Here is a 115,343-nt window from a genome sequence, read left to right as displayed (position 1 = left end):
TTGGCCAATCTGATACTGCGTCAGAGCCATCCATCATACCCTCTGTTTCACGATTTGGCGATGCAACTGAACCTGAGTCTAGATGATCTCGACCAAAGACAATCGGTCCTGAAAGCTCACCATTGGCAACCATTTCATTAACCTTCAATGCAAAACGATGACGATCACCATAGCCTAACCAGCAAATTCGTGCCGGTAACCCCTGCCATTTAACCATTTTTTGCGCCATATCAATCCAATTCACAAGACCTTCATCTTCAGCAAACATTTCTTTGGCAAGTGCATCTGTTTTATAAATGTCCTCAGGGTCACCCGAAAGCGCAGCCCAACGGAATGGACCTTTCCCCTCACAGAATAAAGGACGAATATACGCCGGAACAAAACCAGGGAAATCAAAGGCATTCGTTACACCCATCTCTTTCGCATAAGCACGAATATTATTACCGTAATCAAATACTTCTGCACCTGCCTGTTGGAATTCAAGCATTGTACGAACATGCTCAGCCATCGTCTCTTTTGCTCTTCGCTCATATGTTTTTACGTCACTTTTACGCAGTTCAAGTGCTTCCTCAAACGTCAAACCATTTGGAACATAGCCATTGATTGGATCATGGGCAGATGTTTGGTCAGTAACAAAATCAGGGATAATTCCTCGGTTCAATAGCTCACGATTAACATCTGCACAGTTGCCAACAAGACCAATTGACGCAGGCTCTTTTTTATCACGTAGTTTATTAACCAATTCAATCGCTTCATCTACCGTTTCCACAAGGTAATCACAGTAGCCCTCTTTTATTTTACGTTCAATTCGAGCACGCTCTACTTCGACTACTAAAATGACAGCGCCAGCCATTTTCCCCGCTAAAGGCTGAGCACCACTCATACCACCCATACCACCTGTAAGGATGAACTTACCACGTAAATCCGCTGTGCCGAATACTTTTTTACCGGCCTCTACGAATGATAAATACGTTCCTTGTAAAATGCCTTGTGCGCCAATATAAATCCAGCTACCAGCTGTCATTTGACCGTACATCATTAAATCACGGTCCTCTAACTCATAGAAATGCTCCCAATTCGCCCACGACGGTACTAAATTAGAATTCGCAATTAATACACGTGGTGCATGTTCATGCGTACGGAATACAGCTACTGGTTTCCCTGATTGAATCAGAAGTGTTTCATCATTCTCTAATTCTTTTAATGACGCAATAATTTGCTCATAGCTCTCCCAATTACGCGCCGCTTTACCGATTCCACCATAGACGATTAGCTCGTCTGGATTTTCTGCTACTTCAGGATCTAGATTGTTCATTAACATACGCATTGCAGCTTCTTGCGTCCAACCTTTACAAGATAATTCATTTCCACGTGGTGCACGAATATTTGTTTTGACTACCATAAAAAACACGCTCCTTTAAAATAGTAAAAATGCTATTGGCGTTACGATGATTAACGTTAATACGACACGTTCAAACCAAATAAGTATAATTTGGCGCAATGTCAATGGAATTTCAGATGATAAAATAAGTGGTATAACGGCCGAAAAGAACAAAATTGCCGATATCGATACGACCGCCACAATAAATTTCGTTACAAGTGTTGCTTGTGTGACAACAAGCGCTGGTAAAAATACTTCTGCTAATGATAATGACAGCGCTTTTGCAGCTAAATACGGTTCTGGAACTTGTAACAAATATGTGAATGGTACAAAAATATACGAAAGCCAATCAAAAATCGGTGTATATGTTGCAAGTACAAGCCCTAGCAAACCAATTGATAGAATCGACGGAATAACACCCATCGCCATGATGAAGCCATCCTTTAAATTCATCCATAAAATTTTAGATAACGGCGGATTTTGCTCAACTGCATCCATCGCTTGACGCCATGCTTCTTTAAAACGGTCCTTCTTAACAATCTTTTCTGGCATCGGCGTCGTGCCCTTGTAGTACTCATCCTTCATCGAACGAAGTGGATAAATACGCGCCGTTAACGCAGTGACCACGAATGTTACAACGAGAGACACCCAGAAAAACGCATTCCAATGCTGCATAATATCCAGCGTACTTGCAATGACAACCATAAACGTTGCAGAAACAGTCGAGAAACCCGTTGCAATAATCGCGGCTTCCTTTGCTGTGTAGCGACCTTCCATATATACACGGTTCGTTAACAGTAACCCAACCGAATAACTACCGACAAACGAGGCAACAGCATCCACTGCTGAACGTCCCGGCGTTTTAAAAATAGGCTTCATAAACGGTTGTGTTAAAACACCGATATACTCAAGCAACCCATAGCTTACTAGAAGTGCTAAAAACAAAGATCCGATTGGAATTAGAATCCCTACTGGCTTAACAAGCTTCTCCAGTAAATACGGGCCGATACTTTCATCCGCTAACCATGCAGGAGCTACATTGAAAATTAACATAATCCCCGCAATCATACCGCCCACTTTAAAGATTGACATCACGATATTGACGATTGACTTATTCCATTTCTTAGTAAGGAATGGATGAATCGCTCCACCTACCAGCATTATGAGTACATATGCAGTTACAAGCAGTGGTGCTTCGGCACGGATAAAGTTCACAATGTGATCAATTAAAATTGTATTCTTACCTTGCCATTCAAACGAGATAAAAAAACTAAATATTCCGACTAAGCTGCAGATAATCATCTTGAAAGCAGAGGAGACTCGAAAATCCGAGTCTTGCCTCAGCTCTTGTTGTTGAATTTCCATCCTATCCCCCCATGCAAGTGCTCTTTTTGAAAGAAATCCACATCACCCGACCAAGCTGAAGCATTTTTTAGATTTTCTTCTAGGAAGTTAACGTCTTATGGTTTACACATACTCATTCAACAGAACATCACTCGTTAATAAATACTCTGAAAGCGCTTCAATTTCATCACCAATTGGCTGATCCGCTAACAACGGCGGGCAAAATTCGCGCACTTTTTCTAAAAACTTTCGCGTCGTTGGAGATAACTGCTCTTCTGCCTTGTCTAAATGGATAGCCTGCGAAGCACAAATCATTTCTATCGCAATGACACGAGCAGCATTGTGTACGATTTGACGTACTTGGCGGGCCGATGTTGTACCCATGCTCACATGATCCTCTTGGTTACCTGATGTCGGTATAGAATCTACGCTTGAAGGATGTGCCAATACTTTGTTTTCAGATACGATAGAAGCTGCTGTATATTGAGCGATCATTAGTCCACATTCAATACCAGGATTTGTCGCTAAAAATGGTGGTAAACCTTCGTTAAGCTGCGGATTTACCATGCGTTCTGTACGTCTCTCTGAAATATTAGCCCACTCACATACACCAACTTTTAAAAAGTCCATGGCTAATGCAATTGGTTGACCGTGGAAATGCCCACCAGACAATACTTCTCCATTTTCTAAAACAATCGGATTATCTGTCGTTGCATTCATTTCAATTTGCACACGGTCCTCCGCATAGAAAAATGACTGCCATGAAGCACCATGTACTTGCGGAATGCAACGTAGTGAATAGGCATCCTGCATGCGGATTTCACCTTGCTTTGTCACACGTTTACTTCCATCAAGCCACTTACGGATTCGTCCACCAACAAGCTCTAATTCCGGGTGTGGTCTTACCGCCAAAAGCGATGGATCAAATGCGGAAGTAATACCCTTCAGTGACTCCAGCGTTAAACTTGCTGCCATATCTGCCGCTAGCCCAATACGCTCTGCCTCGTTCACTGTTAAAACCCCAATACCTGTCATTGCTTGTGTACCATTAACAAGCGCTAGCCCTTCCTTAGCTTGTAGTCGGACAGGCGTTAGCCCAGCTTGCTGTAACGCCGCACTGCCGCTCATAACCTCTCCATTAAACTCCGCCTTACCTTCACCTACTAGCACTAAAGCCAAATGTGACAACGGCGCTAAATCTCCGCTTGCTCCAACTGAACCTTGAGACGGTACAATCGGATGTACGCCCTTATTGATCAAATCCAATAACAGTTGCACGGTTTCCAGACGAATACCTGAAAAACCACGCGCTAGAGCATTGGCACGTAAAACCATCATGGCACGTACAACATCTGTCGGGAACGGTACACCAACACCTGTTGCATCTGAGCGTAATAAATTCAACTGTAAAAGCTCAATGTCTTCCTCTTCAATCTTTATATTACTTAGCTTTCCAAAGCCTGTATTCACACCATAAATGGTTTGGCCCTCAGCTAAGCGTTTTTCAATTCGCTCCCTACTTAAACGGATACGCTCCACACTGTCTGCAGATAGCGCAACCGTAGCAAGGCCATTTACAATTCCCCCTATTTGCTGTCTTGTTAATGTCTTGCCATCGAGCTCGATAATAGACTTCATACTGACATCCCCCTGTTCCCTTAAAGCTATGTAAAAATGCTTTTAATCAATTTCGCGATCACTATAAAAGATAAATAACAATTACACTAACTACATTGTACTAACTACTTTTTTCAGAAAATAGGGAATTTTAAAAGAGAAAACATGAATTATTTCAGAATTTTTGTTATTTTAATAATATAACAGTACTTTTTTACGAAACTAGATAATTTTAAGGGGATTACAGTTATGAAATTGTTACTTATTGACAGGGACTCCACTGATCTCTCAGGTATTCGTTGGTTTTTACATACATATTTTCCCGGAGATGTAACTATTGAAATAGGTACAACTATTAATGAGGCACTTCAAAGTATCCAGCAATTCGAGCCTGAGGTGATACTACTCAATATCGACCTATTCTCGAATAATCGTTTAACTGCGCTTTATCGTGCTTTACAAAAACATTCAGGGACTATATTAGCTATGACGACAGAGCCATTGTTTAAAAATGCATTAAAAGCAATCGATCTACAGGTCGCACATCTTTTCGTCAAACCAATTGATTTAGAAGTATTAAAGCAAAAGCTCACTGCGATTTCCCTTCGGACACCAAAAGCAGAAGCAGCGTATCAAGAAACTACAGATGAATCCTTTTACTATCAACTATTTTTAGATAGTAAAACAAGTTCCCTAGAGTCAAATACACATTTCGCAATGATCGAGCCTGAGCATTCCGAAATGTTTAACAAACTATACAACTGGCTTCAGCAAACGCCTATTTATTCTAGTATGAGGATTTATCCTTTATCGGAAAAAATCGTATGTTTATTCCAAACAAATGATTTAGAGAAGGATGTTCGTACATTAATGAAGGAATGGCGATTAACAAATAATAGTTCTTTAAATATCGGAGTTTATGATGGAGAGTCGACCACCATGAAGAATATGTATACCTTAACGAAACGCGCACTTCATCAAAGCTTTTACGAAGGCTATGGGCATATTTTTTATGCGAGCAAACAATTGGAGACACAGCCATTCGATCCATTACTAACACCTGAAGAGCAGCAATTGCTAATAAGTAGCTTAGAGGACGGGAATATCGAAGCCGTCAAAACATTTTTATATCGACTATCTAATGAAGGAATTTATTACAAGCAAGATGATTTACGTATTCATCTAACGAGTGTTTTGGCGCAAATTAGGCGCTTTATGCTGAAGTATAAATTACATGAGAAAGCTGCAATTGAGCAAAATTATCGTCAGCTTTTTCATTTAATTATTGAATATCCAATATTTTATACCATTCTAAATGGCATCATATCATTTACACAAAGACTAATTGAATTAGCTCGTGAAGCACGAATGGAAAAACGGGCTGACTATGTAGAACTGGCCATAGAAATTATCGACCAACAATTTCAGGATAGCGGGTTATCTTTACCTTACGTTGCTCATAAATTAGGGATTAGCCCTAATTATTTAAGTACGATTTTTTCAAAGAAGCAAGGCTTGCCATTGAAACGCTACCTACAGCAGGTCCGAATTCAAAATGCCACAAAAATGCTTGTAGAAACGGATTTTGCTATTAGTGAAATTGCCTATTTAAATGGTTTTGATGATTCGAATTACTTCATTAAAATTTTCAAACAACACATCGGAATTACTCCTCATCGTTATCGAAAAGCTTAAAGTTTCATTAAGTAACATGGAGTTGATTTTGTTCTAACTGGGAACTTGTGCGTAAGCGTAGCGGAGATGAAGGCTTTATCTTCGCGAGATCACATCGATATCTGATTATCAAGAGGTGGCCAAGCCTTCACTGCAATCAAGTATTATTTTCAATTATCATATCCTATTTTCAATAAGAATAAATAAACAAAGGAGTTCATTTTAATTTCTTTTATTCTTAAGCTCCCTCTTCTTCATAACTTATTTTTAAGTAATTCTCGAAAATGTTTAAAAAACCTAAATTAGTGGTAAAGGTTAATCATAATCCTTTTAAGTCTAGCATATATTTATAATTTATATATTACTATAAAAATTCTTTAACAATAATGATTATAATTTACTAGCAATTCTAGTTTGCGTTTGTTATAGTTATTGATGAAGAGTTTGACTCACAATTTTTCTTAGGAGGTAAACTAATATGACAAATGAAAATAATCGTAGCCGTCGTTTTACAACAGCAGGTGGTGCTCCAGTAGTAAGCAACCACGATTCTATGTCAGCAGGTCCTCGTGGTCCTCTATTACTTCAGGATGTATGGCTAATTGAAAAATTAGCGAACTTCAACCGTGAAGTTATTCCTGAACGTCGTATGCACGCTAAAGGTTCAGGTGCATTCGGTACTCTCACTGTAACGCATGATATTACTAAATATACAAAAGCAAAAATCTTCTCAGAAGTTGGAAAAAAGACTGAGATGTTTGCACGCTTCTCAACAGTTGCAGGTGAGCGTGGTGCAGCGGATGCTGAGCGCGATATTCGTGGCTTCGCACTTAAGTTCTATACTGAAGAAGGTAACTGGGATTTAGTTGGTAACAACACACCTGTATTCTTCTTCCGTGATCCTTTACACTTCACAGATTTAAACCACGTGGTAAAACGCGACCCACGCACAAATATGAAAAACGCTAATTCAAACTGGGATTTCTGGACTTCATTACCAGAGGCGCTTCACCAAGTAACAATTGTTATGTCTGACCGTGGTATTCCGACTGGATACCGCAATATGCATGGTTTCGGTTCTCACACTTATAGCTTTATTAATGCTGAAAATGAGCGCGTATGGGTTAAATTCCACTTCCGTACAGAGCAAGACATTAAAAACTTCACTGGTGCTGAGGCTGCTGAAGTAATCAGTAACGACCGCGAATCTTCACAACGCGATCTATATGAGGCAATTGAAAAAGGCGATTTCCCTAAATGGAAAATGTACATTCAAGTAATGACAGAGGAACAAGCTCGTGAGTTACCATATAACCCATTTGATTTAACAAAAGTATGGTATAAAAAAGACTTCCCATTAATTCCTGTGGGTGAATTCGAGTTAAACAAAAATGCGGACAACTACTTCGCGGAAGTTGAGCAAGCTGCCTTTGCACCATCTAACATTATCCCTGGTATTAGCTTCTCGCCAGACAAAATGTTACAAGCTCGTATCTTTGCGTATGCAGATGCACAACGCTACCGTTTAGGTGTGAACCACTACGCGCTTCCTGTAAATGCACCAAAATGTCCATTCCGTACGTTCCACCGCGACGGTGCTATGCGTTTCGATGGCAATCTTGGTTCAACTTTGGGCTATGAACCAAATAGCTATGGTGAATGGGAGCATAATTTAGACTATAAAGAGCCTGAATTACGTATTGACGGTAATGCCGGTATCCACGACTTCCGTGAAGACGACAACAACTACTTCGAGCAGCCGGGTAAATTATTCCGCCTAATGACTGCCGAAGAACAACAACGCCTATTCGAAAATACTGCTAATGATATGGCACCAGTTGAAGAGTTCATCAAACGTCGTCATATCCTGCACTGCTATTTAGCTGATCCAGCATATGGTGAAGGTGTAGCAAAAGCTATGGGTCTTTCATTGGAAGGTATGGATCTTTCAAACCCATACGAAAAACAACCAACAAACGTTTAATTTATTTCAGCAAACAAACATTTGCTGAGGCATAATTGATTTTTTCCACTTATTATTGATATCCAAATCCAACTTTTTACTCCATGTGAAGGGCAACTTCACATGGAGCTTTTTTATCTTAATGACCAAAAAAGGCTTGTGTCTAGTAGACACAAGCCCGCTCTAATAATTATTGATAAATTTGACTGCCTGCCTTTTTAAATTCCTTTGCCTTTTCCTGCATACCTTGGTGGATCGCTTCAGTCGTATTTAAATCTTGATCTTTTGCATAATTACGAATATCTTGTGAGATTCTCATACTACAAAACTTAGGTCCACACATTGAACAGAAGTGCGCAGTTTTCGCTCCTTCTGCAGGCAACGTTTCATCGTGGTATTCGACCGCACGCTCTGGATCTAACGAAAGATTGAATTGATCGCGCCAGCGGAATTCAAATCGTGCCTTAGATAGTGCATCGTCACGCTGCTGTGCTCCCGGATGCCCTTTCGCTAAATCTGCCGCGTGTGCAGCAATTTTATACGTAATAACCCCTACGCGAACATCCTCACGATTTGGTAAGCCGAGATGCTCTTTAGGCGTCACATAACATAGCATCGCTGTACCATACCAACCGATCATCGCAGCACCGATAGTTGATGTAATATGGTCATAGCCAGGAGCAATATCTGTTGTTAACGGCCCTAAAGTATAGAAAGGTGCTTCCTTACACACCTCTAACTGCTTATCCATATTTTCTTTAATAAGATGCATTGGTACATGCCCTGGTCCTTCTACCATCACCTGTACATCATGCTTCCAGGCAATTTGCGTTAATTCCCCTAGCGTATCTAGCTCCGCAAATTGAGCCTCATCATTTGCATCTGCTATAGAACCCGGACGTAAACCATCACCTAAAGAGAAGGCTACATCATAGGTTTTCATAATTTCACAGATTTCTTCAAAATGAGTATATAAAAAGCTCTCTTGATGATGATATAAACACCACTGCGCCATAATCGAGCCTCCACGGGACACTATGCCTGTTACACGATTAGCCGTTAATGGCACATAGCGCAGTAATACCCCTGCATGAATCGTGAAGTAATCAACACCTTGCTCAGCCTGTTCGATTAACGTATCACGATACACTTCCCACGTTAAATCCTCTGCCACACCATTTACTTTTTCTAGCGCTTGATAAATCGGCACCGTTCCTACTGGCACCGCGGCATTACGGATAATCCATTCACGTGTCGTATGAATATGCTTACCAGTAGATAAATCCATAATGTTATCAGCACCCCAGCGTGTAGCCCACGTCATTTTTTCTACCTCTTCTGCAATAGAGGATGACACTGCTGAATTGCCAATATTGGCGTTAATTTTCACGTGGAAGTTACGTCCAATAATCATCGGCTCTGCCTCAGGGTGATTAATATTAGATGGCAAAATAGCACGTCCTGCAGCGATTTCTGAGCGCACAAATTCCGGGTCCATATTTTCACGTATCGCTACAAATTCCATTTCTGGAGTAATAATTCCCTTTCGTGCATAGTGAAGCTGTGTTACATTTTTACCTTTCTTCGCGCGTAAAGGCTTTCTAGATAATTCCGGAAAAACATTTTCATTCATTCGCGGATCATCAGCTTTACGGAATCCATTATCTTCTGGCTTGATAGTACGACCTTCGTATTCTTCAACATCACCGCGTTCTTTGATCCATGCACTACATAAAGCTGGCAATCCTTTCGTAATATCCACCTTATACGCAGGATCAGTGTACGGGCCGCTCGTATCATAAACACGTACTGGCGCATTTTCCTCTTCACCAAAGCTTCCTGTCGTTGGACTTAGAGCAATTTCACGCATTGGCACTAAAATATCTGATTGAGATCCTTCTACGTAAACTTTTTTACTTCCTTCAAAACTAGACATAATCGTAATATTCTTGTCGCTAACTGTTGTCATAAACTACTTCGCTCCCTTTTACATTTATATAAGGACCGAATCTAGCTCACCCAAACAAAGACAAAAGCCGAATCCAAAAAAATTTGGATCCGGCTAAGAATGTAAAGGTATAGTTATTGCAAATAACATTGAGTGCAATAATGGTTAACTTTCCCACGCTGGTATGAGCCAGATCAGGTCCAAAGGGTCAAGAAACCTCTATGCGTTTCCCTCTCAGCCTGACTCATCAGACTCCCCTAGTTAATGCTATTAAGTTTGATGATAGTGTAGCAGATATTGTTAAGAGATGGAAGCTTCATTTGAATTATTTTTGGCTTATCATTAAAAGTTGTCGATGGTATTCATTAAAACTTGTGCCATGTATATTAGTTGATTGGAGTGGAGGCTGGGCGACTCCTCGGGGATCAGCGTCACAGATGAGACCCTGCAGCGAAGCGAAGCGAAGCGGCTCATCGGACGCCCCACGTTCTGCTAATAAACTTATATTTGTTAGATTCCACTTAAAATGAGAGGCTGCCATCTCTTATTCCAAATAGCACCTAGCAGTTAGGTAAACAACAGTTCCGCTACATAAATCACGATTGTCACTGTAATACAGCTTACAATCGTTGAAAATAAAACTGTTTGTGCAGCAGTTGCCGATTCTACGTCATATTCTAATGCCAAACTTGAGCTATTTCGCGACGTCGGGAACGAACTAGCTATAAAAAGTGATTGTGCCACGACACCGTCAAGACCAAGCGCAAAAATGATAAACAATGCTACGGTTGGCCCTATGACTAGTCGCGTAAAACAGCTAATGAATACCACTTTATTGAACATGGATTTGATTTCAAGCTGGGATAGTTGTGCCCCTAAAGTTATTAATGCTACAGCGATAAAGCCATCTGCCACATGATCTATCGGAATTCTTACAAACTGTGGAATAGCAATATTAAAATAGTTCATTGCCACTCCAATAATAAGTGCATGAATAATAGGCATTTTGAGGAAGTCTTTCACAATAGACATGCCCGATTTTGTTGAAGAGATTAAATTATACAAGCCGTAAGTGTAGGTCGTCATATTTTGAAATATTACAAGAATGACCTGAATTGCTACTCCAATCGGCTGGGTCACAAAAATCATCTGTGCAACCGGAATACCATAGTTACCTGAATTAATTAGGACAACACTATTTTTAAACACTGCCGCCTCTGTTTTTACTAAACCGAGTCCCTTTGCTAGAAAGTGACTAAGCACCATTTGGCTTCCGATAAAGAGTAGGATAAATAACGCAACTTCCCCAAGTACAGACAGCTCTATACTCGTTTCATATAAATTCACAAAAACAGCTGCTGGCATGAAACAATATGTAATAAGTTGGGATAACGCCTTTAAATTAAAGCGAAATTTCTTTTGTAAAACTGCGCCAAGTACTAGAAGCACTAAAATCGGAGCTACAATTTGAAAAAATATCATACCGAGATACACCATAGTGATGTCCCCCTTCCCTCTCCTATAGTAGTGCTGTTTTTATGCTTGGTCAATGTACTTCAAAATCAACTCACCGCTCATATCAAGGCATTTTTTCTGAACACATTGAACTAATACAGTGTCTTTAATAGATGGTAAAAGTTATCTTTCGGAACGTTATAGCGCTTGAAATGAGCGTGATTTCCGCACCAAATTACCAAGTTTCGCGCAAAAAAAACCGCACTTCACTTTCAGATTTTCTGAAATAATTAAGGATTCTTAAAAACGAACGATACAGAAAAAGGGACTACATTTCATTTAAGAATAATAAATAGTAAAATATACCCTTTATGTACTAAATTAGAGAAATATATGATATATTATCCATTAAATACGATGATCGGAGTGACTAAAATGAAGAATAAAGTATTAACGACTTTTATGGCAACTGCTATTACAGCAACCCTAGTATCACCAATGTCAACTGCAGATGCCGCTTCAAATGATTCATCTTTAAACCACTCAATTCAAATGGATGGGCAGGTAGCTGCAGCCAAAACAAAGGGGCAAACTGTTACCATTAACAACGTCACTAAAGAGAAAGTACTTACATCCAATGGCCAATTTAAAATTAGTCAGTCGCTGAAACCTCTCTTTAAAACAGCGAATAGCACTGCATTGAAGAATGCCCAAGCTACAATTGTAGTAAAAAACGGCGAAATTACGAGCATTACAGAACTAACATTAACTAAAGCTGGCACTGACAATAAAGCGGTATATTTTGATGGTGGTGACGCACAAATTGAAGGAAGCCTAACTGTAAATGCGGATTATGTAAAGGTTCAAAATGTAAACATTAAAGATAAGCTTATTGTAACTAATCTTGTGAAGAAGGCCATTACAATTGATAACGTTGCTATTGGGGATACAATTACTTTTAAGCCTTTATTGACTAGAAATATTAATTGGTTAAATGTTTCCCTAAAAGATATTAAATCTCCAAACATTAACTTGGAGCGCACTAAAGTAAATGTGACTTCTGACAAAGCTATTTCAAAAATCGATGTAGTTGGTAAAGTTGCAGCATTTGAAGTTACAGCCAATGTTGATAAGCTTACAATCGATGTTGAGAATGATTTTAGCCTTTACGGAGAAGGTAAAATTGAACAAGTGATCGTCAAACACGGGGCAAAGGTGGCATTAGATTCAGGACACCTAATTAACAAGGTGCAGGTGGATGATAAAAAAGCCTCTGTGATATTACCTGTGGTGAATAAAAATGAGCTTAGTAATTTAGTAGCTATACCTCCGTACGTTGCCGTATCCGTTAATGGATATGACGTTTTAACAACTGAAAGATGGACGACGCAGGCTGAACGTACAGCATTCGAATATGCCTTAAGCAGCGCAAGAGCAGTAGCTAATAATTCCAACGCCTCTCAGGAACAAGTAAACAATGCTATTACACAATACAGAATTGCATTAACCGTTTATCAAGCTGTGCAAAAAAATGGAACAAAATATGGTTATAGCGATAAGTCTTCATTACAATCAACGATTAATTCTATTCAGTATGTAACGGTTTCTTGGAACAATGGTAATGATATAGCATCATATGTACCTTGGACGACGCAAAGTGAGAAGGATGCTCTTACCTCTGCCGTTTCATCGGCTCAGTACGTTGTAAATAATAGCTATGCAACGCAGTCTGATATCACCAATGCTATTAGCAATTTAAACTACGCTATCACTGTTTATAAGAGCGCTCAAAAATATGGTACTTATCAATACAATGCCGATCGATCTGACCTTTTATCACTTATTAACTCTGTTCAGTATGTAACCGTCTCTGTGAATGGATCTGAACTATCCTCCAATGTAATTTGGACGACGCAAAGTGAAAAAGACGCTCTAGTTTCTGCTGTTTCATACGCACAAAGTACTGCAAATAATAGTTCTTCGTCTCAATCAGATATTTCGTATGCATATAGTTACTTATATAATGCCATTTCAACATATAGGGGTAATTATAAATCAGGTGCGAATTATGGGAATTACGTTGATAAATCTTGGCTAAAGTCACTCATTAATTCTGTTCAGTACGTAAAAGTTTCTGCGAATGGAGATGGCTCTGATATCCCCTATTATGAAAGGTGGACAACAGCACGAGAAAAACAGGACCTAGAAAAAGCAGTTGATTACGCCCAATCTGTTGTTAATAACTCCTATGCATCTTCGTACGAGGTGACAGATGCTATTAACAGTTTAGACAGGGCCATCAAAATCTATAAAGATGTCCAACGTTCAGGTAAACAATAAAAATTGAAAGGACTTGGCACAATGCCGAGTCCTTTCATGTTGAGGAAAAACAACTATTGTATGAATAAAATTAAGTTGTCCTATTAAATATAATATGGTTCTTCAATCTCATATAAAATCAAATCTCAACCCAAAATATCTACCGGCGAAATCATACTCATTTTTCTCCAGTCTTTATACCATTCTTCAATTTCCTCTCTAGGCTCCATCGCTAATTGCTCCTGCAGCATTTTTTTTAATAGCCAATATTGCTCCTCTACTGCAGCAACGTTGTTCAGTAAATCATAGAGCTTCATCAAGGTGAAATAGCTTTCTTCCTCATCAGGTGAAAATAATTGAACTTTTTCTTGCACCTTCACAGCAGCTTGATAGTCTTTATTTTTTATATAGAACTCACTTAATTGTTGAGCATGGCGCAACCACAATCGTCTTAGTCGCTCTTTTTCACTTTCTGACCATATATAACCGTCATCACCTAAATAATCGCCTGTATAAGCTTGGAATACACACTCATACTCCTCTATCGTTCCCTGATCAAGTGGAGGCAAAGATTTTAATTGAGTTAGCCATTGCTCTACATCAATTACCACATTTTCTAGCAATACTCTATAGCCTGAATTTAGTAATGGACTAGAGATCTTCACACCATCTAGTCCATAATTTTTTAAAGTTTGTCGGACGGTGTAAATAGCTGTATATAGCTGCTTGGAGGCCTTATCTATATCGGATTCTGGCCAAAACAACTCCAAAATGGTGTCTCGATAAATCATTTCATTGCGATGGCTAAGCATATAAGTAAACAATCCTTTTGCTTTCGATGTACGCCATTTCATTAATTGTGTATTACCATCAGGCGTAACTACCTTCAGGCCCCCTAATAGCTGAATCGTTTTTTTCTTAGTTGGAATTGGTGGATTTTTTTCGATAATCCGTTGTAATCGTTCCAATGCTTTATGCAAACGAGGCTTTTGCACAGGCTTTAATAAATAATCTATAGCATGCAAATTGAAAGCATCTATAGCATATTGGTCAAATCCTGTAGTAAAAACAATTTCTACGTTTGGCAATAGTTCTTGAATTTTTTCCCCGAGCGCAAGTCCATCCATATTAGGCATTACTATATCTAAAAATACAACATCAGGTTGTAAACTTTGTATTTGAGCAATCGCTTCTAAAGAATCTGTATAATCTCCAACTATGTCAATTTCCGGGATACTACTTTTTTCAATTAAGGTTTTTAGTCTCATTAATGGCAAATATTCATCATCGACTATTACAATTCTCATAACATCCCCTCCTAAAAAGCTAGTCATATATCATTAATATCGTTCATTTATATTAATTTTGATAAAAAATGTTACTTTTGAAGGAGTTTTTGAGAATCTGTCGAAAAATATCATCTATGATAAAAACAAAAACTCTTTCAAAAAAAATAAAAATTTTCCTGATTGCTAGTATATTCTTTACCTTGCTTACATTACTGCGATTCGCCTGGATGGATTTCATTAATGTCCCAGAAGGATTAGTTGCGAAACAAGGGACTATCGATTTAAGAGGTATTGAAACTAGTAAAGATTTTCAAAGAAAACTACAGGGTGAATGGGCGTTTTACCCAAATACCCTACTCGTTTCCAAAAACCAAAAACCATCTGAACAGAATGATCATGAAATTTATTCCGCTTTACCAGAATCTTGGGATCAATACTTTAACAACGGAAAAAACATTCATTTTGGTTCTTATCGCTTAACTATTTTGAAAGATCACAAAAAGCCTCAACTATATGGCATTACTATACCCGAAGGACTGTCACCATATGAGCTTTATGTTGATGGACAGCTTATTGGTGGTCTAGGAGACATGACATTAGATAATGAAAAAACTGCCCCCATCGGTAGACCTATCACCTATTATTTTACACTAGATTCCAGTGAGAGTGAGATCATCATACAAGGCTTCCAAACAAATCGCTATGCACAAGGTGGTTTTACAAAAGAAATAATTTTTGGCGATTTACAGTCTATGGAACAATCCAAGTTTTTTTCATTTACAACGCAAATTGTAGTTTGTCTAGTGTTTATAATTTACTTACTTTTCACGATTTTACTTTATGGAATAGGAATTCGAAGTAACTCACTTATTTACTTCACAATGCACATTATTTCGACATGTATAACTATTCTTGCTTCAAGCAATAGAATTTTATATATTTACATGCCCATTAACTGGATTTGGGCGAATAAAATATATTACTTCTTTTATATTAGTACCATGCTATTTCTCTTTTTATTTTTACGCGATCTGGTCAAGGAGTATTCCAAACCCAAAATATTAAATGTTATTCCAATACTATTAGCTGCATACTTACTGTTTATTGTCATAGCTCCTATCGAGTATATTGTTAGTACTAAAATTATTTTCATAATACTCCTTATTGTTTCACCTATTATTATAACCATTTTCATGCTAATTATAGTAATTAAAGGAGACAACGGAGTAACATTTTTATTATTAATGGGTGCTGCGGTTGTAAATAATTCGTTATTTTTCTCATTTGGCCAGAAAAATTACCCATTCGATATATTGATTGCTATCAATGCCTTATCAGCATTTTGGATTACTCGTTATTTCCAAACAACGCAGCAAACTGAAAAGCTTTCCGTGAAGCTGCAAAAAGAGATAAATACAAAGGATGATTTTCTTGCAAATACCTCACATGAGCTTCGCAATCCACTGCACGGCATGATGAGTATTGCACAAACACTCTTAGTGAAGCAGGATCATCAACTCGCTGAAAATAATAATGACGATTTAAAGCTTTTGCTAACAATCGGTAATCATATGTCCTATATGCTAGATGATTTACTTGATTTAGTAAATTTAAAGGAAAAAACTATTCGTCTTCAGCTAAAGCCGATCAATGCTTATAATCTAGCAAGCGGTGTAAGCAATATATTTCTTTTTATGTTAAAAGGTAAACCTGTAGAGGTAATAATAGACATCCCTAAAGATTTACCACCTGTGTTGGCAGACGAGACTCGGCTTATTCAAATTTTTACGAACTTACTTCATAATGCTATTAAATTTACCGAAAAAGGTTCTATTACTTTCGATGCCGAAGTGGTCGGCAAAAAACTATATATTTCTATTACGGATACAGGGATTGGCATTGAAAAGGACATGCAAGAAAAAATATTTGAGCCCTATGAGCAAGTTGATTCAAGTATGACATCTATCGGTGGTGGACTTGGTCTAGGATTAAGTATCTGCCAAGAACTCGTTACCTTACATGGAGGCACAATGTCGCTGTCATCCACTGTTGGCAAAGGCTCTACGTTTACTTTCTCATTACCGATAGCTAAAGACTTGGCGGTGGATGAAGCCGACTTAAACGCTGAACATGATGCTTCTCTTTCAAAATACGTTTCATTATTAAACAACCTTTCTATGATTGAAGGTGAAATTACTGCAGCTACTGAACAAGGGTCCCTTGTGACAAGTCATTCGCGTGTTTTAATTGTTGATGATGACGCTGTGAACTTACAGGTGCTTGTTAATGTGCTGTCAACGGAGCCATACGAAATTGAAACGGCAATAAGTGGTGCAGAGGCTCTAAAAAAACTACAGGAAAGCAACTTTGATTTAGTCATTTCTGATATTATGATGCCGTATATGTCAGGCTATGATTTAGCAAAATGGATTCGTGAGCGATTCTCTATTTCCGAGCTACCTATTCTTTTCTTAACAGCTCGTCAGCAAAGAGAGGATATACAGCTTGCTTTTTTAAGTGGTGCAAATGATTATGTAAAGAAACCAGTGGAATATGTGGAGCTTAAATCAAGGGTCCATGCACTCGTTCGTGTTAAGCAATCCAGTGAAGAACGTCTACGCATCGAAGCAGCATGGCTACAAGCTCAGATTCAGCCCCACTTTTTCTTTAACACACTTAACTCTATTATTTCTCTACACGGAGTAGACGATGAGCAAATGGAGGAATTACTGCTTGCTTTTAGTGATTATTTACAGATGAGCTTTGATTTCCAAAATGCTGACTTAGTTGTGCCTCTTAACTATGAATTAAAGCTGGTCCGCTCCTACATAGCCATAGAGCAAATACGCTTTGGCAATAGAGTTCAAGTAGAATGGGACATCCCTGAAATAATAGAGCTATCCGTCCCACCACTGTCGATTCAAACACTGGTTGAAAACGCCATCCAGCATGGGATTTTACCTAAACAACAAGGAGGAACCATCACAATTCGCATTATAGAGGTCGACGAGTACTTTACAATCTCCATTTCCGATAATGGCGTTGGCTTCGATAACACTGACCCTAAAAAGAAAGCAAGTATCGGTCTCGTTAATACTGAACAACGCCTAAAGCAATTATTTGGCGCGCAATTAACGATCGAAAGTGTGATTGGACAAGGCACGACCATCTCTTTCCCAATTCCTAAATAAGGGTAGGATCATCGGGTTCTATCCGTTCTACAAATTAAAAAACAACAGGCTAGATCTCTATAGCCTGTTGTTTCTTTTATATAAGCAATATTGCCTCTGCATAGGTTTTAAAATCACCTAAATGATTCTCAATAATTGCTTGGAGTATATTTAATTCGATTGCTTGATAATCGCGCACAGCAATATTTCGGAACCCAATCATATTTATTAATGTTTTTGCTAATGCATGGTCTATAATGTTATTTTCCTCAAGAAACTTGAATGCTTCTCTACTCGTTTTAGGTAAACCAAGCTTTAAATCACTAACAATATGCATTGCCAAATCAATACTAGCTTCACACGCACGTTGAATATTCAAAACGATACTGTCCTGCTTCGTAAAATCTTGCAAATTTTCAGGATTACCACCATACACCTCGTTGACACGGCTCACACAGCGTTCAATTGTAGCAATCTTATTTAGAATAACATCATTATTCACCATAGACACTACCCCTCTCTTCAATTGCCTTCAGAATTCCCGCACGTTGTTCATTTAACGTCACATACATTGATAGAGCCCTCATTCGTTCTTTAACAAAGGCGTTTTCATCTTGGCAATCAATGACCATACCACTTGAAAAAATTTGTGCTGCAAACACTGTATCAACCGTCTTCATATCGACTAAATCAACATCAATATTACAAGCATGTGCAATTTCTCCGGCTAATAGAAAACGTTCATAACCCGAGAGAGGCTTATTTGCATAATACGCTATATCTAAATCACTATCTTCACGTGCCGAACCCCGCGCATAAGAACCAAAAACAATAACAAAGGCTGGATTAACAGCTGATGCTAGTTTTTCAACAACTACCTTCTGCCAGTTTTGTTGCAAATCAAACACCCCCGCTCCTTCTTAGGATCATTATAACAAAATCTATCTTTGTATGAGGGTTCTAACCGTTTGTTTCGGGATTCTATCTTGCAGTTTTGCAGTTCTATCCGTCATTCCTACAGTTCTATTTATCACTGCTGTGCAGGTTCTATCCATCATTCTTACGATTCTATCCGTCACTTTGCAGGTTCTATTCATCATTCTTGTAGTTCTATCCACCATTTTATAGGCTCTATCCACATTCTTGCGATTCTATCCATCTTATCCATCTCTATTGAAAAGCGCGATCTCTTACCCTTCATATTCCCATAAGTACATAAGACACAAATTGTTTTAAAAAAATGTACTACCTATCTACCTATTCACTCAAAATATACATAAAAGAATCCTAATATATGATAAAATTGGTTTATCTTACTCAGCAGAAGTCCCCACTTCAAAAGTTGTGGTATGAATCGGATGTAGTTCCATTTCAATAAGTGCCCAAACACCTGCTGAAAATAGAAGAACTCAGTCTAAGAACGCCACGTCCTGTGGCAACGACTGAGTGACCAACATCATGCTGACGCTACGTTGCACTGCGCTTTCTCACAAAAAACATCATGTTGGCCTAAAGTTTCCGGCGGATGTCACGGATTTTGAAAGGAGTGAATTGTGCGGGCACAATTCAAAATCCGGACTCAATTACGCCAAGGCGAAATTGATCAACATATATTAGGATATTCTCAAGGCAATCAAAGATTTCATCTAGGACAAAAATCCCAATGAATTACTATGACACTTATGAAAAAACCAATTAGGAGGTTTCCCGTATTATGAAAAACAAAAGAAAACTAGCCTTCCTCGCCCTAGTTGCGGCCCCTTCACTAATCTATGCTGCACCTACTACGTCAGCATCGGCTGCTGATATTACAGGACAGGTAAAAACTGCTTACATATACGATAATACTTATTACTACAACTCTAAGGTTTCGAATGTTGTTCGACTTATTTCGAATATTAATGATACAACCGCTTCATTCCAAGCAAATTTAGAGACAGCTAGCAAAGCATACGATGAGTTGACTGCAACGGAACAACAGTACGTGACGAATTATTCAACGCTGTCCAATCATAAACAGACGAAAGTAGCGTATCGTAAGCTTGCTGATCAAATTGAAGAGAAATTGGCATCGGTGGAATCGACTTCCGTTAATTACTACCAAAATGTTATGGAAACGAAAGATTGGTACAATACGTTAAATGCAGCGCAAAAGACCTTTGTAAGTGCGGAATCACAAAGAATATTGACATCCTATATTTCACCAAACACATCTATCGATAAAGTGGTCAATAAAATCCAATTATTAAACTCTTCTCGCATTACCTTTCATCAAGATGTAGCTGATGCTAGAGCTGAGCTTAATGCACTACGCAGACATACAAACGTCTCATTACCTGCTGGTGTCGAAAAGATGTTGTTAGATGCTGAACAGCTTGTTGTAAAGGATAAGGCGGTAGCTAAGGAAGTAGAAAATGCCATTGCCGATTTATCGCCTAAAACGTCCACTGCCCAAGATGTACAGGCAGTGAAAACAGCCTTCGAAGCTTTAACACCTGTGCAACAGCAGCTTGTGCCAAACGTTTGGACTTTAGTAGACTTTGTAAATGGAAAATATGATCTACCGACTAAAGGAAACGGGACTAAAACTCCAGTTTTATCGGATACGACAGCCGTACCTGGTAAGATCACTGCTATGACTAGAAACAAAAATACCTATACAGCAAAAATAAACGTTGCAGACTCAGAAAATAGTACAGAGCGCTTCGTTTTAACAACAAAATCCAATATGACTGTTATTATTCCACCACTAGGAACTCTTCTTAATGAGGATACTGGTGTTATGGAAATTCAAATTACACGAAATTTGAATCGTATCACATTCCAGGCAACATTAAATAAAAAACCAGTTGAATTCGAGGCGGATATGGAAATCATTATCAATAGCCTATCACCGAATGCCTCCATCGTTCGTACCTATGACTTTGGCGAACAAGAACCTGCTGATTACACAGTAGAAGGAAATCGTCATTTCATTCAAACAAAGACATCTGGTTCATTCCAAATTGTTAGATAGTAATCCACTAATGATCTTCAGTAAAAAAATCATAACCCTCTGCCAATTTTATTATTTGCGGAGGGTTATGATTTTTTCTGCTCTGCTTTTGCTTCTTCACAGTCAACCTCTTCTTTCAAAAATTCAATGGGCACCTGTAACGAAATCCCTCTTATATTAATACATCATAAAGAGGACCTTTTCATATCATTACACCAACAACTTTGCTCTACTTGGTATTTCAAACAGCCCCCTTTATCAACATTTCTTGGTCCAACAACTGATTAGGCAATGCGCTTTCATTCCCTTCATAAGAACGCTCTTTTATCGCGTTCTTTCAAAAAAAAATCAGAAAACTATTGACAATTGTCATAAAACGGGGATAATCATTAATAAAGTTTCCTTAGAGAAACAATATGAAGTTCGGGAAATATTATTATAGAGAGGAATAAAAAATGCGTATGGAAAAAACATTGAAACCACTTTCTGAATGCTCATTTGGAGATTGCTTTTTAATAAAAGAAATTAATATTAAGGGTCCTCTTAGAAGAAGATTATTAGATTTAGGCTTTGTGAAAGAAGCAGAAATCTCTGTTCTTCGTAAAAGTCCTTTAGGCGACCCTGTTGCTTATCGCGTAAGTAATACGACGATTGCATTACGTAATGATGAAAGCTCTATGATTTTAGGCGAAATTGTTAGGGGGAATACAAAATGAGCGTAAATAGAATAGCTTTAGCAGGAAATCCAAATACCGGTAAAAGTACATTATTTAATACATTAACAGGATTGAAGCAACATACTGGGAACTGGCCAGGGAAAACGGTTGTTCATGCAGAAGGATCTTTTGAACACAAAGGACAGCAATATGTACTCGTGGATTTACCCGGGACCTATTCTCTATTTTCCAATTCAGCAGATGAAGAAGTAGCAAGAGACCATATTGTTTTTGACCAACCGGATGCAACGATTGTTGTGCTTGATGCAACATCATTAGAGAGAAATTTAAATCTTGCGCTCCAAGTTTTAGAAATGACTGATAATGTCATCATTTGTATCAATTTAATTGATGAAGCGGAGAAAAAAGGTATCCGAATTGATGAAAAGAGATTAGCTCGTGAACTAGGAGTCCCAGTTGTAAAAATATCGGCAAGAAATAAAAAAGGCATTAATCGATTGCTGGATACATTAAATCAACTGGTGAATGGGACAATTGTGACAACTCCGTATCGCATGAAATACTCGAAAGATATAGAGGAAGCCATTACAAAGATAGAATCGAAATTAGAAGGTTATTTTGATGAAAAATATCCATCGAGATGGGTTGCCCTTCGCTTACTTGATGGTGATGAGGAATTGATCTTAAAACTGCAAAATCATAAGAATAATAAACAGCACGAGGTGAGAACGAATGGAGTCCCAGTCAGTGTTAAATCATAATTCACTTAAGGGTATTTTAGCTGAAGTGAACGAGGTTTCGAATGAGGATATTCGAGATGAAATCGTTAGTGATATTTATACTAAAAGCAAATCTTTATGTAAAAAAGTAGTATCGCAGCAACCTGCAATGTACAGATCTGATAAATTAGATGAAATTTTCACATCCCGCATTTGGGGATTCCCTATTATGCTTATCTTACTTGGGACTGTCTTTTACATTACTATTGCTGGCGCAAACGTACCATCAGATATGTTAGCAAACTTATTCGGCTATCTAGAAGGTAAGCTAACCATTCTTTTTGAAGCAATGCACGCACCAGAATGGCTACACGGTATTTTAATTCTTGGGCTATTTAGAGGTACCGGTTGGGTTATTAGTGTTATGCTACCTCCAATGGCTATATTCTTCCCTATGTTCGCTCTATTAGAAAACTACGGTTATCTACCACGTGTAGCATTTAATATGGACCGTTTATTTAAACGAGCAGGTGGACACGGAAAACAATCATTAACAATGGCAATGGGCTTTGGCTGTAATGCTGCTGCTATTCTGTCAACGAGAATTATAGAATCCCCTCGTGAACGAATGTTAGCCATTTTAACGAACAATTTTGTTCCTTGTAATGGGAGATGGCCAACACTTATTTTATTAGCATCCTTATTTATGGTAACTGGTTTTTCAGGTGCAACAAGTACACTTGTAACATCGGCCATTTTAATAGGATTTGTTATGTTGGGCGTCGTTGTAACATTATCTGTTTCATGGGTCCTTTCTAAAACAGCTTTAAAGGGTGTACCAACCCATTACACATTAGAGCTTCCACCATTCCGAAAACCAAAGTTCTGGGATACAATTTTAAGAGCAAGTATTGATAAAGCATGGAATGTATTAAAAAGAGCGGTTATCGTTGCAGCGCCTGCCTCTATTTTGACTTGGGTATTCGCCAATATTTACGTTGGTGATACGAGTATTCTAATGCATTTTGTTAACTTTTTAGAGCCGTTTGGTCACGCTCTTGGTATGGATGGTTTTATTATGGCTGCATTTATTCTTGGGCTGCCAGCCAATGAAATTGTTATCCCTATCCTAATTATGGCGTATTTATCGCAAGGAGCTATGCTAGAAATCGAGGATTTATCGAAGCTAAAACAAGTGTTTATCGACCAAGGCTGGACTTGGCTAACAGCTTTAAATATGATGTTATTCTCACTGCTACACTTCCCTTGTGGAACGACTTTAGTCAATATTTATAAAGAAACAAAAAGTGCAAAGTGGACATTTATGTCGTTTTTAATTCCAACGGTTATTGCCATTGGCGTAACATGGCTAACAGCAACAATTGCTCGAGCGTTTGGTTGGGTGTGATGATGGATGGTCTTAAACCAGATATCCCTTATTTGGTATCACATACGTATTTACACCACATAAGGGCTTAATTTTTCATAAAACGATAGAGCAAGAAACTATAAATGGAAAGGCTATTCCCATAATAAACACCTTAAATTGATTTACTCAATTTAAGGTGTTTTTATAATCTAGGACGCTACATTCGACTAAGGTCTCTTAATATTTCTCTAGGATTAATTCCAAATCTCTCTTTAAAAATCTCCGCAAAATAGCTAGGATTAGAATATCCCACTGCATTCGCAATGTCTGTTACATTCATAGTTCCCTCTTGTAATAAAAGAAATGCCTTCTCTAACCTTTTTTCTCGTAAATATCCAAACACTGTTTTTCCGAACATCTCTTTAAATCCCTTTTTTAATTTGTAATCGTTTAAACCAACTAAACGTGATAGTTCAATAAGTGTAGGAGGATTAGACATACGCTCTGTAATAATTGATTGAGCTTGCTGTATTTTGGTTCTATCACTTTTTGAAAACATAACAGGGCTAAGAGAATTATCAACTAGTTGAGAACGAAATGTAATTGATAATAGCTGTAATGCTCGACATTCTAGCTCTAAATTGGTCATGTTCTTACCTGCTATAGCATCTAACATTTGCTGAACAATAATTAAGGAAGATGCGTTAATTCTCTCTTGAAAGAGTCTATATCGTTTCCCACCAAGAATTTTAGAGAAATTTGGGGATTCCTCACTAGTTTTACTAGTTTCACTCATAAAATGATTAAAAGTTGAAACCGGAATACCAATTCCAACCATTTGATAGGATTGGTTTTTATGAAACATAAAATTTGCCCCCACCTGCTCTATAAATTGAAGCGAGCATGTTCCTGAAGAAATTTCATATTCTGAGCCTGAGATGTAAACACCTCTATTACCTTGTAAGCAAAGACTAAGCTCAACCATAGGCTGTTTTGTAACTATTTGCATTTGGTGCTCTCGATAAAATGAGTAATCAGATATAACCACTTCTAAATCTCGACGGGGAATAAAACGATGTATAGCTCCTTCCTGCATATTTGGTTGGAATACAAACGGGCATTCATGTACCTTTGATATTTCCAACGCATGAAAAAATTCATTAAAATTATCATGGAAATTAGTATTCAACGTGTTCATCACCACCCTTCAGTTTATTGAGAATAATTATCAATTATAACCAAAGTATAGCAAATGAACTGCGATCTAGCTATTCTTCTTTAGTTGTAAGTGCCATTGATAGCAGTAAACACAAAAAGAAGATAGTAGCTCCAAAACCATAAGCAGTAACATATCCCCCAGCATATTCTATAAGCCATCCTGCAAGTCCAGGCCCAATCATTTGACCGATAGCATAAAAGATAGAAATAAAGCCGATCGCTGATGCCACATATTTTACCGATACCTTCTGGCTTGCCTTCATTTGAATGAGCACAAGGACACCTCCAAGCGACGAGCCCCATATAATAGCAGACACGATAAATCCAACTACATTAGGAAATAGCATTGGAAAAACATCTCCAACAATTGATAAAAGCAACGCTGCCATTAATGCTTTTTTTACGCCTATCTTATCCGCTAGCATTCCCCATAATGGCGCACCACCAATAGAAACGATCCCTGCAACAGCATAAATTGAGCCTGCCACTGCATTAGAAAGCCCGATGTCTCTCATATAGCTTGTTTGATATAAATTCGGAATAAGATAAACAAGTCCAACGGCAAAATAAATTCCAGCTATGAGGTATAGCTCTTTACTTCTCCAGACTTTAGTTTTTTCTTGTACAGAACTCTTTTCTGCCGAGTGTGGTGTCTTTATCACAAAAAATGCCACTAATACGACTATGATTGTGATTACTTCAAATACTAACCACACTCCTCGCCAGCCAAGCTCAGGAAAATGCTGAAGCATAAAGGGTACGATTAATCCAGACAATAACATCCCTACTCCCGCACCACTCATTAGTAACCCCATCACTGTCCCTCTCTTCTTTGGGAATGAGATAACTGCTATTGATAGTAGTGGTGTATAGACGAGAGCACTACCAGCACCAGCTAAAAATAAAGCTATAGCAGCCCACCAAAAGTTCGGGCTAAAAATAAGACCTCCTAAACCCGCAATAACTAAGCCTCCACCTACCAACAGCACGTTTTTCGCCCCAATACGCATCGTCAGCATTCCAGACAGACCTACCGTAAGTAAATAACCTAAAAAGAGCATCGTACCTAATAAACCTGACTGTGATGTAGTTAATAACAGCCCTTCCTGCATAAAAGGTAATACAATTCCGTAAGCCATACGGGCAAATCCCGTAGTTGTAACGATTAATAGCATTCCAGTCATAACAAATGCCCAAAAATTTTTCATTTTTATTCCCCTTTCATTAATGAATGCCTATGACTCTTAAATTAAAGAAACTATTTAATATGTTTATCTAAGATCTCCTTTTTGATAATTTTTCTCATTTAGAAATATAGTTATCTTAATTTTTTTAGTTCTACTTCTCTACCAATAGACGGATAATAATGCGGTATAACGGATTTTATTTTCTTCTAAACATAAAAAGAGACATCTCAATTGATTTTGAGACGTCTCTTTTGGGTACTGTATGTTTTATTAGTAATTCTATAAATTATTCGGCCAGCTCTTTATTGAAAAAATGGCAAGCTGAGCAGGCACTCCAAAATTAAAGAACATTAACTTTTGATGATGACTTACTATGAAGTCTTACTTCTCACATCTGGATTGATGATAGAATTCGTTTTATTTAATCAATATTAGTGATTCAATAAATTAGCTGTACATTATTTGCTTTCAGTCTCTCTATCCATTCAGCGGATGGTTTTTTATCTGTTACAAGAACATCGATATCACTAAAATCAAATAGCTTTAAAAATGCTGCTTTATCAAATTTAGTGTGATCTACTAGTAAGAGATTGACCTTAGAATTTTTAAGCATTATTTTTTTTAATTCCGCTTCTGGCTCATTAGATTCCATAATACCATGTTCTAGCGATATCCCCTTGCAGCTAAATACATGAATATCTGCAAAATATCTATTAACAGTAGCTTCTGCAGCAGGTCCAACTAAGGAAAGTGATTTTTTTCGTAATTCTCCCCCTGTTGAAATAATTTGAAAGTGCGAATCGCTAAATTCATTTAATATTTTTATGGAATTAGTGATTAACGTTAAATCTTGTTTATCATACAATGCTTTGACCAATTCAAAAGTTGTTGAACTAGGGTCAACCATTAATTTATCGCCATTTTTAATCAGATGATGTATTTTCGAAACTATTGATTTTTTCAATTCTATATTAAGAGATGTCCTTGTATTAAAAGGTAAATCCTCTGAGCTGTTCCGGTTTATTACAGCCCCTCCATAAGTTCTTGATACAATTCCCTTTTTATCTAATTTTTCAAGATCTCTTCGAATGGTTTCTTCTGTAACTGAAAATTTCTGGCTTAGTTCAGAGACATAAACTTTCTTTTCAATTTGGATTAAATCTATTATTTTTTGCAATCGTTCTTTTGGTAACATAATAAATCCCCATCTTCCTTTTATTTTCCCCTTCTAAAATCGAGACGATAATTCCCAAGCAAGAACAGAGGAAATATCCTCGTTTTGATATTAGTATCACCTCATAAGAAAACTGATAAAAAATCAATCAGATTTATAAGTGCTATCGCCCATTCTCTGGGAAGTAATAAAATTATTTCACAGTACATATGATGGTTTTCGCCTTGTATAACATTGTACTTAGAAAAAAAAATAATCACAAAAATTAGTAGCAGTAGTATCGATTATAAAAATGACAAGATCAAAGCGAAAACTCCTTATCGTGTTATTACCTAGTAACAATAACGATACGTGAGTTTTCGCTTTTTTCATAGTGTCTTCTCTTTAAACTATTCAATTTTCATTCTTCCGTAGATATTTTTGTTAGAGAAAGTGAATCTCCATACGAAGTCAAGCAGATTGGATGCTACTTGATTTAGAGGAAATATGCTAAGAACGGTGACTATTTACAACCTTCAAGATTGTGGTTCGTATACTTTTAAAGAAACAGACCTTTTTATGACCTGTCTTATTTCTGAAAGAGTTGAGACCTCTCCTAAAGCATATAGTTGAATCATAATATTTCCTAGAACACTAGATTCAACGGGACCAGCTACTACTTTCTTGCTTGTCACATTGGCAGTCATTTGGCATAATAATTCGTCTTGAATACCGCCTCCAACCATATGAATCTGCTTTATCTTTTTACCAGTAATACTCTCAAGGTTACGTAATTGATTTTTAAATTCATTTGTTAATCCGTTATAGATCGCAATTGCCCACTCACCTAGATTATCGGGTTTGCCTTGTTTTGTAGAAATGCAATAGGCATTAATAGACTCCAAAACATTATCTGGTGATAAGAATAAAGCATGATTTGGGTTAATATAAAAGTTTTTATTCGATAATTTTGCAGCATTAATAATATCAACAAAATCTATTTTTCTTGTAAACATTTCATTATAGTGCTTTTTTAATTGTTGCAATAAAAACATACCATTAATATTTTTAAGAAATCTGATAGTATTTAATACCCCACCCTCATTGCTGAAAGACTCTTTCAAAGATTGTTCATTAACTATAGGATTTTGAATTTCAAGTCCTAATAATGACCAAGATCCACAAATTAAATATGCACTATCTTCATGTTCTAAAGGTATTCCAGCAACAGCACTAGCAGTATCATGACTTCCTACTGAGATAACCGGAACTGAATTACTCATACCAATTTTTTTCATATGTTTTTTATCTAACATTCCGTAAATCTCGCCAGGAAAAATGATTTCCTGAAAAAGGTGTTTAGAAAATCCTAATCGCTTAATGATGTCAAAATCCCATTGCTTACTCTCTACATTCAATAGTTGACTAGTTGATGCAATTGTATATTCCGTCTTTTTGTTTCCTGTTAAAAAATGATTAAATAAATCAGGCATAAATAATAAGTGTTTTGCCTGTTGATTTAGATCTGGGTTATCTCGGAATCCAGCGAATAGTTGATAAACTGTATTAAAGGGTAAAAATTGTATGCCCGTTTTAGAATAGAATTCTTCAAATTGAATTGGCAATTGTGAAGAGATACCATCTGTCCTAGTATCCCGATAATGGAATGGCCAATGCATAGGTTTTCCTTCTTTATCTAAAAGACAATAATCAACTCCCCAAGTATCAATTCCGATACTATCAAATTCCACCTTATCCTTTGAAGCCACTTCTAACCCCATTAGTATGTGTTTATACAAAAGTTCAAGATTCCAATGTAAATGATTTTCTATTGTAACTGGTTCATTTTTAAAACGATAAACCTCTTCTAAAATGACCTTATCCCCATCATAAACCCCCGCTATTAGTCTTCCGCTTGATGCACCAAAATCAAAAGCTAGGCATTTTCTGTATTTAGTCATCGTAATCTCACCATCCCTATTTCATTTTACTCCACACTCTATCTCAAAAACAACATAAACAGACATAAATAAAGAAATTCATTTTTGTTTATGTTGACAAAGAAGAATTAAAGACATAGAATCTAAGCTAAGATTTGAAATTAGTAAGGAGAGATTTTTAATGAATATTTCAGAGCAAGTATTGAAAGAGCAAATATGCGATATAGGGAAAAGAATGTATACGAAAGACATGGGGGCTGCAAATGATGGAAACATTTCCGTTAAAATTTCAGAAAATTCCTTCTTATGCACCCCGACAGGAGTTTCTAAAGGGTTTATGACCCCCGATATGATATGCAAGATTAATAGTCAAGGAGAGGTAATTGAGGACAATCTATTAAACACAAAGCCATCCTCAGAAATTAAGATGCATTTACGTGTTTATAAGGAACGTCCCGATGTAACATCAGTTATCCATGCTCATCCCTTATATGCCACTGCCTTTGCTATTTGTGGCATGCCGCTTAAAAAACAAATAATGCCAGAATCGACTATTTTCTTAGGAGAGGTTCCTATAGCAGAATATGGGACGCCCTCCACTGAAGAATTACCTAATTCAATCGTTCCTTATCTTCAAAATCATGATGCCATTTTATTAGCTAACCATGGTGCACTAACTTGTGGGATTGATTTAATGAGCGCGTATTTCAAGATGGAGTCCATGGAATTTTATGCGAAGCTTCTTTATCTAACTTCAGTAATCGGAGAACCAAAGGAATTAACGAAAGAACAAGTAGCTACATTGGTTCAATTACGTGAGGAAAAATTCAAAGTTCCTGGTCGTTTTCCTGATTTAGGGGTACATGAATAACATCTTATTAAGTTATCAAATTTAATAAGATGTTATTTTTTAAAATACATTAGTGGGGAGATGTAAAAATCATGGCAACTATAAGAAAGTATCAAATGTACATTAATGGGCAATTTGTTAGTTCTAGCTCAGGTGAGCAAACACAAGTCATTAATCCAGCAACAGAAGAGATTATTTCAGAGGTTCCTAAAGGGACTGTGGAGGATGTACAACTAGCAATTCATTCTGCTGAAAAGGCTCAAAAAGATTGGGCAAAACTTCCTTCCGTTGAGAGAGGAAAGTACTTACAAGCAATTTCTAAAGAAATACGTGAAAATATTCCGATCTTAGCACGCACAATATCAGAGGAAATGGGAAAGACTCTTTCCCTTGCTGAAACAGAAGTTAACTTTACTGCTGACTATATTGATTATATGGCAGGTTGGGCAAGACGCTATGAAGGAGAAATCATACAAAGTGATCGACCAAATGAGCAAATTTTTATTCATAAAGAACCGATCGGTGTTATAGCTGGTATTTTACCATGGAATTTCCCATTTTTCTTAATTGCTCGTAAAGCAGCACCTGCTTTAATCACAGGTAATACCATTGTGCTAAAACCAAGTAATTTATCCCCTAACAATGCACTAGAGTTTGCAAAAATCATTGATAAAGTAGGCTTGCCTAAAGGAGTTATCAATATCGTAACGGGTAACGGAACGACCCTTGGACAAGAGTTGGCTGGCAGTTCAAAGGTAGGAATGATTAGTTTAACGGGAAGCTACAATGCTGGTGCCGCTGTTATGCGGGCAGCGGCAGAAAATATTACAAAGGTTTCCTTAGAGTTAGGAGGAAAAGCTCCAGCTATCGTAATGGATGATGCGGATATAGATTTAGCAGTCCGTTCAATTGTCGCCTCTCGTATCATTAATACAGGACAAGTATGCAACTGCACAGAACGTGTTTATGTTCATAAAGACATTGCAGACGATTTTATTACAAAGGTAACAAAGGCAATGTCCGAGGTAACCTATGGAGATCCATTAATTAAAAAAGAGATTGATATGGGACCCCTTTCTAGTAAAGAGGCACTTGAATCGGTAGAGAAGATGGTACAGGAAGCAGTTGCTAAAGGCGCAACTATTTTAACAGGTGGTAATCGCTCTTCCAAGGAAAAAGGTTATTTTTATGATCCAACAGTACTTGTAAATGTAAATAATGAAATGGAAATTATGCGTCAGGAAATTTTCGGTCCTGTACTTCCGATTGCTACTTTCAATGACTTAGATGAAGCACTTGAACTAGCAAATGATTGTGAGTACGGTCTAACATCCTCTATTTTCACCCAAAACTTAGATGTAACAATACGTGCAAGTAAGGAATTAGAGTTTGGAGAAACGTATGTTAATCGTGAAAATTTTGAAGCTATACAAGGTTTCCATGCTGGATGGAAAAAGTCAGGTATCGGTGGTGCCGATGGAAGACATGGTCTAGAAGAATATTTGCAAACCCATGTTGTCTATCTACAAAGTAACCTTTAAATATAGCTGTAGATGTTTAGTTTTCAGAAAATACAGATAACTATAAAGGAGGATAATTCGTGTTAAATGTAGCTAGTAAAATGAAAGCGGTTGTATGCCATGGTCCCGGCGAATATTTACTTGAAACTGTGGATGTACCATCTCCGGAAGCAGGTGAAGTCCTGATTAAAGTAGAAGCCTGTGGTATTTGTGCAGGCGATGTAAAGGCTTGGGATGGAGCACCAATGTTTTGGGGAGGAGAAGATGGTCAACCTAGTTATGTAAAAACTCCAGTCATCCCAGGCCATGAATTTGTAGGAACGGTTGTCAAGATTGGTCATGGCGTGACAGAATTTTCTATTGGAGACCGCCTTATTTCAGAACAAATTGTACCTTGTAATACTTGTCGATATTGTAAACGTGGTCAATACTGGATGTGCGAAAAGCATGATATATACGGTTTTCAGTTCAATGTGAATGGTGGAATGGCCGAATATATGAAATTTCCGGTAAATGCTATTAACCATAAAGTTCCTCATGATTTACCTATTGAAAAAGCTATTCTAATTGAACCTTATGCTTGTTCTATGCATGCAGTAAATCGAGGTAATATTCAAATAGGAGATTTTGTTGTCATCTCAGGTGCTGGAACGCTTGGACTAGGAATGGTAGCAGCTGCGAAACTACGAAGTCCTGGTACATTAGTAGTTTTAGATATACGAGATGATCGATTGGAACTTGCCAAACAATTTGGGGCAGATATTGTTCTCAACCCTTCAAAGGTCAATGTAGTGGAGGAAATTAAAAATATGACAGAGGGTTATGGATGTGATGTTTATATAGAAGCAACTGGTGCACCCACTAGTGTTATTCAGGGCTTACATGCCATCCGGAAGCTTGGGCGCTTTGTGGAGTTCAGTGTATTTTCAAGTCCGGTAACCGTCGATTGGAGTATTATAGGCGATCGTAAAGAGCTTGATATTTTAGGTGCACACTTAGGACCTTACTGTTATCCAAATGTTATTAATGGAATTGCATCTGGTGCACTCCCTACCGAGGGGGTAGTTACTCATAAACTTCCTCTAGAAGAGTTTAAGAAAGGCTTTGAAATGGTAAAAAGCGGAGACGGCTCTTTAAAGGTTATTTTAATACCGTAGATAAAAAAGGTTTCTTATTCAAATAAAATGTTTGACCAAAAAGAATTAGGAACCCTCTTAAAAAGCACTTCGAAGTTTGCAATTTAGCACATGCTCTTTGTTGCAGAATGTCGGCCATTATATAGATGGCTAAATAATATTTAGTAAACTAGAATGCCATGTCTTCTGGTCACGAGGGTAATTAATCTGTCTGAACAAATAGCTGACTCCCCTACACTTTGTAGGTTTTTAGCACATTCAAAACTGTAAGGCAATAATGTCAAAGCGTAATGATAAAAAGGATTAAGGAGGAAACATTATGAATCACAGCTTAACTGCATCTCCTTCAAAGCAAATTTTTGGTTTACCAATTGCATTAATTTGGGGATATATTGCTATTGCGTTCTTTATGACAGGCGATGGAATTGAACAAGCGTTTTTATCAAAATATATAGTTGATTTAGGGTTTTCTACTCAACAAGCCTCATTAGTCTTTACAGTATATGGACTCACTGTTGCCATAGCTTCTTGGCTTTCAGGAGTATTGGCAGAAATAACTGGGCCACGTCGTACTATGATCATCGGTTTTGTACTTTGGATTATTTTCCATATTGGCTTTTTAACATTAGGCCTTGAACCAAAAAACTATTCTATGATGCTAATCATGTATGGAATACGAGGAATTGCCTATCCGATGTTTATTTACGGCTTTGTAGTTTGGATTGCATATGCCGCTCCAAAACAAAGATTAGCTTCTGCAATGGGTTGGTTTTGGTGTATGTATTCTGTGGGGGTAGGAGTTTTTGGTACATACTTGCCAAGCTTTTCAATTCCTGCAATCGGGTTTATGGGTACATTATGGTCGGCAATTCTCTTTATTGCCATTGGTGGCTTGATGGCGATGTTTTTAATAAAAGATGACTTTAATAGTTATAAGCAAAATACGACAAATGAAGGACCACTTCGAGAATTACTAAGAGGGATTACAATCGCGAAAAACCCACAAATCGTAATAGCTTCAGCTGTACGTATTATTAACCAAATCTCCCTCTTTGGTTTTGTCGTTATACTACCAATTGTTTTTACAGAGCAAATCGGATTTACGATGTCCGAATGGCTACGCATTTGGGGAGCTGTCTATGCAACAACGATTTTCACAAACTTAATGTGGGGTATTCTTGGAGATAAACTTGGATGGGTTAGACAAGTAAGATGGTTTGGCTGTATAGGTATGGCTATCGCTACATTAATTTTTTACTATTTACCAATATCCTATGGACCAAATATTTGGGTTGGCTTATTTGTAGCTATATTCTTTGGATTTGCCATTGCTGCGTTCGTACCAATGTCGGCTATTTTCCCAACACTGGAACCATCTCATAAAGGTGCAGCAGTGTCCATGCACAATTTATCAGCAGGTTTAAGTAACTTTGTTGGACCAGCAATTGTAACAGCAATTGTGCCGATCGCTGGTGTTGAAGGGGCTATATGGACACTTACTATATTATATATAGTTGGCTTTATACTGACATTCTTCATGAAGGTTGATCAAAACATCGGCAAATCATCTACAGATGACAGTCAAACAATCGAAATTGCACATTAAATTTAGATGTATCCCTATTTATGAAAGCGGTAACATCAAATAAGGAGTGTAAATAATGAGTATTTTAAATAGATTTAGTCTTAAAGATAAGGTTTCTATTGTGACTGGAGGTGCTATGGGATTAGGAAAAGCAATGGCTCTTGCTTTAGCACAAGCCGGCTCGCATATCGTCATAGCAGATGTAAATCTGGAGGCAGCTCAGAAAACAGCTGATCAATTCATGCGTAATGAAGGAATAGACGCTCTTGCGATCAAAATGGATGTAACCAATGAAAAGCAAGTCAATGATATGGTAACCAAGGTAATGGACCATTTCGGTAAAATTGATGTTCTATTCAATAACGCTGGCATCACAATTCATGAAAAAGCCGAAGAGATGTCATTTGAAAATTGGAATAAAGTAATCAATATCAATTTAAATGGAGTTTTTCTAGTATCAAAAGCTGTTGGCAAAGTAATGATTGACCAAAAACGAGGATCTATCGTGAATATCTCCTCTATGTCTGGCATCATTGCTAATACTCCACAATGCCAATCTTCTTATAACGCATCAAAAGCCGGTGTGATTATGCTTACGAAAAGTTTAGCAATGGAATGGGCAAAGCATCATATAAAAGTGAATACAATTGCTCCAGGATACATGAAAACAGAGCTGACAAAGCCCTATTTTGAACAAGGTGGAGACATGATTGATACTTGGATGAACCTAACCCCTATGAGCAGACCTGGGACACCAGATGAATTAGGTGGAATAGCGTTATACCTAGCTTCAGAGGCTTCTTCTTTTGTTACAGGAGGCGTGTTTACTGTGGATGGTGGGTATACTGCTTTGTAGTTGTTAATATTTGATGAAAAAAAGCTAGGGAATTCAACATAAGAATTCTCTAGCTTTTCCTCTTTTTTATGGTTTAGGTGAATACTGAATTTCCACATATTGTTGTGGGGTATGGCCTGTACCATTTGTCTCTTTTTGATAAGCCCAAACAATATTTCCATATTGATCTTTTGTGAATAAGAATACTCTTTGACCCGTTTTAAACACATTCTTAATCCCTGGATCAGTTGATGGATTAGCTACAAGAGGTAAAATTGCACTACCATCTGCTGCTTTTTTTACTGATCCTTTACCAAATGATAATATTCCATTATCGGCTGGTTTATTGTTTTTAACACTATCTAATATTAATTGTGGATCTAATGTTGTTTTATTCGCAGCAGTAACCGCATAGAAATATTCTTGGTTTAATTCAAGCAGTGTCAGAATATTTATAGAAACATCCATCGTTGTTGAATTATATTCTGATGGTACGCCGCCAATATTTCCTGTTAAGTTAGCATAACTCATCGTGTTATATGCATCTTTACCTTGATATACATACTTACCGAAGTCAGCTAAATCAAACTTATTACCTTTATCATTGAAAATGAAATCACGTGCTTCATCTTTCATCTTAACGGTAAATGTTTTATCCGCCGTACCTGAGGCAGTTGGTTTAATAATTAACTGGCTTTCATTAGTTGTTTTTTCACCTTGTGTATACTTAACAAACTGATATTGTGAAGTTATATCTTGACCGGACTCGTCAGTAATTGTTAATAAGCTTAGATCTTTTATTGAAGAATCGCCTTTTTCATCACGCATGATAGCTTCACTGAATGAAATCGTAAATGTACTATCTGGATTACGATAGACAATATTTTTTTTCTTTTCTTTATCGACTGTCATTTCAAAACGTGGCGGTGTGCCATCGGAATAGAAATCTTGTCTCATCCAACCAGTATTCGTTTCATCATGATTGTCTCCGGTTGTATTGGCTTTATAAACAGTAAAGTTACCATACGTATCCTCTGCGCCTAAATAAACAACATATTCAGTATGTGGTGTTAAAGTAACTCCTGTCATATCTAAAGTTCCTGACTCGCCTTTTCCACTTTTTGTGACTGAAGGACTTGCTTTAAGTTTGTCTTCTAATGTTTTTCTTTCTGCTGCCGTGTCAATAGTTAAATTTGCATCTGGATTATCTGTTCCGTCAGCTTTTTTCTTAGGTACGAACCAATAATGAAGCTTTGTTGTCTCATCTGTACTGAAACTTACAGTAGCTTTCGTATCATCAGGACCTTCTTTTGCAGTCCCAGACTTCACTTCTAAACGAGAAATTAACGGTGCTTTCGTGTCACCAATAATTTCTTTCGACGTTATTTTCGAAATCTCTCCGCCACGATCCTTTAATACCATATAAACAGAATAGCTTGAGAATGGATTAAGCTTGTCTTTGGAAATAGTAATTGGGAATTTCTTTGTAGGTTCCTCTAAATCTGCCGGACCAGAGCCAATTTCAATATAAATATCTTTTCCACCTATTTGGAAGTAGCCTGATTTTAGCGCTGGATTAGATGCAAATTCATTAACAAAATCACGTTCTGTAATGCCTTTATCGTCTAGATATTGCTTAAACGTTTTTGTTTCTCCCGCGTCTACGACAGTATCAGGTAAAACCATATAATAATACGTACCAGCCTTATTTGGCTTGAATTCAACTTCAACTCGTTTAAAATTATCAGATTCGTCTGGTTTATTAATTACATTTTCAATCTTAATAACAGGCATATCAAGTTTTTCATGTAAGTATTCTGCATAGTTTCGAACATTTTTACCAGGTTCAACAGTATTGGCATTTTCAAATTCATTGTCTGCTAAGTCCTTAACACCTGGTAATACGGTTACACGTAATGTATCACCATAGACAAAACCTGTTTCAGATGGGATTGTTAATAATACTTTCTTATCGCCTTCTTTATACTCTACAGCAGAAGGTTTAATTTTATTCTGTCCTGTCGTATTGACGATAACTGTTCCTGATAAATCATAGTTATTTACATTTCGTGCGCTTTCAGGATCTAATGCTTCATTTAAATAAATGTAGAATTGATTTTCCTTTCCAGCAGGTTCAAGCTTTGTCTTTTCAACGTATGGATTGATATTATCAAGTAAGTCCGTTTTAAATTCCTTCACTGCAGCAGGATCTTTTGAATAGTTGCCTGAATCATCCCTCATCACTACATAAAGTTGATACTCTGTTTCAGCCTCTAAGCCTGTAAGTATTTCAGTAATTCCAAGTTTCCCTGCAACTGCCTTGCCCTTACCTGTTGGTTTAGCAACAATATCTGCTGTTGTTGGATCAGCTGCAGTTGTCTTTTTACGTACATAGTAGTAATAGTCCCCTGGTTCACTCGCTGTAAATGTAAACTCTGCACGTTTACCACCATGTAAAGGTGTAACTGTTAAAGATTTAACAACTGGCGGTGTTCCATCTTTCATTTGGAATGATTGTGATTTAATATCCGAAACGTTTTTCGCCCCGTCAACAACCATCACATAAACGACATATTCTTTTTTCTCACCTAAATTAGTGATTTTAATAGTGTTTTTACCATTCACCGCTGCGCCTGTTCCATTTGCCACATTGTCAGTAGAAATACGATTTACCATTTCTTTTTTCGTTGGTGCTTCAGCGTCTTTTTCACGAACAATATAGTAGTAAGTTCCAACTTTATCTGAAGTGAAGTCTACCTGAACATCACTACCATTTAGAACTGTTACATTCGTAATGTCGATTAAAGGTTTTGTTTTATCAGCCGGTTTTTGATTATCGATATCGTCTTTATCGACTGGTTTACCGTCTTCATCTACAATATTGCCAATATTATCTTTATCCTCTAAGAAGTCGTCGAAGATATTATTCGGTCCCTCGCCCTTCGGTATAATCACTTTGTCAATATACGTGTAATCTCCAATATCAACCCAACCGTATACATTATCAACATACAGAACACCTACACGACCATCTAGATATAGCTCTAAATCTGTATAGCTATTGTAGTTAATCCAGTCGATGTTGCCGTCTCCGTAAATTGTCAGCTTCGTTTCTGTATCAAGGTTTAGTGTACCGATATTTCCTTGAATCTCAAATTCACGAACAGTCCCGATGATGTCTACACGTGGTAGCTTCATATTTGTTTCGATTTTTGTACCACTTTGAGAGACAACTAGGCGTGATACAGTGCTGTTATAAAATTCAATATGTTTTTCAACATTTTTCATCGTCACTTTATCTTTAGACCAGTTCACAAATGGTTTGTTTTTATCAGGATTCTTGTCGGAATTCTGATCTGTCCAATTTTGAAGATCTGTTGTCGGACCGTTATTGGACGAGGACGAGCCTTCATCAGTTGGATTATCTGGATTAGACCAATTGATAAATGCCGTATTTGTGCTTGCTATAGGGCCAAGCGATAATGGCTTATAGTAGGAAACGCCTAATTGTAAAGGTGGACGTACTGTTTCATTAACAAGCATTGTACCAGTCAATGTAACATTTGAAAATTCAATATAGTTCCCATTGACAACGATTGTCGCACCAAAGGACCCATGATTACCATCAAACTCTAGAAATCTTGAGCTTGTCCCGCTAGCGTTCAACGTTAGCTTCGAAACAGAGCGAATGGTTTTGCCTGAAAGATCCCCTTCAATAAGTGCACCTTTTAATACCGCGGCATTATCTTCGCTAAAAATATGCGAGAGACTTTTCGGTACTGAGTAAGGCTCACCATTTATGTAGACATAATCGTCTTCAACACCTGTAATTTTGAAAGATGTGGCATTGCCCTTTTTCTCTTGTGAACGCACAATAAAGGATGCAATTTGTCCACGTGTTACCGCATTATATGGTGAGAAAGTGACAGGTGTTGTCCCTTCTGTAATCTTTAAATCTACTAAAGTTTGAATATAAATAGCGTTGCTTGTTTGGCTAGTTACATCTGTGAAACTATGGTTGTAATTAGATGCTACTTCAAACTTAAAGCCAAGCACTAAAATTTTCGCTAATTGCCCACGCGTAATTACTTCATTAGGCATAAATGTACCATTTGAATATCCACCCATGATTCCTGCATTTTGTAATGCGGCTATATACTTGTAGTATTCACTACTTTTTGGGACATCTTTAAAGTATGGATCTTGTACATTTTTTAAATCTAAGTTTAAAACAGTTGCCAGCATTTTTGCTGCTTGACCACGTGTTACATTTTGATCTGGCCGAAAGGTTTTATCTGCATACCCACTAATCGCACCTTGTGAGTATAATTTTAAAATATTGTCGTAATGGCTTGAATATTGGTCAATATCCGTGAATGGTGAATTAGCCGCAGCAGCTGCTTTTTGTGGTGGTGGCACTACAACAGCAATCCCACTAGTAGCAAAAACAGTTGCTATAAGTGCTTTATTCACTTTTTGGACTTTTGTTTTATCCATTCCACTCTTCCTTTCATCTATGTATTTGATACGTTCAAAATATCATTTTCATCATACCCTTTATATCGACAGGTATATAGTGAACCTTCATAGATAATTCTAAAATTCTGGAAGAAAATCGTTAACAAAAATCGGTAATAAAAAGTTTGTTATCAAAGTTAGGAGTGAAGACTAGGCGACTCATTGGGGATATTAGACCCTGGAGCGCAGCGGATGTTTTCTGTGCGAAAGCGAAGCGACAGCAACAACGAAGCGACTCGGTCGGAACGTTATTGTGATGAATTCATTTTTATATGTATACTTTGAAGATTTATCGGAACAAAATATCATTTTATCGGAACAATTTTGGCTTTTATCGGAATAATTTCTCGTTTTATCGGAACAATTCAGTTTTTATCCCCATATAAAAAAGCCAAGGAGCATCGGTGCTTACTTGGCCTTAACGATATATAGGCGTACATCTAGTCGTACTTGCGATGTCATAAGGGAAAGGGGGATAACCTTACATCTTGTCAAGTCGATCGAGAGATGTGTCCCGAGTTTACGTATCATTTGAACAGGAAATACAAGTCATATGGGGAATGACTTAAAAGTAGCTTGCCCAAATGATCGTTCCATTAATCATGTACCCCAAAAATTAGAAATGTATGCTTATTTTAAAACATTTTTTAATTTATTTTCTTGCTCTGCTACCATGACTCGATTCCGTCCAGCTTGTTTTGCAAGATACAGCGCATCATCCGCTGCTTCAATTAACTTTTCTGTCGTGTCAGCCATTTGTGGATACACTGCAACTCCTGCTGATAATGTAACTGGGCGACCACAAGGACTTGTAGTATGTGCCAACATATCGCGGAGTTGTTCAGCCACCTGTGCCGCTTCCTCAGCAGTAGTGGTTGGCAATAACATCACAAATTCCTCACCACCGTATCGACAGCAAACATCCCCCTCACGAGCGACTGCTTTCATATTTTGAGCTAAAAATTGTAATACCTTATCACCTACTGCATGCCCATACGTATCATTGACACTTTTAAAATGGTCTAAATCAAGTAAAATTAGGGCATGTGGCAAATCGTTCTCAAGCCACTCAGCTAGCATCGCATCCATTGTGCGACGATTAGTTACACCCGTTAACGGATCTGTTGTAGATTGATCTTTAAAATAGGACACCTGGCCCTGTAAAAATGTTAAACTCCGAATGAGTGCACTTTTTAGATAGTGCGCTTCAAAATACCAACTACGTACAGATTTCAAGCCTTCTACATTTTTCGATTCCATGCTCTCCTCTGTTAAAGTAGCTAATTGCTGTAAGGGATTAGCTATACGTGCTGCCATCCAAAGGACAATAAAAACCGAAATTAGCATAAGCGGAATGGATTTTATAGCTACATCCTGTACTCTATCAAATGAAGGAGCCAATGCTACCTTTAACGGTCTTTGAGCAACTACTCCCCAGCTTGCTAAAGGTACAGCGCTATAACCCGCAAGCATTTCAACTCCTTTAGTATTCTTTACTTGCTGAGCCCCGCTTTTTCCAGAAACCACTGCTTGAACAACTTCATTATCAATAACGCTATCATTGATCCGACTTGGGTCCTGATGATAGATAACGCGCCCATCTGAATCAACTACGTACACATATGAACCATCATGATAATAATGCTCTCCGAGTAATTCATTAAAAACATTTCGTTCCTTTAAATAAATTGTCCCAGCTACCATTCCTAAATATTCATTTGTCCCTGAAAATATAGGATACGATATAAAAATAAGGAGACGCCCTGTAATTCCCTTATAAGGCTTTGAGACAAGAGGCTCCCTTTTAGATAAAGCCTCTTTCGCTCCAACTGAAGTTAATACTTTACCTTGAACCTCCTCAGATGGTGGTGAAATAGATAATACATGACCTTCTGCATTTGTAATAAGTACAGAGTTAAACATGTTATTTTGCTTTTTCAAACGCTCAGTTTCCTGAATCAATGCATTTTTATCATACATTTTCGTCTTTATCGTACTGGCACTATATCCTAAAGTCTGAAAAGCTTCTTCAAGATAGGAACTTGCGGTTGTTGCTAATTTTTGTGCATATACTCGATTCGTTTCAAGCGTATTTTCTTTAATCGAGTCAACATTCATACGGTAACCATTCCAAATACTACCGATTCCTGTTAAGAAAAAAGCAGCCATGGCAACACCCATGATTAAATACTTTAACTTTATTTGATTTGGCTTCATTTTCTATCTTTTACCCCTAGTTTATAATTTCCTCTATTATTCTATTAAAACACAAAAAAATTCCTTATTAAGAAAATTTCTTTTAATGAGAGAAAAGTATTTGTAAAAATAGTACTTTCATGGCCCTCTTATAACAAAAGCAATATAGTAGACTCAGCACTAAAGCGTGAAGTTGATTTCCGTTCCAACTGGGCGCTTTCCTGAGGGCGTCCAGTCGGAACGAAAATCAACTTTTATAAATGGCACACATTTTAACAGAGATCATCCCTTCATTAAGCCATATAGTAGAGAAAGTTCCAGGATTTTAGCATCGTTAACGAGACAAAAATATAGTATTTTATATCTATAGAACTTTTATTATTTTGATAGATTTTTATTATAAATTTATTATTAGAAGAGGGTTTAAATATGTTGTTACGTAAAGTAGCTCCAATAATGGTTGGTTTTAGTATGGCTCTATGGACGAATACTGCTCTCCATTCAAATAAGTCAGCTCGTACAAAAATAACAAATACACAAAAAACTTTGTCACTATCCAGCTTTCAAAGTGAATATAAAATGAAATGGCACCGAGTAGAGATGGACTACTCCCAATTTTCCCTCGTAGGAAGGCATAATTCCAACGAGGTCGGAGGATATGAAACACGCACTGGGCATAGCGTATTTGGTATTCCTATCGGTGCTAATCGAATAGATGTGAATAGAAAATATGGTCTTCCACTTAGAGCTATTCACTATCAAAATACTGGCTATTTGCTCGATTACAATGATTGTGACGGTAATACTACACACGGAACCTATTTGATAGCTGATCACTATGTTACTTTTTTCTATGATTTACACAAAAACAATATTGTTCGTTCTATTATTTGGATTAATGCCAATACTGAAGTAAGTAAATGTGGTTATTATGGTAAGCCTTCCAATGAACTACGAACAGGACTTGAAGATTTAATGGTTGATCTTATTAACCATGAGCGGATTACAGAAGGATTGCAACCACTCATTTATGATAAAAGATGTAACCCTATTGCTCGGCAGCATAGTAGCAATATGATTACACACCAATTTTTTAGTCATGAAGATCATAAGGGTAATCATTCCAATGACCGCCTCACTGCTGGTAGAGTTAATCACTATTGGTATGGCGAAAATATAGCACAAGGTCAACCCAATAGTATATTTGCCCACGAAGCATTGATGAATTCAAAAGGACATCGTATAAATATTTTAAGAAAAGAATTTACACATATTTTTGTCGGTGTCTGCTTTAAGGATAACGGTGCACCCTATTATACAGTTAACTTTTATTCGAAGTAATTTGAATGATTGAAGTTGATTGACGATGACCAATATACACAAAAATCTCTATGCAGAAATCTATTGCATAGAGATTTTTTTAACTTTATCGCAGTCTGAAATTTGATAAAGATTTTCCATTCTCTCCAATTCCAAAAAATGAAAGTGAAATTTATTAAAACGTATGATTTTAGAATGAAAACTCCCCCTTATTATGGAGATATCCATACATTCTGAATTTTTTTACTTTTATTGTTATTCTGACATATAATTTTTCAACTAAATATTTTATAATAAAATTTAACATAGTCAAGCCATCAATTCTTCTGTTATAATACTGATAATTTATCACCATCCTGTATTAATACAGAGGTGATACATGCTTTTCACAAAATGGGGATTATGAGAAAAGCGCTACAATGCATTCTTGAATACAATGTAGCCTACACAAAAAGGGGTTGGGAGATTTGGGTATTTTAAAGGGGTTAAAAATTCTCGATTTTTCTGCATTACTACCGGGACCAATGGCGACAATGATATTTGCTGATCTTGGTGCCGAAGTTATTCACGTTGAATCATCAAAGCGCGTAGATTTAACACGTATTATGCCTCCTTACGACGATGATCATGAGGCGTATATTCATCAACATTTGAATCGTTCTAAAAAGTCATTAACATTAAATTTAAAATCGCCTGAAGCTATAGAAATTGTTAAGTCACTCGTGAAAGAGTACGACATAATTATCGAAGGATTTCGGCCTGGTGTCATGCAACGACTTGGCATCGGCTATGAAGCTCTAAAAGAAGTAAATCCTAAGGTTATTTATTGTGCTATTACAGGCTATGGACAAACTGGACCATATAGCAATCGGCCGGGACATGACAATAACTATTTATCATTAGCAGGCATACTTGATTATTCACGTCATAAAGATAAAAAACCTGTCTCAATGGGTATTCAGCTTGCTGATATGGCTGGGGGCACGATGCATTCAGCAATCGGAGTACTCGCTGCTGCTTTACATCGTGAAAAAACAGGTGAAGGACAATATATTGATATAAGCATGACCGATGCTGTATTTTCACTCAATGCTATGTATGGATCTGCCTATATTGGCGGTGGTCGTGTACCTCAGCCTGAGCAAGAAATTTTAAATGGTGGTAGCTACTATGACTTTTACAAAACAAAGGACGGCCGATTTTTCTCGGTAGGAAGTCTTGAGCCTCAATTCCGCAGATTACTCTGTGAAGCGCTTGATATTCCTGAGCTCATTGATAATACTTTTAATGATTCATACTACACACAAATTCGTTTTAAAGAAGCTGTCCATGATGCATTTTTATCGAAGACTTACGAAGAATGGCTTGAAGTATTTAACGAGGATTTCGAGGGATGTGTCGAACCAGTATTAACTTTCCCAGAAGCATGCGAGCATCCTCAGCTTAGGGCTCGTGATATGATTGTTGATATTCCCAAAAGCGACGGTACTACGCAAAAACAAATTGCATCTGCTTTTAAGTTTGACGGTGTTAAGCCTCAGTACAAGCATGTCGGTGCCAAGCTTGGAGAACATAATGAAGAAGTGTTGTCTTCACTTGGCTATAGTGTCGAGCAAATTGCTGACTTAAAGGACAAAGGGGTTTTAGAATAATATCGTAGGCCAACTACACGAAATAAAAAAGGTGTCTAATGTTATAAAAAAAACACTTAGACACTTTTTTTATTTCTAATCAATTATGCCTCGGCAAGATGTTGGTCACTCAGTCGTGTGCTGTTGTTGTTGTTGCTGTCGCTTCGCTTTCGCACAGATAAAACCATGTTGCTACTGCTTTCGCACAGATAAATTGCCACAGGACGTGGCGTTCTTAGACTGAGTTCCTCTATTTTAGCGGATGTTTTTTGTGCCGAAAGCGTAGCGACAGGTACGGATGTTTGTACACCCGCTGGAGTAAGTTAAACATATGCACTTATAAAGACTCGTAGCTTTTCAAAATGGTCATCAATAAGTAAATATTTTTTATAAATTTCCATTAATTTTTCAAACAGCTCATACTGTTCCGTCACAAATAAAACTTTTAAAATATTGAGCATATGCAAGGATGCGCTCTGTGCTACCAAATAGCAAGGCGTTTCTAGCTGACGATAATGTCGGCGCCATTCTTCCACAGACAAGCCAATATGCTGTAATGAGTTATTCACATGGAGAGCAATATCCTGCTGAACTGATGCCTCAATCGCAATAAATTGCTCATTACTATAGTTCCCCTGTACTAAAGAGGCATGTATTTTTTTATTGGATGCTAGTACATGTTCCTTTAAAAGCAGGAGCCCTTCTTGATAACGCCCCATTTTTACATAATGATCAAGCAATACTGCATACAAGTTTTCTAAAAAATTAAGTTCATAATTTTTAATAATGGCCGGAGGTGTTGGCTTACGATTCGGCAATAAGTCCTTATACTCCAACAAAATCTCTATCGCGTAATTATTAAGTCGTTCATCTTCTAATAAATACTCTCCGTAGTGAATAACAGTTTCAGGATTCTGCTCCTGATGTGCTATATGAAACAGAAGATAGGCAATGAGAACTTTTTCTTTCTCTGTCAGTGCATACATTGAATAACGCCAATCCGCTTCAAAGGAAGTAATTAGCGCTTTAACACAACGATAATCCCCTTGCGATAAACGATAGTACGTTACAATTTGATAAAGATGTAACTGTTTTTTAGCCAAGCAAGTAGAATTACGGTTATCCACATAAGTTATACACTTATCAAGAGTTTCTCTATAATTATTCACAAAGTTATCCACATGTACACAAGTTTTTCTTGTAGATTGCTCAATATGCCCCATCATTTCATGGATAAATGTGAATTGTTCTAATGGTTTGTGGATAAATAGTGAATAAACTTTTTTTATGAAAAGCCAATGCCAAAATTGGGCTTCTTCTTTATAAATCATATGCACAAAATATTCATTTTCAAATTTATATAAAAATATAGTTTGTAGTTCGTTAACTGGCATTGTAATTTGCATTCGTTTCCCGAAAATTAGCCAGATTAATCGCTCTAAGTCCATTGTATGCTGTGCAAAAAGCTGCTCAAAAAAGGTCTCCTTGCCTTTTTGCGTATAAAAAAAGGCATTGAGACGTTCATTAACAAATTTAGTATCCAAACCATGGTTATTAAAAAAAGTTTGCATATCTGTCGTTACACGACCCCAATATTTTCGTGCAGTTGAAAACGCAATATTCATCGCTGTTTCCTCATTCACTAAAAATAAACTCGGTGAAAGTGCAGTACCTAGAATTTTCGGGTCTACTGGTGAATCAATCTCTGCTTCTAACCATTTTGAAAGTAGCTTTTCAGCACCCTTTTCACCACTTTGTTTATATGTCATGAATAACCGCTCATCACAATCCAACAGCATGCTACTGGAGCCCCCCATCAAATTCAACCAACAAAGATCTTCCCCTATCATGTAAAATACTTGCCTAAAAGTTTAATCACTCTTTCTTCAATATAACAAATCTTATCCAACATATGCTAAAGAAATCGTGATATGGATAAAAGAAATGACAACAAAAATATTCGCGTAAAATCGAAAACTTTAACTACAACGCATAAAAAAAGCCATCTAAAGGTCAAATACCTCAAGATGGGAAAGATTAAATTTGCTGTTTAAAAGGAGAGCAGCAAATGAGCCCTTTGGACAATCACTCATAAGTTGGTAGCCCATACGTATTGTCACAAATAGCTCATTGCCTACGCCAACCCAAAGCTAGCGCCATAGTACGCACAACTAAAAAAGCTATACATCATTCACCAATACAATCGAGAAAAAGCATTCTCACAACAGTAGACGAGCGACCAACAAAATAGTTACAAAAAAAATCCGTCAAAATTGACGGATTTTTTTCTGCATCGAAAGCGTAGCGGCAGATGCAAAAATAGTTTTTTCACCTATAACACAAAAAAGCAAACTATGAAATTTTCTAGTTTGCTTTCTTTTCGGACTTTTGGGCTTACATTTAATCATATTGTTTTTTCACTGGCTTATAAATTCGTGCTTTTTTCAGTGCTGTTTTAGGTACTTGGAAGGTTGCTGTTACAACTCCTGGATGACGGCCGATTTCAATCGAGCCTGTAATCGTCGCTCGATTCATAACCTCCGGCTCGCTCATCTCAAAAAGCCTTGCAGCACGACTTATAGCATTAGTTGTTGCTTCATTTAATGATGTTCCGGAGCCAACAATTGATACAGGGAATACTTCCTCCACTTGTTTCACGCCGAATTCCTCAGCAAGCTCACGTGCACGACGTTTTTCTTCCTTTGTAAAAGGTTTAGCCGTATAAGGTAAATCCTCTGTATTTGGCAATAAAACAGGGCCATCCAAAGCTACTTTTTTTAACACACTTACCTGAAGTTGAACAATACCAGCAACATCCGTTGTATGTCCTGCAATTTCTCCGTCCCCTTGCATTGCGTGCATATCACCAATATACACACCACCGCCCGGAACCTTTACTGGACAAATAATTGTTGCCCCCTCACGAACACGGCTTATATCCATATGGCCATCTGTACGATGTGTATCTAATTCAGTCTGCGTAAATGCATATTCATGTGGCGCACCGATTAAAAACGAACCAAAATCACCAGCATTATGGGAGTCTGGCATCGCCTTTGAAGGTGTCGTTCCAAGCTGCCCTAAAAAAGGTCGCATTCTTGCCATAACACCAATCAAATCACTTGGTGCTAATGCAACCGCAGGATTTTGCACAGAATTTTCAGGTGTACGCATATAATTTTTAGCATCAAGTGCAATACGGCGAGCCCCTTCTCGCCCAACAGTCACACCAATATTACCTTTATGATCTAACGCCATAGTATAACCATTCGTCATGTTAAAAGGTGATGTTTCTGTATCACATGTCGAACAGCGAATGGCCTGCCGACCTATCCCTTTGACAACTGTACTAGGATGAAGCTTACCACAGCCTGGACACTTTACTGATACGAACGGGTCCCCAATAAATCGATCCAAAATTGCCTCATCATGCCCAGATGCTGTTGCTATTGATGTTACCTGGATTGATTTAATCTTAATAACAATGGCGTCTCCTACCTCTGCCCCTTCTACAAATACAGGCTTTGTTACTTCATGCCCACCACGAATCGTTGGTGTTAGCATCGGGCCCCAGCAGCCTGGCGTCGTATTAGCAATAATTGTGCCACCGTCTTTGACAGGTCCAAGCATTTTCTGTTGTGGATCTAAAATACCATCTATGAACTCATTTACGAATAATGTTTCGACGGCTTGCGCCTGCTGTACAAGATCTTCGCTTTGTATTCCTTCTTTTTCTAGCATTTGCAATTCGCTTGTCATTTCTTTCGTCACGCTCCTGTTTTTTATTTTATGTATACGGATTTTTGTTAATGCTTTATATAAATTTTTGTAGTGATTTGTCGATTGTAAAACTTAATTTCGACATCAAGTTTGATAGTTCCTGCCATTTCGAGGAAAATGTCATTAATCGTATGTATGGAAAAATTGAAATCCGTCTTTCTCATTGTATTTTTTATATAACTAAATGCATGATTTTAGTCCAATAGAATGGTTATTGATCACATGGAAAATTATGCCGTTTATTTTAAGCATTTTCAACCATTTGACATAAAAAAGCTCAGACTCGTACAAATGTATTTAAAATTTTAATGATAATTTACAATAATAAAGGGTCTTTGTGCTTTTTGATGGCACAAAAACCCTTTCGTCTATCTTTATTATATTTTGTGGATATTTAATATCTTAGTGCGAATTTCACATGGTCAATCTTCATACGTTTTCAACGGGTACTGTTAATTTAATGGGATTGTCACAGGATCCATCTCTTTTAATTCCGAGCCTTTTCCTGAGCCCAAGGAGAAATAAATAACAGGAACAAATGTAATGGATGTAGCAGTTGGATTGATAGCCTGGACAGTAGCACTTGATTTATAAGAAATACCACCGTCGCGACTTGAAGCACCATTTCCATTTACCACATACGTATTGCCTAAATTATCTCGTAGTTCATCAAATTGAACTGTAACTTCCGGCCACTTTTTTATAACTTCTGGGTTTGCTTCATAATCAAAATTAATAACAGTAGACATATCATTTTTTTCAAGGGCCGTAAATCGAGCTGTGACATCATAGTTTGAAACAGTTTCATTGACTAGCTGTAGCTCACCTGCTAACTTAGAGACCTTAAAATTAAATGCCCAATCCCCTTCCACTTTTGTATCGTTATTCACGTTTAGAAAAGCTTCTGGTTTCCATGTTACTTCTAATTCATCTGGTGCCTCTTTATCAAAATAAGGTGTTGTATTTGCTAATCCTACATATTTATTATCACTTATCTTCTCAAGTCGACTACTTCCTCCACCACCCACAGCTCCTTTGATATCCATGAAATCTCCTTCTATAAACGGAGAATCTCCTAAATCTTTATCTGTTTCAAGTGCAAAAGAAATTGTCAGTGATGTACCGTCATACACAGCATTTTCTATCATCATAGATAAGCCATTACTAGAATGAACCTGTCCAATTTCCGTTGCATAACTATCAAAATTCTCAAGCATAGTATTTTTATTATCAAAATAGCTAGCAATGTTTTTCATAAACGGAATTTGTGAAGCAAATGTAGGAAAAGCAATACTTACGGTAGTTACCATACTGATGCCAATTATTGCTGCCGCTGCTATATGACGCACCCATTTTGGCATACGCTTTCTTGTTGCTTGCTTCTTTAAAACCGTTTGTTTAAGGTTCATTTTTCGCTGTGCAGATAATTCGATTGGTTCAATTTGATCCACATCCAGATCCAGCCACTCTTTATAACTTTTAGTCATATAATTGCCTCCTTCAACTGTATTGTTGATGCTAGCTTCTTCTTCCCTCGATAAAGCCGGTTTTCTACGGCTGCTTTTGATAAATGCAGCGCTTCAGCTATCTCAGGATTCGTTAATTGCAAATAATACTTCATCATGAAAATATCTCGATCAATATTTTCCAAGTGACTAATAGCCATTAGTAAATCATTTCGTTGCTCCTTTTTCAAAAGCTCCTGCTGTATATCTTTTATATCAGGCTTTTGCAAGAGCTCCTCGTCTCCTTTTTCTCTTTGCTGTTGTTTTTCAAGCTTACGGAATAAATCTATGGCTTTATATTTTGTCAGCATCCCTATCCATTTTTTGAAATCCTCTGATTCGCCCTTAAATTGCTTTGCATTTTGCCAAATGGCTAGTAATACATCATTAACACAGTCATCAATAGAATCTTTGTTAATACCGGAAAGAATTTTATATGCTATCGCATGTACGAAGCCAGAATAATGTTCAATTACATACTCAAGCGCATCTTCTTTTTGGTTTTGTAAACGGCTTATGAAGTTTTTAGATGTACATCTCACCATTTCGCCCCCTTTATGTTTATTTGAAAAAGCTTCTTCACTAACTATATCGAAACTCAGTCACTAAAACTCTCAACTATTTCTGTGAAGAATAATGATTCCTTAAAAAACCTTCAGTAATGTTTCAATCTCCTCTTTCAAGCAAGTTTCATTTATAATGAGTCACATAAGGAACTTCAATCTGTTTGAAGATCCCAAGCTAAGATGGCCACTTCTTAAGGAAATTTATCACCCACGACTCTATTCTGATTAGTTAGATCAAACTTCTTTAGGACTCATCACAAAAAATCAGGGATGAAATTTGTTAAAACATGTACCATCTATATGAGTTGATTGGAGTGAAGACTTGGCGACCAGTGTCACAAATGAGATCCTGGAGCGAGTAAGTAGAGGAACGAAGGCTAAGACCATCACTTCCTGTGATAACGCCTTCGTGACCAACATCCTTTTGGTCCAAGTGCTCATTCGGAACGGTAATCAACTCCACGTTATATTGAAGAATCTTTTTAGGGTAATAAGGAATTGTTTATCGCGCTACTGCAAAACTTATTAGCTATACACTATTCTTAAAATTCTAATGACGATTTACAATAATAAAAAAGAAAGGACGTGTGAACAATGCAAGAACCAACTATTCTAGTGGTGGATGATGAGGCAGATTTAGCAAACCTTCTAAAAGTCAGCCTACAAAAAGAAGGTTATAAGCAAATTCATACAGCTGGCTCCATTCAAGAAGCTTGGACGAGCTTTCAACAGACACAACCCGATATTGTACTTCTTGATGTGATGCTTCCTGATGGCGAGGGCTACGATTTATGTCGACGTATTCGAGAAGTGTCGCATGTGCCGGTGCTTTTCATGTCAGCGAAAAATGAGGAAATTGATAAAATTTTAGGACTTGCGATCGGAGGGGACGATTATATTACGAAACCTTTTAGTCCTAAAGAGGTCGCCTATCGTGTGAAAGCACAGCTTCGCAGAGCTGGTTATCAAACGCAGGAAGCAGCGCCAGTAACTTCCGCGAAATCGATTCAAGTTGGTCCATTCTTGCTTAATGGGGATGAAACGGAAGTACATAAAGACGGCATTTTATTAGAGCTAACGGCGAAGGAAATCGGCTTGATGGCTTGCTTTATGAACAATCCTAATCGAATTTTAAGTAAAGAAACTCTGTTTGAACGTGTATGGGGAGAGGACTTTTTCGGCTCAGACAACACTGTTATGGTGCATATTCGACGTCTGCGTGAAAAGGTTGAAAATGATGCATCAAAACCTATGTATATTACAACTGTAAAAGGGCTTGGCTATAAATTTGTCGTTCCAAAAGAGGAGCAAGCATGAAATGGAAATTAACAGCTAGATTCCTTCTGTCTGTGCTGTCTATTGTTATTATTGTCATTTTCGTCAATACGGCCATTCTAGTCGGGCTTCTCACTTATCGACTATCAAATGATTATGATGGTGTACAGGCAACTACAGAGGAAAGCTTTGTCCGGGACTTCCAGAAGTATATTGAAATTAATAATGGTACGCCTTCAGTAAATGAAGAGGGGCTGCAACACTTACATCAGCGAAATGCTTGGATTCAATTACTTGATGTTAATGGTCAGGTCCTTGAATCTCATTTTGCACCAGATGAGGCTCAATCCCATTATGCACCCATCGATTTAATTCAAGTATATAAATATAAAGAGTTTGATGGTGACACTACGGTGTATGTAGGCAGTAAAGATGATGTTAGTTATCTTATTGGTATTAAGGGTAGTGGTATTACAAGATTAGTCATGCATTTTTCTGGCTCATCAGTATTACAGTTTATTGGCAAGTTTGGATTATTCATTGTTATTGCCGACCTATTAGTAGCTACACTAGTTGGATGGCTTTTCGGTCGTACGTTGACCAAACCTCTACATGCAATGATTGAACGTATTCGTCATTTAAAGAATCGTGAGCATATGCCTAGTAAAATGCCTGGTGGTGTTTACAAACCAGTTTTTGAAAATTTAAATGAAGTATCGAGAGAGCTTGCTGCACATGAGCAGGAACGTAAAAGATTAGAGATGATGCGCGAGGAATGGATCAGTAATGTGTCACACGATATGAAAACACCTCTTGCCTCAATTCGTGGTTATGCGGAGCTACTGAATGATGGAAAATCAACTCCTTATGAACAAACGGAATATGCTCAGATTATCGAAAAACAATCATTGCATATGCAAGATTTATTGGATGATTTAAATTTAACTATGCGATTAAGACATCAGCAGCTTCCCCTAAGCTTAACCGAGATAAATATGGTGCAATTTATTCGCGAAATCGTTATTGATACACTTAATACTCCACAATATGAGCAGGCTAATATTGAATTTAATGCAACTAAAGAAGTCATCAAGCATCACATTGACGAGCACTTTATGCGACGAGCGGTGATGAATTTTTTACACAATGCATTGCTCCATAATCCTTCTGATGTTGCAGTCAATGTTCTTGTTGATGATCGTTCTATTACGATTTCTGATAACGGTAACGGCATTGCCGCAGAAGATCTTGAACATATTTTTGAGCGCTATTATCGAGGTACAAATACTGAGCAAACACATGGTACTGGGTTAGGTACTGCTATTGCTAGAGATATTATTGAAGCGCACGGAGGAACTGTAAATATTACCTCTGAAGAACAACAAGGGACAACTGTCAGCATTCAATTACAAGAAGAAAAAAAGGAGTAGCCCGATACTAGGGACTACTCCTTCTTGTTATTTCTTCATTAGCTCCTGTACTTTTGCAGGTAGCTCGTCGAATTTCACTTCATCATATGAAGTAACTTCCGTTTCTTTTTTTACATAAAGCTTCATGTAAGCATCGTGTCGTAAATTTTTCTGAGCTGAAAACTTTAATGTTTGCTCTTTACCGTTTTCGTCATAAGCAGGTATCTCGTACCAATACGATTTCATAATTTCTCCACTATCTAACTTATATTCCTTTACTTCACCATCAGTAGTGATATGAACATAGTATGCTTCTTTATTTAAACGGTTAAAATCAACGGTCATCAGAACAACAAGTCCTGCTACGAACAATAAGAACAATGCTCCTATACCTAAGAAAACCTTTTTCATATTAATTCCCCTGTCTAATAATTTTATAGAATGAACGAACTGTAAAGATATAATATATGCCGTAAATGGCTGAATACGCAATCATCCACAGTATTACTGGTTTAGTTATATCCATACTAAATAGCTGTGAAAAGGCTAGTAGCGCAAATGCACTATGGACGATGCCGACAACGAGTGGTGCACTAAAAATAACGGCAACCTGCCCTGCGACTGTTTTTAATATTTGTTTTTTGTTAACACCGATTTTATTTAAAATTGCATATTTAGGTTGATCTTCCTCTGCCTCAGTTAAAACTTTGAAGTAAATAATACTTCCTGTCGCTGCTAAAAATACTAATCCTAAAAAGCTTCCTACAAATAATAGTGATCCTACAGTAGCTAAACCTGCCTCATAACTTTGCGGAACACTTGAAAACCCTTCTTGCTGTTCAGTAGATAGTTGATTGTAAATTTCCTTTGAAATAGCCTGTTGCTTCAAGTCATTATCCATACCAACTACCTGTATTTTAACACCTTCTGCATTTGTTGCAGCGAACACTTTATCATTTACAACAAGGACTGTACCAGCTCCAACATAGTTTAATACACTCTCTGTATACATTTTATCAACATGGAATGATTCCCCGTTCTCCAATTTAAATTCTTCACCCGTAAAATCATGTGAAAAACGTTCATCGAAGCTTGCATCAAGTAAAACTGTTGAACCATTTGCAATGTGCAGTTGTTCATCTTTCCCCTGCAATTTTGCTAGACGATTATAGTCAGATTCCTTTAATAATGTATATTCAAAAAACGAAAATTCATTATCCACGCGTAAATTTTTTACAGAAAGCGATTCATTGTATAAGACGTCCTCTTGAGAGAATTTTATCGTATCGCCCTTCCACATAAATGTATTAGGTAGCGCTTGACGTACACTGGCTTCCGCATTGTAGTACATTCCGAAAACGCCGCCACCTGCTGTGATCGTTGTCGCACTTAAAATAGCGATGATTGAAAGAGATTTAGCATTTGCTCGAATACGGTACAATAATTGTGATACACCAATTAAATTCAAGCCTTTCCATGACCAAGAAGTTGCTTTTTTCAACGCGGTTAACACAAATACGCTAACACTATGGAATAATAAATATGTCCCTGCAATTGTCACACCTATAACCATAAGTGGAGTACCCAGAACTGTGAAGAATCTCCAAATGTTACTCGTAAAGATATCTTCAGACGCTGTATAATAACCAAATGCAAGTAACGCTGTCCCAAGTATAGCTGCTATGAATGATGCACGTGGAATTTTCTCTCCTTGCTTCTCAGCATGGAACAGGTCAATCAATTTAAATTGATAGATGACACGATAGCCTTGTAAAGATGTGAATAAAAATAGTAGTGCAAAAATCCATGTTGTATTTACTAGAGCCTCAGGGGAAAATGTTAAACTTCCTACAACCTCAAAGCCCATTAAACGTACTAAAATCATTAATAACCCTTGTGACATAAAGAATCCAAGAACAATCCCTAGTACTAAAGAGACAAAACCGATCACTAAATTCTCAAAAAAGAGCATTAAGCCGATTTTCTGCTTACGTACACCTAATAGCGAGTAAAGTGCTACTTCCTTTTTTCGTTTTTTCATAAAAAACGAATTGGAATACGCAATAAAGATGACGATAAAGAATAACAACACAACAGATGATCCACTCATCAAGCCTTTAATTTGCTGTGAAAATTGTTGTGAGGCTAAAATATCATCATTATATTTTAATGTTACAAACGTAAAGTAGATGACGATACTAAAAACCATCGAAGCAATATATAAAAAGTAGTTCGACAAATTACGCTGAATATTTTTACGCGCTAAACTAAATAACGTCATTTACTCCACCTCCGATGCCAGCAAGCACCTGTAAAATCTCTTGGAAGAATTGCTTTCTCGTTTGAGTACCACGATGAATTTCCTTAGAAAGCTGTCCATCCTGAATGAATAGAATGCGCTGGCAAAAGCTTGCTGCAAATGCATCATGCGTAACCATCATAATAGTGGACGCTTGAGAATTATTCAAATCACTTAAACTTTCAAGTAAGTCTGTTGCTGATTTTGAATCAAGAGCACCAGTCGGCTCATCCGCAAAAATTAATTTCGGCTCTGTAACTAATGCACGTGATGATGCTGTACGTTGTTTTTGTCCACCAGAAATTTGGTATGGGTATTTATCGAGTAACTCTTTTATCCCAAACAGTGTAGCTATGCGTTCTACCTTTGCGTTAATTGCTTTTGTTGGCACTTTTGCAATCGCAAGTGGCAGTACGATATTTTCACGAACTGTTAGAGAATCGAGTAAGTTATAGTCTTGGAAGATAAAACCTAGATTGTCGCGACGAAAATCTGCTAACTCTGCATCCTTCATGCGCGCTAAGTTTGTATCACCAATAATGATTTCACCAGTCGTCGGTGTATCAATTGTCGCTAACACATTTAGTAGCGTCGATTTCCCAGCCCCTGAAGGCCCCATTACACCAACAAACTCTCCTTTTTCTACTTCAAATGATATATTCGATAGCGCTGTAAATGTATTTGCGCCTTTGCCGTAAGTTTTTTCTACATTTTGTACCTTTAATAATGGCGTCATAAACGCTCACCTCTTCTTTCTGACTTTAGTATACGACCCCAAACTTACAACAAAATTGTCGCAAGCTTACAACAACCTTAAATCAAAGGCATAATGAGGGGTTGATTTCCGTTTCGACTGAAGTCGCCCAGTCTCCGCTCCAATCAACCTATCCACATGACATACGTTTTAACAAAATGTCATCCAACTTTTGAGTCTTATCGGAACACTTTTGGGATTTATCACCCAACTTTTGAATTTTATCTACCAACTTTCACGTTTTATCTACCAACTTTTGAATTTTATCTACTAACTTTCATGTTTTATCTACCAACTTTTGAATTTTATCTACTAACTTTCATGTTTTATCCCCCAACTTCTGAATTTTATCGACATCTCCACCTTTCAAAGAGCAAAAAAAGGATTCACACACAAACTTGTGCGTGAATCCTCTTACTTTTCTCTACTCCAATCAACTGATCCACATGACATACGTTTTAACAAAATGCCATCCAACTTTTGAGTCTTATCGGAATACTTTTGGGATTTATCACCCAACTTTTGAATTTTATCTACCAACTTTCACGTTTTATCTACCAACTTTTGAATTTTATCTACTAACTTTCATGTTTTATCCCCCAACTTCTGAATTTTATCGACATCTCCACCTTTCAAAGAGCAAAAAAAGATTCACACACAAACTTGTGCGTGAATCCTTCCTCTATCTTTTTTATGCTAATACTTTTTTAATATCATCCTCAAAGCTACTTGGTTTATCAGCTGATCCATAGCGTCCAACGACTTCACCATTACGACTCACAAGGAATTTTGTGAAATTCCACTTTATACTGTTGCCGAGAAAGCCTTTTGAATGGGATGTCAAATGCTCAAAAATAGGGTGTGCCTCTTTACCATTGACCTTTACTATTTCATGCATCGGGAACGTCACCCCATATGTCAAACGGCATTGTGACGCCGCTTCCTCAGCAGTCGCTACCTCTTGCTTAAACTGATTTGATGGGAAGCCAAGAATAACAAGGCCTTCATCCTGATATTTTTTATATAGACCCTCTAATTCTTCAAACTGCGGTGTAAAACCACATTTGGAAGCCGTATTAACAATTAACATTGCCTTACCCTTATAACGATCTAAGCTATATTCAGTACCATCTTCTAGAGCAACTTGAATGTCGTAAATGTTCATTTCTAATTACCCCCTATGTTATAATCGCGCATTTTTTCTGGCAATCTGCTGTAGAGGATCCCAAACACCATTGAATGGAGGCGCGTAGGCTAAATCTAAATCTAGTAAATCTGGTAACGTCATTTTATTGTATAAGGCTGTCGCAAACACATCGATCCGTTTATCAACACCTGCCGGACCAATAATTTGTACACCTAAAAGCTGTTGATCTCGTTTACGAACAACAATTTTAATAAACATCCGTTGGGCACCTGGATAATATCCTGCAATATGACGCGCAGACAATTTAAATGCCTCATATTCAAAACCTAGCTCTTTAGCATTGCGCTCATTAATACCAGTCGTGGCAATCGTTAAATTGAAAAACTTTAAGATCGAAGTACCTACAATCCCACGAAACGGCGCAAACTTGCCCGACATATTGAGTCCCGCTAAACGACCTTGCTTATTAGCTGTCGTTCCAAGAGGTATATAATCTAAACGTTCTTTCACAATATTAAAATGCGTTGCACAATCGCCCGCAGCATAAATATTTTCAACAGATGTCTCTAAATGTCGATTGACGATGACTGCACCATTTTTAGCTAGTGCTATGCCTGTTCCCTCTAAAAATTGTGTATTCGGTTTAATTCCCACAGCCATAATGACTAAATCCGTATCATATGTGCCATTGTCCGTCATCACACGCTCAACACGGTGATTCCCCTCAAACGCCTCTACTTTTGTATTTAGCACAAGTTCGATATCATTCTTTTTCGCTTCCTCATGAACATGTTGTGCAAGTTCTTCATCTAGAATCCTAGCTACATAGCTACCTCGTTGAATTAATCTCACTTTTTTGCCGCAAGCATGAATCGTCTCAGCCATCTCTAGTCCAATATAGCCTGCACCTATAATTGTTACATTTTCTATATCTGGCGTTAAATCGGCTAGTAAATCATCTAGCTGAGGTATTGTTTTCACCGTGTGTATCCCAGTTAAATCTGAGCCCTTTTCCACTGGCATAATAGGATCCGCGCCTGTTGCAATCAGTAGCTTATCATAAGGAATTTCAAATGATTCCCCAGACGACTGTGTTCCAAAAACAAGCTTCTTGTCTACATCAATTCCGTTAACCTCATGACCAACACGAGCATCAATACCGTACTTATCACGAAACGTTTCTACATCTCTTGCTATAAGACGCTTTGTCGATGAAATACGCCCATCTACAACATAGGGCAAGCCACACTGCCCATATGAATAAATAAATCCACGTTCTACAGATGTAATCTCTGCTCCTGGTACATTTCGATAAATTTCCATTGCTGCTGACATTCCGGCAGCATCTCCTCCGATAATTACGTATTTCATCCAACAATCCCCCTTATTTTTTTCTCGTTGCTAGTAAGCCTGCATAATAGTCCATATAAAAACGGCGTTTACCTCCACTTACAATGACACGTATTACATGAATAGCAATGACCATCGTTAGAACAAAATTCGCAATAAAGGCTAGCAATGTAATGACAATTTGCAGTACATAAAATGGTGAATCCATATCTAATTGAACATGGCCAAAAGTTGTTATCATTTGCGAAGTACATACTACTACGAGAATAGCAACACAACGGCGCCAAGATTGACTTATGATACTTTTGCCGTTTTCACTGACCATTGTAAAACGCATAAACTTCATCCCTAATGTTGCCCCATTTGTAAAGCTTGGAACAACACCAAATAGCAACATATACAAAGCAATTTTTACTAAAAATTCGAACATATCACTATAACCTGTTACGACACCCACGAAGAACAAAATGAACTGTGCGATAATCAAATCCATTGCTAGTGCTAACAAAATAGATAATGGCTTGACGATATCTTTTTCGACCATTTCTGCTGCCTTAGCCGCTACCTCTTCATGCGAAGGAAACAGCGCCCACACAACAGGAGCTAAAAAGAATCCTAATAGTGCACCAACACTGTTAAGCATTAAATCATCCACATCAAAGATTCGATACGCACAATTAAAGATGCCATAAATTCCCGTAAATTGGGTTACCTCATAAAACAATGTTAGCAAAAAGCTATATAAAAATGCACGCTTCCAGTACTCTCTTTTTTTAAGAAAATAACGCAAATATACACCAAAAGGCATGAGCAGTAAGAAATTATAGAATGCCTGGTAAAAAGCAGGTTGCTTCGGTATATACACCCACGTTGATGGATTCGTCAGAACAATCCCACTATCCTTTAAAATATCAGTGACAAATTGAAAAGGATGTAAATTATAATGGACTGTATCTGCAGCTTGTAGAGAGCAAGTATCTCGTGTTTCTGGGAAAGGCAATAAGACTAAACATAAAGCCGATAAGAAGTAAAAAATAAATGAGAACGTAATAATCGTTTTGGATACAGATAAGTAGCCATATTTCCGATACGTATAAATTAGCCAAGGTACAAATAGCACAAAGGATGCGAAAATTGTTATTAAAAAAGCTACCATTATTGAATGTGTATAAACTGACATAGAACACCTCTTCGTTTAAAAATCGGCTCTTCACCATAGGGTTGATTTCCGTTCCGGCTGGGCGCTTTCCTAGGCGCGGTGTGTCCGATGAGCCGCGTTAGTGATAAACTTAAAAATAATCTTAAACTTAGTTTAGCACTTGAACACAACACGAATATTTCACCAATCTTAAATAATTCTTAATTAGCTATTATTGATGTAAAGTAAAATTCCGCATAGACTCCCAGGAGACAAACAAGAGTACACCAATGTACCTCGTGCCTGACTACGGAAAGAAAAGCGGAATTTTATCAAAGGAAAAAATATTAATTTTTGTTGGAAAGGCTTTTACACGAGCATACTATGCTTTTGCAATTTCCTCTTTGCAAAATGCTAAAATCTCTTCTAGCTCTTCATCCTCTAATGCAAAATCTAAATACTCACCTTTAGCTTTTTCTAGGATGAAGTAATTTAAAATAAATGGCTCTTCACCTTTTTCAGCAATTAGTACACGAAGCTCAATTCCTGCTTCATGATAAAGCTCATCTTCTTCATCAATATCTACATCTAAAATAAATTCATAACGCTTACCTTCAATAATGTTTGTTGGATCTAAAATTTCTTCCATTGAGAATTGTGTAATTTCCATTGTATGATCTCCTTTTAGTTAACCTGTTCTTTTATATATTAAATCAAATTCAGCATGGGTCAACTAGAAAACTCGTATACACTTGAAAGTAATTATGCCAAAATGAAAATAAAATAATTGAGAGATGTGATTCTCTTAAGGATACTTTACATAAAGGAGGAGGCTAATTCTTGAAAGAACTACTATATTATCAAGACGTTATGCTACGTGAATTTAATGCAACAGTTGTCAATAAAGGAACCGATATAGATGGCCGTAACTACGTGGTGCTATCAAATACTGCATTTTATCCAACAGGAGGCGGACAACCTCATGATACAGGTACTTTAAATGATATCGAGGTCATCGATGTTGAGAAAATTAATGATGAAATTCGTCATTATATTCAAGGCGACTTTTCAAATTTAGCTGGAGAAGTGCATGGTAAATTGAATTGGCAACGACGCTTCGATCATATGCAGCAGCATGCAGGTCAGCATATTTTAACAGCGGCTTTTGTCGAGCTTTTTGATGCACCAACTGTTAGCTTCCATTTAGGTAGTGAGCAGGTCACAATTGATATTGCCGTAGATGCCCTAACGGAAGAACAGCTTGTGGCCGCGGAAGCCCGTGCCAATGAAATTATTCTAGAGAATCTTCCAATTGAAACGCAATGGATTACAGAAAAAGAACTTGAGAACTATAGCCTTCGTAAAGAGGTAGCCGTCACAGGAGATATTCGACTTGTTATTATTCCTGATTTTGATTACAACGGTTGTGGCGGTACCCACCCAACATCCACAGGACAAGTATGTGCGATAAAAATCCTTGGCACTGAAAAAATGAAAGGCAATATTCGTGTCTCTTTTGTCTGTGGTCATCGAATTTTAGCGGAGCTTGCCATGCGAAAGAAAGTATTAGCTGACGTTGCAAGACAATTGAGTGTACCTGAAGTGGAAGCAGCTACAGCACTTACAAAAGTCTTAACAACACAGAAAAATACAGAAAAAGCACTCGTGGTAGCAAAAGAGGAGCTACTAAATTATGAAGCAAAAGCGCTAGTTTCTAGTAAAGAACGTATTATTACTGCAGCCTTTACTAAGCGTACTATGCAAGAGCTTCAAAAATTAGCAAGAACTACTGTCGCTGAGCAGACAGAAGCGATCGTTTTACTCGTTTCAGAAAATGAAGACAAGCTTCAGTTTGTCGCAGCACGTGGTGCAAAAGTTGAGAAAAGTATGAAGGACATTGCTGCAAAAGCATTGCCACTCGTTAACGGGAAAGGCGGTGGCAGTGATCAGATGGTACAAGGCGGTGGCGAGCGTATTATTTCTGCTGAGCAACTATTTGAAGCCATGCAAGAAGTACTTAAATAACTAACCTTTTCGATGATAGGAGCTCCCCATTACTTGGGAAGCTCCTTTATTCATTTATGCACATCATCACTTGCTGAACATTCTATTGCCGCTGTCTCCCCCATCGATGATTATCCACAGACATTTGCTCAGCTGTAGTAATCGATCTCTTAGTAGCTTTCGTTTATCCACACGTTACCCACAATTAACGCACAACTTATCCACAATCTATCTCGATTACATCAAATCGATTCCCCAGTTGGATTAAATTAAAAATTTTTCCAGGTATACCTGATTATAATTTACTTTTTTTGCTGATTATAAAAAATAGAATAGTTTCTATACATTTTGAGGGGAGGATTTCTATGAGTCCTGAAAAAGATATTTCACGTCGTAATTTTTTAAAAACAACAGGGATCGCGGCAGGTACATTAGTCGGCGGTGGATTAATAGGTGGTCTTGTAGGCTATAACATGCCTGGTAAAGGAACTGCCACGCTAGAGCATGGTCAGCATGGAACTGCTACTGAAGAGACTGGCTCGCCAAAAGCCAAAATGTTTTTTATGAATCAAAGAGATTTTAATATTTTAGCAAATGCTACTGAACGTATTTTCCCTGAGGACGATTTAGGTCCAGGGGCAAAGGGCTTAGATGTACCTTACTTTATCGACCATCAGTTAGCAGGGCAATATGGCAGTAATTCTAAAGAATATATGCATGGACCATTCGGTGAGGGTGCTCCAACACAAGGTTATCAGAGTCGGTTAACGCGTGCAGAAATTTTTAAGCAAGGTGTTCAAAGGTTAGAGTCGGAAGCACAGAATCGCTATAAAAAGAGCTTCAATGATATAGATGCTAAGCAAATGGATGAAATTTTAACTACCTTCCAGAAAGGCGACGTACAAATGAGTGGCGTCACATCTGCTTTCTTCTTTACTTTATTACGTGCAGCTACATTAGAAGGTGCTTATTCTGACCCAATATATGGTGGAAACCGTAATATGGATGGCTGGCGCATGAAAGGCTTCCCTGGTCATCAAATGGCGTATATTACGCAAATCGAAGAACCGAAATTCCAAAAAATTGAGCCTAATTCATTAGGTAGCCACTAATAGGGGGTTAGAAAATGGCAAAAACATTACCTGGTGTAGACGTTGTAACAGTCGGGGTAGGTTGGACCGGCGGCATTGTCGCTGCAGAATGCTCGAAGGCAGGCTTAAAGGTCGTTGGTTTAGAGCGCGGACAAAAGCGCGGCACAGAAGATTATATGACGATCCACGACGAGTATCGTTATGCAATTCGTTACGATATAATGCAAAACCTTTCTAAGGAAACAGTAAGCTTCCGTAATAATCGCAATATGAAAGCATTGCCTATGCGTCAGCTTGGTTCCTTTTTACTTGGAGAAGGGCTTGGTGGCTCTGGGACACATTGGAACGGTATGACGTATCGCTTTTTACCATATGATTTTCAAATTAAAACATTAACAGACAAACGTTATGGTGCGAATAAACTTGGACCTGAATATTTATTACAGGATTGGGGATTAACATACGATGAACTTGAGCCCTATTTCGATAAATTCGAAAAAACGGCAGGTATTTCCGGAGATGATAAAAATCCATTTAGCGGAAAACGTTCAAATCCTTATCCGACTGGGCCTATGAAAATGACACCAATGCTTACGCAATTTGAAACAGCTGCAAAAAAATTAAAATTATCACCTTACATGGTACCTTCTGCAAACGTATCAGAAGTTTATAAGAATCCTGACGGTGAAACGATAAACGCTTGTCAATATTGCGGCTTCTGCGAGCGCTTCGGCTGTGAATATGGCGCCAAATCATCTGCAGAGATTACTGTTGTTCCTACTGCATTAAAAACAGGTAATTTTGACTTACGCTATAATTCCAATGTTGTTGAAATCTTAAAGAAGGGCAATAAAGTAACTGGTGTCCGATACATCGATACGATATCTGGTGAAGAATTTATTCAACCAGCAAACGCTGTTGTACTTACTAGTTATGTCTTTAATAATGCCAAACTATTGATGGTCTCTAACATTGGAGAACGATATGATCCGGCTACTGGAAAAGGGACACTTGGAAGAAACTATTGCTATCAAATACTACCTGGAGCAGCAGGTTTCTTCGATGAGCAGTATAACACCTTTATGGGTGCAGGTTCACTCGGTGTGAGTTTAGATGACTATAATGGTGATAATTTCGACCATAGTGACTTAGATTTTATTCACGGTGGAAATATAGCTCTAACACAAACAGGTGCACGCCCTATCGGCTCGAACCCAACACCTCCTGATACGCCAACATGGGGATCAGAATTTAAAAAGCAATCTATTCATTACTATACACGCTCATTCGGGATTGGTGCACAAGGTGCTTCGATGCCACATAAAGAAAATTATTTGTCTCTTGATTCTACTTATAAGGATGCTTACGGCTTACCTCTAATGCAGTTGACGTACAACTTTACGGATCAGGATCGTGCACTTCATAAATATATTTCAGCACGTGCAGCTGACATTATGAAAGAAATGGGCGCCAAAATTGTTGTCCCCAACGCTGAAATCACTGATTACAATATTGTACCGTATCAAACAACCCATAATACAGGCGGAACAGTTATGAGCTTAAAGCCAGAGGATGGCGTTGTGAATAACTACATGCAGCATTGGAATGTAGAAAATCTTTTTGCTGTGAGTGCCGGAAACTTCTCACACAATAGTGGCTATAACCCAACAGGTACTTTAGGGGCGCTAGCCTACCGCTGTGCAGAGGGTGTTGTGAAATATAGCAAATCAGGCGGTTCCTTAGTATAACTTCTTTTAGCGGGTGTTTGGACACCCGCTGAAATAGAAGAACTCAGTCTAAGAACACCACGTCCTGTGGCAATTTATCTGTGCGAAAGCGAAGCGACAGCAACACGGTTTTATCTGTGCGAAAGCGAAGCGACAGCAACAATTATGCCGCGGCACAATTGATATAATAAACATTTTATTAAAAGGAGGCAAGACTATGGGAGGTCTTGGAGCAATTGGATTACCTGGGTTAATCATCATTTTAGTCATTGTTTTAATCGTGTTTGGTCCGAAAAAATTGCCTGAAATCGGAGGCGCAGTCGGTAAAACATTTGCAGAGTTTAAAAAGTCCACGAAGGGGCTTATTGATGATGAGGATGATCCAGCGAAAAAAGAAGAAAAAAAATCTGACGTTTCGTAGGAGGTTGTCCTATGGATCCATATGAAGAAGGAAAAAGAAAATATTTAAGTCCACTTGATAAGAAAGAAGCTGAGCCTCTCACCCCTGTGGAGGCTTTTGTTGAAGTTCCAGTAGAGACAATTGAACAGGATGTGGTAGCTGATGAACCACTTTTCCCAATTGCATCATTACTTGAACATCTTACTGAACTGCGTAAACAAATTATTAAAGGGCTATTCGTATTTATTTTATTTTTTATTATTGTATTCTCTACCATTAATATTTGGTTTCCTTATGTAACACGAGGACATTCACTAATTATTTTAGGGCCATTAGAGGTTGTCAAATTTTATATGACGATTTCCACAACACTAGCATTCGGGCTATCTATGCCATTTTTAGTTCATTTTTTGTGGAGCTTCGTAAAGCCAGGTTTAAAAGAAGAAGAAAGCCGCTTCCTCGGTCTTTATGCACCTGTCATGCTTATACTCTTTTTATCAGGCGTAGCTTTCGGTTATTTTATTGTTAATCCACTCAGCTACTCATTTTTAGTAAGTGTAGGAGCAACTAATTTTGATGTTATGGTATCCGCAAATGAATACATGCATTTTTTAGTGATGACAACCGTACCACTTGGACTACTCTTTGAATTACCAATCGTAGCCCTCTTTTTATCGTCCATTGGTATATTAACGGCTGAATCCATGAAAAAAATACGAGGCTGGTCTTATATCGGGATGGGCGTTGGTTCTGCTTTGATTACCCCACCAGATTTTATTAGTCAGCTACTCATCTTAATTCCAATGATTATTTTATATGAAATAAGTATCTATCTTGTTAAGCGTATAGAGCGTAAACAAATAGAAAGCACTGCGTAGCAATGACGCAGTGCTTATTTTTTCTTTAATTCCATGACAACAATTTCTGGTGGATTAAAAATTCGCATAGGTACTGAACTATTACCTAATCCTCGACTAACGGCCATCGTTGTTGTTCCTTCTTCATAAAGACCAGCCGTATATTTCGGAAATATTCCCTGTCCTCGGGCGTAAAGACCGCCAATACCAGGAATACGAACCTGTCCGCCATGTGCATGTCCTGCAAATACTAAATCAATTCCAAATTCCACATACGTATTAAACACTTCTGGTCGATGTGCTAGTAAAATCGTTAGAACATTCGGTTGAACATTTTTTGTCGCTATCTTTAGCATTTCTTTCGTTGTTCTACCCGATAACGGATCTTCTATGCCAACAATCGCCAAGCGCTCCCCGTCGCGCTCAATGACGGTCGATTCATTGGACAATATATGTACTCCTAACGATGATAGCTCCTCATAAATTACATTCACTTTATTCGTCGCTACTTCATGGTTTCCTAGTACATAATAGACATCCGCTAATTTAACTAATCCTCTAACAGCCTGTAAGCTTCGCTCCAATTCATAGCGATTACTATCAACTAAATCACCTGTAATAAAAATCAGGTCAGGATTTGTTGTCTTCACCTTTGCTATGAGTTTCTCTTGATGTTCGCCGAAGAGAGCATCTTGTAAATCTGATATTTGCGTAATGCGTAGCCCATCAAAGCTGGCAGGCACTTTTTCTGACTCGAATTCATACTTGCTTACAACCAGCCAGTGATTGTTTACGTACAAAAAAATGACTATAAAAACAAGAAAAAAAGCTACATATAATAATTTTTTCAATCGCAATCGCTCACCCTAGGCTACTTATTCATCAAATCAATCCTGAATGAAGATAAAATCTGACCCTCCTATTATAAGCATAAAACAAAGTAATTGTAAGCACATACACATAAAATCATTAGATTACATATAAAGAGTATCCCAAAAACGTTACATTTAAAGGGGTCCCTCTAAATAGAGAATAAAAGTCATAAGTGATAAAATTCATTAAAAATTATGAATAGGTGGTGCTTTATTTGTTAAAAAATACAACTATAGTATCTTTTGCTTTAGTACTCCTCTTTTTTTGTACCAGATGTTCTAATAATGCCCAAAAAATTATATTGGATATAGCCGATGAAAAAGGAAATTATAAAGAACGTATAGAAATCCTAGATAAAGACCAAGTTTCAATCGTAAATAAAATTCTTAATAACGCTAAATGGAAAGAAGAAAATGAGGCATCATTTGGGTTATTAAAGTATAGAATTTCTTTTGCTTTTATAGATTCCAATAAAGAGGTTAAGTCTTCTTACTATTTAATTTATTTATATTCAAATGAACAATTAATTTTTGTAGAGAATGATGCGAAATATACTAAATTATCAATAGAAGATTCGAAAAAATTATTTGATATACTACCAAGCGAAACTTGAAGAGGATCGATAAGGAGACTACAGCAGCAAATATCCACACACCAGTCATACAGGCAAAAGAATTACCAATTGATAAACAAACATAGCCGTGGAAAGATATAGAGATCCCGAAGAGATAAAACAAAATGAATACCTCATCAAAAAACAAAAAACGCGTTTAGACACTCCTTTCAGAAAGTCTAAATGCGTTTCATCGTTTATAATACTTTCTCTAAAAAATCTTTCGCACGCTGTGTAGATGGTGATGTGAAAAACTCTTCTGGTGATGCATCCTCAATTAACTTTCCGCCATCAAGGAATATTATACGGTCAGCTACCTCACGGGCAAAGCCCATCTCATGCGTTACGATTAACATCGTCATCCCAGTATCAGCAAGATTTTTCATAACAGCTAATACCTCTTTTACCATTTCAGGGTCAAGAGCTGAAGTAGGCTCATCAAATAAAATTACTTTCGGATCCATTGCAAGTGCTCGAGCAATGGCAACACGTTGCTTCTGCCCTCCTGATAGACGGCTTGGATATTCATTGCGCTTTTCAAATAGGCCTACCTTCGTTAGTAAATCTTCAGCCTTTTTGATCGCAGCTGCCTTATCCATTCCCTTCACATTAATCGGTGCGTATGTTAAATTTTCAAGTACCGTTTTATGAGGGAAAAGATGAAAATGCTGAAATACCATGCCGACTTCTTCACGGATTTTCATAATGTTCGTCCCTTTGTCCGTTAGAACGTCGCCAGCAATTGTAATCTTTCCGCTCGTTGGTTCTTCTAATAAATTTAAACAGCGCAGGAATGTTGATTTACCAGATCCTGATGGTCCAATAATAGCAATTACTTCTTGTTCTTTAATTTCTGTTGAAATACCTTTTAGTACTTCATTTTTTCCATATGATTTGTGTAAATCTTCAATTTTAATCACTTTTTCTCATTCCTTTCTCGATTCGTTTACCAAGGAACGTTAATACAAGTGTCATAATGTAATAGATTATACCTGCAAATAGTAAAGGCTCAAGATAGCGATATGTTGCTCCACCTACAATGTAAGCACGGCGCATAATATCAAGTGCACTAATAACCGTAACAACAGCTGTTTCTTTATTTAATGTAATAAACTCATTCACTAAAGATGGTAAAATATTTTTTATTGCTTGTGGGATAATAATATCCTTCATCATTTTTGCATATGGAATACCAAGTGCTTGTGCCGCTTCCATCTGTCCTTTATCTACCGCATTAATACCAGCGCGAATAATTTCAGAAATGTAAGCACCTGAGTTTAACCCAAATGCAATAATAGCCGTTGGAACTGGGTCAATTTGAATATCTAATAACTGTGGCACTGCATAGTAAATAATCATTAATTGTAGTACGAGCGGTGTGCCACGGAAGATCGATGTATAAAAATCTGCAAACCAACGCAAAACTTTCACTTTACCAATTTTGCATAACGCTAGTAATATACCAACTATAAAACCGATGATTGATGCACCGATTGCAATTTGAAGTGTAACACCTATCCCTTTTAATATGTAAGGGATAGAGGGAATGATTGCTGTAAAATCTAAATTCACAGTGCCCCCTCCTTTCTTGTGCTCTTTTTAAGAAATGAAAGTATAAGCGATAGCTCGAATAGAGCTATCGCAGTTCAACTTGCTTATTTAACTTTTAACCATTTATCTTCTAGCTCTTTAATTTTACCTTCATCAGCTAATTCTTTTAATGCTTTGTTAATTTTATCTTTAAGATCGCTACCTTTTTGAACAGCAATTGCCTTAAAGTCTTCAGGTTGCTCTTTTACTGGGAACGCTTCTAGTTTATCGTTCGTATCAAGGTAACCTTTTGCTACACCACTTTCTACAATCCCTGCATCTAAACGCTTAGACATCATGTCTTGAACAATTTCAGGAATTCGTGTACGTCCTTCAACTGTTGCATCTACTTCTTTAGCAATTTTGTTGCCTAATTTTTCTTGGATAGAAGCGTTTTGAACACCGATTTTTTTACCAACTAAATCAGCTTCTTTTTTAATTCCACTATCCTTTTTCACGATAAACACTTGCTCTGTTTGATTGTATTTATCAGAGAAATCTACAACTTTCTCACGTTCTTTATCAGGTGACATACCAGAAATAACAACATCCACTTTACCCGATTGTAGAGCTGGTACTAGACTATTAAAGTCAATATCTTGAACTTGCATTTCTGCACCAATCTTGTCACCAACTAATTTAATTAAATCAATATCAAAACCAATAATATCTTCACCCTTTGCAGCGTCAACATACTCAAATGGTGCATAATCAGATGAAGTACCTACTTTTAAAACTTGCTTTTCTTCTGTGCCTTCGCTTGCATTTGATTTTTTATCGCTTGCCTTATCATCTTTTGCGCCACATGCTGCTAATACGCCAATTACTAGAACAAGCATTAGCATGAAAATTTTGTTTTTCATATTCACGATCCCCTTTTTTTATGTTTTATTATCTATGAAAATCTAAGTTCTTGAAAATAATCAAATGGATATTTATTCACTTTAGAGAATAAAAAATCTATCTGCTAATAAGATATACCCTTTTGAAATAATAATCAAGCAAAACTAAAAATTTTCCGATAAAACATTATACACTTAATTTTCTGATAAATCAATCTACTTAGATTCCTCAGAAAAAATAAGCTCATCATTATAACGTATGGTTGATTTTCGTTCCGGCTGGGCCCTTTCCTTGGGGCGTCCGACGAGCCCCAAGGAGTCACCGCGCCTCCACTACAATCAACTTATGCATGGCGTACCAATACAATCTCCAACTTTTGGTAATGAATATATTTAAGCAGTTTTATTCAACAAAAGACCTCCCAAAATGGAGGTCAGCCACTTATTTTATTTTTCATCTGCAAAAAGCTTTTCCTTCAACTCATCCTCCCCGGACCCTTCCGCTAAAGGTACACGAGAGCGATACGCTGCACGACATATTAAATGCCCCGCTACAGGAGCTGTAACAAAAACAAAGCCAATTCCTAAAATTAAACGTACACTAACATACCCATCATGCACCCAAAAGTAAATAAATGCGCCTAATAGACATGTTAAGACCGATAATGTCGAACTTTTCGTTGCAGCATGTGAACGCGTGTATACGTCGGGTAAACGAATCATCCCAAATGCGCTAATAACACTGACAATGGAGCCAATCAATATAAGGATAACTGCCGCCCATTCAATCATTTGATTTACGTTCAACAATCACACCTCTTTCAATATATTTCGTAAACGCAATCGTGCCGATAAAAGCTAAAATACCCAATATTAAAATAGCTTCTAAATATGCCTTTGTTTTCAATATAATGGAGACGATAGCGATTGCTGAAAGTAAATTAACACCTATTGTATCAAGTGCTATGGCACGGTCGGGCAACGAAGGACCTCGAATCACACGAAACAGCGACAACGCAATCGATACACTGAATAATGCAAGAGCCAAAAGTAAAATTTTATCAATCATTAACGTGTCACCTCCATGATTGCTTGTTCAAATTTCCCTATTGAACGAATGACAGCTTCTTTCGATTGTTCAATATCCATTGCATGAATATAAAACAGATCTCCCTCTTCAGAAACTTCCATCACGACTGAACCTGGAGTCAGGGTGAGCAACAACGCAAGAGCTGTTATTTCCCAATCTCCTTTAAGCGCTGTTTTATACGTAAATATTCCAGGAGTAATAGTGAGCTTCGGCGTAGTAATTTGTCTTAATACGCTGTAACTCGATAATAGTAGCTCCCAATTAAAGAGCCATAATAATTTAATGATTGAGAACACACGTCTTAAATAAAATTGTGTGCCGTAAAAGCGGTGCATCGCATATAAGATCCCTATTCCGACGACAAACCCCATTAAAAATGTCGAAAACTGCGGTATAACTTCATCCTGTAACAAGAGCCAAAGTGTTGCGATAAATAAATTCAAGATAAATTGCATCGCCATTATTTATTCACCTCACCTTGCCATGTTGTGCCATCCAGCACTGCATCGATATAGATCGATGGCGTATAGAGCGTCTTTGCTGCATCTGTTACATACGGAGCCATCCATTCAGCTCCAATTCCTAAAGCAATTGTACAAGCTACCAACAATGTTAATGGTAAGACCATACGCTTTGGTAACGGCTTTTCATCCTCTAGACTAATAATCGTTTCACCAAAGAATGAGGAGAGAAATATTCGTAATAGTGAATACAAAACAATTAAACTAGATAAAAACCCTAGCCCTAGTAGAACAAAATTGCCTCCTTCAATAGCTCCTTGTCCAATTAAAACCTTACCTAAAAAGCCGCTCAATGGTGGTATCCCAGCAAGGGAACACATGACAATAAAGAATAACCAGCCAAATAGAGGGTAATTTCGAATAAGCCCACTCATTTTATCAATAACCGTTTCACCGGTAACATACATCATCATGCCAACTGCTAAAAACAGCATGGCCTTAGCTACCATATCGTGCATCAAATAGTATGTTACGCCCTGTAAGGCAGACTCCGTACCGATCGCTAGACCAGCTACTATAAAGCCAACACCAATAAGGACGTTATAAGCGGCAATTGTTCTTACATCTCGCCCTGCTAGTGCTCCCATACATCCAGCAATAATCGTTACTCCCGCCATAATTCCTAGCACCATATGAGTCACTTCAGTATTATTTGGGAAAAGTAATGTAAAAGTGCGGACGAGTGCATAAATTCCAACCTTTGTTAATAATGCTGCAAAAAGTGCTGCTATAGCTGTTGGAGGTACACTGTATGAGCCTGGAAGCCAGAAGAATAATAATAGGCCAGCCTTCAAGCTAAAGACAATTAAGAAAATCAGAGCCACAGTCGTGATCAGTGGGTCAGCTCCTAGCTCCATCACGCGGACAGAAATATGTGCCATATTCAACGTTCCAACGGTTCCATATAAAAAAGCTAGTGCCACTAGGAAAATCCAAGAGGCAACAATATTAATAAGGACATATTTTAATGCCTCTCGCAGCTGAACTTTCTCTCCACCTAAACTAATGAGCGCATAAGAAGCAAGTAACATCACCTCAAAGCACACAAACAAGTTAAAAATATCCCCTGTTAGAAATGAGCCATTCACACCCGCTACCATAAGTAGGACAAACGGGTAAAAATACATCTTTTCAAAGTTCTTACCGATTGTAAAAATGGCATATAACAGACAAATGGCTGCGACAATATTCGCCACTAATACAAGAAGCATTGCGAACGAATCAGCAACAAATAAAATGCCGAATGGTGGTGCCCAGCCACTAAAATCAATACGCATTACACCTTGTTTCTGAATCTCTTGTAATAAAATGACACTAATAAGGACAACAAAGCTTAATGTCAATAAACTAATGATTCGCTGTAAAAAAACATTGTCACGTAAAAACACAAGTAAAATGGCCGTAATAACCGGCACAATTAATGGTAAAACAATCATATTACTCATCCGGCGTACCTCTCAATTCATCAAAATTCGCCGAACCGTTCGTTTTATAAGCTCGGTAACCGAGAACAAGCACGAACGCCGTCACCGCAAAGCTAATCACGATTGCCGTTAAAATTAATGCTTGCGGCAGAGCGTCTGTGTAAGGACCTTCAGATTCCTCTAAAAGTGGTACATTCCCCTTCTTCAGTCCACCCATCGTTAAAATCAGTAAATGTGCCGCATGTGATAAGACCGCCGTTCCTAAAATCACACGTAATAACTGTTTCGAGAGGATTAAGTACGTCGCAACAGCTACTAATACACCAACTAACACTAGTATTAAAGACTCCATTGGCTACTCATCCTCACTTATACTTAGAATAATTGTGACTACAACACCTACTACCGTTAAAGCCACACCTGCCTCGAAAATGGTTACAGTAGAAAAGCCCATCTTCCCGAAGATCGGTACATTTATATAACTATGTGTCTGCGTTAAAAACGGAACATCAAAAAATAATGAGCCGATTGCTGTGCCGGTCGCCAGTAATACGCCAAGCGCTGCAACTTTTTTAAAATCAAATGGCATCCCTTTATGCACTGTTTCAATGTCATACGCTAAATACAGTAGAACAATGCCAGAGGCTAGCACGAGACCACCTATAAAACCTCCACCCGGCGCATGATGCCCTGCAAAGAATAGATAAATACCAAGAGTTAAAATAATGAAGACGACTGTCTTTGTGACCGTACGTAAAATAACGTCATTTATTTTCATGATCCGCTTCCTCCTTTCGTGGCTTTAGCTTCGTTAATGTATACACCCCTAAGCCAGCAATCAGAAGAACGACAACTTCTAGCATCGTATCAAATGCACGGAAATCGCCTAATATGGTGTTGACGATATTTGAACCACCCGCCAGCTCGTAGGAATCATTGAAGTAAGTAGCTACTGGCTCAAAGTGATCGAAATGGACAACTGCTAAGCCTACTAATGTAACTGTTGCGCCAACGAAAATGGAGATAATCACCTTAGACCATTGCATTTTTTTGCGAGAGGCTTCAGGCATTAAATCAGGTAAATATTTAAAGCATAGAAGGAATAAAGCAGTTGTCACAGATTCAACGACTAATTGGGTTAATGCTAAATCAGGAGCACGGAAAATTACAAAGAAAAATGCGATTGAATAGCCAAGTACGCCATTCAACAACATGGCTGTTACGCGGCCTTTAGCAAAAATCATCCACACTGCAGCGAACATCATCACAAACACTAAAATGAGCTCATAAGTCTCAATTGTGGAATCTTTCGCAAAATTAAATGCAATAGCATCAGACCAAATAAAATATCCTGCAATTAGCGCAACAAAAAATACATAGATATAGACAAAATAATGCGTTAAATTACCTGTCATATAACGATTAGTAAGCTTCGCAGAACTATTTTCACTAAACTCAATCATACGATTGTAATACGTATTAAACGTATATCTTTGCGGGAATATCCGATACAAAGGCTTCCAGCTTTTTAACGTTTTAAATAAGATGATCCCCATAATAATGACACCAAAAGTCATTAACAATTCTGTATTAATGCCATGCCAAGCATGAATATGTGGTGTTAATTCACTAGTTGTTGGGAATGTTGGATAAATACTTGCCATAGCAGGCTCTAAAATATAATGCCCTAGCACGTTTGGGAAGAAGAAAATCCCAACTACAAAGACGCACAGAATGATTGGCGAAAATAGCATACCTAACGGAGCTTCATGCGGTTTTTTATCCAACTTATCTAGCTGTAATTTTCCGAAAAACGTTCGACTGATCAAAATCATACAGTAAACAAATGTAAAGATACTTGCTATCCATGCCATTATTGGAAAGAGCAGTCCTAAATCAGCAATTGAAAATGCCTCTACATTGCGAATCGCTAGTACCGCTGTGAAAAACATTTCTTTACTTAAGAAGCCATTAAATGGAGGTAAACCGGCCATAGAAAATCCGCCAATGACTGCAATTGTAAAAGTTACCGGCATTATGGCCATTAATCCCCCAAGACGGCGAATATCACGTGTGCCTGCCTCATGATCGACAATACCGACCATCATGAATAGCGCACCTTTAAACGTGGAGTGATTAATAAGATGGAACAATGCCGCAAAGCTTGCCTGCGTATAAAGAACAGTATCTGCAGCATAACCGTAATAATGGCCTACTGATCCTAGCCCAAATAAACTCATAATCAATCCAAGCTGACTAATCGTTGAAAAGGCCAGCAATGCCTTTAAATCGGTTTGACGCACGGCATTAAATGAACCCCAGAACATCGTTATAAGGCCAATAACACTTACTAGCCAGAACCAAACAGCCTCTCCCCCAAATACTGGAGAAAAACGTGCGACTAAATATATACCGGCCTTTACCATTGTTGCTGAGTGTAAGTAAGCACTAACAGGTGTTGGCGCCTCCATTGCATCTGGTAACCAAATATGGAAAGGAAACTGCGCAGATTTTGTAAATGCACCGATTAGAATAAGGATTAACGCTGGGATAAACAGTGTATGATCTCGTATAACGCCTACATTAGCTACGATTTCACGGATACTAAATGTATCCGAAGCTACATAGAGCATCAAAAAGCCTGCTAACATTGAAAGGCCACCAAAAACGGTAATTGTCATAGCTTTCCTTGCACCAGCACGAGATGCTTTTCGATGATGCCAAAATGCAATTAACAGGAAAGATGACACACTTGTTAACTCCCAAAATGTGTATAAAACCATTAAATTATCTGAAAAGACGACGCCAAGCATAGCGCCCATGAATAGTAATAAATAGCAGTAAAAATGGTGAAGAGATTCTTTCGCTGATAAATAAAAAATAGAATATAAAATGACTAAACTACCTACACCCGTAATCAGCAAGCCAAAAATCATACTGAGTCCGTCGAGATAAGTTGTGAAATTTATATTAAAAGAGGGAATCCACTCATATGTATGAATAAACGTTTTACCCTCGGCAATTTGAGGAATGTAGCGCGCGAGTAAAAGAAACAAAATGAATGGAACGGATAAAACAAACCAGCCAAGATGTGCAACACGCCTTAGTCGCCTATAAAGTAGTGGAATAAGTGCAGCACAGACAATTGGTAAAAGAATCGCAAAGAGAACTGTAACCAAGTGAAAACCTCCTACTAACAATTTCGTTCAGCAACTGTTTGATATGGTGCGAAAAGCTGTGGATATGAGAAAACAACCGATAATAAAGTATTCCCAAATCTACTGAAGTTACTACTGTTTTATACTGTGCTTCACACACAAAAATCTATAACAATTGCTGGAGATCATTTGAAAAACTCACTGAAGATGAATAAAGCTAACTAACATATTAGAAATTCTCTTGAAATTTGATTCATGTAATAAAGTGTGTACTCCTTGAATTGGAAAGTAAGTGGTATGTGTTGAAGTGTCATCAATGATTTAATGAAAAGATCTAGTTCATTCAACATTCAGCACATATTTTATGCAGGATTTTGGTGATTACACTGCATAAAACCAGGGGATTTTTTCAGGCTATGAGCTTTATTTACTGAGAAGCCTGAATAGCCAATAGCGTATTGCCTTAGAGTGTTTTAGAAAATGGCATGACTTTTGGAAAGATTATATGTACACACTATCCATGTCACTATGGCGTACCAAGTCACTTGACTAACTATTTATCTAACTGCATAATAGTGTGGCATATAGAAGCAATTGGTTCAAATGCACGAAATGCATAATTCAAATAACTGTAAAGAATAGAGATATCCCTGTTTCCACAAGGTTTTCTCAATATATTATCATTAACTTTTATACGCTTTTTAGTATACAATATAAATGAGCATAATGCACTGTATCAGTATCGATTTTTGCTGTTTTAGACTAATTTTCTCAAAACCGACTGTAGAAATGACAAAATAACGACAAGATTAAGAGGTGTTAATTTTTATGAAGCATGTAAAAGGGCGTTTAGACGAAAGTATATTAGTTTGTGTCTACTATGGGCTTAATGGTGAGCGATTAATACGACGTGGTCATAAAATGGCTACAATGTTAGATTGTCCGCTCTATATTCTTTCGGTCGATTCGCAACCCCTTGATGCATTTGATGCAGAGAAATCTAGCTACATTGAGCAATGGAAAAAGTTATCTGATGAGCTTGAAATTGAAGAGTTCATATTACAAGATAATGAAAAGCGTCCCATACAAAAAGTTATTGCAGAAGTGGCAAAAAATTATGGGATTTCTCAAATTATCGTAGGTCAAAGTGCACAAAGTCGCTGGGAAGAGATTACAAAGGGTTCCTTCCTAAACGTTTTATTAAAAGAGGTTCCTTTTGTTGATTTTCATATCGTAGCTGTCCAACGTCCAACTGACGATGATGCGAACGATACATATGAAAAAGGTGTGCGTGCTTATTTAATCCAAGATCATGAAGACTTTAAAGTAGCATTTACATGTCCTAAATATGTATCCATTGAAGGTATATTCTTCAAAGAGATTGGTACTGACTTTGATAATGGTATTTTTAAATTCACTTACAATGATAAAATGCATGAAGTTCACATATCAGAGGGCTATATACTAGATAAGGAAAAACTTCCATCTGAATTTTTATCACCATTAAGTCAATAATAAAAACGCGTTCCCTTGAGAACGCGTTTTAGCTTATCTATAAAATAATGAATATAAATTAAAGTGTAGCATTAATCAAAAGTTGATTTTCACTCCGAGTTGGCGCTTTCCGCGGGCTTGGAGGAAAATAGACTGTTTTCGATGCTCCTCTCAAAAATCACCATACAGCTTTATGCAATTAGGAGTAGCATTTTTATCTTTCACTCTTACCTGACCGTTACACCGCTGAAGCCGGTTTATCTTTAGGTAAGAAAAATGCTACTAGTAATAATAATGGTAGCAAAGATACAACCATCATCGTAAAATCAATACCCCTATGATCCATTAATACACCAATGACCATCGCACCGATTGCACCCATTCCGAAAGCAAAACCAGTTGTTAAACCAGCCATTGTACCAATTTTTGTCGGGACAAGCTCCTGTGCATAGACAACTGTTACCGAGAAGCTAATCATAATAAGTGTACCGATAATCACTAAAAATATCATTGCTGCCCATAACGGTACATAAGGCAATGCTAAACAAAATGGCATCGGTACAACAACAGACAGTATAATAACGTTTTTTCTACCAATTCGATCTGATAATGAACCTCCGAAAAATGTGCCCACGACGCCAAAGGCCATAAAGGTGAAAATTAAAATTTGTCCAAGGCGAAGACTAACACCATAATGATCCATTAAATAAAATACATAAAAACTTGTAATATTAGTTGTATAAAATGATCTCGCAAAAATAATAGTAAATAGTAACGTCAACGCAATGCCTACTTGTTTCTTTGTTAATGGGGGCAAATTAGAAACTAATACTCGCTTTTTCTTTGCTATACGTTCTTGCTCCAACTGCTTTTTATACCACTTTGCAATTTTACTTAATAGCAGAATACCAATTGCTGCCACTACTAAGACAATTGCGGCACCATGTTGTCCAAAAATAGCAAAAATATAAGCACTAATTAGTGGTGCGAGCGCTTGTCCCGAATTACCTCCAACTTGATAAATCGATTGAGCAAGTCCTCTTTTTGAGCCTGCTGCCATAAATGAAACACGTGAACCCTCAGGATGGAAAATAGCTGAGCCAAACCCTAAAAATAATACTGCAATAATAATTATCCAATATTGTGATGTGAACGCTATAATAGCAATGCCTATGAATGAGCTTGCCATACCAATCGGTAGTGCGTAAGGCATCGGCTTTTTATCGCTAGCAAAACCAACAATTGGCTGTAATGCAGAAGCAAACATATTTAATGCGAACGAAATAAGACCTATTTGTGTGAAAGTTAGCCCTAAATCACTCTTCAATATCGGGAACATCGCTGGAATAACTGCTTGCATCGTATCATTGATAAGATGGGCAACAGCTATTGCAATCATAATCGGATAAACTGGATTATTTAAATTTTCTATTTTCTTATTCATGTCGCCACCTACTTTCCAATTTTATTCAATCTCCATTTATAAGAGATCGTCGCATACTATTAACCTTTTTGCACAAGCTATTCATTGAAATAGCAGTTTTAAGGGAGTTGATTTATGTATGAATATAGACGAATTTTTTAAAGCTGATTTTTGGGAAATGATACTTAGGTCCACACTTTCCTTCTTTGCGTTACTCATCGTAACCCGACTACTAGGAAAAAAACAGCTTGGACAACTTACATTCTTCCACTATACAACAGGTATCACATTTGGTTCCATTGCATCAGAAATAGCAGCACAGGCTGAGACACCCTTTTTAGATGGACTCATTGCCCTCATTTGGTGGAGCGTTTTAACATATTTAATGACCATCATTACCATTAAATCTAAAAAAGCTCGTGTAATTGTTGATGACAAGCCAACAATCCTTATTCAAAATGGAATTATTTTAGAGTCTGCCTTAAAGAAGAATCGTTTGCATATGGATGAATTAGCGATGATGCTAAGGGAACAAGCCGTATTCTCTGTACAAGATGTACAATATGCGTTACTTGAAACTACGGGTAAACTAAGTGTACTACCAAGGCCTGCTGAACAACCAGCTACAAAACAAGATGTAAAGGCCGATGTCACACCACCAACCTATATACCAACAGAAGTAGCTTCAGATGGGAAAGTTATTTATGAAAACTTAGTTGAACTCCAATTAACTGAAGATTGGCTTATGAAAAAGCTGAAAAAGCAAAACGTCCAATCCGTAGAAGATGTTTATTTTGCTCAAGTTCAAGGAAACGGTTCCTTATATGTAAGCTTAAAGGATAAAGCAAGACGATCAAGCTCTTAACAGCTTGTCTCGTCTTGCTTAATCTATTTTTACAATATCTAATGGTGTAACAATGCCGATTAGTTTTTGATGGGGTTTCCCATGCTCCGTTATTAATAAAGCTTCAAAGCGGCGTCCCCGCTCTACGCCTTGTTTAAAAATATCTTCAGCTTCGTAAATGTTTATGTATCTACTTACAAATTTATAATTCACTCTATTCTTTTCATGCATTAATATATCATGTAAGGTCGGAATCTTCTTAGGTATTTGATCGCCTCCCATCATCGTAGCTAACCAGTTTGTAATTCCTACTGTCGTCACAAGCCCTTTAAATTGATCTTTATGATATACAGGGAACTGTGTAAATTTACGATGACGTATAACTTTTAACGCATGTTTCAGTGAATCCCTTTCCTGAAAAACTAGTACTTTTTTATGAAACATTTGACCAACTAGTGTTGGCTTAGCAAGTGTTGCATCTATATATTCAATTCTTTCCACCACGTCTATATGTGGTTCAGCAATGACAAATTCTAACGACGTGCGATGATGAACAATGGCATTTCGTAAATCTGCATAAGAGCGCAAGTCGTCTTCGTATTTACGAACTAGTACATCCTTCTTCTTAGCTTGATCGATAAGACGATAAAAGGGCATAAAGTCCTTTGCACCAACAATATCTCTTAACCTATGATCTATCCGATTAAACGCCGTAAGAAAGCGATCGGAATTTTCTGTAGCCAATTTATCCACATCCTCCTACTTATATTTATATATGTATTTTCCGAGTTGTTCGACAAATCGCGGGTTATAGCTACATTATATTCCTAAGTTATGGATATTCCAAGAACAGTTCTTAGATAAAAAAGCATCAACTCGGTAGGAATTTACCAGGTTGATGCTCTTAAATATGATTAAACCATTAAAATAAAGTTACTTATGTGTAACGGAATAGCACTTCAACAGACATGAAATTCTTACTTTAACCATGTAGCTAAGTACCCTATAGTTTTCTATTAGCAAGGTATATTTCCTTTAAATTTTCGTCATCGATGCATTTTTCTTCATTGTCAAAATTCCTATACTCACACAAATTATTGAGATAACTAATGTTAGAGATAGACTCCACCAATAATCCGACATCTCCATTGTGCCTCTCATTAATTGAACGCCATATACCGGTAATTTCCACGGTGATATTGTCCAAAATGCTCCCACTAAAGAATCTAATATTTGCCCAATAAATATGACAGCGAATGCACATGTTGTTGCTACCACTGTTTTAAAGGCAGCACTCATCATTAATGTCACCGCTATCACTAAGAGTAGCCAAGAAAAATACGTGAAAAAACTTGCCACGAGTGGCCCTATCTCTAATGTTCCATAAAGCACGACCGTATAGTATATGCTCGCAGCGAAACCAGCTAAAATACTAACAAGGCCAACAGTACTCATGACGATAAATTTGCTCATAAAATAAGCGCTGAACGATATAGGACGGACATACAATAAAGTAGCCATTCCACTTGTTCTTTCTTTACTAATGGCTCCTACGAAAGTAGCCATTAATACGAGTAAACCTATCGTTTGAAACTGTCCAATGGAGGCTTGTATTAGGTCAACCGGCATTAATTCAGGCATCAACATTTCAAAGCCTTCTGGTACGTTACCAACAGCATTTAAAATATCCATCATATAATAGTTTGTTAGTGGATCGCTCATGCCGAGCAAAGCAAATACAAGAGGTATCCATAAAAACTTCCAGCTTCGCCAAGCTTCTCTGAATTCCTTTTGCAGAAGTACAGTAAATCCTCTCATATTTTTCTCGCCACCTTCATGAAAATCTCTTCAAGTGATGCTGTTTGTCGCTCCACTTTTCGTATTTTATAAGGATATCTACTCAAATGTTGAAGCAGATCCTGCATACTCGGTTGCTCATCAATAATTTCTATATATACATGATTGCCCTTTATCTCTCCTCTAAGTTCAGATTGACTGGCAAAAAGTTGCGCCTCATTTTCAGTGCTAAATTCTACAACATAATTTGGTTCATCGAAACGTTGTCGAACTTCACGTAATGTCCCCTGTTCTACTAGCTTTCCATCACGTAAAAATAATAATTGATCTGTCATCTCTTCGGCATCATTTAAAATATGTGTTGAATATAAAATAGTTGTTTCTTGCTGTAAGCCCTTCAATAAATCAAGAACTTCCCTACGACCTACTGGATCCAATGCAGACACAGGTTCATCCAATAACAGTAATTTAGGCTTATGAACAATTGCCTGGGAAATTCCAAGCCGTTGCTTCATGCCACCAGAAAACGTGGAAATTTTCTTATTTAAATCATTACCTAGACCTACAAACTCAAGTGTTTTTTGTGCTTCTGCTTTTGCTTTTTTTGCTGGCACACCATTTAACTTTGCCGCCATTTCAGTAAACTCTAACGCACTTAACCAAGGATGGAATTGCGGATATTGTGGCAAGAAACCAATATTAGCTCTTACATCACCATCCAGCATTTTTACACTTCCGGAGGTTGGTTTTAATAAACCTGTTAGCATCGATAATGTCGTAGTTTTACCAGCGCCATTAGGCCCAATTAAAGCTGTCGATGTGTTTTTTTCTAGTGTGAACTCGATTCCATCCACAACTACTCTCTCTGCAAATTGCTTTGTAAGTCCTGTTACCTGAAATAATATCGTCATGATTGCTTTCTCCCAACTATAAAGTATGCAATCGATCCAATATAACTAGTAAAAACAATAAGAAACACCCATAAAATTTTAGGCCCATTTGTTGCATGGACTTTACGTAAATCAACTAAAGCTACAATCATTAAAATAAATTGAACCACTATTAGTGGTGCTATGACTGCCCATGGAACTTTCGCTAACTCCTCCATCATACAGATTCACCTCATCTTTGTTATATTATCACTATAACAAAATCTGTTCTAATATGTATAGCACAAATTTATGTATCTGCAGTTACAAACATTCCGGCTGAGCACTTTCCCGGGGCGTCCGATGAGCCGCATCGCTTGCGCTACAAGATCTCATCAATGATCCTGATTCCCAAGGAGTCACTCAGCCTTCACTCTGATCAATTTAACAAATATCATCCATATGTTTCTTCCACCTAAATTGGGTATACATTAATTCGAATCAAAACCGTTAGGACCATCGACTGCTAACGCCATAGCTAAAGCGTAGAATGTGCGACGTGCTCCAGCACAGTTTGGAGATTCTTTATCAGTAGTTGTTAGGTCTGTAGCCGAGCTAACAGTCCCACCTGTATTTGAAGCATCAGCTAATATATCTAAGCGAGCTAAATCCCAAAGACCTGAACGACCGTGTGATGGGAAGGTACTTTGACCATGTAATGCTCGACCAACTTCAAGTTGGAGTTTAACTGCTTCCCCGATTTTATTATTTATACTTGCAAATCCTTGACCTGTGAATCCAGGATAAACATTGAACAACCCGACCATGGCTTGATTGATCCCCTCGCCCTTATTAGGTATTTGCCACGGATTTTTAATCAACTCGGATGAACCTAACATAGCATTTTCCGGAATGTACATACCCCAATATTTAGCTTTGCTAAACAAATTATTAATTAAAGTGTTTTTGATAGTTGAATAGTTTGTAAAAATATCTTGGTAGGTATTAATCATCTGAGCGACCATAATTCCAGAATCCGAATCAGAATTTGGAACAAGATTGTACCATGATGAAACTGTTGGATTTTCAATCAAGCTTGCAAAGATTTGTAAGAATGTCATTGCAAATGTATTATATGCTGGAGAATCAAATCGAGATCGCAGCATATTATTCGTTAAGTTTACTTCGGAATATCCATGAACCGGAAGAACTCTTTTAGCAGTTAATGCATCGTTAAAAGGCTCTTGTTGAAAACACCCTTTAGAATCATTAGCAACTGACGTATTTGAACCCCAATGGGTATAGCTAAGAACATCTCTGATAGCATTTTTCAAGTTATAGGCAGGATTTAATGAAGCTCCAGTCTTATTCACTTTTACATCATAAACATGTGCCGCCATCCATAAAGCAATTGTATTTAGCGATTCGTTAAGAATAAATCGCTGGTTTTTAGTGTTGAAATAGGAATGGTGATCTATATAATCTCTACCACTTGTTCCTGGTTGAATAGCAGCAAAAGAAACTTGTCCTGAGCTGTCAAGAACTGTTGGCATCTCTAAGTATTTTTTTTGAGGATCGGTGGATAAATCTGCGGTAGTTATCCAATATCCTATTTGACCCGAATATGGTCCAGTAGCAAAACGGTACGCTTTTTCTGAATCATTGTATGTCCAAGCAGACGGAGTCCGATGATACATTAAAGCATGGTATTCTATAGAACTTAATACTTCATTAGCAAAATAGTCTCGGTATCGCACTAACAACTCATCTACATTAAAAAGTGATACATCACTTTGAGATTCATCCAACTTCTTAAGCATTGCTACACCAAGATAAAGAAAGCCTGCTAATGGATTGATTGACGGGAAATTATATGTTCTTTCCAAAAGCTTAGGAATAACCGTATTAACCATTTCCTTGTAAACTGCATCACGCTCTCCAACCAATGCCTTTTGTTGAGCGAACTGGGCGCAGAACATCATTAATTGCCCAACACCTTGTTGATATGTGGAAGCATCACCTGTACCATTTAATAAATGATTTTGGAAAAATTTCCGCACTCGTGGATATCGACCTTTATCCTTCTTATAAGGATGGTTTAAAGATTCCTGCTCGTTAGACAATAGAAAAGCTTCTGTAAAGGCTTGAGCCTCTTGTAAGGGTGTAAATGTAGTCAATTGATTCACTCCTAAATTTGTATTTTCAACTTACAAACATTAAAGTGAAAAATATTTCCAAAAATAAACCAATTTATTATTTTTTGTGCTGATCACCATAACGTGGGGTTGTATATCCAACTTTTTAGTTTTATCGGAACACTTTCAGGAATTATCGCCCAACTTTTTAGTTTTATCGATGAACTTTCACGTTTTATCACCCAACTTTTAACTTCTTTCAGCGGGTGTCCAAACGTCCGCTGAAAGAAGTTAAAGCCTGCGGCAGATGTCACGGAATCAGAAAGGAGTTCTTTGTGCGAGCACAAAGGCGATTCCGGACGCAATTATGCCGAGGCATAATTGATTTTTTATCGACATCCACTATTCAAAGCGCAAAAATGTATAATTCACTAACTAAAAAAGAAGATGTACCAAAGTTGAAATAACCTTTTGGTACATCTTCTCATTTATTTGTATAGCTTCTGCAACGCATCTGCCATTTTTGGACGAATTGTTACTTGTGGGCGGGCGTTCTTTACGGCCACTTCCGCTTCCTCTAGAGAATTGGCCATGCCAAGCTCCATTAATACAGCAGTGGCAGCCACTCCAGCGCGACCTCCCCCGCTTCCGCAATGGAAGTACACTTTCTGCCCATTCTCATAGGCAGAAACAATTTCTTTCGCAACTTTTTGAATAGATGGCGCTACTTCTATGTCCTCATCAGCAATTGGCATATGCTTGTACGCATATGAAGCCGCTTCTTGCTCCTCATTAGATAAGCCATTTACTCGAACATCAATGACGATATCAACCGTTTCTTGTTCAAAAGCTAAATCTGCATCTTTCGCACCGCCAAAGAATAATCGATCCTTCACTAATACATCGTAATTTTTCTCCATTGTATGCACGCTCCAAACGACTATTTAAGTAAATGCTTAATATCATCATAAAATGGAAGAGCCGTTAATGCCCCTGCTTTAGTAGCTGCTAAAGCACCAAGCTTATTACCAAAGCTTACACAACGAACAAGTTCCTCTTCCGTTGTAGGTAAACCATTATAATGAACATCGCGTAATACACCAGCCATAAATGCATCTCCGGCACCTGTAGTATCTACTGGCACAACCTTTTCTGTCGGTACATGGATAACCTCACCATTTAATACCGCATATGTGCCATTTTCCCCTACTGTTACTAAAATAATAGGCACTAAATAACTGTTTAATTGCTCAATTCCCTCTTCCAAGCTAGTTGTTTCTGTCAGGAAAAATAATTCTTCATCAGTTACCTTTAAAATATCTACGTGCTCAAAAAATGACGTGATCGTTTCGCGGCAAACCTGCTCACTGCTCCAGCGTAGAGGACGAATATTCGCATCCATTGCGATAATTGCCCCTTTTTCCTTTGCCATCTCTACAGCAGCGCGTGTTGTATCAAGGGCTGTAGGATGGAACATTGTACCTGAGCACACAGTTAGAGCAGATGCATGTTTAAATGCTGCTTCATTTAAGTGTGTTGCTTCTACTTGTAAATCTGGCGTCTCATCGACATAATCTTTAAAAATTCGCTCACATGCTTCTGTTAAATGTACATAGACACCGCTAACACGCTTCGTAGGGTTAAATACTGCATAATCTAGGCTTACCCCTTCTTGTGCAAGGCCATCTCGAACAAACTGAGAACCTTCGTCATCTCCTGTGATCGTAATCAATGACGATGGAGCCCCGATACGACTAATTCCCGCAGCAACATTTACCGTTGCGCCACCCATATATTTAGTAAATGATGTGTTTGTTACATCATCTGCGATATAGTCAATAAAAGCATCTCCATAAACTAAAATATAATCCTTATCTTCCTTTGTCATTGTTGTCCTCCCGAAACTCTAGTCATTATAGATTAACACGAAATCTGATATCGTATAAAGTTTTAAACTTTCGGAAAAATAGTATCAGAATATCACCATTTACTCAAAAACTTGAGTCATGCTCTATCTTTGTTATACTTGCCTATAGAAAGGTGGGGATTTTGACAATGAGTATTACAATTCGACAAGCGCAACCACAGGATGCCCATGCCGTTGTACCATTAATTATTGATGCGATTGGTGATATTGCCAACCGTTTAACAGGTGAACAAACAGCGAAAGCCGTTGAACAAGAACTTACTGTACTATTCAAGCGTGAGGACAATCGACATTCCTATTTAAATACTTTTGTTGCTATTGAGAATGAGCAAGTATTAGGAACTCTTGTTTACTATAATGGTGTCGAAGCCATTCATATGGATGCAAATCTCGTAAAATGGCTTGAAGAAAAAAATGCGCCATCCATCATCATCGATAAAGAAGCTCATGAAGATGAATATTATATTGATACTATTTGTGTAGCACCAGAAGCTCGTGGTAAAGGGATAGGAACATCATTACTACAATTTTCCATAGAGGAAACACAAAAACGAGGCTATACAAAATTATCATTAAATGTTGAAACGGAAAAAGAAGACGCTCGTCGCCTTTATGAACGCATGGGCTTTGTCATTACAGAGCCATGGTCCATAATTGATGAGCCATTTCATCATATGGTAAAGCAATTTTAGGAAGTGAAACAAAAAAACATGAAGAAAAATTTATTTTATCCTCTTTTAATTGTCATTGCTTCTAGTAGCTACGGTGTACTATCGACAATTGTCAAAGTAGCTATGCAGCATGGCTTTACAACAGGAGAGGCAGTATCAAGTCAATATATTATTGGCTTTATGCTTGTTGCAACTATTTTTATAGTGACACAAAGACAATTACCGAAGCTTTCTAAAAAGGGACTGCTTATTTTGGTGTGCGCCGGGATATTTACCGGAACTACAGGAATTATATACGGCGAATCATTAAAGTATCTACCAGCCTCTCTTGCAGTAGTAATGCTCTTCCAATTCACATGGATCGGCTTATTAATAGATTGCGCACTTCATAAACGCTTACCAAGTCGGGCTGAAGTGATTTCCATCATTGTATTATTTGCCGGAACTATTTTAGCTGCTGGTGTACTAAATGTAGATTTAAGCGGTATTGCTATTCAAGGCTGGCTACTAGGTTTTGCTGCTGCCTTTACTTTTGCTTGCTTTATCCAATTTAACTCTCGTCACGTGGAAGGTATTACAACTACATCACGAGTGTTGATTGTTTCCTTTGTCGCTCTGATCATGATTAGTATTTTCCTAAACCCTGAAGTACTTTGGAACGGTAAATTATTTGCCGGGGGGTTATGGAAATTCGGACTAGCACTGGGACTCTTCGGTATTATTTTGCCAATTTATTTATTCTCTATAGCTGTTCCGAAAGTGGGAGGAGCTCTTGCCTCTATTTTAAGTGCTATGGAGTTGCCTGTTGCTGTAACCGTTTCAGTTATTGTTCTCCATGAACCATTAACTTCTTTACAAATAGCGGGTATTATTTTAGTTATTTTAGGTATGATGTTACCGACAATACTTTCGCAACGACGACAAAAGCAAAAATCTTTAGAGCCTATTAGTAAGTAAATACTTTGATTAGAAAGGGAGATGTATCATTTTTTTGATACATCTCCCTTATTTCTTTTATAAACCAAGCGCTCGGTACATAAACGCTGTAAATTGTGCGCGTGTTAAGTTTTCATCCGGTCTAAAATTACCGTTCTCATCGCCTAGTGCAATGTTATGGTCCGCTAGTGTAGCAATGTATCCACTCGCCCAGTGTGATGGATCGACATCCTTGAACGTACTATTGCCCTCTGGCGTTAAGCCAAATGCAATCACCATCATTTTTGCCATTTGGGCACGTGTTATATATGCATCTGGGCGGAAAGTTCCGTTTGTACCATCCACGATACCTGCTCGTTGCAGTCGTGTAATTTGTTCATAATATACATGGTTTTTAGGTACATCCGAAAATGATACAGCCTCTCGAATTGGTGTTGGTTGTAACGCACGGTCAATCATAAGCACCACATGCTGACGTTGAGCCAGATCGTTTGGTCGGAAAGTGCCATCTGGATAACCTTTAATAATGCATCGCTTGGCAACTTCTTTAATCATATCTTGTGCCCAGTTCGTGGAAATATCATTGAAAGTAATATCACAGCCACTACTCTCTTTCATCCATCGAGCATATAACGTTATGTCTGCTGTGACTACATCTTTCGCAAAATCCCATGCCTTTGTGAAGTCTTTATTTTTATACCAGCCGATAAATATGTGGCCTTCCTTCGTTGGTTTAGAAGCAGCCTTCACTAAAGCTTTATACGCCACTGTTTGTGACGGGATTTTACTACCTCCGTTTGAATCAAAAGTAACGATAAAACTACCTTCTGACACATTATCCTTTGTCCATTTCGCATACAACGTTATGTCTGATGTTACTTTATCTTTCGCAAAGTCCCATACATTTTTAAGCTCTGCATCCTTATACCAGCCAGTAAATTGATAGCCATCCTTCATTAGAGTAGTTGGAGCCTTCACTAGGTCATTAAATCCAACTGTTTGTGGCTGTACTTCACTCCCACCATTGGAGTCAAAAGTGACAGTATTTAGATGCGTCCAGCCAGATCCTCCACCTGCTGTGTTATCCTTTATCCATTTCGCATATAACGTAACATTTTGGGTCACTACGTCTTTTGCAATATCCCATGGTACTGTCAATTCTTTATCTTTGTGCCAGCCGTCGAATGTATAACCTTTCTTCTTCTGAGCAGCTGGTACTTTTACTAATTCGTTATATCCCACTTTTTGTGAAGAAACTTCGCTTCCTCCATTGGAATCAAATGTAACAATGTAACTTGCTTTCGACCATTTAGCATGTAGTGTGATATCTTTTTTCACTACATCTTGATCGAAATTCCATACTTCTGTCAGTTCCTTATCTTTATACCAACCTTCAAATGTGTATCCTGCTTTTACTGGATTAGATAGTGCTTTTATAAATTCACCATATTCTACAGATTGGGATGGAACTTCACTTCCGCCATTGGCATCAAAAGTAACGATGAAGCTTTCTTTCGACCATTTAGCGTATAGCGTGATATCTTTTTTCACTACATCCTGATCGAAATTCCATGCTTCTATCAGCCCTTTATCCTTATACCAGCCTTCAAATGTGTATCCCGCTTTTACTGGAGAGGATGGTATTTTCACTAATTCACCATGTTCTACTGTTTGGGATGGAACTTCGTTTCCGCCATCGGTATCAAACATGACAGCAAGAGGACTCCACTTAGCGTAAACAGTCATTGGTTTGGATACAGTATCACTCCAGTTTATCGTATAATCTTCATCTTCAAACCATCCCAAAAAGGATTTCCCACTCTTAAATTGAAATTTAAAAGGAGTTGTAGCCCATTGGAATTCATGTACTCCATGAAAGGTTATAAAATCTAATTGATTATAACTAAATGCTTCCGATTCTATTGTGGTCACACTTGCGGGGATTTCTACACTTGTCATCTGATTATAAGCAAATGCATAGTTTTCTATCGTTTTTACGCTTGTGGGGATCTCTATATTTGTTAATTGATTACTAAAAAATGCTCGCTCTCCTATCGTTTCTAAGCCTGAGGATAGTTCTATACTTGTTAATCGATTTTCAGAAAATGCACTGTTTCCTATCGTCGTCACACTTGGGGGTAGTTCTATTTTTGTTAATTGATTTTCAGAAAATGCACCGATTTCAATCGTTGTCACGCTTGTGGGGATTTTTATACTTGTTAATTGATTATCAGTAAATGCAAATGGTTCTATCTTTTTCACTCTTGAGGGGATTTCTATACTTGTTAATTGATTTTTAGAAAATGCACCGATTCCTATTGTTGTCACGCTTGATGGTATTTCTACACTTGTTAATTGATTATCAGCAAATGCTCTCTCTCCTATCGTTGTCACGCCTGATGGTATTTCTACACTTGTTAATTGATCATCAGCAAATGCACGATCTCCTATCGTTGCTACGCTTGAAGGTATTTCTACACTTGTTAATTGATTATCAGCAAATGCACCGATTCCTATCGTTGTCACACTTGATGGCATTTCTACATTTGTGAGTCGTTTATTAGCAAATGCTCTGTATCCTATTTCTAAAACTGGTTTACCATTGATTTCATCAGGGATAACGATATCCTTTGAAGAACCCTTATAGCCCGTAATGACAACACCATTGAACATACTTCGCGTTATGAACTCATCTTCATTTTCATTTATTGCTGAGACTTCATCTTCATTGTTTGGTGCTTTGCCATTTTCTTCATTATTACCTAGTGTTTCATTTTCATCATTATCACTTGGTGCTCCGTTCCCTTTTTCATTTTCAATTGGGGCTATATGATCGACTTCATTATTTGATGTTACAGTTTCATCTTCGTTGTTTAATGCTTCGCTTTCATCTTCATCATTCGGCGTTACAATATCATTCTCCGCATTGCTTATCGCATAAACAGATAGGCTGCCCAATGACAATTGAGAAAACACTAAAAGCGTGGAAACTAATACTAAAAAGGCTTTTTTCATTTAGTAATCTCCTTTCAAAACTAAACTCTGGTATCACTTCTAAATCAGGGTCAACATACAAAAAAGTTAACTTCCTCTTGCTCTGATCAGCTTGCGTTTTCGTATTAGATGAATGAAAAAGAAATACTTAGAAACATCAATACTATTATCACAAATACAAGATTATTTACTTTTTACACTTAATCTATACCTCTAACCGAACCTCTTTAAACATATTTTCCCTCTTTTAAGTATTTTTTTACTTTTCGTCGCTTGCAATTACCTAGTGCGAATTGAATCTTGTGCAATGACATACCCCAGAGTTAGTGATGGTACCACTCCTGTATTCTTGCAACAGTCGAATCATCACGAACCATTTTTCAACACTTTTTTGAAAAATTATTCCATTTTTAAAAACAAAAAAAACATCCTTCTATCTTAAATCTTAAAGATTTAAGATTTTGCTCATTAAAATTAAAATCTACTGAAAAAAATGCAAATCAATCTTTGCTTACTTTTGAACATATTTTGATAAACTACTTATTTGCATCATTATGATAATTATGTTCAACCTTATTTTTGAGATTGAATCAGGTGATGTTCACTAGGAATTACCTCATAAAGAAAGGACTTTTCTCCACCTACTACAAGACAAAATCAATATTTGTTGGTTTTTAAACAAAACGTGATAATTTCAATTTTGTAGTAATAAGAGTTTCAAATTCACATCCAATCTGACGATCAATAGACAGATAAAATCTATTTATTTAAGAACGATTAAACGGCTTAAACCCACTAAAATACCGGGCTTAAGCTGCTTTAAACATTTTTGAGAATTCCCATTCTCTACTTGATAGAGAGCGGACCACAACCGAACTAATCTGTTTGCCTAGAATCATGATTTAGGGATTCCTTTCAAAATCCCCAAAATCAACATTTGTTCACTTTCGTAATAATCTATCCTCAAAACTCTTAAACTTGAAACTCTCCGCTACTTTAAAGAGTTTCCAACTTTAGTGAAGCACTATTGCTATCTAGTATTTACATAGTTATGATGAATCTAATTATAATTTTTTAATTATTCTAACATTAATGTTGGGTTTTAGTATTATACTGATAGTATGTAAGTTTTTCACTATAGGGAGGGGGAAGATTATGCAGAAAACACGTATCTTCGGTTTTTTACTTGTGCTGATGGTTATCGTCTTAGCTGCTTGTAGTAGTGACAAGACTGCTACAAAAGATAGCGACAAAACGTCCAGTTCTGAAAAGACCGATGTAGCGGCTACGCCATCTGGAAAGCTTGTTATTTATACAGGGCGCGATGAAGAGATGGTGCAAAAGGTAATCGATCAGTTTAATGAAAAGTATCCGGACATTGAAGTGGAATTTTTAACGATGGGCGCACAGCAAATTTTAGAACGCCTACGTGGTGAAAAAGCAAATCCTCAAGCTGATTTTTGGTGGGGCGGTACGCAATCTGCACTAACTGTAGGCGCCAATGAAGGTTTGCTTCAAGCTTGGAAGCCTAGCTTTAACGACTCCATTGATGCGGCTTATAAAGATCAAGATGGTCGTTGGTTTGGTGAAATGTTACTGCCAGAAGTCATTATGATTAACAAGGATGTATTAACGAAAGAAACAGGTCCACAAGATTGGGATGATTTATTAGATCCAAAGTGGAAAGATAAAATTTTAATTCGTGGTGTGTTAGCATCTGGGACGATGCGTACTATTTATTCATCTATGATTTTACGTCAAGGTGCAGATTCGCCTGAGAAGGGCTACGATTGGTTATTAAAATTAGATGCCAACACGAAGGAATATACACAAGATCCAAATGCACTTTATTTAAAGATGACACGACAAGAAGGCAGTATTTCTTTATGGAATTTACAAGATATTTTATTAAAGAAATATACGACTGATTATCCGTTTGATTATATTTATCCGCAAAGTGGTGCACCGATTTTAGTTGATGGTGTTGCTGTTGTCAATAATGCCAAAAACTTAGAAAATGCAAAGCTCTTCGTAGAGTTCTTATTTGAAAAAGGAATGGTCACTCAGCTAGCAAACGATTACTATCAAATTCCTACTCGCTCCGATATCGATAAAGCTGCAATGCCTGAGTGGTATAAAGAATTAGACTTAAAAACGTTTGATATAGACTGGAAACTCATGACTGATAAAGAAGCTGAATGGATGGAGCATTGGGATAATAATATTAAAGGGCGCGGAAAAAAGTGATCGAGAATTAAAAAGTTGTGAACCTGTCCTATGTTGCTAACAGGTTACTCACAAAAAATCAGGAATGATATTCTTAAAACGTATGTCATGCATATAAGTTGATTGGAGTGGAGACTGGGCGACTCCTTGGGGATCAGCGATAGAGGAACGAAGGCTAAAACCATCACATCCTGTGATAACGCCTTCGTGACCAACATCGTGTTGGCCCGAGACCCTGCAGCGAAGCGAAGCGGCTCATCGGACGCCCCCAGGAAGCTCTGCTCTGCGCGAAAGCGAAGCGTCAGCGGCAAATGTTTTATCTGTGCGAAAGCGAAGCGTCAGCAACAAAGCGCCCAATCGGAACGGAAATCAACCCCACGTTATGGTGATGAGCCTTTTAATATCATAAGACATCTATGAATATTGTTCATATCTTTAAGCCTCGAGTATATTTTTGCTCGAGGCTTCATGTAACTAATTTTCTAACGGGAAAGGAGCATTTCAGTTGAAAAGTGTCAAAATAAAAAATGTCTCTAAGAAGTTCGGTCACATTCATGGCGTAAAAGATTTAGATCTTCATATTAAAGCTGGTGAATTTTTCACCTTCCTCGGCCCAAGTGGTTGTGGAAAAACGACTACATTAAGGATGATAGCCGGCTTTTATTACCCAAGCGAAGGGAAAATTCTTTTTGATGATTTTGATGTGACAAGGCTTCAACCTAATAAGCGGAACATCGGTATGGTGTTTCAAAATTATGCCCTCTTTCCACATATGACGGTAGATGAAAATATTGCCTTTGGCTTACAAGTACGAAAATTTTCGAAGTCGGAGATCAAACAAAAGGTTGACCGTATTAGAGGGCTCGTTCATTTATCGCAATATGGTAATCGGAAAATTAATGAATTATCTGGTGGGCAGCAGCAACGGGTTGCATTGGCAAGAGCACTTGTGATAGAGCCCGATATTTTATTGTTAGACGAGCCATTGTCGAATTTAGATGCTAAATTACGCGAAGAAACGCGCGTTGAAATAAAACGTATTCAATCCGAGCTCGGTGTTACAACCATCTATGTTACGCATGATCAAATGGAAGCTATGTCCATGTCAGATCGGATAATGGTCATGGAAAATGGGAACGTCAGACAAGTCGGTACTCCGCAAGAAATTTATAATCGACCTTCTAACCGCTTCGTCGCAGATTTTATTGGTGAGACAAACTTAATTGAGGCGATAATTGATGCTGTTAATGGTGACGATGTACAAGTAAAAACAGCAAGTGGACTTGTTTTGACTGGGCGAAAGCAACAAAGCTCCCCCACTTTAACGCATATGATTGGAGACAAAGTGTTTATTTCTATTCGTCCTGAATCTATTAATCAAGGTACTGGTGAAAACACATTAACAGGTAAAATCACTTTTGTTGAATTTACAGGAATTAGTGTGAACTATATTGTAGAATGTCTAGATTTTTCACTAAAAGTAATGATTATCAATATGAACGGTCACTTAAAAAAGATTGGCGAAGACATCACCTTAAATATAGCCCAAGATTCACTGTATTTTTTGGGAGAATAGGAGGGTAACAACATGGAAAAAACACACCTCAATCCTTCTGAAGGAAATGCATGGACACGACTAACTAGGTCAAATTGGTTTGTCTATATTTTAGTTGCACCTTTATTTTTAGTGTTGTTTGCCTATGTAGTATACCCGTTCTATCAAACTTTTACAGAAAGCTTTTCTGGTGATGATGCACTATCTAATTATAAAAATTTCTTTAGTATAGCTAGCCCAGCAAATATAGAGGCATTGTGGACTAGTATTTATATATCCGTTATCAGTGTTATTTGCTGTGCAATCGTCGGTGTAGCTATGGCATTTTTATTGGAACGCTATGATTTCCCAGGCAGACGAATACTCTCTGTTTTAGTATTGGTACCCATGGCTCTTCCGCCGTTAGTAGGTGTGCTGTCCTTTACATTTTTGTATGGTGAGAGTGGTATTTTCCCACGTGCGTTTCAGCACCTTTTCGGTTTAGAGCAAGTTCCATTTTCATTAAAAGGCATATGGGGGGTTATCATAGTACATACATTCACGATGTACACTTACTTCTACTTAACCGCCTCAGCAGCTATAAAAGGTCTTGATCCAGCTTTAGAAGAAGCCGCAACAAGCTTAGGTGCCGGGCGTGTTCGAGTATGGATAAAAGTTATTCTGCCCATGTTAACACCCTCGATTGTTGCCTCATCCTTACTCGTATTTATGATTTCTATGGCATCCTACACTGCACCTTTAATGTTCGGTGTTGAACGCACGATGACCATGCAAATCTATTTATCACGTACGAATGGGAATTTAGATATGGCAGCGACACAATCTATGATTTTATCCTTTGTGTCCATTACCTTTTTAATTATTATGCGCTGGTATCAAAACCGCCGAAATTACCAAAATCTCAGCAAGGGTATTAGTGTTCATCGATCTGAAGTGTCTTCAAGACGTATGAAAGTTATGGCGACTATTGCGTCTTTCATAGGTACATTAATTTTAATTTTGCCGATTTTAGTGCTTATATTAATTTCATTTTCCGTTGATGGTGCATGGAAAACGCAAATTCTCCCAACAGACTATACATTGGATCATTATCACGCTCTTTTTACAGATGAACGGACGTGGCGACCGATTTGGAATTCTGTTCGAATGGGGATTGTTGCCACAATCGGCAATATCATTTTCGGTGTTGCGGCAGCCTATGCTATGGTACGGTTAAATTTTAAAGGTAAAACATTACTCGATATTTTAATCATGGTTCCTTGGGCATTGCCAGGTACGGTTGTAGCTGTCAATTTGATCGCAGCCTTTAGTACGGAAAATATCTTCTCCTTTAATCAGGTTCTTATCGGGACGTTCTGGATTTTGCCGTTAGCTTATTTTATTAGACATTTACCTCTTGTTTTCCGATCAACATCGGCATCACTTGTGCAATTAGATCAATCTATCGAAGAAGCATCCCGAAGTTTAGGTGCAACATGGTGGTATTCATTTAGACGTATTGTATTACCACTTACATTTACGGGCATTTTGGCAGGTACATTACTAGCACTTGTTCAAAGCTTTGGCGAATTCGTAGCGTCTATTCTTCTTTACAGTACGTCAACGATCCCATTATCAGTGGCGATATTCCAAAAATTGTATTCTTTTAAATTTGGAACTGCTTGTGCATATGGTGTCTTACAAATTTGTTTAATTTTAATTGTACTTATTATTTCCGAGAAGTTATCTAAAGGCAGTGCTGGTTCGGCCATATAACTGCCAATCTACTAGGAGGCAATAACTATGTTTGAAGATTTCCGCAACAAGACCCAGCGAGAAGATGGGATGATCTTTCCTTCTAATATTTATCGTAAAATTGTCTTGCAACCAGCTTACGATGAAGCTAAGAAAAATTTTTTAACAATTATGTTGCAAATCAATATTGCACACTTAAAAATGTTAGAAGAACAGGGTCTAGTCAAAAAAGAAGAGGCTAAAGAAATTGGTACTGCTTTAAAAAAACTAGACTTGAACTATTATCGTATAGAGGATTACAGCCCGCGATATGAGGACTTGTTTTTCCGCATCGAAAATAAATTAATAGAGCTTGCTGGTGATGTTGCAGGGAATCTTCACATTGGTAGAAGTCGTAATGATATGGGCATTGCCATCTATCGCATGACTTTAAGAAAAAAATTGTTGTTGCTTATGCAAGAATTACTGACATTACGGGATGATTTAATCGCAGCTGCTGAGGAGCACGTTGATACGATTATGATTGGCTATACACATACGCAGCAGGCACAGCCAACAACCTTTGCGCATTATTTGAAAGCTGTCATCGATCAACTTGAACGAGACTTTGAACGTTTACAACATGTCTATAAAACGGTGAATCGTAGTAGTATGGGGGCTGCGGCATTAACGACAACAGGCTTCAATATTAATCGAGAGCGCATGCGTGAGTTATTGGCATTCGATGATATTATCGAAAATGCGTGGGATGCTGTTGCTGGTGCCGATTATATTGCAGAGGCAGCGAGTATCGTGCAACTTGCGGCACTTAATCTTGGCCGCACATCCCAAGATTTCTTACTATGGGCTACACAGGAATTCAATGCATTTACGCTAGCAAGCCCGTACGTGCAAGTTAGCTCTATCATGCCACAAAAGCGCAATCCTGTTTCGATCGAGCATACACGTTCATTGCTATCAGCAGTTGTTGGTGATGCTAGTACAGTATTACAAATGGTACATAATACACCTTTTGGAGATATCGTAGACACAGAGGATGATATGCAACCTTATTTATGGCGCGCCATCGACCGTTTAATAGGTATTTACAAACTATTTGGTTCACTTGTTGTCACGATGGATGTAAACAAGAAAAAACTAAGAAATCGAGCAGAAAACAGCTTTGCCAATGTGACAGAGCTCGCCGATACGTTTGTGCGCACTGAAGGGATTTCCTTCCGCCAAGCACATAGTATTGTTAGTAAATGTATTAAAGTATTGCTCTCTCATGGGGAGGAATCTCTAGCAAGCCTTACATGGGGTCTTGCCAATACACAATCTAAATTAATTACTGGTAAACCATTAAAAATTTCCGAGGAAGATTTTTATAGCACATTAAAACCAGAAACTTTCGTCGGTGTACGTACATTATTTGGTGGTCCAGCGCCCGTAACGATGAAAGAATCTCTTGAACGCTCCAAGGCAAATTCTCATAACCTTAAAGAGTGGGTTAGTTTGAAAGAGTCTATGATTATTGAGGCAGAAAAACAATTAACAGTAATAATCGAGGAATGGAATCAATGATGGAATGGCTACTTATAATTGACGGTGGTGCTACAAAAACGGCATGTGCGCTCGTACATGCCGAGTCTGGTGAAATAAAATATACAACATCAACAAGTGGCTCGAATTATCAAGCAATCGGTGCTGCATCTACTACAGAAATATTGCAAGCATTATTAGCAAATGTGCAGGACTTTTTACAACAGCATGATGATTCAAATATTGCTGTTGCTACCTTTGCAATGGCTGGGATTGATTCTCCCAAAGATCATGAAACCGTATCAGCAATCGTTCATAGTGCACTATCTACATTACAGTTAAAGATAGATACGCTTATTATAGAAAATGATGCACAAGCCACTTTACTTGGTGTTACTGCTGGACAGGCAGGCGCATTACTCATTGCTGGAACAGGAGCCATTGCGTACGCATTTGATGGTACACAAATAGTACGTGCAGGTGGTTGGGGGCATCGTGCAGGAGATGAAGGCAGTGGCTATTGGTTAGGACAAGAGGTTATACGCGCCATTTTCCACATGGAAGACGGGCGTGGTGAGCCGACCCTATTAAAAAGTCCTGTCTATGATTACTTACGAATCCAAGATGTTACAGAGCTAGCTTCATGGTTATTCCGACCATCCTACACGAACGCGCAGCTTGCAAAAATGGGTGCATTTTTGCAAGCTGCCGTGACTAAAAAGGATTCATGTGCCATTCAAATATCAAAGCGTGGTGCTCAAGAATTAGTACTCCTTGCATGCGCTGTGTTGAAAAAAATTGACTATAAGGGCGATACATTCAACCTTTATTGTAATGGTGGTGCCATTAAGCATAATCCATTAATTTTCAAAACTTTTTCATATGAAATGAAATCGATGTATCCACAAATTGAGATTTCTCTATGTCAGCATCAGCCTATCCTTTATCTTATAGAGCGAACAAAAATGGCCTATGACAGTTTGTAATGTCATAGGCTCTTCATGTTGTTGAAAAACTATTATTCAATTAAGGTGTCTATTTAAATAAAGTATGACTCTTCTGTAAAACGAGGGGTTGATTTCCGTTCCGACTGGGCGCTTTGTTGCTGACGCTTCGCTTTCGCACAGAGCAAAGCTTCCTAGGGGCGTCCGATGAGCCGCTTGGGCCAACACGATGTTGGTCACGAAGGCGTTATCACAGGACGTGATAATTTTAGCCTTCGTTCCTCTATTACTGATCCCCAAGGAGTCGCCCAACCTCCACTCCAATCAACCACTCCACATAAAATGTAACTTCTGGCATGTCATTCACATCTTTTTCGTTCTAACATTAAAGTGCCATTTTTTTCAGTTCATTTGTCGTGAAATATAAATAGCTGTCCTTCACAAATAAATCTTTCGTTTCTTCCCTATTTAACATTTGTTCTCCGCTTCCATCTGGACGAATCTTCGTTAAATACGCTCCGTGTGAATAATTACTAAAATATAGCCAGCCATCTGCATAAACGAGGTACTGTGCACGCGAATTAGAGACGCGTTTCGATTTACCTGTTTTTAAATCAAGGACATACAATTTATTATCATCAGCAACATTACTATAAAATATTTGTTGCCCTACTTGTGCAGCGAAATCTACATTGTGAAAGTAGTTATACGTCGTACTCGTTGCTTTCGGGTAGTCGTTAGCAATCCACGTATGATCCTTTGCCATCGTTCGATCATCCACTAAAAAGTATTGATAGCGAACCGCCCCTTTACGATCAGGCACCGGGTCATTCCATGTTGTATCGAGGTGATACCATTGACCATCCAGCTTTACTAAATTCCAAGCATGTCCCTCCTGTCCGACATAGCCTACGATATATTTTGTTTCTATACCTAGCTTTTGTAACATCGAATGAGCGAGCAATGCATAGCCCTGACAAACGCCGCCATGTTCTGCAAGCACTGTATAAGCGCTGTGTGGACTTGAATTCGTTTGATCCGTATAGGCGGTATTGGCGACGATATAATCATTGACCGCCCTAACCTTCTCTACTTCACTTAACGATTTCTCATTGATAGAGGCTACAATCTCTTGCACATTCATTTCAACGAATGCTGCCTGTTCTGGTGTCATTAAATAGCTTTGCTCTCCAAAGATTTTGGCTGTTTTTCTTCCATATTCAAAACGAATTGAATGTTTACTAATATGTCCATATACATAATCATCTCGTTTTATAGCATTTTCATAGGCTTCTTCCACTAGCTGTTCAATTCTTTGTGTATCGCCTTTATATTGAATCTCAAACGTAGGTGAAAAACTACTATAGTACGCATACATCGCATCAGCCATTTCCTTTGCATTTGTTACAACTAACTTTGCTTCAGGTTTTTTGGCTACAGGCGCTGTAACGGCTCCTTCTTCTGGCTTTTCTTCTATAGGTGTGGCCGTTTCAATGGAGGCATTCTCTGAAAGTTTAGCAGTAACATCTATGATTTTGTCCTTTGTTGAAAGAAGCATCGTTTCTATTTCATCATTATTTGACCAAGTTATTACTTGTTGCACAACTGCTTTACCAGCCGTATAAATAGGGTCAATAAAAATAATTAAAATTACGATAATGGCTAATTTTTTCCACAAAATCCTCACCTCCAAACGTTATCCTGTTTTCATTATATACAAAAAAAGCACAAAGGACTCACTTGGAAGTCCTTTTGTGCTTTCATTTTATTAATAGATAAGTATTTGAAGTTTATTTTATTTTAAACTTCTGTTCTTTGCCATTAACATTATAAACTAAATAATTATCATTAATTCTTAAATCAGAAACTGCTTGCTTCACGAGCACCTCAGTTTTTAATGTTTTAAGATTTAATTTTGTTAAGTAGCCACTGTTACTGTAATCACTGAAATATAAAATGTTATCTGCTCCTGTAATATACAAGGCACGTCTATCAATGACCTTTGTTTTCTTACCGCTTGCTAAATCAAGCGTATACAATTTATCTTTGTCTGCCGTATTGCTAAAGTACAGTGTATTATTAACCTGATATGCAAAATGAACATTTTGCATATAGCTATAATTCGTACTTGTTGCAGCAGGATAATTTGATGCTATCCATTTATGATCTTTCTTAAGCTGTGCATCCGTTACTAAAAAATAATCGTACGAAGAAGCACCGAAACGATTTGGTAATGGATCATTCCATGTTGTATCTAAATGATACCATTTACCATCAACCTTCACTAAATTCCATGCATGTGCCTCGTTACCATTAACAGTACCCACAACATATTTTACATCGAACCCAGCTTGTTCTAACATTTTATAAGTTGTTAACGCGTAGCCCTGACATACAGCTTGTCCTTCCATTAACAATGCATAAGCACTATGGGGACTAGCCTTTGTTTTAGTACCATATGCTGTATTTGACACAATATAATCATTAATCGCTTTTACTTTTTCGAATTCTGTTTTCATTGAAGGCTTAATAATCGTTTTTAATATTTGATCTACCTTTTTTTGTACGGCCGCTTCTTGTGTTTGGTTAGTCAAATACTTCACTTTAAATGTCACATTGCCCGTTGAGTCTGCAGAAATAGCAGTACTTTCCATATGACCACTCGCATAGACTGCTTGCTCCTGTGCTTTTTCAAAGGACTCCATAAAATTCTTTTTGAAATCAGTCATTGATCCACTATATGTAATTTTAATTTCGGGAGCGAAATTATTTAATTGCTTTACGATTTCTGTTGTGAATTGATCCCAAGTTGTTACTTTTGTATCAGCTACTACATTATAAGCAAACACAGAGGAAGTATTTACTGAGCGAGCGTCTGCATTTTGAGCATAGGCTGCTGTTGGACTTAACATCAGTAATGCTGCTCCGCTTATCAACCATTTCTTCACAATAAATCACCTTCCATTTGTTATATTCTTGTAATCAGAATAACAGATAAAGGAACTATAAATCTATCGGACAAGTTCACTATCCGTGACTTTCAACTGTATACATAACACACGAATCATAGGTATAAATTCCCTAAAATAAAATATAAGTATCGAATTAAACTATATTTTTGTAAAAAAATAAAAACTCACTTGTTTTTAAGTGAGTTTTCTATATATTAATGATCTTTTTTTATAGGGTAGGCTTCTCTTTATTTAACGACTTTTCACTACTAAATTGACTGCTTCTTGAATAGCTTCATTCATTTTCTCGCCATCACCTTCAGCATTTTGTACACATTCTAAAAGATTCGTACTAACAATAACACCAACTGTACGATCTACTGCTGAGCGTACTGCCGATAATTGAGTAATGACTGCCTTACAGTCCTTTTCTTCTTCCATCATTTTTAAAATTCCACGTAGCTGACCTTCCATCCGTTTCACACGATTTTTCACTTGATCTGAATATTCCATCATCATAGCTCCTTCTTTCTATACTCGCTACGTTCTTGAGTAATTATTATTCTTTATCCTAACTGTAACTATTTTTTCCTTGGTTTTAAATAATTCATAAGCATTTTAGAAATAATTGATCCTGCATTTGTTATTTCATCATACTGTATAACTGTATTTTTCTTTATTCGTAGCTGACCTATCTCTACTTCAAAAATTGGACATTTTCTTTTAAGTGCAGCAACTAACATATTTGTGTCGTAGTCATATCGTTCACCTTTTACTTTTATTAGCCATGGTAGCTCCTTTATAGAAATAAACCGTAAACCTGTTTGTGTATCCATTAGTTTTCTATGATAAAGGATTTCAAAAAACAAACTTGTTGTTCGATTACCCCAATATGATAAAAACGTGCTGTCCGAAGAATGGAAGTTACGTACTCCTAACACAATTCCTTCAGAAAATACCTTTGTCATTGTTAAAACTAGCTTTACATCTTGTAACGTATGTTGGCCATGAGCACCTACTGTAATAACACCTTGAAACATCCCCCTTTGCTCCATTACATAGATAAAGGCTGTTTTCAGTGCGCCTCCCTTACCAATATTATTGCCATGTTCTAGTACTCGACAGCAGTCAATCTTTTGTAACGCTTCAAATACATCTGCATATTTTTGATCGCTGCCATCATTGACAATAATAACTTGGTTAATGGTGGTGGCTAATAATTGATGGACATAGGTTATAAGTGACTGTTGTGGATTATAGGCTGGTATAATTACTGCAATATTTTTCATCATTTCTATCCCCCGGATAACATGAAACTTTGACATATGCACTCACTAGTAATCGTTACTGAATTTCAACGAATCTCCTTATAACAAATAGTATCATGTATCGAGGACAATTCAACAATAACGGTATTTTCCCGATATATGAAAAAAGAGGATATCTTCGTAGCGTATGGTTGATTTCCGTTCCGACTGGGCGCTTTGTAGCTGACGCGTTGCTTTCGCTACAGAAAACATTTGTTGTTGCTGTCGCTTCGCTTTCGCACAGAGCAAAGCTTCCTGGGGGCGCCCAGTCTCCACTTCAATCAACTAATATACACGGTATACGTTTTAACAAATTAAACATCCAGATTTCGTGATGAGTAGAAAAAGAATAATGTTATGAAAGTGGTGAGTTCTATCGTCATACAATATGAAATTCTCCAAGATCAATGTACAAAATTAAAAGCTTTATACTTGGTTAAATTGGCTAATAATTTACAGGATGCTAGCTCGCTCGCCATTGCAAAGCCAGCTATATCTCTTCAAAAATCACTCCTTGTACTAGAGGAAATTCTATATGAACTTTATAAGCTGGAAATGCATACCGAACCGAAGCTAAAAAATATTCGATCATTACTCAATAATCGTAGCTTTGTTGCAAAAATCCATCCACGTCGCATTTATTTATTAATGAATCTTGTAAGCAAAATGACTTCTAGTAATAGAAGTGAAGTTGTGGAGGCTAAGGCAGCAAAAATTGTTCTTGATTATATAAGTGATATTGTAGAATGGTTTATCGATCGCTATGACCGTACCTTAAAGGCAAAGTTAATGCGCCAAGGCTCCAGCTTTGAAGATATAACTTCAGCTTTTGATATAAATACGCTACTTCAAGATGACCAATCAACCGAGGCCTATAAAACCGCAGCAGACTGGTTTGAGCTTGCCGCAAAACAAGGGAATGCAAGTGCTCAATATAATTTAGGCGCTCTTTATAATCAAGGGCGTGGCGTTAAGAAAGATTATGCAGTTGCAAAAATGTGGTATGAACGCGCTGCTGAGCAAAAGGATGCAAACGCGCTTTATAGCTTAGGCGTGCTCTATCATTTAGGTCACGGTGTTGTACAAAATTATGAGGAAGCCGCTCATTATTATAAAGTTGCTGCAGATTTAGAAAATGCAGATGCACAGTACAATCTAGGGGTCCTATACAATCAAGGACTCGGTATGCCACTAAACTTTGCCGAGGCAGCAAAATGGTACATGCTAGCAGCCAATCAAGGGAATACAAGCGCTCAAAATAATCTTGGGTTCCTTTATCACAATGGAACTGGTGTCGAGCAAAGCTATGAGGAAGCTATAACCTATTTTGAAATGGCTGCATTGGCTGGAGATGCAAGTGCTCAGTATAATCTTGGTTATATGTACCTTAAAGGTCGAGGCATCTCGCAAAATTTTGAAGAAGCTGCGCAATGGTTCCATTTAGCTGCACTTCAAGACCATACAAATGCAGAATTTCAATTGGCTATGCTATATAACACTGGACAAGGTATTCCTCAAGATCATCTAGAGGCTATAAAATGGTTTAAGCTCGCAGCACATAAAGGACACTTGAATGCCCAATGCTGTCTCGGTGTGCTCTATGTTAAAGAAAACGATATAACTTTAGCTGAAAAATGGTTGCAGTTAGCCGCTAACAACGGACATATAAGTGCTGGCTTTGAGCTTGGACGTATTTATGTATACCACCTCCAGCAACCAGAGAAGGCTCTCTCTTACTTCAAAGTTGCTGCTGAAAAGGGTTATGCTGATGCTCAGTACGAGCTCGGATTATTATATGAAGCTGAATTGAATTATGATGAAGCAGTAAAATGGTGGAGGGCCGCTACTGATCAGTCCCATATTCAGTCTGAATATCAATTGGGGTTATTATATGAGCATGGATTGGGGATCGAACAGGACTTAGAAGAGGCACGACGCTGCTATCGACTAGCAGCCATCCAAGGACATTCAGGTGCTCAATATCAACTTGGTAATTTATTTGATAAGGGCAAAGGTGTCGAACAGGATTATACTGAGGCTGCAAAATGGATTGAACAAGCTGCCATTAAGGGACATGCCAAAGCACAATATCAATTAGCTCAAATGCACAGTCATGGGCAAGGGGTACCAAAGGATTTTGCGAAGGCCGCCCAGCTGTATCGACTGGCTGCCAATCAAGGGCATCAAAAAGCACAATTCCAGCTTGGTATGCTTTACAAAAAAGGACACGGTGTTGCACAGGATTATACTGAGGCAACAAAATGGCTTAAGAAGTCTCTTGAAAATATAAAATAAAGGGATTATAAGCATAACGTGGGGTTAGGCGCTTTCTTCGAGGCGTCAGATGAGCCGCGTAGGGCAACAGGGTGTTTTTTGCGCGAAAGCGTAGTGCTAACGAAGCGTCAGCAGCACGAGGTTGGTCACGAAGGCGTTATCACAGGACGTGATGGTTTTAGCCTTCGTTCCCCTATGGGCTCGCTCCAATCAACCTATCCACATGACATACGTTTTAACAGAATGTCATCCAACTTTTAGTTTTATCGATAAACTTTCATGTTTTATCAACCAACTTCTGAATTTTATCGAAATTCACCTTTCAAAGAGTAAAAAAAAGATTCACACACAAAACTGTTCTTCATAAAAAATACCGTGTCACCTCATTAAAGACAGTGACACGGTATGTTTTTTAGATTTTCATTTCTTCTTTTTGATTTACCATAAATGTTACAACGATGAATAAAGCAAAGCTAATTAATAGTGTTGTTCCACCTACTATAAAGAAAATCATTGTAAACGTTCTGCTAAAATTAAATGGATTCAAATTGTAGAACCACATTCCTAGTGTTAAGCCAAAAACACCGAGAATTGCAGTCCAACCATGAGCTGTTACTAATTTTTTTGATTTCACTTTAAAGGCACGATAGAAAATCCCCCATGCAAACATACTTAACCAACCTACGAGCAAAATATGTGCATGTATCGGTCTATATTCATAACTACCTGAACCAGACATATGTGAGCCTAGATACGTTCCCAATAAGGCAAAAATCGCAGCAAGACGAATAAGGCGCATACTCCATTTTTGTTCCATACGATAACCCCTCCTAAGCTTTTTCAACTTAGTCAGCAGTTTATCTCGTGAACATGAACTTTACATGAACTCCTCATTACAATTTTGGTAAGTGAACACGTACCTTTGTGCCGGAATTCATAACACTTTCTATATGAACCGTTCCTCCATGTAACTCAGCAATTTGCTTCACGATGGCTAGTCCAAGACCAGTACCTTGCTTTGTTCTGGACGCATCTACTCGATAAAAGCGATCAAATACCTTTTGTAGTTGCTCGGCAGTCATTCCTATGCCGCTATCCTCAATAAGCACTTCAACTGAGGTTGAGGATTCTTGTAAGTGAATATGAATTTCTCCACCTTCAACATTGTATTTAATGGCATTCGTCAATAAATTATCCCACACATTTTGTAATAGCCCTGCATCGCCACCATATGTTACTGGTTCAAGCTGATACGATAATTGTACATTAGCGTCTTCAAGCTGCCAGCGATATTTTCTTACGGTTTCCTTTAATTGCTCATCTAAACGATAAGGTTCACGCTTTAACAACCTTGTAGATTGATCGAGTGATGTAAGTAAAAGTAATTGCTTCGTTAATGTCGACATACGCTTCGTTTCTAACTCAATAATCGTTGTATATTCCTGTCTTTCCTTGTCGGTCAGCAAAGGATTCTTTAGTAAATCTACATAGCCTTGAATATTCAACAATGGCGACTGAAAATCATGGGATACATTACTTATAAACTCTTTACGTATTCGATCATTTTCCTGTAATTTTTCGGTCATAACATTAAAGCTAACTGCTAATTGTCCAATCTCATCTGCTCGATCTATCTCCAGTAGCGTATCGAATTTTTCATGTGCAAGCTGATGTGTTGCCTCTGTTAGTTGTGTAATTGGGCGGATTAGAGCCTTAGCAAAAAGTAGCATTGCCAATAGACTAAGTACTGTCATCGTAAGCATAAGTCCACCAAGTATCGTATGCACTTCAGAGAACAACAAGCGTATGTCAGGTCTAATGAACAGTGCATACTGCTTATTTTCATAAGTAAATGGCACACCTATCGTATTAATTAACTCATTCGCAAAAAAGCCTGTCACAAAAGTCTCTTTTGGAAAGTCACGCATACCATGATAAATTTCCCCGTTTAAAACACGCTTGACTGTATTAGATGGTAATGTTTTATCACGATACTCACCGCCGAAGAAATGCCCTTCGCCATCAGTTGTTACATAAATTTGATAACCTATTTTACCAAGAGTCGTTAAATAATTATCTAAATCGTTAGGCTTTGAAGACTCAATATATTTCGCAATATCCTGCGCAATTTTCACATTTTTAGCATCGTTTTTTTCCTTCACAACTTGATGATAATACGTATTTGTCGCTAAAAAGCCGATACATAAGCTGCCGATCATAACGAGCATCGTCGTGACAACAAATCTACTATATAACGTTTTTATCATGCAATAACCTCAACCTTATATCCAACACCACGCACTGTTGTAATCTCAACACCTGATTTATAACGATAAAGACGCTCACGAATCCGCTTCACATGCGTATTTAAAGTCTGCTCATCTCCATCGTAATCATAGCCCCACACCTGCTCCATAATAAAGCTACGTGTAAACACCTGATTTGGACGAGATGCTAGTAATGCTAAAAGTTCAAATTCCTTTAAAGGTAGAACAAGTGTATCTTCCCCAATGACAACCTCAAAACTTCGACGATCAATAACGATTCTACCCACCTGGATGGTTACCTGATTTTTCTTATCGAGTCTACGCAATATCGCGGCTATGCGAAACAGCAATTCTTTAGGTTCAAAAGGCTTTACAACATAGTCGTCTGAGCCTGCCAAAAACCCTCGTTCCTTGTCCTCTAGCTCGCCTTTTGCTGTTAATAACAATACGGGGATATCGTACTCCTGGCTCAATATCTCGGTTAATGTAAAACCATCCATTCCCGGCATCATAACATCTACAACAGCCAAATCAGGTAAGTTTCCTTCAAGTAGTTTAAGAGCCTGTTGTCCGTTTTCCGCCTGTATCACCTGATAGCCCTCTCTTGTCAGATAAATATTCACTAGCTGTAAAATATGTACATCATCATCTACAACGAGAATTTTCATTCAGGTCAACCTCCATCCAACTTGTTTCCTGTAACAAAAAATCCGCTTCATTCCGCGGACGATCTGCAAGCTTTGGGTTCCTTGCTGTCCATGCCGAAGTGTAGCGAATTTTTTCTATAACAACTTTCATTTATATTATAACGAAAAGAAAGAAATCAACAGCAGTATAAGTAACGGCAAACCAATTACGATATAACCACGTGGATTTGCAAAATTCATCGTCCAACCGACCCCAAAGCGTTTCTCTACAAAAACGGAAGGATCTTGACGATTCACATAAATTAATCCGCCCTTCCAATAGCGATCCTCATCAACATCCATTACTTCCGAAACGACATTGTCTCCATAGTTCACCCTCAGCCGGCGTTTTTTCCATGCGTAAACAAGGGCTGAGCCAAGAACAAGCAATAAGAACAAAATAAATACCGGTAGTAGACTTCTTCCTGTAGTCACTGAAGGATAGATGTTGCTTAGCTGTAATACTGTAAATAATACTGTAAAGGCATAGCTTAATAACATAATGCTCCAACTCATAAACTTTCGGCTTTTTAACTGATCTTCCAATGATTCTTCCTTACGATTAACAGCTAACTTGATTGCTGAACGCTTTATAGAATCTACAGTTCCCCACATCATACATTGTATCATCAGCATAACAAGCGGTAGTGAAACCGCAGTAAAATATGTTTTGCTTCTCCAAGAATCCGCTTCACCGCTAGGTCCCCAATGTACAGCAATGTGATCTGGTATTTGGTCATAATGGCGGAATGTAAAGATAATTAGAAACACCGTAACACCAAAAGGGATTACATAAAATGGCCACGGAAGCATTTCATCACGACTACGTGCCGTTAAGTCAACTGCACGAACTTGTTTTATATTTAAGCCCCATTGCTCTTCCTTTTTAAGCTTTAAAACTTTTTGATGGTTTATCCAATAAAATGTCATACTGATTGCAAGCATTGCAAATAAGCACCCTAGCAGTAAAATACTTTGCATGAACTCAGATTGAGCAAAGTAATAATAGCTAACAATCATCATCATTAATAACATGACACCAGATATTCCAACGAATTGAGCATAATGCTTTTTCATATTACGTAATGCGGGATGTTTTACATTTTGTTCAGGTACAGTAACGCCAAAAATGATTGTCTCACGTACTATATATGGAACAAATACTTGTAGAACTAATGTTATGATGTAGACGGTTGAAAAAACGCTAAGTAGCATGTACTACACCCCTTCTGCAGGTATTTGCAAATCAGAAAATACCTTTTTCATCATGTGCTCGATTTGTTCAGCTGTTGCCCCGAGCACCATTCCTTCTACCACAACAGGCTTTAAGTTTTTTTCAATTTGTTGTAATTGTTCAGGAGTTAACGCTCGTTCTTCTGTTGAACGAATAATAGCACCTGATTTAGCTCTAATAGTAATGATCCCCTTTTCCTCTAGCTCATGATAGCTTTTATTAACCGTATGCATATTTACGCCCAAATCAGCCGCTAAACTACGTACAGATGGTAGAGTATCTCCTGGCTTCATTTCTCCTCTTGCAATACCTTCAATAATTTGCCGTGTTACCTGTTCATAGATTGGTACATCAGATTGTGGCTCTATTTGAATAAACATTACTATCATCTCCATAATTGTTATATAGCTAATATAACAAATAATCATTCTTTATGCATAATGAAGGAGACCAATTGAACAATCGAAAAAAGGAGATGTCTCATCATTAATTTGAGACATCCCCTTTCAACTATAGCTATTTCGTAACTATTGCTTATGCAATATAAATTTCATCAACTACCGGTGTCGGCCCAGGAACATTTTTTAGAAGATAAAAAAATGCCTTACAAGCTCCCCATCTAAGCTCGTAAGACATCCTTCACCCCTTTAAATCTCTTTTTATTAATAGACCCCTTTTTTGTAACCGTGTTCATTTTTCAGTAAGGAACGGGGGAACAGACCCCGCCCGTTACATTAGTGGAAAAAGGTGGACTCCATTCGAGTTCAGTCCACAACAATTTAGGAAAGTTGGATATGTTCGTTTAGTAGATTCGTATCTCAAATCAATTATGCCGAGGCGTAATTACGTGATTAAGCTAATTTCTCGTAACCTGGAAGCGTCAAGAATTCCGCAAATTCGTCTTGTTCAATTAAAGATTTAAACAGCTCAGCAGCTTCTTCATAGCGGCCACTGTTATAGGCTTGTTCCCCAACAGCCTCTTTAATTTTCACAAGCTCTTCCTCCAAGGTTGCTAGTACAAATGCCAATGTAATGCCACGGCCATCATCCAAGACACCTTTTGGATGGCGAATCCATTGCCATACTTGTGTACGAGAGATTTCTGCAGTTGCAGCATCCTCCATTAAGTTGTTAATAGGTGCAGCTCCGTTGCCTCGTAGCCAAGAAGCAATGTACTGAACGCCTACACTACAGTTAATACGAAGACCTTCAAGTGTAATTGTACCTTTTGGAACAGCTACTAGATCTTCTGCTGTAACATTTACATCCTCACGCTTTTTATGGATTTGGTTTGGTGTCGTCATAATCGCATCAAACTGTTCCATAGCCGTTGCAACCATACCCGGGTGCGCTACCCAAGTACCATCGTGGCCATCTGTTGCCTCGCGACGTTTATCTTCTGCAACCTTTGCAAAAGCTACAGCATTCGCGTCGTCATCCCCTTTAACAGGGATTTGTGCCGCCATACCGCCCATCGCAGGAGCATTTCGTTTATGACATGTTTGAATACATAAAGACGTATATGCCTTCATGAATGGTACAGTCATTGTCACTTGCCCACGGTCCGGTAAAATTACATCAGGTTGATTGCGCAGACGTTTGATATAGCTGAAAATGTAATCCCAGCGTCCACAATTCAGACCAGCTGAATGTTCACGTAATTCATATAAAATTTCATCCATTTCAAATGCTGCTAAAATTGTTTCGATTAATACAGTAGCCTTAATTGTCCCTTGTGGAATTCCGATATAATCTTGTGCAAACACAAAGACATCATTCCATAAGCGTGCCTCCAAATGGCTTTCAAGCTTCGGTAAGTAGAAATAAGGTCCTGTACCTTGTGCCAAAGCATTTTTAGCATTGTGGAATAAATACAGACCGAAATCAAAGAAACTACCAGAGATCGGTTCGCCATCCACTAGTACATGCTTTTCAAGTAAATGAAGACCACGTGGACGAACTAATAACACAGCTGTGTTTTCGTTTAATTTATACGTTTTACCATTTGATGCTTGTGTAAATTCAATTGTCTTATTAATAGCATCACGCATATTAATTTGACCGCCAATCATGTTTTCCCATGTCGGAGCAGATGCATCCTCAAAGCAAGCCATAAACATTCTTGCACCAGAGTTTAATGCATTAATAACCATTTTACGGTCAACAGGTCCTGTAATTTCTACACGACGGTCTTGCAAATCTGCTGGAAGTGGTGCAATTGTCCAATCTCCCTCACGGATATGCTTCGTGTCTGGTAAGAAGTCGAGTTTCTCACCTGCATCAAGAAGCTTTTGGCGTTCTTGACGGGCCTCTAACAGCTCTTTTCGACGAGCATCAAATTTCTCGTGCAGGGCAAGAACAAACTCAAGGGCTTCTGGTGTTAAAATTTCTTTTGTTTGCTCGTTTTGTTCCCCAACAATTTTAAGCTTACCTGTTGTTGCTTGTTCCATCAGTTATTCCCCCATCTTTGCGAATTTAAGTAGTCCCCCCGCTTTAGGAGGAGCGGAGGAGACTAATCTATGATTATGAATTTAGGAATACGCGTACTTTATGAAACTTAAACGAATTGTTCTGTTTCTGTAGAACCAGCCATTGCTGTTGTAGAAGAAGTACCACCAGAGATAACTTGAGATACATCATCAAAGTAACCAGTACCTACTTCACGTTGGTGACGTGTAGCTGTGTAGCCTTTTGATTCTGATGCAAACTCTGCTTGTTGTAGCTTAGAGTATGCGGCCATACCATTATCTTTATAATCATGTGCAAGCTCAAACATAGAGTGGTTTAATGCGTGGAAACCAGCTAATGTTACGAATTGGAATTTATATCCTAATTTACCTAGCTCGCGTTGGTATTCTGCGATTTCTTCTTCTGATAGATTTGCTTTCCAGTTGAAAGAAGGTGAGCAGTTGTATGCTAGCAATTTACCTGGGAATTTAGCATGAATAGCTGCCGCAAATTCACGAGCTTCCTCAAGTGATGGTTTAGAAGTTTCACACCAAATCAAATCTGCATATGGCGCGTAAGCTAAACCACGAGCAATCGCTTGTTTAATGCCTGGTTTTGTACGGAAGAAGCCTTCTGGAGTACGTTCACCAGTAATAAACTCAGCATCACGTGGATCGATATCAGATGTTACCATATCAGCAGCATCAGCATCTGTACGAGCGATTAAAATTGTATCAACACCCATTACATCTGTTGCAAGACGAGCAGCAATTAAGTTACGAACAGCATTTTGTGTTGGAAGTAACACTTTCCCACCTAAGTGACCACACTTTTTCTCAGAAGCTAATTGGTCTTCTAAGTGAACACCAGCAGCTCCAGCTTCAATCATTCCTTTTACAAGCTCAAATACGTTTAGAGGACCCCCGAAACCAGCCTCAGCATCTGCTACGATTGGAGCGAACCAATCAAATTGATCTACACGTCCTTCAGCATGATCGATTTGGTCTGCACGTTGTAAAGCTTGGTTAATACGCTTAACTACTGCAGGAACAGAGTTTGCTGGATATAAGGATTGGTCAGGGTACATTTGACCAGAAAGGTTAGCATCAGCAGCTACTTGCCAGCCCGATAAGTAGATTGCTTTTAATCCTGCTTTTACTTGCTGTACAGCTTGATTACCAGTCAATGCACCTAATGCATTAATGAATGGTTCTTCGTGTAAAGAGTTCCAAAGTCGAGCCGCACCTTTAGTTGCTAAAGTTTGTTCAAGTACAACAGAGCCCTGTAGCTTAATAACCTCTTCAGCTGAATATGCGCGTTCAATACCAGCCCAACGAGGGTTCTCTGCCCATTGTTTTTCTAATGCTTGGATTTTTTCTTGACGTGTTGACATATTGAAATTCCACCTTCCCCTTTGTATACAATATACTCTGTTAAAAAACTTTTAATCCGCTGTTCCATAACAGGTTTATTTGTTATAAATTAATATATAACAGCACATCTGAATTTTCATTATTTTTAGATAAAATACCAAATTTTAATGATGAAACTGCTTTTTTTGGCGACGAAATTTGGTAAACTGTTTACAAACAAGGGGGATATTCACAATGAACAATGAGCTTAATTCTTTGCCAAAAGATATTTCACAACAGTTTATTTCAATGTTAAAAGACTGGGTTCCAGCCAATTCATCCATTGCAATTGCTGCTGAAAACTCCTATATCTATTTTCATTCTGGACATCAAAACATTAACTTAGAAATTGGTCAACAAGTACAGTCTGGTAGCATTGCCGAGCAAGTACTACGCACGGGGAAACGAACAGATGCCGTTTTAGATAATTCCTTATTCGAAACACCGTATTATGGGATAGGTTATCCTATAAACATATTAGATGTGCCTGCAGCACTTGTTGTAGTATTACCTTCAACCTTTACCGAAAAGAAATTGGAGCCCTTTCAATTTTTAACTGGAAAGCAAGAAGAGGAATGGAATCCTGTTGCAATTGAAAAAATCTCTCATATTGAAAGCCTGCAGAAAAAAACGTGGTTTTATGTGGAGGGGGAACAATTTAAAACAAGTATTACTCTTAAAGAACTTCAAATGCGTCTACCGTCATCTTTTATTCGCATTCACAGGTCTTATATTGTTAATATTCATTTCATAAAAAAAATGGCTCGTGATCTTACTTCTAATTTTATTGTCACTTTAAAGGATGGCAGTGAATTACCCGTTAGCCAATCTTATTTAAATAATCTTCGAATCGCCCTTGAATTTTAGATTTTGCCTTGCGTAATTGTTGTTGTGGCTGTCGCTTCGCTTTCGCACAGAAAAGATTTGTTGATTGAAAATAAAAGGCTGTCTTATACATTTGTTGTATAAGACAGCCTAAAAAATAAAAAAGTCTGAGAATAAATTCTCAGACTTTAGATTGCCTAGCGACGTCCTACTCTCACAGGGGGAAGCCCCCAACTACCATTGGCGCTAAAGAGCTTAACTTCCGTGTTCGGTATGGGAACGGGTGTGACCTCTTTGCCATCATCACTAGACATATGAAAGAAATTATTCTTTCAAAACTGGATAAACGGTGCATTGAATGTTTCAAACGTTTTGGTTAAGTCCTCGATCGATTAGTATTCGTCAGCTCCATGTGTCACCACACTTCCACCTCGAACCTATCTACCT

Annotated in this window: 92 protein-coding genes, 1 rRNA gene and 1 riboswitch (1 of these 94 running past the window's edge); of the genes, 36 read left to right on the top strand and 57 right to left on the bottom strand. The window is 37.7% G+C overall.

Annotated features, from left to right (window positions below):
• The 3 genes from hutU to hutH all read right to left on the bottom strand — a co-directional run.
• A protein-coding gene (gene hutU / locus ABH966_RS14985) for a urocanate hydratase (protein ID WP_370079682.1) crosses the window boundary here: on the bottom strand, positions 1 to 1,402 show its 5' portion. 269 nt of this gene lie to the left of the window's left edge; only the first 1,402 of its 1,671 coding nucleotides appear in the window; the start codon lies at positions 1,400 to 1,402; its stop codon lies beyond the left edge, outside the window.
• A 15-nt stretch (positions 1,403 to 1,417) separates the two neighbouring features.
• Positions 1,418 to 2,746 carry a YjiH family protein gene (locus ABH966_RS14980; RefSeq protein WP_370079680.1) on the bottom strand — a complete coding sequence of 443 codons (1,329 nt, stop codon included), beginning with the start codon at positions 2,744 to 2,746 and terminating at the stop codon, positions 1,418 to 1,420.
• Between the two features lie 102 nt (positions 2,747 to 2,848).
• Positions 2,849 to 4,363, bottom strand: coding sequence for a histidine ammonia-lyase (gene hutH / locus ABH966_RS14975; protein ID WP_370079678.1), 1,515 nt, complete (start codon positions 4,361 to 4,363; stop codon positions 2,849 to 2,851).
• A gap of 228 nt (positions 4,364 to 4,591) precedes the next feature.
• On the opposite strand from hutH, the gene ABH966_RS14970 reads away from it, so the two are divergent.
• Positions 4,592 to 6,037, top strand: coding sequence for a helix-turn-helix domain-containing protein (locus ABH966_RS14970; protein WP_370079676.1), 1,446 nt, complete (start codon positions 4,592 to 4,594; stop codon positions 6,035 to 6,037).
• Between the two features lie 457 nt (positions 6,038 to 6,494).
• Complete coding sequence (locus ABH966_RS14965) at positions 6,495 to 8,000, top strand: catalase (protein ID WP_370079674.1); 1,506 nt, start codon at positions 6,495 to 6,497, stop codon at positions 7,998 to 8,000.
• 169 nt (positions 8,001 to 8,169) lie between these two features.
• On the opposite strand, the gene thiC is transcribed toward ABH966_RS14965, so the two are convergent.
• Both thiC and ABH966_RS14955 read right to left on the bottom strand, forming a co-directional pair.
• Complete coding sequence (gene thiC / locus ABH966_RS14960; protein WP_370079672.1) at positions 8,170 to 9,948, bottom strand: phosphomethylpyrimidine synthase ThiC; 1,779 nt, start codon at positions 9,946 to 9,948, stop codon at positions 8,170 to 8,172.
• 133 nt (positions 9,949 to 10,081) lie between these two features.
• Positions 10,082 to 10,196: riboswitch (TPP riboswitch) on the bottom strand.
• Positions 10,197 to 10,494: 298 nt separating this feature from the next.
• The gene (locus ABH966_RS14955) at positions 10,495 to 11,424 is read right to left on the bottom strand and encodes an AEC family transporter (protein WP_370079670.1); all 930 of its coding nucleotides are present in this window, start codon (positions 11,422 to 11,424) and stop codon (positions 10,495 to 10,497) included.
• Positions 11,425 to 11,817: 393 nt separating this feature from the next.
• On the opposite strand from ABH966_RS14955, the gene ABH966_RS14950 reads away from it, so the two are divergent.
• Positions 11,818 to 13,722 (top strand): S-layer protein, encoded by a 1,905-nt coding sequence (locus ABH966_RS14950; RefSeq protein ID WP_370079669.1) that lies wholly within the window; start codon positions 11,818 to 11,820, stop codon positions 13,720 to 13,722.
• A gap of 125 nt (positions 13,723 to 13,847) precedes the next feature.
• On the opposite strand, the gene ABH966_RS14945 is transcribed toward ABH966_RS14950, so the two are convergent.
• Positions 13,848 to 15,008 (bottom strand): response regulator, encoded by a 1,161-nt coding sequence (locus ABH966_RS14945; protein ID WP_370079667.1) that lies wholly within the window; start codon positions 15,006 to 15,008, stop codon positions 13,848 to 13,850.
• 209 nt (positions 15,009 to 15,217) lie between these two features.
• On the opposite strand from ABH966_RS14945, the gene ABH966_RS14940 reads away from it, so the two are divergent.
• Positions 15,218 to 18,181 carry a hybrid sensor histidine kinase/response regulator gene (locus tag ABH966_RS14940; RefSeq protein ID WP_370079665.1) on the top strand — a complete coding sequence of 988 codons (2,964 nt, stop codon included), beginning with the start codon at positions 15,218 to 15,220 and terminating at the stop codon, positions 18,179 to 18,181.
• A 76-nt stretch (positions 18,182 to 18,257) separates the two neighbouring features.
• Here the strand turns inward: ABH966_RS14940 and hepT are convergent, their stop codons facing one another.
• Both hepT and mntA read right to left on the bottom strand, forming a co-directional pair.
• Positions 18,258 to 18,662: a type VII toxin-antitoxin system HepT family RNase toxin gene (hepT, locus tag ABH966_RS14935; protein ID WP_370079698.1), complete on the bottom strand. Its 405-nt coding sequence runs from the start codon at positions 18,660 to 18,662 to the stop codon at positions 18,258 to 18,260.
• On the bottom strand, positions 18,655 to 19,068 hold the full coding sequence (gene mntA, locus ABH966_RS14930; RefSeq protein ID WP_370079663.1) for a type VII toxin-antitoxin system MntA family adenylyltransferase antitoxin: 414 nt from the start codon (positions 19,066 to 19,068) through the stop codon (positions 18,655 to 18,657). Before mntA ends, hepT begins: the two co-directional genes overlap by 8 nt.
• A 60-nt stretch (positions 19,069 to 19,128) precedes the next feature.
• Between mntA and ABH966_RS14925 the strand changes: the two genes are divergently transcribed.
• The 5 genes from ABH966_RS14925 (at position 19,129) to ABH966_RS14905 (ending at position 23,959) form a co-directional block, all read left to right on the top strand.
• The gene (locus tag ABH966_RS14925) at positions 19,129 to 19,371 is read left to right on the top strand and encodes a hypothetical protein (protein WP_370079661.1); all 243 of its coding nucleotides are present in this window, start codon (positions 19,129 to 19,131) and stop codon (positions 19,369 to 19,371) included.
• A 503-nt stretch (positions 19,372 to 19,874) separates the two neighbouring features.
• Entirely contained in the window at positions 19,875 to 21,176 is a 1,302-nt protein-coding gene (locus ABH966_RS14920; protein WP_370079659.1) for a hypothetical protein, read from the top strand.
• A 434-nt stretch (positions 21,177 to 21,610) separates the two neighbouring features.
• Positions 21,611 to 21,871: a FeoA family protein gene (locus ABH966_RS14915; RefSeq protein WP_370079657.1), complete on the top strand. Its 261-nt coding sequence runs from the start codon at positions 21,611 to 21,613 to the stop codon at positions 21,869 to 21,871.
• Positions 21,868 to 22,593, top strand: a complete 726-nt coding sequence (locus ABH966_RS14910; RefSeq protein ID WP_370079655.1) for a FeoB small GTPase domain-containing protein — start codon at positions 21,868 to 21,870, stop codon at positions 22,591 to 22,593. The genes ABH966_RS14915 and ABH966_RS14910 overlap by 4 nt, the downstream gene beginning before the upstream one ends.
• Positions 22,565 to 23,959, top strand: coding sequence for a nucleoside recognition domain-containing protein (locus ABH966_RS14905; RefSeq protein ID WP_370079653.1), 1,395 nt, complete (start codon positions 22,565 to 22,567; stop codon positions 23,957 to 23,959). The genes ABH966_RS14910 and ABH966_RS14905 overlap by 29 nt, the downstream gene beginning before the upstream one ends.
• Positions 23,960 to 24,137: 178 nt before the next feature.
• Here ABH966_RS14905 and ABH966_RS14900 read toward each other — a convergent pair whose 3' ends face one another.
• From ABH966_RS14900 to ABH966_RS14885, 4 genes are all read right to left on the bottom strand, one after another.
• Positions 24,138 to 25,118, bottom strand: a complete 981-nt coding sequence (locus ABH966_RS14900; RefSeq protein ID WP_370079651.1) for an AraC family transcriptional regulator — start codon at positions 25,116 to 25,118, stop codon at positions 24,138 to 24,140.
• A gap of 70 nt (positions 25,119 to 25,188) precedes the next feature.
• Positions 25,189 to 26,352 (bottom strand): MFS transporter, encoded by a 1,164-nt coding sequence (locus ABH966_RS14895; protein ID WP_370079697.1) that lies wholly within the window; start codon positions 26,350 to 26,352, stop codon positions 25,189 to 25,191.
• 412 nt (positions 26,353 to 26,764) lie between these two features.
• Positions 26,765 to 27,520: a DeoR/GlpR family DNA-binding transcription regulator gene (locus ABH966_RS14890; RefSeq protein ID WP_370079649.1), complete on the bottom strand. Its 756-nt coding sequence runs from the start codon at positions 27,518 to 27,520 to the stop codon at positions 26,765 to 26,767.
• A 494-nt stretch (positions 27,521 to 28,014) separates the two neighbouring features.
• A complete protein-coding gene (locus ABH966_RS14885) occupies positions 28,015 to 29,439 on the bottom strand; it encodes a rhamnulokinase (RefSeq protein ID WP_370079647.1) in 1,425 nt (474 codons plus the stop codon).
• 160 nt (positions 29,440 to 29,599) lie between these two features.
• Between ABH966_RS14885 and ABH966_RS14880 the strand changes: the two genes are divergently transcribed.
• The 5 genes from ABH966_RS14880 to ABH966_RS14860 all read left to right on the top strand — a co-directional run bounded on the left by ABH966_RS14880 (position 29,600) and on the right by ABH966_RS14860 (position 35,365).
• Positions 29,600 to 30,289 (top strand): class II aldolase/adducin family protein, encoded by a 690-nt coding sequence (locus ABH966_RS14880; RefSeq protein ID WP_370079645.1) that lies wholly within the window; start codon positions 29,600 to 29,602, stop codon positions 30,287 to 30,289.
• 71 nt (positions 30,290 to 30,360) lie between these two features.
• Positions 30,361 to 31,809 carry an aldehyde dehydrogenase gene (gene aldA / locus ABH966_RS14875; RefSeq protein WP_370079643.1) on the top strand — a complete coding sequence of 483 codons (1,449 nt, stop codon included), beginning with the start codon at positions 30,361 to 30,363 and terminating at the stop codon, positions 31,807 to 31,809.
• 80 nt (positions 31,810 to 31,889) lie between these two features.
• The gene (locus ABH966_RS14870; protein WP_370079696.1) at positions 31,890 to 32,945 is read left to right on the top strand and encodes an alcohol dehydrogenase catalytic domain-containing protein; all 1,056 of its coding nucleotides are present in this window, start codon (positions 31,890 to 31,892) and stop codon (positions 32,943 to 32,945) included.
• Positions 32,946 to 33,243: 298 nt separating this feature from the next.
• The gene (locus tag ABH966_RS14865; protein ID WP_370079641.1) at positions 33,244 to 34,530 is read left to right on the top strand and encodes an MFS transporter; all 1,287 of its coding nucleotides are present in this window, start codon (positions 33,244 to 33,246) and stop codon (positions 34,528 to 34,530) included.
• A gap of 55 nt (positions 34,531 to 34,585) precedes the next feature.
• Positions 34,586 to 35,365 carry an SDR family NAD(P)-dependent oxidoreductase gene (locus tag ABH966_RS14860; protein WP_370079639.1) on the top strand — a complete coding sequence of 260 codons (780 nt, stop codon included), beginning with the start codon at positions 34,586 to 34,588 and terminating at the stop codon, positions 35,363 to 35,365.
• 66 nt (positions 35,366 to 35,431) lie between these two features.
• Here ABH966_RS14860 and ABH966_RS14855 read toward each other — a convergent pair whose 3' ends face one another.
• Positions 35,432 to 39,841, bottom strand: coding sequence for an S-layer homology domain-containing protein (locus ABH966_RS14855; protein ID WP_370079637.1), 4,410 nt, complete (start codon positions 39,839 to 39,841; stop codon positions 35,432 to 35,434).
• Between the two features lie 651 nt (positions 39,842 to 40,492).
• Positions 40,493 to 42,079, bottom strand: coding sequence for a diguanylate cyclase (locus tag ABH966_RS14850; protein WP_370079635.1), 1,587 nt, complete (start codon positions 42,077 to 42,079; stop codon positions 40,493 to 40,495).
• Between the two features lie 408 nt (positions 42,080 to 42,487).
• On the opposite strand from ABH966_RS14850, the gene ABH966_RS14845 reads away from it, so the two are divergent.
• Together ABH966_RS14845 and ABH966_RS14840 are read left to right on the top strand one after the other, a co-directional pair.
• Positions 42,488 to 43,399, top strand: a complete 912-nt coding sequence (locus ABH966_RS14845; RefSeq protein ID WP_370079633.1) for a CAP domain-containing protein — start codon at positions 42,488 to 42,490, stop codon at positions 43,397 to 43,399.
• Positions 43,400 to 43,845: 446 nt separating this feature from the next.
• Positions 43,846 to 45,030 (top strand): CaiB/BaiF CoA transferase family protein, encoded by a 1,185-nt coding sequence (locus tag ABH966_RS14840; RefSeq protein WP_370079631.1) that lies wholly within the window; start codon positions 43,846 to 43,848, stop codon positions 45,028 to 45,030.
• A gap of 302 nt (positions 45,031 to 45,332) precedes the next feature.
• On the opposite strand, the gene ABH966_RS14835 is transcribed toward ABH966_RS14840, so the two are convergent.
• The 4 genes from ABH966_RS14835 to ABH966_RS14820 all read right to left on the bottom strand — a co-directional run bounded on the left by ABH966_RS14835 (position 45,333) and on the right by ABH966_RS14820 (position 50,839).
• Entirely contained in the window at positions 45,333 to 46,778 is a 1,446-nt protein-coding gene (locus tag ABH966_RS14835; protein ID WP_370079629.1) for a hypothetical protein, read from the bottom strand.
• A 631-nt stretch (positions 46,779 to 47,409) separates the two neighbouring features.
• Entirely contained in the window at positions 47,410 to 48,750 is a 1,341-nt protein-coding gene (locus ABH966_RS14830) for an acetamidase/formamidase family protein (RefSeq protein WP_370079695.1), read from the bottom strand.
• A 491-nt stretch (positions 48,751 to 49,241) separates the two neighbouring features.
• On the bottom strand, positions 49,242 to 50,276 hold the full coding sequence (locus ABH966_RS14825) for a DUF4179 domain-containing protein (protein ID WP_370079628.1): 1,035 nt from the start codon (positions 50,274 to 50,276) through the stop codon (positions 49,242 to 49,244).
• On the bottom strand, positions 50,273 to 50,839 hold the full coding sequence (locus tag ABH966_RS14820) for a sigma-70 family RNA polymerase sigma factor (protein ID WP_370079626.1): 567 nt from the start codon (positions 50,837 to 50,839) through the stop codon (positions 50,273 to 50,275). The genes ABH966_RS14825 and ABH966_RS14820 overlap by 4 nt, the downstream gene beginning before the upstream one ends.
• Before the next feature lie 615 nt (positions 50,840 to 51,454).
• Here ABH966_RS14820 and ABH966_RS14815 point away from each other — a divergent pair.
• Both ABH966_RS14815 and ABH966_RS14810 read left to right on the top strand, forming a co-directional pair.
• Complete coding sequence (locus ABH966_RS14815; protein ID WP_370079624.1) at positions 51,455 to 52,177, top strand: response regulator transcription factor; 723 nt, start codon at positions 51,455 to 51,457, stop codon at positions 52,175 to 52,177.
• Positions 52,174 to 53,565, top strand: a complete 1,392-nt coding sequence (locus ABH966_RS14810) for a sensor histidine kinase (protein ID WP_370079622.1) — start codon at positions 52,174 to 52,176, stop codon at positions 53,563 to 53,565. The genes ABH966_RS14815 and ABH966_RS14810 overlap by 4 nt, the downstream gene beginning before the upstream one ends.
• Positions 53,566 to 53,592: 27 nt before the next feature.
• Here the strand turns inward: ABH966_RS14810 and ABH966_RS14805 are convergent, their stop codons facing one another.
• The 7 genes from ABH966_RS14805 to ABH966_RS14775 form a co-directional block, all read right to left on the bottom strand.
• Complete coding sequence (locus ABH966_RS14805; RefSeq protein ID WP_370079620.1) at positions 53,593 to 53,955, bottom strand: YxeA family protein; 363 nt, start codon at positions 53,953 to 53,955, stop codon at positions 53,593 to 53,595.
• A 1-nt stretch (position 53,956) separates the two neighbouring features.
• Positions 53,957 to 55,825, bottom strand: coding sequence for an ABC transporter permease (locus ABH966_RS14800; protein ID WP_370079618.1), 1,869 nt, complete (start codon positions 55,823 to 55,825; stop codon positions 53,957 to 53,959).
• A complete protein-coding gene (locus tag ABH966_RS14795; RefSeq protein ID WP_132363565.1) occupies positions 55,812 to 56,579 on the bottom strand; it encodes an ABC transporter ATP-binding protein in 768 nt (255 codons plus the stop codon). Before ABH966_RS14795 ends, ABH966_RS14800 begins: the two co-directional genes overlap by 14 nt.
• A gap of 709 nt (positions 56,580 to 57,288) precedes the next feature.
• Positions 57,289 to 57,762 (bottom strand): glutathione peroxidase, encoded by a 474-nt coding sequence (locus ABH966_RS14790; RefSeq protein WP_370079616.1) that lies wholly within the window; start codon positions 57,760 to 57,762, stop codon positions 57,289 to 57,291.
• Positions 57,763 to 57,780: 18 nt separating this feature from the next.
• The gene (locus tag ABH966_RS14785) at positions 57,781 to 59,115 is read right to left on the bottom strand and encodes an FAD-dependent oxidoreductase (protein WP_370079614.1); all 1,335 of its coding nucleotides are present in this window, start codon (positions 59,113 to 59,115) and stop codon (positions 57,781 to 57,783) included.
• 13 nt (positions 59,116 to 59,128) lie between these two features.
• Complete coding sequence (locus tag ABH966_RS14780; protein WP_370079612.1) at positions 59,129 to 60,274, bottom strand: VanZ family protein; 1,146 nt, start codon at positions 60,272 to 60,274, stop codon at positions 59,129 to 59,131.
• 340 nt (positions 60,275 to 60,614) lie between these two features.
• The gene (locus ABH966_RS14775) at positions 60,615 to 60,902 is read right to left on the bottom strand and encodes a DUF6509 family protein (protein ID WP_370045435.1); all 288 of its coding nucleotides are present in this window, start codon (positions 60,900 to 60,902) and stop codon (positions 60,615 to 60,617) included.
• A 170-nt stretch (positions 60,903 to 61,072) separates the two neighbouring features.
• Here ABH966_RS14775 and ABH966_RS14770 point away from each other — a divergent pair, with 170 nt between their 5' ends.
• The 5 genes from ABH966_RS14770 to tatC all read left to right on the top strand — a co-directional run bounded on the left by ABH966_RS14770 (position 61,073) and on the right by tatC (position 66,332).
• Complete coding sequence (locus ABH966_RS14770) at positions 61,073 to 62,257, top strand: alanyl-tRNA editing protein (protein WP_370079610.1); 1,185 nt, start codon at positions 61,073 to 61,075, stop codon at positions 62,255 to 62,257.
• A gap of 344 nt (positions 62,258 to 62,601) precedes the next feature.
• Positions 62,602 to 63,348 carry a gluconate 2-dehydrogenase subunit 3 family protein gene (locus tag ABH966_RS14765; RefSeq protein ID WP_370079608.1) on the top strand — a complete coding sequence of 249 codons (747 nt, stop codon included), beginning with the start codon at positions 62,602 to 62,604 and terminating at the stop codon, positions 63,346 to 63,348.
• A gap of 14 nt (positions 63,349 to 63,362) precedes the next feature.
• The gene (locus tag ABH966_RS14760; RefSeq protein ID WP_370079606.1) at positions 63,363 to 65,075 is read left to right on the top strand and encodes a GMC family oxidoreductase; all 1,713 of its coding nucleotides are present in this window, start codon (positions 63,363 to 63,365) and stop codon (positions 65,073 to 65,075) included.
• A gap of 196 nt (positions 65,076 to 65,271) precedes the next feature.
• Positions 65,272 to 65,475 carry a twin-arginine translocase TatA/TatE family subunit gene (gene tatA / locus ABH966_RS14755; RefSeq protein WP_370079604.1) on the top strand — a complete coding sequence of 68 codons (204 nt, stop codon included), beginning with the start codon at positions 65,272 to 65,274 and terminating at the stop codon, positions 65,473 to 65,475.
• An 11-nt stretch (positions 65,476 to 65,486) separates the two neighbouring features.
• The gene (gene tatC / locus ABH966_RS14750; protein ID WP_370079602.1) at positions 65,487 to 66,332 is read left to right on the top strand and encodes a twin-arginine translocase subunit TatC; all 846 of its coding nucleotides are present in this window, start codon (positions 65,487 to 65,489) and stop codon (positions 66,330 to 66,332) included.
• Positions 66,333 to 66,346: 14 nt separating this feature from the next.
• Here the strand turns inward: tatC and ABH966_RS14745 are convergent, their stop codons facing one another.
• Positions 66,347 to 67,162 carry a metallophosphoesterase gene (locus ABH966_RS14745; protein WP_370079600.1) on the bottom strand — a complete coding sequence of 272 codons (816 nt, stop codon included), beginning with the start codon at positions 67,160 to 67,162 and terminating at the stop codon, positions 66,347 to 66,349.
• A 236-nt stretch (positions 67,163 to 67,398) separates the two neighbouring features.
• On the opposite strand from ABH966_RS14745, the gene ABH966_RS14740 reads away from it, so the two are divergent.
• On the top strand, positions 67,399 to 67,797 hold the full coding sequence (locus ABH966_RS14740; protein WP_370079598.1) for a hypothetical protein: 399 nt from the start codon (positions 67,399 to 67,401) through the stop codon (positions 67,795 to 67,797).
• Between the two features lie 197 nt (positions 67,798 to 67,994).
• Here ABH966_RS14740 and ABH966_RS14735 read toward each other — a convergent pair whose 3' ends face one another.
• The 10 genes from ABH966_RS14735 to ABH966_RS14690 all read right to left on the bottom strand — a co-directional run bounded on the left by ABH966_RS14735 (position 67,995) and on the right by ABH966_RS14690 (position 76,443).
• Positions 67,995 to 68,717 carry an amino acid ABC transporter ATP-binding protein gene (locus ABH966_RS14735; RefSeq protein ID WP_370079596.1) on the bottom strand — a complete coding sequence of 241 codons (723 nt, stop codon included), beginning with the start codon at positions 68,715 to 68,717 and terminating at the stop codon, positions 67,995 to 67,997.
• On the bottom strand, positions 68,710 to 69,369 hold the full coding sequence (locus tag ABH966_RS14730; RefSeq protein WP_370079594.1) for an amino acid ABC transporter permease: 660 nt from the start codon (positions 69,367 to 69,369) through the stop codon (positions 68,710 to 68,712). The genes ABH966_RS14735 and ABH966_RS14730 overlap by 8 nt, the downstream gene beginning before the upstream one ends.
• Positions 69,370 to 69,452: 83 nt before the next feature.
• The gene (locus ABH966_RS14725) at positions 69,453 to 70,250 is read right to left on the bottom strand and encodes a transporter substrate-binding domain-containing protein (protein WP_370079592.1); all 798 of its coding nucleotides are present in this window, start codon (positions 70,248 to 70,250) and stop codon (positions 69,453 to 69,455) included.
• Between the two features lie 426 nt (positions 70,251 to 70,676).
• The gene (locus ABH966_RS14720; protein ID WP_079562765.1) at positions 70,677 to 71,036 is read right to left on the bottom strand and encodes a Na+/H+ antiporter subunit G; all 360 of its coding nucleotides are present in this window, start codon (positions 71,034 to 71,036) and stop codon (positions 70,677 to 70,679) included.
• Entirely contained in the window at positions 71,014 to 71,298 is a 285-nt protein-coding gene (locus ABH966_RS14715; RefSeq protein WP_079562764.1) for a Na(+)/H(+) antiporter subunit F1, read from the bottom strand. The genes ABH966_RS14720 and ABH966_RS14715 overlap by 23 nt, the downstream gene beginning before the upstream one ends.
• Positions 71,298 to 71,780 carry a Na+/H+ antiporter subunit E gene (locus ABH966_RS14710; RefSeq protein ID WP_370079589.1) on the bottom strand — a complete coding sequence of 161 codons (483 nt, stop codon included), beginning with the start codon at positions 71,778 to 71,780 and terminating at the stop codon, positions 71,298 to 71,300. The genes ABH966_RS14715 and ABH966_RS14710 overlap by 1 nt, the downstream gene beginning before the upstream one ends.
• Positions 71,780 to 73,285 carry a Na+/H+ antiporter subunit D gene (locus tag ABH966_RS14705; RefSeq protein ID WP_370079587.1) on the bottom strand — a complete coding sequence of 502 codons (1,506 nt, stop codon included), beginning with the start codon at positions 73,283 to 73,285 and terminating at the stop codon, positions 71,780 to 71,782. The genes ABH966_RS14710 and ABH966_RS14705 overlap by 1 nt, the downstream gene beginning before the upstream one ends.
• Complete coding sequence (locus ABH966_RS14700; protein ID WP_079562761.1) at positions 73,278 to 73,616, bottom strand: Na(+)/H(+) antiporter subunit C; 339 nt, start codon at positions 73,614 to 73,616, stop codon at positions 73,278 to 73,280. The genes ABH966_RS14705 and ABH966_RS14700 overlap by 8 nt, the downstream gene beginning before the upstream one ends.
• Before the next feature lie 3 nt (positions 73,617 to 73,619).
• Positions 73,620 to 74,042 (bottom strand): Na(+)/H(+) antiporter subunit B, encoded by a 423-nt coding sequence (locus tag ABH966_RS14695; protein WP_349661496.1) that lies wholly within the window; start codon positions 74,040 to 74,042, stop codon positions 73,620 to 73,622.
• Positions 74,029 to 76,443 (bottom strand): Na+/H+ antiporter subunit A, encoded by a 2,415-nt coding sequence (locus ABH966_RS14690; protein WP_370079585.1) that lies wholly within the window; start codon positions 76,441 to 76,443, stop codon positions 74,029 to 74,031. The genes ABH966_RS14695 and ABH966_RS14690 overlap by 14 nt, the downstream gene beginning before the upstream one ends.
• A gap of 807 nt (positions 76,444 to 77,250) precedes the next feature.
• On the opposite strand from ABH966_RS14690, the gene ABH966_RS14685 reads away from it, so the two are divergent.
• Entirely contained in the window at positions 77,251 to 77,937 is a 687-nt protein-coding gene (locus ABH966_RS14685; RefSeq protein ID WP_370079583.1) for a histidine kinase, read from the top strand.
• A 217-nt stretch (positions 77,938 to 78,154) separates the two neighbouring features.
• Here ABH966_RS14685 and ABH966_RS14680 read toward each other — a convergent pair whose 3' ends face one another.
• Positions 78,155 to 79,360, bottom strand: a complete 1,206-nt coding sequence (locus ABH966_RS14680) for an MFS transporter (protein ID WP_370079581.1) — start codon at positions 79,358 to 79,360, stop codon at positions 78,155 to 78,157.
• A 118-nt stretch (positions 79,361 to 79,478) separates the two neighbouring features.
• Between ABH966_RS14680 and ABH966_RS14675 the strand changes: the two genes are divergently transcribed.
• Positions 79,479 to 80,204, top strand: coding sequence for a DUF421 domain-containing protein (locus ABH966_RS14675; RefSeq protein ID WP_370079579.1), 726 nt, complete (start codon positions 79,479 to 79,481; stop codon positions 80,202 to 80,204).
• Between the two features lie 18 nt (positions 80,205 to 80,222).
• Here the strand turns inward: ABH966_RS14675 and ABH966_RS14670 are convergent, their stop codons facing one another.
• The 7 genes from ABH966_RS14670 to ABH966_RS14640 form a co-directional block, all read right to left on the bottom strand.
• Positions 80,223 to 80,936 (bottom strand): CBS domain-containing protein, encoded by a 714-nt coding sequence (locus tag ABH966_RS14670; RefSeq protein ID WP_370079577.1) that lies wholly within the window; start codon positions 80,934 to 80,936, stop codon positions 80,223 to 80,225.
• Between the two features lie 282 nt (positions 80,937 to 81,218).
• Positions 81,219 to 82,001 carry an ABC transporter permease gene (locus ABH966_RS14665; RefSeq protein ID WP_370079576.1) on the bottom strand — a complete coding sequence of 261 codons (783 nt, stop codon included), beginning with the start codon at positions 81,999 to 82,001 and terminating at the stop codon, positions 81,219 to 81,221.
• Positions 81,998 to 82,891: an ABC transporter ATP-binding protein gene (locus tag ABH966_RS14660; protein WP_370079574.1), complete on the bottom strand. Its 894-nt coding sequence runs from the start codon at positions 82,889 to 82,891 to the stop codon at positions 81,998 to 82,000. Before ABH966_RS14660 ends, ABH966_RS14665 begins: the two co-directional genes overlap by 4 nt.
• Complete coding sequence (locus ABH966_RS14655; protein WP_370079572.1) at positions 82,888 to 83,091, bottom strand: PLDc N-terminal domain-containing protein; 204 nt, start codon at positions 83,089 to 83,091, stop codon at positions 82,888 to 82,890. Before ABH966_RS14655 ends, ABH966_RS14660 begins: the two co-directional genes overlap by 4 nt.
• Positions 83,092 to 83,340: 249 nt before the next feature.
• Entirely contained in the window at positions 83,341 to 85,026 is a 1,686-nt protein-coding gene (locus ABH966_RS14650; protein WP_370079570.1) for a hypothetical protein, read from the bottom strand.
• Positions 85,027 to 85,472: 446 nt separating this feature from the next.
• Positions 85,473 to 85,904, bottom strand: coding sequence for a protein-tyrosine phosphatase family protein (locus ABH966_RS14645; protein ID WP_370079568.1), 432 nt, complete (start codon positions 85,902 to 85,904; stop codon positions 85,473 to 85,475).
• A gap of 20 nt (positions 85,905 to 85,924) precedes the next feature.
• Entirely contained in the window at positions 85,925 to 86,872 is a 948-nt protein-coding gene (locus ABH966_RS14640) for a carbohydrate kinase family protein (RefSeq protein WP_370079566.1), read from the bottom strand.
• 167 nt (positions 86,873 to 87,039) lie between these two features.
• On the opposite strand from ABH966_RS14640, the gene ABH966_RS14635 reads away from it, so the two are divergent.
• Positions 87,040 to 87,603: a GNAT family N-acetyltransferase gene (locus tag ABH966_RS14635; protein ID WP_370079564.1), complete on the top strand. Its 564-nt coding sequence runs from the start codon at positions 87,040 to 87,042 to the stop codon at positions 87,601 to 87,603.
• Positions 87,604 to 87,621: 18 nt separating this feature from the next.
• The gene (locus ABH966_RS14630) at positions 87,622 to 88,539 is read left to right on the top strand and encodes an EamA family transporter (protein WP_370079562.1); all 918 of its coding nucleotides are present in this window, start codon (positions 87,622 to 87,624) and stop codon (positions 88,537 to 88,539) included.
• Positions 88,540 to 88,596: 57 nt separating this feature from the next.
• Here ABH966_RS14630 and ABH966_RS14625 read toward each other — a convergent pair whose 3' ends face one another.
• On the bottom strand, positions 88,597 to 91,533 hold the full coding sequence (locus ABH966_RS14625; RefSeq protein WP_370079560.1) for an InlB B-repeat-containing protein: 2,937 nt from the start codon (positions 91,531 to 91,533) through the stop codon (positions 88,597 to 88,599).
• A 1,134-nt stretch (positions 91,534 to 92,667) separates the two neighbouring features.
• On the opposite strand from ABH966_RS14625, the gene ABH966_RS14620 reads away from it, so the two are divergent.
• From ABH966_RS14620 to ABH966_RS14595, 6 genes are all read left to right on the top strand, one after another.
• On the top strand, positions 92,668 to 93,759 hold the full coding sequence (locus tag ABH966_RS14620; RefSeq protein WP_370079558.1) for an extracellular solute-binding protein: 1,092 nt from the start codon (positions 92,668 to 92,670) through the stop codon (positions 93,757 to 93,759).
• A 484-nt stretch (positions 93,760 to 94,243) separates the two neighbouring features.
• A complete protein-coding gene (locus tag ABH966_RS14615) occupies positions 94,244 to 95,314 on the top strand; it encodes an ABC transporter ATP-binding protein (RefSeq protein WP_370079556.1) in 1,071 nt (356 codons plus the stop codon).
• Positions 95,315 to 95,326: 12 nt separating this feature from the next.
• Entirely contained in the window at positions 95,327 to 97,048 is a 1,722-nt protein-coding gene (locus ABH966_RS14610; RefSeq protein ID WP_370079554.1) for an ABC transporter permease, read from the top strand.
• A gap of 27 nt (positions 97,049 to 97,075) precedes the next feature.
• A complete protein-coding gene (gene argH / locus ABH966_RS14605) occupies positions 97,076 to 98,590 on the top strand; it encodes an argininosuccinate lyase (protein WP_370079552.1) in 1,515 nt (504 codons plus the stop codon).
• On the top strand, positions 98,587 to 99,534 hold the full coding sequence (locus ABH966_RS14600; protein WP_370079550.1) for an N-acetylglucosamine kinase: 948 nt from the start codon (positions 98,587 to 98,589) through the stop codon (positions 99,532 to 99,534). Before argH ends, ABH966_RS14600 begins: the two co-directional genes overlap by 4 nt.
• A 165-nt stretch (positions 99,535 to 99,699) precedes the next feature.
• On the top strand, positions 99,700 to 99,840 hold the full coding sequence (locus ABH966_RS14595; RefSeq protein ID WP_370079548.1) for a hypothetical protein: 141 nt from the start codon (positions 99,700 to 99,702) through the stop codon (positions 99,838 to 99,840).
• 37 nt (positions 99,841 to 99,877) lie between these two features.
• Here the strand turns inward: ABH966_RS14595 and ABH966_RS14590 are convergent, their stop codons facing one another.
• The 4 genes from ABH966_RS14590 to ABH966_RS14575 all read right to left on the bottom strand — a co-directional run bounded on the left by ABH966_RS14590 (position 99,878) and on the right by ABH966_RS14575 (position 103,735).
• Positions 99,878 to 101,179, bottom strand: coding sequence for a transglutaminase domain-containing protein (locus ABH966_RS14590; protein WP_370079546.1), 1,302 nt, complete (start codon positions 101,177 to 101,179; stop codon positions 99,878 to 99,880).
• A gap of 103 nt (positions 101,180 to 101,282) precedes the next feature.
• Positions 101,283 to 102,440, bottom strand: coding sequence for a transglutaminase domain-containing protein (locus ABH966_RS14585; RefSeq protein WP_370079544.1), 1,158 nt, complete (start codon positions 102,438 to 102,440; stop codon positions 101,283 to 101,285).
• 255 nt (positions 102,441 to 102,695) lie between these two features.
• The gene (locus tag ABH966_RS14580; RefSeq protein ID WP_004233098.1) at positions 102,696 to 102,956 is read right to left on the bottom strand and encodes a metal-sensitive transcriptional regulator; all 261 of its coding nucleotides are present in this window, start codon (positions 102,954 to 102,956) and stop codon (positions 102,696 to 102,698) included.
• Positions 102,957 to 103,024: 68 nt separating this feature from the next.
• Positions 103,025 to 103,735 (bottom strand): glycosyltransferase family 2 protein, encoded by a 711-nt coding sequence (locus tag ABH966_RS14575; protein WP_370079542.1) that lies wholly within the window; start codon positions 103,733 to 103,735, stop codon positions 103,025 to 103,027.
• 372 nt (positions 103,736 to 104,107) lie between these two features.
• Between ABH966_RS14575 and ABH966_RS14570 the strand changes: the two genes are divergently transcribed.
• Positions 104,108 to 106,045 (top strand): SEL1-like repeat protein, encoded by a 1,938-nt coding sequence (locus ABH966_RS14570; RefSeq protein ID WP_370079540.1) that lies wholly within the window; start codon positions 104,108 to 104,110, stop codon positions 106,043 to 106,045.
• 391 nt (positions 106,046 to 106,436) lie between these two features.
• Here the strand turns inward: ABH966_RS14570 and ABH966_RS14565 are convergent, their stop codons facing one another.
• The 7 genes from ABH966_RS14565 to aceA all read right to left on the bottom strand — a co-directional run bounded on the left by ABH966_RS14565 (position 106,437) and on the right by aceA (position 114,052).
• Positions 106,437 to 106,841, bottom strand: a complete 405-nt coding sequence (locus ABH966_RS14565; protein ID WP_370079538.1) for a hypothetical protein — start codon at positions 106,839 to 106,841, stop codon at positions 106,437 to 106,439.
• Between the two features lie 76 nt (positions 106,842 to 106,917).
• The gene (locus tag ABH966_RS14560; protein ID WP_370079694.1) at positions 106,918 to 108,288 is read right to left on the bottom strand and encodes a sensor histidine kinase; all 1,371 of its coding nucleotides are present in this window, start codon (positions 108,286 to 108,288) and stop codon (positions 106,918 to 106,920) included.
• Positions 108,288 to 108,959: a response regulator transcription factor gene (locus ABH966_RS14555; protein WP_370079536.1), complete on the bottom strand. Its 672-nt coding sequence runs from the start codon at positions 108,957 to 108,959 to the stop codon at positions 108,288 to 108,290. The genes ABH966_RS14560 and ABH966_RS14555 overlap by 1 nt, the downstream gene beginning before the upstream one ends.
• A gap of 135 nt (positions 108,960 to 109,094) precedes the next feature.
• The gene (locus tag ABH966_RS14550; RefSeq protein WP_370079535.1) at positions 109,095 to 110,192 is read right to left on the bottom strand and encodes a DUF1648 domain-containing protein; all 1,098 of its coding nucleotides are present in this window, start codon (positions 110,190 to 110,192) and stop codon (positions 109,095 to 109,097) included.
• Positions 110,193 to 110,195: 3 nt separating this feature from the next.
• Positions 110,196 to 110,591: a GntR family transcriptional regulator gene (locus ABH966_RS14545; protein WP_370079533.1), complete on the bottom strand. Its 396-nt coding sequence runs from the start codon at positions 110,589 to 110,591 to the stop codon at positions 110,196 to 110,198.
• Between the two features lie 471 nt (positions 110,592 to 111,062).
• Positions 111,063 to 112,661 carry a malate synthase A gene (aceB, locus tag ABH966_RS14540; RefSeq protein WP_370079531.1) on the bottom strand — a complete coding sequence of 533 codons (1,599 nt, stop codon included), beginning with the start codon at positions 112,659 to 112,661 and terminating at the stop codon, positions 111,063 to 111,065.
• A 107-nt stretch (positions 112,662 to 112,768) separates the two neighbouring features.
• Positions 112,769 to 114,052 carry an isocitrate lyase gene (aceA, locus tag ABH966_RS14535; RefSeq protein ID WP_370079529.1) on the bottom strand — a complete coding sequence of 428 codons (1,284 nt, stop codon included), beginning with the start codon at positions 114,050 to 114,052 and terminating at the stop codon, positions 112,769 to 112,771.
• A 214-nt stretch (positions 114,053 to 114,266) separates the two neighbouring features.
• Between aceA and ABH966_RS14530 the strand changes: the two genes are divergently transcribed.
• Positions 114,267 to 114,938, top strand: coding sequence for a LytTR family DNA-binding domain-containing protein (locus tag ABH966_RS14530; RefSeq protein WP_370079527.1), 672 nt, complete (start codon positions 114,267 to 114,269; stop codon positions 114,936 to 114,938).
• 153 nt (positions 114,939 to 115,091) lie between these two features.
• On the opposite strand, the gene rrf is transcribed toward ABH966_RS14530, so the two are convergent.
• Positions 115,092 to 115,207: ribosomal RNA gene (gene rrf, locus ABH966_RS14525) — 5S ribosomal RNA — on the bottom strand.
• Between the last annotated feature and the right edge of the window lie 136 nt (positions 115,208 to 115,343).

Origin of the sequence: Lysinibacillus sp. RC46, assembly GCF_041262385.1 — a bacterium.
Lineage (GTDB): Bacteria > Bacillota > Bacilli > Bacillales_A > Planococcaceae > Lysinibacillus.
Note: the sequence above shows the minus strand (reverse complement) of the source record. Positions and strands in the feature narration are given on the sequence as shown.

Excerpts from the sequence above, each read along its gene's own strand:
- ABH966_RS14980 (WP_370079680.1), bottom strand. The coding sequence starts at position 2,746 with ATGGAAATTCAACAACAAGAGCTGAGGCAAGACTCGGATTTTCGAGTC.
- hutH (WP_370079678.1), bottom strand. The coding sequence starts at position 4,363 with ATGAAGTCTATTATCGAGCTCGATGGCAAGACATTAACAAGACAGCAA.
- ABH966_RS14970 (WP_370079676.1), top strand. The coding sequence starts at position 4,592 with ATGAAATTGTTACTTATTGACAGGGACTCCACTGATCTCTCAGGTATT.
- ABH966_RS14965 (WP_370079674.1), top strand. The coding sequence starts at position 6,495 with ATGACAAATGAAAATAATCGTAGCCGTCGTTTTACAACAGCAGGTGGT.
- thiC (WP_370079672.1), bottom strand. The coding sequence starts at position 9,948 with ATGACAACAGTTAGCGACAAGAATATTACGATTATGTCTAGTTTTGAA.
- ABH966_RS14955 (WP_370079670.1), bottom strand. The coding sequence starts at position 11,424 with ATGGTGTATCTCGGTATGATATTTTTTCAAATTGTAGCTCCGATTTTA.
- ABH966_RS14950 (WP_370079669.1), top strand. The coding sequence starts at position 11,818 with ATGAAGAATAAAGTATTAACGACTTTTATGGCAACTGCTATTACAGCA.
- ABH966_RS14945 (WP_370079667.1), bottom strand. The coding sequence starts at position 15,008 with ATGAGAATTGTAATAGTCGATGATGAATATTTGCCATTAATGAGACTA.
- ABH966_RS14940 (WP_370079665.1), top strand. The coding sequence starts at position 15,218 with ATGGATTTCATTAATGTCCCAGAAGGATTAGTTGCGAAACAAGGGACT.
- ABH966_RS14920 (WP_370079659.1), top strand. The coding sequence starts at position 19,875 with ATGAAAAACAAAAGAAAACTAGCCTTCCTCGCCCTAGTTGCGGCCCCT.
- ABH966_RS14915 (WP_370079657.1), top strand. The coding sequence starts at position 21,611 with ATGCGTATGGAAAAAACATTGAAACCACTTTCTGAATGCTCATTTGGA.
- ABH966_RS14910 (WP_370079655.1), top strand. The coding sequence starts at position 21,868 with ATGAGCGTAAATAGAATAGCTTTAGCAGGAAATCCAAATACCGGTAAA.
- ABH966_RS14905 (WP_370079653.1), top strand. The coding sequence starts at position 22,565 with ATGGAGTCCCAGTCAGTGTTAAATCATAATTCACTTAAGGGTATTTTA.
- ABH966_RS14900 (WP_370079651.1), bottom strand. The coding sequence starts at position 25,118 with ATGAACACGTTGAATACTAATTTCCATGATAATTTTAATGAATTTTTT.
- ABH966_RS14890 (WP_370079649.1), bottom strand. The coding sequence starts at position 27,520 with ATGTTACCAAAAGAACGATTGCAAAAAATAATAGATTTAATCCAAATT.
- ABH966_RS14885 (WP_370079647.1), bottom strand. The coding sequence starts at position 29,439 with ATGACTAAATACAGAAAATGCCTAGCTTTTGATTTTGGTGCATCAAGC.
- ABH966_RS14880 (WP_370079645.1), top strand. The coding sequence starts at position 29,600 with ATGAATATTTCAGAGCAAGTATTGAAAGAGCAAATATGCGATATAGGG.
- aldA (WP_370079643.1), top strand. The coding sequence starts at position 30,361 with ATGGCAACTATAAGAAAGTATCAAATGTACATTAATGGGCAATTTGTT.
- ABH966_RS14870 (WP_370079696.1), top strand. The coding sequence starts at position 31,890 with ATGAAAGCGGTTGTATGCCATGGTCCCGGCGAATATTTACTTGAAACT.
- ABH966_RS14865 (WP_370079641.1), top strand. The coding sequence starts at position 33,244 with ATGAATCACAGCTTAACTGCATCTCCTTCAAAGCAAATTTTTGGTTTA.
- ABH966_RS14860 (WP_370079639.1), top strand. The coding sequence starts at position 34,586 with ATGAGTATTTTAAATAGATTTAGTCTTAAAGATAAGGTTTCTATTGTG.
- ABH966_RS14855 (WP_370079637.1), bottom strand. The coding sequence starts at position 39,841 with ATGGATAAAACAAAAGTCCAAAAAGTGAATAAAGCACTTATAGCAACT.
- ABH966_RS14850 (WP_370079635.1), bottom strand. The coding sequence starts at position 42,079 with ATGAAGCCAAATCAAATAAAGTTAAAGTATTTAATCATGGGTGTTGCC.
- ABH966_RS14845 (WP_370079633.1), top strand. The coding sequence starts at position 42,488 with ATGTTGTTACGTAAAGTAGCTCCAATAATGGTTGGTTTTAGTATGGCT.
- ABH966_RS14835 (WP_370079629.1), bottom strand. The coding sequence starts at position 46,778 with ATGACATATAAACAAAGTGGTGAAAAGGGTGCTGAAAAGCTACTTTCA.
- ABH966_RS14830 (WP_370079695.1), bottom strand. The coding sequence starts at position 48,750 with ATGCTAGAAAAAGAAGGAATACAAAGCGAAGATCTTGTACAGCAGGCG.
- ABH966_RS14825 (WP_370079628.1), bottom strand. The coding sequence starts at position 50,276 with ATGACTAAAAGTTATAAAGAGTGGCTGGATCTGGATGTGGATCAAATT.
- ABH966_RS14820 (WP_370079626.1), bottom strand. The coding sequence starts at position 50,839 with ATGGTGAGATGTACATCTAAAAACTTCATAAGCCGTTTACAAAACCAA.
- ABH966_RS14815 (WP_370079624.1), top strand. The coding sequence starts at position 51,455 with ATGCAAGAACCAACTATTCTAGTGGTGGATGATGAGGCAGATTTAGCA.
- ABH966_RS14810 (WP_370079622.1), top strand. The coding sequence starts at position 52,174 with ATGAAATGGAAATTAACAGCTAGATTCCTTCTGTCTGTGCTGTCTATT.
- ABH966_RS14805 (WP_370079620.1), bottom strand. The coding sequence starts at position 53,955 with ATGAAAAAGGTTTTCTTAGGTATAGGAGCATTGTTCTTATTGTTCGTA.
- ABH966_RS14800 (WP_370079618.1), bottom strand. The coding sequence starts at position 55,825 with ATGACGTTATTTAGTTTAGCGCGTAAAAATATTCAGCGTAATTTGTCG.
- ABH966_RS14795 (WP_132363565.1), bottom strand. The coding sequence starts at position 56,579 with ATGACGCCATTATTAAAGGTACAAAATGTAGAAAAAACTTACGGCAAA.
- ABH966_RS14790 (WP_370079616.1), bottom strand. The coding sequence starts at position 57,762 with ATGAACATTTACGACATTCAAGTTGCTCTAGAAGATGGTACTGAATAT.
- ABH966_RS14785 (WP_370079614.1), bottom strand. The coding sequence starts at position 59,115 with ATGAAATACGTAATTATCGGAGGAGATGCTGCCGGAATGTCAGCAGCA.
- ABH966_RS14780 (WP_370079612.1), bottom strand. The coding sequence starts at position 60,274 with ATGTCAGTTTATACACATTCAATAATGGTAGCTTTTTTAATAACAATT.
- ABH966_RS14775 (WP_370045435.1), bottom strand. The coding sequence starts at position 60,902 with ATGGAAATTACACAATTCTCAATGGAAGAAATTTTAGATCCAACAAAC.
- ABH966_RS14765 (WP_370079608.1), top strand. The coding sequence starts at position 62,602 with ATGAGTCCTGAAAAAGATATTTCACGTCGTAATTTTTTAAAAACAACA.
- ABH966_RS14760 (WP_370079606.1), top strand. The coding sequence starts at position 63,363 with ATGGCAAAAACATTACCTGGTGTAGACGTTGTAACAGTCGGGGTAGGT.
- tatA (WP_370079604.1), top strand. The coding sequence starts at position 65,272 with ATGGGAGGTCTTGGAGCAATTGGATTACCTGGGTTAATCATCATTTTA.
- tatC (WP_370079602.1), top strand. The coding sequence starts at position 65,487 with ATGGATCCATATGAAGAAGGAAAAAGAAAATATTTAAGTCCACTTGAT.
- ABH966_RS14725 (WP_370079592.1), bottom strand. The coding sequence starts at position 70,250 with ATGAAAAACAAAATTTTCATGCTAATGCTTGTTCTAGTAATTGGCGTA.
- ABH966_RS14715 (WP_079562764.1), bottom strand. The coding sequence starts at position 71,298 with ATGATTGATAAAATTTTACTTTTGGCTCTTGCATTATTCAGTGTATCG.
- ABH966_RS14710 (WP_370079589.1), bottom strand. The coding sequence starts at position 71,780 with ATGGCGATGCAATTTATCTTGAATTTATTTATCGCAACACTTTGGCTC.
- ABH966_RS14705 (WP_370079587.1), bottom strand. The coding sequence starts at position 73,285 with ATGAGTAATATGATTGTTTTACCATTAATTGTGCCGGTTATTACGGCC.
- ABH966_RS14700 (WP_079562761.1), bottom strand. The coding sequence starts at position 73,616 with ATGGAGTCTTTAATACTAGTGTTAGTTGGTGTATTAGTAGCTGTTGCG.
- ABH966_RS14695 (WP_349661496.1), bottom strand. The coding sequence starts at position 74,042 with ATGAAAATAAATGACGTTATTTTACGTACGGTCACAAAGACAGTCGTC.
- ABH966_RS14685 (WP_370079583.1), top strand. The coding sequence starts at position 77,251 with ATGAAGCATGTAAAAGGGCGTTTAGACGAAAGTATATTAGTTTGTGTC.
- ABH966_RS14680 (WP_370079581.1), bottom strand. The coding sequence starts at position 79,360 with ATGAATAAGAAAATAGAAAATTTAAATAATCCAGTTTATCCGATTATG.
- ABH966_RS14675 (WP_370079579.1), top strand. The coding sequence starts at position 79,479 with ATGAATATAGACGAATTTTTTAAAGCTGATTTTTGGGAAATGATACTT.
- ABH966_RS14665 (WP_370079576.1), bottom strand. The coding sequence starts at position 82,001 with ATGAGAGGATTTACTGTACTTCTGCAAAAGGAATTCAGAGAAGCTTGG.
- ABH966_RS14660 (WP_370079574.1), bottom strand. The coding sequence starts at position 82,891 with ATGACGATATTATTTCAGGTAACAGGACTTACAAAGCAATTTGCAGAG.
- ABH966_RS14655 (WP_370079572.1), bottom strand. The coding sequence starts at position 83,091 with ATGATGGAGGAGTTAGCGAAAGTTCCATGGGCAGTCATAGCACCACTA.
- ABH966_RS14645 (WP_370079568.1), bottom strand. The coding sequence starts at position 85,904 with ATGGAGAAAAATTACGATGTATTAGTGAAGGATCGATTATTCTTTGGC.
- ABH966_RS14640 (WP_370079566.1), bottom strand. The coding sequence starts at position 86,872 with ATGACAAAGGAAGATAAGGATTATATTTTAGTTTATGGAGATGCTTTT.
- ABH966_RS14635 (WP_370079564.1), top strand. The coding sequence starts at position 87,040 with ATGAGTATTACAATTCGACAAGCGCAACCACAGGATGCCCATGCCGTT.
- ABH966_RS14630 (WP_370079562.1), top strand. The coding sequence starts at position 87,622 with ATGAAGAAAAATTTATTTTATCCTCTTTTAATTGTCATTGCTTCTAGT.
- ABH966_RS14625 (WP_370079560.1), bottom strand. The coding sequence starts at position 91,533 with ATGAAAAAAGCCTTTTTAGTATTAGTTTCCACGCTTTTAGTGTTTTCT.
- ABH966_RS14620 (WP_370079558.1), top strand. The coding sequence starts at position 92,668 with ATGCAGAAAACACGTATCTTCGGTTTTTTACTTGTGCTGATGGTTATC.
- ABH966_RS14610 (WP_370079554.1), top strand. The coding sequence starts at position 95,327 with ATGGAAAAAACACACCTCAATCCTTCTGAAGGAAATGCATGGACACGA.
- argH (WP_370079552.1), top strand. The coding sequence starts at position 97,076 with ATGTTTGAAGATTTCCGCAACAAGACCCAGCGAGAAGATGGGATGATC.
- ABH966_RS14600 (WP_370079550.1), top strand. The coding sequence starts at position 98,587 with ATGATGGAATGGCTACTTATAATTGACGGTGGTGCTACAAAAACGGCA.
- ABH966_RS14595 (WP_370079548.1), top strand. The coding sequence starts at position 99,700 with ATGAGCCGCTTGGGCCAACACGATGTTGGTCACGAAGGCGTTATCACA.
- ABH966_RS14580 (WP_004233098.1), bottom strand. The coding sequence starts at position 102,956 with ATGGAATATTCAGATCAAGTGAAAAATCGTGTGAAACGGATGGAAGGT.
- ABH966_RS14575 (WP_370079542.1), bottom strand. The coding sequence starts at position 103,735 with ATGATGAAAAATATTGCAGTAATTATACCAGCCTATAATCCACAACAG.
- ABH966_RS14570 (WP_370079540.1), top strand. The coding sequence starts at position 104,108 with ATGAAAGTGGTGAGTTCTATCGTCATACAATATGAAATTCTCCAAGAT.
- ABH966_RS14565 (WP_370079538.1), bottom strand. The coding sequence starts at position 106,841 with ATGGAACAAAAATGGAGTATGCGCCTTATTCGTCTTGCTGCGATTTTT.
- ABH966_RS14555 (WP_370079536.1), bottom strand. The coding sequence starts at position 108,959 with ATGAAAATTCTCGTTGTAGATGATGATGTACATATTTTACAGCTAGTG.
- ABH966_RS14550 (WP_370079535.1), bottom strand. The coding sequence starts at position 110,192 with ATGCTACTTAGCGTTTTTTCAACCGTCTACATCATAACATTAGTTCTA.
- ABH966_RS14545 (WP_370079533.1), bottom strand. The coding sequence starts at position 110,591 with ATGTTTATTCAAATAGAGCCACAATCTGATGTACCAATCTATGAACAG.
- aceB (WP_370079531.1), bottom strand. The coding sequence starts at position 112,661 with ATGGAACAAGCAACAACAGGTAAGCTTAAAATTGTTGGGGAACAAAAC.
- aceA (WP_370079529.1), bottom strand. The coding sequence starts at position 114,052 with ATGTCAACACGTCAAGAAAAAATCCAAGCATTAGAAAAACAATGGGCA.
- ABH966_RS14530 (WP_370079527.1), top strand. The coding sequence starts at position 114,267 with ATGAACAATGAGCTTAATTCTTTGCCAAAAGATATTTCACAACAGTTT.